Raw genomic sequence first — 115343 nt, forward strand, 5'->3', positions numbered from 1 at the left:
AATATACAAGGGGGCAAAATAAGAATAATAAGGGACACAACCGTGTCCCTTGTTGATTTACACTATTTGTGTTGGTTTTTGTCCGCTAACTCTTTTTCGAGTTTGGGTAACACTTCTTCACGATACCATTTCGGGTGGTGTTTTTTCGCCCAGCGTACCGTTACCCAACCCTCGACCATTCCTCGGATCGAGCCTTTTACCCAGAATGCCATATAGATATGCACCATAATGCCGGTAAAGAGTAAGAAAGCGGCGGTTGAGTGAAGTAGGATCGCAATCCGAATCACAGGGATTGGGAAATTGTGTGAGAAGTATTGTCGCCACATAATCACGCCCGTGATAATCAAGGTAAACATTGCGAGGATCAGCGTCCAGAACAACATTTTTTGACCAAGATTATATTTGCCGTTGTCGGCAACGGCGTGTTCGTTTCCTTTCAATACTTCCACGATCCCTTTCGCCCAGCGAATGTCGTTCTTTTCGGGAATGTTGTGTCGCCAGTAAATTAACGCAAGAATAATAAAGGCGATAAACATAATAATTCCCGTGAACGGATGCACCGCTCGGGCGATTTGCGGGGTGCCGAGAATTTCGGTCAGCCACGCGAAATCAGGGAAGAAAAATGCAATCCCAGTAAACGCCGTTAAGAAGAATGAAATCACCAAAAACCAGTGGCTAAGGCGAGCTGGCGTTTTGTGTCGCACAATTTTGTGATCATTGCTGATCTTCATATTAGCCATTGTTGCCTCCTGTTGGGGTTTCCTCTTCTTCGTGTTCGTCCAGTTCTTCGGTGTTCGGCCCGATTGCCACATAGTGAGCAATTTCCGCAAGGGCTAAACCGCCCATTGCCACCGCAGCCACTGGTTTTAACACATCTTTCCAGAGTTTGACCGTTGGGTCGATTTGCGGATTTTTCGGCAAGCCTGAGTAAAGTTCTGGCTTGTCAGCGTGGTGTAACACATACATCACGTGCGTGCCGCCTACGCCCTCTGGGTTATACACGCCAGCGTTTTCGTAGCCACGGGTTTTGAGTTCCGCCACACGCTGTTCGCCGTAGTGCAACATATCTTCTTTGCTACCAAAGCGGATCGCCCCAGTCGGGCAGGTTTTCACGCAGGCAGGCTCTTGCCCCACATTGACACGATCAACGCAAAGGGTGCATTTGTAAACGCGGTTATCTTCTGGATTCATTCGTGGAATGTTGAACGGACAACCAGCGATACAGTAACCGCAGCCGATACATTTATCCGATTGGAAATCGACAATCCCGTTGGCGTATTGAATAATCGCCCCTGGTGATGGACAAGATTTCAAACAACCTGGTTCAGCACAATGCATACAGCCATCTTTGCGGATCAACCATTCCAAGCGGTCGTTTTCTTCCACTTCGTTGAAACGCATTACCGTCCATGCTTTGGCGTTGAGATCCGTTGGGTTATCGTACACGCCGACACATTTTTCAGGCTCGGCACGAATATCATTCCATTCGGAACAGCCCACCTGACAAGCCTTACAGCCGATACAGGTGGTAACATCAATCAACTTCGCCACTTCGATTTTGTGATCTCTGGCGTGTGGCGGTGGGGTTAGCCCTGAGGTTGCAGAGGCTTTGATAATATCTTGGGTATTTACACTCATCTTATGCCTCCACTTTTTCAACATTCACGAGGAATGATTTAAATTCAGGGGTTTGCGAGTTGGCATCGCCCACGAATGGGGTAAGGGTGTTGGCAATAAAGCCTTTTTTACCTACGCCCTCGTAGCCCCAGTGAATCGGGATACCAATGTGGTGAATATCTTTGCCGTTCGCTTTTAACGCTTTTAAGCGTTTGGTAACAACCGCCACGGCTTTGATGTAACCGCGATTTGAACTCACTTTGACGAGATCGCCGTGTTTAATCCCTTTTTCGTTAGCAAGGGTTTCGCCGATTTCCACAAATTGTTCTGGTTGAGCAATTACGTTGAGTAGTGAATGTTTCGTCCAGTAGTGGAAATGCTCGGTCAAGCGGTAGGTTGTGCCGACATAAGGGAACTGTTCCGCTTTACCCATTTGCTCTAAATCGGATTTGAACACCCGTGCCGCTGGGTTTGAAACTACATTCGGGTGAAGTGGGTTCGTGCCGAGTGGCGTTTCAAAGGGTTCATAATGCTCTGGGAATGGGCCTTCCGCCATTTTATCTAATGCAAACAAGCGACCAACACCCTCGGCTTGCATAATAAATGGCATTGTGTTTGCCCCTGGTGGTGCCATGCCGAAGTCGGCAACGTCCACATAGTTCCAGTTTTTACCGTTCCATTTGACGAGCTGGCGTTTTTTATCCCACGGATTGCCGTTAATGTCCGCCGAGGCACGGTTGTAAATAATACGGCGGTTCATCGGCCACGCAAACGCCCAACCGAGGGTATTCCCTAAACCAGACGGATCGGCATTATCACGGTTCGCCATTTGGTTGCCTTTTGGTGTCCATTGACCCGTGTAGATCCAACAACCTGCCGAGGTTGTGCCGTCATCACGCAGTTGAGCGAAGCTGGATAACAACTCGCCTTTTTTCACGATAATCTGACCGCTTGCATCGGTTAAATCTTCCAACGCATAGCCGTTGCTCTCTTTGGCGAGTTCATCTGGCATTGGGCTGTGTGGAATTTGATAATGCCATTGCATTGCCTCAAAGGATTCGCGTCCTTTACCGCCTTCTTCCTCGTAAAGTTCGAGTAAGGCTTCACGGATTCCTGCGAGAATTTCCACGTCTGGCAAGGCTTCGGCAGGGGCTTCTGACCCTTTCCAGTGCCATTGTAACCAGCGACCAGAGTTGGCGATTGAGCCATCTTCTTCCGCAAAACAGGTAGTCGGCAAGCGGAATACTTCCGTTTGAATGGATGCGGTGTCCACATCGTTCATCTCACCGTGATTTTGCCAGAACGAAGCGGTTTCCGTTGAAAGCGGATCCATTGTGATTAAGAATTTCAACTTGCTTAATGAACGCACCACTTTGTTTTTATTCGGGAACGAAGCCACAGGGTTAAAGCCTTGGCAGATATAGCCGTTTACTTTGCCCTCGTCCATCATTGAGAAGAATTTTAGTACATCGTAAGTGCCGTCCCATTTCGGCAAGTAATCAAAGCCCCAGTTGTTCTCTTTGGTGGCTTTGTCGCCGTAGAAGGTTTTCATCAAGCTGACGAAGAACTTCGGCGTATTTTGCCAGTAGTTTACTTGGTCAGGTTGGGTGGCTTTTGGCGTAACCGCTTGGATATATTGCTCATAAGTTGCCTCTTTTTCAGACGGCAAACGCAAATACCCTGGTAGGCTAGTAGAAAGCAAGCCTAAATCGGTTAAACCTTGAATGTTTGAGTGTCCACGCAACGCATTCACGCCACCGCCAGCCATACCCATATTACCGAGCAATAGCTGAATCATTGCCATTGTGCGAATGTTTTGTGCGCCGACCGAGTGTTGTGTCCAGCCTAACGCATAGAGAATGGTCATCGTTTTATCTGGCACGGCTGTTTTCGCCACTTCTTCGCAGAAGTAGAGGAAATCTTGCTGTTTCGTGCCACAAATTTGTTCAACCACTTCTGGCGTGTAGCGAGAAACGTGTTCTTTCAACAAGTTAATTACGCAACGAGGGTGTTGCAATGTCATATCACGTTTGGCGTAGCCGTTTTCATCGAATTGGTAGTTCCAAGTCGATTTATCATAACGGCGATTTTCCGCATCGTAGCCCGTGAATAACCCATCATTAAACCCAAAGCCCTCATCGACTAAGAAAGAAGCGTTGGTGTAGTTTTTCACATATTCGTGTTGGATTTTATCGTTTTCAAGCAAGTAACGGATCACCCCAGAAAGGAACGTAATATCCGTGCCTGAACGAATTGGCGAATACCAGTCCGCCACCGAAGCAGTACGGTGGAAACGTGGATCAACCACTAATAATTTCGCATTATTGCGTGTTTTGGCTTCAATCGCCCAACGGAAACCAACAGGGTGAGCTTCCGCCGCATTACCGCCCATTACCACCACAAGGTTCGCATTTTTAATATCGACCCAGTGATTTGTCATCGCACCGCGACCAAATGTTGGGGCAAGACTTGCCACCGTTGGTCCGTGTCAAACACGAGCTTGGTTATCGACCGCTAGCATTCCCAAGGATCTCGCCCATTTCTGCGTGAGTAATCCTGTTTCATTGCTAGACGCCGAAGCACAGAGCATTCCCGTTGTGAGCCAGCGATTGACCGTGACCCCTGCCTCATTTTTTTCGACAAAGTTTGCGTCACGGTCGGCTTTGAGATGTTTTGCAATCCGTTTAAAGGTTTCTTCCCAAGTTAAACGCACCCATTTATCCGAACCTGCGGCACGAAATTCTGGGTATTGCAAACGATTTGGACTATTAACGTAGTCTAACGCACCAGCCCCTTTCGGACATAATGCACCACGATTGACAGGGTGATCAGGGTCGCCCTCGATATGGAATAGTTTACTTTTCACATTGCGTGCGGTGTCGCCCATACTATACAGCAACATACCACAACCAACGGAACAATATGTACAGGTGTTGCGAGTCTCTTTGGCTTGCAACAATTTGTATGAACGAGGTGCTGCCAACGCCGTTGCTGGGGCAAAGCCCAACATCGCTGCGGACGTGCCCGCCATACCACCTGCACAGATTTTAAAGAACTTACGTCTTGAAATCTGCATAATCACTCCTAAACCGCCGAAGCGGTTACCACAAAAAACAAAAATTTAAGGCGAACCTCAAATAGATCCGTTATTATTCACGCCTTATCGCAAAAATCCATACAATCTTTGGGGTAAGGCTCGAAAAATTTCACGTTTATTTGATATAAGCCAAAAATTGAGCGTATTATACAAATTTTTAACAAAATAAACTACTTTTTAAAGAAAATGATGAACGCCACCACAACCACGCAAGCGGTACGATTACACCAAAATTTTACCGCTGAAATCGCAGAAGAAAGGTTAATTTGTGAAGTGCCAGTTGCCCTCGTTTACAACGGCATTTCCCATACCGTGATGATGTGTACCCCCACCGATCTCGCCGATTTCGCCCTTGGATTTTCCCTCGCCGAAGGCATTTTAGACAGCCCCTCGCAACTTTACGGCTTGGATATTGTGAAACAAGCGAACGGGATTGAAATTCAACTCGAAATCGCCAGCCGAGCCTTTGTCGCCCTCAAAGAAAAAAGACGCTCAATGGCAGGGCGGACGGGCTGCGGTATTTGTGGGGTCGAGCAGTTGGAACAGGTCAGCCAATGCAAAATTTTACCGAAATCCCACCGCTTGCAAGGGGTAGATCCTACCATTTTGGACGGCTGCCTCGCCCAATTAGAGCAAGCCCAACAGCTCGCCCACCAAACAGGGGCAAGCCACGCCGCCGCCTTTTTCAGCCCCGAGGGGAAATTATTGGCGATTCGGGAAGATGTAGGGCGGCACGTTGCCCTCGACAAACTACTCGGCTGGCACGCCAACGCAGGGCAACCCCTCGGCTTCGTGTTCGTTACCAGCCGAGCCAGCTTTGAAATGGTACAAAAATGCCTCGCCTGCGGCATTGAAATGCTTTGTGCTATTTCCGCCACCACCGAAATGGCGGTCAAACTCGCCCAACAGTTGGAATTTAGTTTACTGGCGTTTACAAGAAAAGGGCGGACTACGGTGTATAGTGGGGGGCATCGGGTAAATGGGGTTGCAAGCGGGTAGATTGTTGAAAATTTTAAAATCCTACTTCTTTGGATTGAGGGCAGATATAAAATCCGCCCCTACGAATGGTTATTTGCTCGGATAAATTCCCCCGTCATTTTGCGTTGAGCGGTTTCGTCAATTTCAAGGTCAATTTGTACTGTTTGAGCTTGCGAAGCAAGCGAGTTTACAAATTGACCGCCGAAATTAGAAACAAGCGAAACATCAGCAAAATGCTCGGGGTCGCCTTTCTTTGCCTACTTTCTTTGGCGAAGCAAAGAAAGTAGGAACTAACAAGGGGTAGGATTGTTGAAAAATTCACTTTGGATTATTATTCTACCAAACACGATATTTCCCAAAATCCCACCCCTTGCCAATAAAAAAACGGACACTTTGTGTCCGTTTTTTAGCTTAGAACAAAATTACAAATCGTCAATCACGACATAAATTTTGTTTACTGGGCCGTGTACGCCGACGACTTTGATTAGCTCAATGTCGGCGGTGGCACTTGGACCTGAGATGATGTTTACGCAAGAGGGCATTCTTTCGCCGTTTTGGGCTTTGTCGTGCAGGATTTTTGCCAGTTGTGCCACGCGTGGTAACACGGTGCTTTTGCGTAATACTACGATGGATTTTTCAGGTAGCAAGCTCACGGAACGACCAAATTCCTTGTCGGAAAATAGTACGATACCGCCCGATTCTGCTAAACCATATTCGCCGTAAACGATACCGATATTGGCGTTGGCGGCTTTGTTTAAGTTTTCTGCCGATTGGTTGAAATCCCACACATAGCTGTCGCTGTATTTGGCTTGCACCGCTTGGGTAATGCCGAGATCCGCGAGGCGTTGATCGTTGTTTAAGATTACGCTACCACCACCATATTTTTCGCATAATTCGAGGATTGTGGCGGTTAAATCGGCTTCTTTTACTTCGGCAACATCCACCAACATCACTTTGGCGAAGTCGATAAACTCTTGGCAGAGTTGGGCTTGGCTACGATCCGTCAAGCGGGTGGTTGGGTGATTATTTACCAAGGTTGGCATCGGCTCTGGCACGAGTTGGCGAGGTCTGCCCATTCTTTCGGCTAACTTGTTTAAAAAGTTTTCACGATTTTGTAAATCCAACATTAGTTTTTCCCTCTTTTTTCAAACCATTCACGGAAACTTTCGCCCTCTGGGGTTGGTAGATCGCGGGCTTTTGTCCATTCTGCTAATGCACCCACTTGAATTGGGGCTTTGCCATTTTTGATGAATTTCGCCGCCACTTTCGCCCCGACTTTCATTCCCACTTTCCATAAAGTTGGGTGTGAGTTGGCGAAGTTGAAACCGAAGATCGATAAACGTTCTGCGGCTGGGGTCATTCCGCTTTGGGCGATATGCTCACGGTGTTTGAGGATCAACTGGGCGAGTGGAATTTTCACTGGGCAAACCGAGTTACACGCGGTACAAAGCGAGCAAGCGTATGGCAACTCTTTAAACTCTTCGTAGCCACCGAGTAACGGCGAAATCACCGAGCCGATTGGGCCTGGATAGATTGAGCCGTAGCCGTGTCCGCCGATTTGACGGTAAGCAGGGCAGGTGTTCAAGCACGCACCGCAACGGATACAACGTAAAACTTCTTTAAATTCGCTCTCTAAAATTTTTGAGCGACCGTTATCCACGATCACAAGGTGGAATTCTTCTGGACCGTCTGTTTCACCGTCAAGACGAGGGCCGGTCAGCCAAGTGTTGTAAGCGGTCAGTTTTGCCCCCACCGCACTACGGGCAAGCATTGTGATAAGCACATCAACTTCTTGGAAAGTTGGGGCTAAACGTTCCATACCCATTACGGCGATGTGCGTTTTTGGCACGGTGGTGGCTAAACGTAAGTTCCCTTCGTTGGTAACGAGACAGACTGAACCCGTTTCTGCCACGGCAAAGTTACAGCCACTGATCCCAATATCGGCTTCCAAGAAATCTTTGCGGATCACTTGGCGAATGAAAGCGGTCATTTCCTCCGGGGTTTCTGAACCGTTGTAGCCGAGCTGTTCGTGCAATTCTTGGCGGATTTTGTAGCGGTCTTTGTGGATCGCTGGCACAACGATGTGAGAAGGTTTGTCGCCTACGATTTGTAGCAAATATTCGCCCAAATCGGTTTCAACCACTTTCATTCCCTCTTTTTCTAGCACTTCGTTCAAGCCGATTTCTTCGGTTACCATTGATTTGGATTTTACGATTTTTTTCGCTTGTTTTTCGAGTGCCACTTTGCGGATATAAGCGGTCGCTTCTTCGGCGGTTTCTGCAAAATAGACGTGTCCGCCGTTTTGGTGGACTTTTTCGCTTAATTGATAGAGGTAGGCATCAAGGTTGGCGAGAACGTGGTTACGGATCTGCTTGGCAAGATCACGCCACTCTTCCCAGTTGCCTAATTCATTGACCATTTTCAAGCGGTTTGCCCCGATAGTTTCTTGGGCTTTTACCACCGCTTTACGCATCATTTCGTTTTGGATTTGGTTATCCACACGAACTTTGAACGCAAGATTACTGGTTTTTAAAGACATTTTAGTTACCCTCCTGCATTAACACTTCGGCGATGTGCATTACTTTCACTGGATTGCCTTCACGGCTTAAACGTCCGCCGATGTTCATTAAACAGCTTACGTCTGCTCCGATCAGGTAGTCAGGGGTAACTTCGGTTAAGTGTTCCACTTTTTCGGTTACCATTTCGCCTGAGATTTCTGCCATTTTGACCGAGAATGTACCACCAAATCCGCAACAGGTTTCTTGGTTGTGGATTGGCAATAATTCTAAGCCTTGCACGTTTTGAAGTAGGGTAATCGGCTCGTCTTTAATGCCTAATTTGCGGAAAAGACTGCAAGAAGGGTGGTAAACCGCTTTGCCGGTTAATTTCGCCCCAACGTTGGTAACTTTGAGGGTATTAACGATAAAATCGGTTAAATCTTTGAAACGATCCGCCACTTTTTGTGAGCGTTTTGCCCATTCGGTTTCGCCGAAACGTTCAAACAGTTCTGGGTAGTTTTTGATCGCATACACACAAGAGCCTGCTGGGGCAACGATAGGATAATCATTGACTTCAAAGGTTGCCACGAGGTTTTTCATTCCCTCTAAGGCTTGTTTGGTGTAGCCACTGTTGATCGCAGGTTGTCCACAACAACCTTGCTTTTCAAGGAAGATCACGTTACAGCCTAATTTTTCAAGCAAGAGAACGGTGTTTTTTGCCACCCCTGCTTTCATTACGTCTGCGATGCAGGTAACGTAAAAATTGACGTTCATAGGAAACTCCAACAAATAAAAGAATAAAGAAAGATCGGAAAACGCCCAACGTGAAGCTGGGCGTAAAAATTTCATTTAATCATACCGCTTACAGGGTATAGAAAATTGGCACGATAAAGAGTGCTGCCACGGCGGTAATGATACCATAGACCACCATTGGTACGACAGTTTTCTTGATGATTGTACCCTCTGCGTTCACGATACCTAATACAGAACATACCGCTACGATGTTGTTGATACACACCATATTACCCATTGCACCACCCACAGATTGAGTTGCGAGGATTAAGGTGCTTGAAATGCCGGTCGCTTGGGCGGTGGCTAACTGTACGCTACCGAAGGTTAAGTTCGATACGGTGTTAGAACCCGAGAAGAACGCACCCACTGCACCGAGGAATGATGAGAAGACTGTCCAGTATTCGCCAGTCGCTTGGGCGAAGCTCGTACCGATGATTTTCACCATTGAGTTATCGCCGCCGATCTTCATCAAGCTCACCATAATTAACGCACCAACAAGGGCGATAAATGGTTTTTGCACTTGTTTGGCAGAGGTCGCAAAAATATCTTTCACTTTGCTACCTGATACGGCAAACACAGGGATTGAGATCAACACTGCTACTACGAATGGGATTAACGCAGGCACATAGAGTAATTTATAACTTGTGCCTACTGTCGTGCCGAAGATGTTTTTGAGGCTGAAAATCAAACCGTTACTGATCTCAAAGTTACCGAATGAACCGAGTGAGCTTGAAATCCAAGCGGTTGCATCGTTCAACATTGCTTTGAGTGGAAGCTGTTTGATACGGGTGATGATTAAGATACCTACTAATAATGCCGTTGGGAACAACGCTTTTGCCACTTGTGCGGTGGTTACGCTATCTTTACCTTCAAGGGTATTTTCCACTTTGGCAAGACCGATACCTTTGTTCGCCACGAATACAGAAATCAATAAGCCGATTGCACCCGCGACTAATGAAGGGAATTCATAGTTGAATTGTGCAATGATGAAGTAAGGCACAACGCAAGCGAAGATACTGATGAAGATAAACACGATGTTGTCGCGGATTTCTTTACCAGACACGATTAAGCGTAACGCCATTACAGGGATCACGATTGCCGCTAATGAGTGAATTAACGCGGTGATTTGCCCCACTTGAAGAATTTGATCATCGCTGATTAAGCCGTCTTTTAATAAGCCACCGAAACCGAACCACGTTGGCGTACCTACCGCACCAAATGAAACTGGCACAGAGTTCATTACCAACGCAAGCATTGCGACTTGTAATGGTTTAAAGCCTAAACCCACAAGGATAGGGGCGGCGATTGCCGCTGGCGTACCGAAACCACTCGCACCTTCAATCATAAAGGCGAATGCCCAACCGATAATCATTAACTGTGCGACTGGGTTCGGGTTGATGTTGCCCAACCATTTGCGTAATACATCGGTTGCACCTGAAACTTCTGAGAAGCGGTTAAATAAAATCGCCCCAAAGATAACGGTAATCGGCGTTAAAACATCACCAAGGCTTGAAACCACGTTCGCTGCCACAAGGGTGAAATCGCTACCGAAATAGAATAATTGGATCACTAACACTAACGCTGCAATGATTGGCAATGCAATGTAAGATGGAAGTGCGTTGCGTTTTACCATCAAATAGATCAGTAAAACGATCGGAAAGATACTAAGAAAAAGAGCCATAAGCTACTCCCTGATATTTGTAAATATAACGTTTTAAGTATGACGTGTTGTCACGGGGCGAATTATAGAGAGGAACTTTTTAAAAAAATAGAACGAATGTTTTAAATTATGAAGTAGATCACGCTTTTTCTTGCTTTTCGCTTAAAAAAACATCAACAATTTTAACAAATTTGTAACTTTGTTAGCATTTTGAGGTCAGAAGTGCCATTACAAGGGGGGGGATAACGCAAATTTTTGTAAAAATTTAACAACAAAAGTGCAGAAATTTTGAAGGATTTTTCAAAAATACGATCTACTTCAAATTTTCTTAAAGTTAGCTATGCTAAAATTCCCCTCGAAAATTGGAAAGCACATCATCAAGTCAATCAGCTGTAAGGAGGCAATGATGTATAAACATATCTTAGTAGCCGTAGATCTTTCCGAAGAAAGCCTCATTTTGTTACGCAAAGGGGCGAAATTGGCAGAGCAGTGTGGGGCGAAGTTATCGTTGATCCACGTGGATGTAAACTTCTCGGATCTCTACACGGGGTTAATTGATATCAATATGTCTTCTGTGCAAGATAGTGTTGGTGAAGAAAACGCCAAAGCCTTAGAAAATTTAGCAAGCAAAGTGGATTACCCCGTTTCCGAACGCTTAAATGGGGCAGGGGATTTCAGCCAAGTGCTTGAAGATGCGTTGCAAAAATATGATGTGGATCTCTTAATTACAGGGCATCATCAAGATTTTTGGAGCAAGTTTATGTCTTCGACTCGCCAACTAATGAATTCCGTTTCAGTGGATATGTTAGTTGTGCCGTTAGAAAACAGCTAATTTTGTCATTGAACTGACTGCATTAGGATTTTGCCAACCGCTTCAAGGACGAATAGACTTGCAAGCGGTTGTATTTTATAAAATTTTTGTAAAAAATGTGATTTTTGCTAAAAATAAGTGGTCGGGATTAACATTTCAAGGCAAATTATGTGTAGAATAGCAAGGTTATGTATGGTTAGAGGGATTTTAACCGTATTGTTTCAAAATCTTACCTATTGAATGAGAATGTTTAATGAAAACGACTTCACAAATTAGACAATCCTTTTTGGAATTTTTCCAAAGCAAAGGGCATACAATAGTACCAAGCAGCTCGCTAGTACCAGAGAATGACCCAACATTGCTATTCACTAATGCAGGAATGAATCAGTTCAAAGATCTGTTTTTGGGATTAGAGAAACGCAATTACACACGAGCAACGAGTTCTCAACGTTGTGTGCGTGCAGGCGGTAAGCATAATGACCTTGAAAATGTGGGTTATACCGCTCGCCACCATACTTTCTTTGAAATGCTCGGTAATTTCAGCTTTGGCGATTATTTCAAACAAGATGCAATTAAATTTGGTTGGGAATATCTGACCTCACCTGAATGGCTCGGTTTACCAAAAGAAAAATTATGGGTAACCGTGTATGAAACCGATGATGAAGCCTACGATATTTGGCATAAAGAAGTCGGGATTCCAGCGGAACGCATTATCCGCATTGGCGATAACAAAGGTGTGCCTTATGCCTCAGATAACTTCTGGCAAATGGGCGACACGGGACCTTGCGGGCCTTGTACCGAAATTTTCTATGATCACGGCGATCATATTTGGGGTGGACCACCGGGGTCGCCAGAAGAAGACGGCGACCGTTATATCGAAATTTGGAATATCGTCTTTATGCAATTTAACCGTCAAGCGGACGGTTCTATGGAAAAATTGCCGAAGCCGTCCGTGGATACGGGAATGGGCTTAGAGCGTATCAGTGCCGTGTTGCAACACGTTAATTCCAACTACGAAATTGATATTTTCCAAACCCTCATTAAAGAAATTGCGAAATTATTAAACGTAACGGATTTAGATAATAAATCGTTGCGTGTAATTGCTGACCACATCCGTTCTTGCTCTTACTTAATTGCAGACGGTGTTGTGCCATCTAACGAAGGACGTGGTTATGTACTTCGCCGAATCATTCGCCGTGCGGTTCGCCACGGTAACTTGCTCGGGGCGAAATCAGCGTTTTTCTACCAATTAGTGCCAACCCTTGCCAAAGCAATGGGGCAAGCTGGCGAGGTTTTAACGCAAAAACAAGCTCACATTGAGAAAACCCTCAAAGCGGAAGAAGAGCAGTTTGCTCGCACCCTTGATCGTGGTTTGGTGTTGCTTGATGAAGCCTTAGCCAAAGTTGAAAATAATCAGCTTTCTGGCGAAGTGGCGTTTAAATTATATGATACCTACGGTTTCCCGCTCGATTTAACCGCTGATGTGTGCCGTGAGCGTAATATTTTGATTGATGAAGAGGGCTTTAACCGTGAAATGACCGCTCAACGTGAGCGAGCCAAAGCAAGTAGCAACTTTGGTGTTGATTACAATAATGTGATTAAAGTTGAAGGCTCAACGGAATTTAAAGGGTATGAAACGACCCAAGCTGAAGCCACGGTGGTCGGATTATTTAGTAATGGCAAAGCGGTGGAACGTATCCACTCTGGCGAAAGTGCTGTTGTGATTCTTGATTGCACGCCATTCTACGGCGAATCAGGCGGTCAAGTGGGCGATAGCGGTTACATTTCCGCAGAATTAGCGAAATTCCGCACGAACGATACGCAAAAATATGGTCAAGTCTTTGGGCATATTGGTGTGTTAGAGTCAGGCGAGCTAAACGTTGGCGACAAAGTTTTTGCCGAAGTGGATGCACAACGCCGTCAAACCATTACGCAAAATCATAGTGCAACGCACTTGTTACATTCTGCTCTTCGTCAAGTGCTTGGCGATCACGTTGCTCAAAAAGGATCGTTGGTCTCTGAACAGAGTTTACGTTTCGACTTCTCTCAACCAGAGGCGATTAGCAAAGCTCAGTTGGAAGAAATCGAGCGAATCATTAACCGTAAAATCCGTGAAAATATCGTGGTTACCACCGAAGTAATGGATTTAGAAACGGCAAAACAAAAAGGTGCAATGGCACTGTTTGGCGAGAAGTATGGCGATAAGGTTCGTGTGGTGGAAATGACAGAATTTTCCATTGAACTTTGTGGCGGTACGCACGTTAAACAAACGGGGGAAATTGGCTTATTTAAGTTTATTTCCGAAGGTGCTGTCGCTGCGGGGGTTCGTCGTGTGGAAGCCGTAACAGGCGAAAATGCGATTAACTGGTTACATCAACAACAGCAAGTTGTACAACAAAGTGCCGAGTTATTGAAAGCAGATAGCGGTAGTTTAGTTGAAAAAATTACCCAACTGCAAGATAAGACCAAACGCATTGAAAAAGAGTTACAACAGCTAAAAGACAAATTGGCAAGCCAAGCAGGCTCTGAACTGGCGAAACAAGCAACCCAAATTAACGGGGTAAGTGTGGTGGTTCAGAAGTTAGAGGGCGTTGAGCCAAAAGCCTTACGCACAATGGTTGATGATCTCAAAAATCAACTTGGCGAGGCGGTGATTGTCTTTGGGGCAACGGCGGAAGATAAAGTGAATCTGATCGTTGGTGTTACCCAAACGCTTACAACGAAAATCAATGCGGGTGAACTCGTAGGTGCTATGGCACAAAAAGTAGGTGGAAAAGGTGGCGGTCGTGCCGATATGGCAATGGCTGGTGGTTCAGAGCCTCAAAACCTTGAAACCGCATTACAATTTGCACAAGAATGGATTCAAGCAAAACTCTAATAATAACAAGCAGTAAGGCAAAATGATTTTGCCTTACTTATTAGGATTTATGAATCCTAATAATTGCTTTTTAAAGGAGGCTAAATGCTTATTCTAACAAGAAAAATTGGGGAGAGCTTGCTGGTCGGTGATGATGTGGAAATCACTGTCCTCAACATTCGAGGTGGTCAGGTCAAATTAGGTGTTAAAGCACCGAAGGACGTTTCGGTGCATCGAGAAGAGATTTATCAGCGTATCAAAGCGTTAGGTGAACAGCATCAGCAAATTGAGCAATAAGTCATAAAAGGAAATATTATGAGTACATTAACCTGCTTTAAGGCCTATGACATTCGTGGACAATTAGGCACAGAACTCAATGTCGATATTGCATACCGAATTGGACGTGCATTTGGGCAATTTTTACAGCCTAAAAGCATTGTGGTCGGTGGCGATGTGCGTTTAACCAGTAATGAATTGAAAAGTGCGGTAACAAACGGGCTTCTCGATTCAGGCGTGGACGTGATCGATCTCGGTCTAACAGGAACGGAAGAAGTTTATTTTGCGACTTCTTTCCTTAAAACAGACGGTGGTATTCAAGTTACCGCAAGCCACAACCCAATGGATTACAATGGTATGAAATTGGTGCGTGAAGGTTCTCGTCCAATTAGTGCAGATACTGGTCTTGCTGACATCCAACGTTTAGCCGAGGAAAACAATTTCCCTGCGGTAACTAAACGTGGTACTTATACGCAAAAAAGCGTGCAAGGCGATTATGTTGAGCATTTGTTGTCTTACATTGATTTATCAAAATTGACCCCGAAAAAATTGGTCATTAACTCAGGTAATGGTACGGCTGGGCATATTATTGATGCGATTGAAGCACAATTTAAAGCACGTCAAGTGCCGGTCGAGTTTATCAAAGTGCATAATAACCCAGATGGTAATTTCCCGAATGGTATCCCTAACCCAATTCTGCACGAAAACCGCCAAGACTCAATTGATGCAGTGTTGGCAAATAAAGCAGATATGGGCGTAGCCTTTGATGGCGACTTCGACCGCTGTTTCCTCTTTGATGAAAAAGCGGGCTTTATCGAAGGTTACTATGTAGTTGGCTTGCTTTCACAAGCTTTCTTACAGAAAAACAAAGGGGCGAAAGTGATCTACGATCCTCGCCTCGTATGGAACACCCAAGAATTAGTTGCAGAAGCAGGTGGTGAAGCGATTGTGTCAAAATCAGGGCATTCTTTCATTAAAGAAAAAATGCGTGCGGTTGATGCAATCTATGGTGGCGAAATGTCAGCTCACCACTACTTCCGTGATTTCTTCTATTGTGATAGCGGTATGATCCCGTGGTTGCTTACCCTTGAATTGTTATGCACCACAGGTAAAACATTAAGCGAATTAGTGGGCGAACGCCTTGAAAAATTCCCGTCCCCAGGTGAAATCAACAGCAAATTAAGCGATGCGAAAGCAGCGATTGAGCGTGTGAAAGAAGCCTATAAAGACGGTAAGGTGGATACCCTAGACGGCATTAGCGTAGAGTATGAAAACTGGCGTTTCAATTTACGCAGTTCCAATACCGAGCCAGTGGTTCGTTTAAACCTCGAAACCCGTGGCGATAAAGTGTTAATGCAACAAAAAACCGATGAAATTTTGGCGTTATTGCGTCAGTAATGGTAAAAATTTCATTAAAACTAACCGCTTGCAAAGGCAGGCGGTTTTATTCTATTTATCAATAAGGATTTTCTAATGAAAGTGATTATTCCTGTGGCAGGGCTTGGTACGCGTATGTTGCCTGCAACCAAAGCCATTCCAAAAGAGATGCTGACCATTGCAGATAAACCCCTCATTCAATATATCGTGAATGAATGTGTGGCAGCTGGTGTGAAAGAAATTGTACTGGTTACCCACTCTTCCAAAAATGCCATTGAAAACCACTTCGATACCTCTTTTGAATTGGAAACAATGCTCGAAAAACGGGTAAAACGTCAATTACTGGAAGAAGTGCGTTCTATCGTGCCGAAAGATGTAACCCTAATGCACGTTCGTCAAGGGCAAGCAAAAGGTTTGGGACACGCGGTATTATGTGGTCGTGCCGTGGTAGGCAATGAGCCTTTTGCGGTGGTGTTGCCTGACGTGCTTTTGGCTCACTTTACCGCCGATCAAAGTAAAGAAAACTTAGCGGCGATGATCAAACGCTTTAAAGAAACGGGTAACAGCCAAATTATGGTTGCCCCAGTGCCGAAAGAGGATGTGAGTAGCTACGGTGTTGCCGACTGTGCAGGGGCGGAAATCCCAGCGGGTCAAACGGCGAAAATCGTGAAAATGGTGGAAAAACCAAGCGTAGAAGAAGCCCCGTCAAACCTTGCGGTGGTTGGGCGTTATGTGTTCTCGGCAGCAATTTGGGATTTATTAGAAAAGACCCCAATCGGCGTGGGCGATGAAATCCAATTAACCGATGCGATTGATATGCTGATCGCCCAAGAAACGGTGGAAGCCTTTAATATGACGGGCGAAACCTTCGACTGCGGCGACAAACTTGGCTATATGGAAGCCTTTGTGGAATATAGCTTGAACCACGAAAAATTTGGCGAACAGTTCAAATCTTACCTCAAAAAACTCGCTAAAACCCTCTAATATTCAGAAAGACGCAATTTTTTGCGTCTTTTTTATCTTTTCGGATCTTCCAATTCATCAATTGCCACCAAACAACGTTGTTTGCGAAATTCCGTTTCCGCTAACTGGGCTTGCAATAACGCCCGTTGTTCTTCCTGTTGTTCCCCATAAATTGCCTCACTCAGCCAGCCAAGTTTTTCATTTAAGGCTCGCAGGGCTTTTCGATATTCCACCAAGCGTTTTTCTTTGGGTAGCGAATGGACATTGCGAGGAAAGCGGTAAGATGAATGAAAATTTGGACGTTCGGTGTGCTTTTTTTCTAAACGGCTTATCGCTTTTTTTAATGCGTCAAACTGTTTTAATAACCGATCAGCATAAAATTGGGCGTAATCCACGTTTTGCTGTTGGCGTAATTGTTGAGCTGTTTGACGAATTTCTTCCACAAAAAAGCTCACTTTGTTTTCTTCTTGACTAAAAATTTTGCCGAAAACCACCGCTTGTTGGGTTAAAAAAGGGGAAAATTGAGCGAGTTGTTGTTCAATTTGTTGTAAAAATGGTTCCATTTGGGCTGTAAAAATTGGCGTAAAGGCGACCGCAATTATAGAAAATTTGCCCGAAAAAACCAAACAAAGCCTAAAAAATAGACATTGATTTAATTTATTTGTAAAAATGTGAGCAAGATCACAAAAATTTTGAACTTTTTTGCATTTTTAGTTTACATCAATAACTAATGGTAAAATCGTTAAAAATCAATAGGTTGCAAAAGTTTAATTTGGCGTAAAAAAATCAAAAAAGAAATGAAAACGAAGTGGCATTAAAACGGGATTTGTTTAACTTGTTGTTTTTAAAGGGAAAATTTTGATTGTTGCAATGCTTATGTAAACTCTTGACACAAAATAACGAAGTTGGCATTATGCCACCCGCAATCAGATGACACCTCGCGTGTTCTTGATCGGGAATTACTCTTACACCTTAACGAGGGTAATTTTTAACTAAACTAAAATTAAACTAAGGTGAACATTATGAAAAAAACTCTTGTTGCATTAGCAGTAACCGCATTCGCAGCGTCAGCATCAGCTTTAACTGTGTATGAAAAAGATGGCACAAACGTTCAATTTGACGGTTCTTTACGTTTGTTATTAGACAACTCTAAACCAGAGGGTCAGCGTGCTCACTCAAATTTAAAAAATGACGGTTCACGTTTTGGCGTGCGTGTGAAACACGATATCGCGGAAGATTTCTTTGCACTTGGTCGTTTAGAACTTCGTTTCAATGGTGCTTCTGATAAAAAAGGAAGCGATGAATTTGGAAGCCTCTACGCTCACCGTGCTTATGTAGGTTTAGGTAGCAAACAATACGGCGAAGTAACTTTCGGTCGTCAAGTAACTATCGGCGATGACATCGCACGTGCAGGTTTCGATAATACCTACTGTGTAACTAAAACCCCATTAACAACCGATGGCAAATCAGTAATCCGCTATGACTACAAAGGTGTTGAAGGTTTACAAGTGGGTGTAGATTACCGTTTTGCAGAAGATCGTAAAGACGGTGAAGTTGTAGATGGTAAGTTAAAAGCAGGTTACGGTGCTGGTGCAATCTATGAGTTTGGTGTTGGCGAAGGTCAATCAGCAAGCGTTGCAGCGGGTTATACTCGTGATAGTTTCGCAACTGGCACTAACAAAAAACACTACCGTGATGCAGCAATGGCTGGTGCAAGCTACACTATCAATGATTTAACCTTAGCCGCTGACTATGGCTACGAATCAACCAAAAACGGTGATGCAAAACGTGGTCGTGAACACGGTTTCCAAGTGGGTGCGAAATATAAAGTAACCCCACAAGCAGCGGTATATGGTAACTACTTGTTCTTAGTAGGCAAAAATAACGCTGGTGATAAGAAAGATGCAGCTGGTAATGCTATCACATCAAAAGAGAACCGTGCTAACAAATTTATGTTAGGTGCAGAATATCAATTCCACAAACAAGTTAAAGCGTTCGTGGAAGGTAAAGTGGAAAAAATCAAATACACTTATAACGACAACAGCACATCTCGTGCAACAGATCGTAGCGTAGGTGTAGGTTTACGCGTATTCTGGTAATCAACCCTAACGAATTAAGTTAAAATTCGTATCAAGAAACCAACAACTTCGGTTGTTGGTTTTTTTATTGTCTTGCAAGCGGTGGGATAGGGTGAAATTTTTCAATATCGCACCGCTTGCTGAGATGAAAATTTTTCTAAAATAATTGAAAACTTTTCACTTTACAGCCTAAAAATTTTGTGGGAAATTTCATTATCATTTTTTTAACAAAAGGAAAGTAAAATGGAAAATCTCTTTACCGCAAACAGCATCATTGCTGAATATTTTTATCTCGGATTGGCTCTTCTCGTGATCGCCTCTTTCGTGGCGGGTTACATTGATTCTATCGCAGGTGGGGCAGGGCTGATTTTGATCCCTTCTTTTTTAGCAGTCGGTTTACCGCCACAACTTGCCTTGGGGCAGGAAAAATTGGTGAGTACGATTGGCACTATTGCGGCGATCAAAAACTTTATGAAAAGTAGCTCGATTATTTGGGCGATTGTGCCAGTGGGGATTGCGTCCGCTCTGCTCGGGGCTTACATTGGGGCGGAAGTGATTTTGATGTTGCCAACCCACGTGATCAATTATGTGATTTTCGCTTTCCTACCGCTTGGTTTGTCGGCAACCTTATTCAAAGGCAAATTGATGAAACAGCAAGATGAAGCGGTTGAAATCAAAAAATCCGCAGTGGCAGTCTTTTTCACTTGCTTGATTGTCGGCTTTTACGATGGCTTTTTCGGACCAGGGACAGGCAGTATTTTCATCATCGCCCTGTTTTTAATCAATAAATTAAGCCTACTGCAAGCCTCTGCCACCTCAAAAATCTTCAATTTTGCCTCAAATATCGGTGCGTTCGTTTCCTTTATGCTCGCAGGGCAAATGGCGTTTGTAATTGGGATTCCAATGATTATCGCCAGCTTGCTCGGCAACCACATCGGCAGCCAACACGCCATTAACAGCAACGGCGAAGTGATTAAAAAAGTGTTAGTGATTACGGTGGTGTTGTTAATGCTTACCGTGGGCTACAAAGCGATTTTCGCTTAATCAACATAAGGGCAAAAAAGCCCTTATTTTTTACTTGCATATCAGTGAATTTTGTACTACTTTAATAGTACATTTTTAGAGAGGAACAGCACAATGAAAACCGCATTAGTAACAGGGGCAACCGCAGGATTTGGGTTAGCCATTTGCAAATTATTGATTAAATCAGGTTACAAAGTGATCGGCACGGGCAGACGAGCCGAGCGTTTAGCGGCGTTAAAAACTGAACTCGGCGACAATTTCCTACCGCTTGTTTTTGATGTGAGCGATGAAAAAGCCACCGAAACCGCCCTCAACAACCGCCCAGCAGGTTGGCAAGCGGTCGATTTGTTGGTAAATAATGCAGGGCTTGCCTTGGGCTTAGAGCCAGCCCACCAAGCCAATTTGCAGGATTGGTATCAGATGATCGACACCAACATCAAAGGCTTAGTAACCGTTACTCGTTTGATTTTGCCTGAAATGGTGGCTCGCAACGAGGGGCATATCATCAACCTAGGTTCAATCGCAGGCAACTATCCCTACCCTGGTGGCAACGTTTACGGCGGCACCAAGGCTTTCGTGAAACAATTCAGCCTTAACCTGCGTGCCGATTTAGCAGGCACGGCGGTGCGAGTGAGCAACGTTGAACCAGGTTTATGTGGTGGCACGGAATTTTCTAACGTCCGCTTCAAAGGCGATGACGCCAAAGCCGCCAAAGTTTACGAAAACGTGCAATATGTTACCCCAGAAGACATCGCCAACATCGTGCTATGGCTCAACCAACAGCCACCGCACGTAAATATCAACCGTATTGAAGTAATGCCAACCGCTCAGAGTTTTTCACCGTTGGCGGTAAATCGGGGATAACAAACAAAAAGGACGCCAGCGTGGCGTCCCTACGTAGGGACACGATGCTCGTGTCCCTCAAACAAGCGGTAAGATTTACCCAAATTCATATCATAAGAAAAATTTAAATAAAGGAAATTCAATTATGTCAGCCACACTTCTTAACCCTTACTTCGGGGAATTTGGGGGTATGTATGTTCCCGAAATTCTCGTGCCTGTTTTGAAAGAGCTGGAACAGGCGTTTGTGGGCGCTCGTCAAGATCCGCAATTCCAAGCGGAATTTGCCGATTTGCTGAAAAATTACGCAGGTCGCCCAACGGCTTTGACCCTCTGCCAAAATCTGACCAAAGGGACGAAAACCAAGCTCTACCTCAAACGTGAAGATCTGTTGCACGGTGGGGCGCATAAAACCAACCAAGTGCTAGGGCAGGTGTTGCTCGCCAAGCGAATGGGCAAAACTCGCATTATTGCCGAAACAGGGGCTGGGCAGCACGGTGTAGCAACGGCGTTAGCCTGTGCGATGTTGGGGATTCCGTGCCGCATTTATATGGGAGCGAAAGATGTGGAACGCCAGTCGCCGAATGTGTTCCGAATGAAGCTAATGGGGGCGGAAGTTGTGCCAGTTGAGAAAGGTTCTTGCTCACTGAAAGATGCCTGTTGCGAGGCGATGCGTGATTGGGCGGCGAATTACGAAACCACCCACTATCTGATCGGCACGGCGGCAGGGCCGCACCCTGTGCCGACCATTGTGCGAGAATTCCAAAAAATGATCGGCGAGGAAACCAAACGCCAAGTGCAAGAGCGTGAGGGGCGTTTGCCCGATGCGGTGATCGCCTGCGTAGGCGGTGGCTCGAATGCGATTGGAATGTTTGCCGATTTTATTGAGGAAAAATCTGTCCGCTTGATCGGGGTTGAGCCAGCAGGCAAGGGGATTGAAACGGGCGAACACGGTGCGCCACTCAAACACGGCACAACGGGGATCTACTTCGGAATGAAATCGCCGATTATGCAAACCGCAGACGGTCAAATTGAGGAATCCTACTCAATTTCCGCAGGGTTGGATTTCCCGTCAGTCGGGCCGCAACACGCTCATCTCAATGCGATTGGTCGGGCGGAATATGTCTCGATTACCGACCAAGAGGCGTTGGACGCTTTCCAAGCCCTCGCACGCAATGAGGGGATCATTCCTGCGTTAGAATCTTCGCACGCCCTTGCCTATGCGTTGAAATTGATCGCCCAAAATCCAGACAAAGAGCAGTTGCTGGTGGTAAACCTCTCGGGGCGTGGCGATAAAGATATTTTTACTGTCGATAAAATTTTAAATGGGGGTGCATAATGAGCCGTTTTGACCGTCTTTTCCAACAATTAAAAGCCCAAAATCAAGGGGCGTTCGTGCCGTTTGTAACCCTGTGCGATCCCGATTTTGATCGTTCCTTTGAAATCATCGAAACCTTGATCGCCAACGGGGCGGACGCTTTGGAACTCGGCTTTCCGTTTTCCGATCCTTTGTTAGACGGCGAAGTGATCCAAGCCGCTAACAAACGTGCGTTAGACGCAGGTTACAGCACTGCCGCCTGTTTTGAGCTAATCGCCAAAGTGCGAGCCAAATATCCAGAAATCCCAATCGGCTTGTTGCTCTGTGCCAACCTCGTATTTGTGCCGAGCCAAACTCAATTTTTCGAGCGTTGTAAGCAGGTTGGTGTGGACGCAGTATTGATTGCCGATTTGCCAGTGTTGGCGGCGGAAGAATTTATCCACGATGCTAAACAGCAGGGCATTCAGCCTGTGTTTATTTGTCCGCCGAATGCGGATCAAGCCACCATTGAGCGGATCGCCGAATTGACCGAGGGCTACACTTACCTCGTTTCTCGTTCGGGGGTAACTAGTGCCGAAAATCAGCAAAATGCGAAAAACCTTGATAATTTGGTGGAACGCCTGAAACAAGCCAATGCCGCCCCAATTTTGCAAGGGTTCGGCATCGCCCAACCGCAACAAGTGAAAGATGCTCTCAAACTCGGGGCGGACGGGGCGATTTCAGGCTCGGCAATCGTCAAAATCATCGAACGCAATTTGGACAACCAAGCCAAATTGGTGCAAGATCTGGGCGATTTTGTGCGAGCGATGAAAAATGCCACCGTGTTATAATTCCTCTCGTCAAAATAAATTGAGTTAGGAACTATTATGCCATTGTTAGATATTCGCCATTTAAGCATTGAAATTGATTCGCCCGAGGGGCGGATCAAAATGGTGGACAATATCAATTTAACCCTTGATGAGGGGGAAATTTGTGGGCTAGTGGGCGAGTCGGGGTCGGGCAAGAGCTTGATCGCCAAAGTGATTTGCGGGGTGCTGAAAGACGAATGGATCGTTACCGCCGACCGCTTTCGCTTTAACGATGTGGAACTGCTGAAACTTTCCCCCTATCAACGGCGAAAAGTAGTGGGGGATCAGATCGCAATGATCTTCCAAGAAGCCTTGGCGAGCCTAAACCCAAGCCAAACCATCGGCAAACAGCTCACGCAAGCGATCCGTTTTAAGGGAAAATGGTGGCAATGGTTCGGCTGGAAGAAAAAACGGGCGATTGAGCTGCTGCACCGCGTGGGGATTCGCGACCACCAAGACATTATGCAAAGCTACCCGAGCGATATTACCGAGGGCGAAGCCCAAAAAGTGATGATCGCAATGGCGGTGGCGAATCAGCCTCGCTTGCTGGTGGCGGACGAGCCGACCAACACAATGGAAGCCACCACCCAACTGCAAATTTACCGTTTGCTATCCAGTATGAATAAAAACCTCGGCACGTCCATTTTGCTGGTCAGCAACGATATGCGAAGTATTGAGGCGTGGGTGGATTCCTACAACGTGCTTTATTGCGGTCAAACGGTGGAAATCGCCGATAAATCGACCATTCTTGAAAAACCGTTCCACCCTTACACTTCGGTGCTATTGCATAGCGTGCCAGATTTCTCGCAGCCGATTGCGTTCAAAAGCCCGCTCAACACCTTAAAAGGCACTGTGCCGATGTTGAAAGATATGCCCATCGGCTGTCGGCTAGGTCCACGTTGCCCTTTCGCTCAAAAAAAATGCGTGCAAAAACCCCCGTTACGCAAATTCAAACAGCGAGAATTTGCTTGCCATTTTCCGATCAATTTTCGCGAGCAAAATTTCCTCAAAAAGAATGAATTTGAACCTGTGGTGGTAGGCGAAAGCCACGAATAAATAAGCGGTCAGATCCTGAAAAATTTCACGATCTGACCGCTTGTCTTAGTGAGGGAATTATTTCACCCACTGCACGATTTCGTCCATCGCTTTACGGCTTTTTCGCTTAATCTCTTTGGCTCGGTAGCCGAATGTAACCATACAAGACACACCGTAATCGTTCGGATCGACCAAGCCTTCTTCAACTAAAATCTGATTTACCGCATCGTAGCTAAAACCCTCAATCTGGCAAGAATCGATCCCAATCAACGCCGCCCCGCTCATCATATTGCCGAGGGCGATGTAAGTTTGCTTGCACGCCCAATCGAAAAGGGTGCGTTCATTGTCGGCGATGTGAGCATCTTCCGTTTGGAACGATTTATATTTCGCCATTCCCTGAGCGATCTGTTCCTCACTCAACCCACGGCGTTCCAATACCTTGCGGAAATAATCGGAATCGTAGCGAGCGTTTTTCTTCGCTAAAATCACCACCAAATGACTGCAATCGTCCACCTGTGTCGCCATTCCCCAACTCACGGGCTTTAATTTTTGGCGAAGTTCAGGATTTTGCACAATCAAGAATTTCCACGGTTCAGACCCCACCGAACTCGGCGACAACCGTGCCAATTCCAAAATATAAGCAAAATCTTCCTCGCTAATTTTCTTGGCAGGATCATAAGCTCGACAAGCCGAACGAAACTGAAACGCATCAAGCACCTGTTGTTTTTGAATGTTAAACATCGTCTTTCCTCAAAGGTTAAAAAATTGGGGGAATTATACGAAATCTTTGGGGATTTTGCTCGCTTATATTAAGAGCAAAAACTTTAAAATTTCGTGAAATCCCACCGCTTGCCAGCTTTATTTAGCGAAACAAAAGAAAAGTAACACACGATCCTGTATAATCCCCCCACTTCTGACTAGCAAATAAGAGAATTAAAATGGCAACCATTGCGAAAAATCCCCTTGTGTTGGTGGACGGGTCGTCCTACCTTTACCGTGCGTTTCACGCCTTTCCGCCACTGACGAACTCGCAGGGCAAGCCGACAGGGGCAATGTATGGGGTGTTGAATATGCTGAAAAGTCTGATCGCACAAGTTGAGCCGAGCCATATTGCTGTGGTGTTTGATGCGAAAGGCAAGACTTTTCGTGATAAACTTTATGAACAGTATAAATCCCACCGTCCGCCGATGCCCGATGAGTTGCGTTCGCAAATTCAGCCGTTGCATACCATTATCCGCGCCTTGGGGATTCCGCTGTTGTCCGTTGAGGGTGTTGAGGCGGACGATGTGATCGGCACGCTGGCGGTGCAGGCGGCGAACGCCGGCAAAGATGTGCTGATCAGCACGGGCGATAAGGATATGGCACAATTAGTGAACGATCATATTATGTTGATCAACACGATGAATAATACGCTACTCGACCGTGAGGGTGTAATTGAGAAATATGGGATTCCGCCCGAATTTATCATTGATTACCTCGCCTTGCAGGGCGACAGTTCCGATAATATCCCTGGGGTGAAAGGGGTGGGTGAGAAAACGGCGTTGGCGTTGTTGCAGGGCATCGGCGGATTGCAGGCGATTTTCGCTAACCTCGACAAAGTGGCGGAACTCGGTTTCCGTGGGGCAAAAACTTTCGCCCCGAAATTAGAGGCGGGCAGAGCCGATGCGGAACTTTCCTATACCCTCGCCACCATTAAAACGGACGTTGCCCTTGATGTTCGCCACGATCAACTTTTAACCGAACCGCAACAACGTGAGCAGTTGATTGAGCTGTTTGAGCGTTATGAATTCAAGCGTTGGCTGAACGAGGTGCGAGACAACGCTAACCCTGTTACTCAAACCGCTGCCGAAAAAGTGCCGAATAATTATCAAGCCACGCAAGCGGTCGGATCTTCGCCAATTTCTGCAAAAATTCAGATTGATCGCACCGCTTACCAAACCGTCGATAGCCCGAAATTATTGGGCGAATGGTTGGAAAAATTGCAACAGGCGAAGCAAGTGGCGATGGATACGGAAACCGACAGCCTCGATCCGATGTTGGCGAATCTTGTTGGCATTTCTTTCGCCCTTGAAAATGGCGAGGCGTGCTACATTCCGTTGGGGCATACTCAACGCAAAGATGAACCGATGCAGTTTGATTTGTTGGCGGACGATCAAGAGGCGACCGTGAGCAAGGAACTTGTGCCAAACCAGCTTGATTTAGCTGACACCCTCGCCAAATTGAAGCCGATTTTAACTAATCCGCAGATCGCCAAAATTGGGCAGAATCTCAAATATGATCTGACGATTTTTGCCAACCACGGCATTGAGGTGCAAGGGGTGGCGTTTGATACGATGTTGCAATCTTACGTCCTCGACAGCACGGGACGGCACAATATGGACGCCCTCGCCGAACGTTATTTAGGACATCAAACCATTGCGTTTGAAGATTTGGCAGGCAAGGGTAAAAATCAGCTCACCTTCGATCAAATTGCGATCCCGCAAGCGACCGAATACGCCGCCGAAGATGCCGACATCACAATGAAATTGCACCAAACTTTGTGGGCGAATTTGCAAGCCGAGCCGAGCCTCGTCAAATTATTCAACGAAATTGAAATGCCGTTGGTGGGCGTGCTTTCTCGGATTGAACGCAACGGGGTGCGGATTGACGCAAAAAAATTGGCGGAACAATCCGCTGAAATTGCCACACGTTTGATTGAGCTGGAACAGCAAGTACATCAAGCGGCGGGCGAAGTGTTTAACCTCGCTTCCACCAAACAACTGCAAGAGATTTTATTCCAAAAATTGGGCTTGCCTGTGTTGAAGAAAACCCCGAAAGGGGCGGCTTCCACCAACGAGGAAGTGTTGGAAGAGCTGGCTCAAATGGGGCATCTCGTGCCGAAATTGCTGATCGAACATCGTGGATTGAGCAAACTCAAATCGACCTACACCGACAAACTACCACAGATGATTAACCCAAAAACAGGGCGGGTGCATACCTCTTATCATCAAGCGGTAACGGCAACGGGGCGGCTTTCTTCAAGCGATCCGAACCTGCAAAATATTCCGATCCGCAACGAAGAGGGCAGACGGATTCGCCAAGCCTTTATTCCGCGAGATGGCTACAAAATTGTGGCGGCGGACTATTCGCAAATCGAGCTTCGCATAATGGCACATCTCGCCAACGATGAGGGAATGATCAAGGCATTCGCCGAGGGGAAGGATATTCACCGTTCCACCGCGGCGGAAATTTTTGGCGTGCCGTTGGCGGATGTAACCAGCGAACAACGCCGTAGTGCCAAAGCGATCAACTTCGGGCTGATTTACGGAATGTCGGCGTTTGGCTTGGCAAATCAACTCGGGATTAGCCGCAGCGAAGCCCAAACCTATATGGATCGCTACTTCCAACGCTACCCGAACGTGCAGCAATTTATGTTGGACATTCGCGAAAAAGCGGCGGAATTGGGCTATGTAGAAACCCTGTTCGGTCGCCGTTTGTATCTGCCCGATATTCGTTCCAGTAACCAAATGCGGAAAAAAGCTGCCGAACGTGTAGCGATCAACGCCCCAATGCAAGGCACGGCTGCCGATATTATCAAGGTGGCAATGATCGGGATTGACCAACAGATCGCTGATCAAACGGATATTCAAATGATTATGCAGGTACACGATGAATTGGTGTTTGAAGTGAAAGCGGACAAAATCGACCATTATTCTGCCCTGATTAAAGCCGAAATGGAAAAAGCCATTGCCCTCAAAGTGCCACTGATCGCCGAAGTGGGCGTGGGTGAGAATTGGGATGAGGCACACTAATCCCAAAGGGGGAACAATGTCTGATCTTATTATTTACAACACCGAAGACGGCAAAAGTAAAGTCTCACTTTTTGTGCAAGAAAACGAAGTGTGGCTAAGCCAAAATCAACTGGCTGAACTTTTTGATACCTCTGTACGAAATGTATCCGAACATATCAAAAATATCTTGCAAGACAATGAGTTAGATGAAAATTCAGTTATGAAAGATTTTTTCATAACTGCCTCTGACGGAAAAAATTATCGTGTCAAACACTATGCGTTGGCGATGATTTTAGCCGTGGGATTTCGTGTCCGTAGCCCTCGTGGTGTGCAGTTTCGGCGGTGGGCGAATACCAGCTTACGCACCTATTTGGAAAAAGGCTTTTTAATGGACGATGAACGGCTGAAAAATCCAAATGGGCGAGTCGATCATTTTGATGAATTACTAGAACGCATTCGAGATATTCGAGCCAGCGAAATGCGGTTTTATCAGAAAGTGCGTGAGTTGTTTAAGTTGTCAAGCGATTACGATAAGACCGACAAAGCCACCGAAATGTTTTTCGCCGAGGCTCAAAATAAGCTGATTTATGCGGTTACGCAGCAGACTGCCGCTGAGTTAATTTGCAGTCGAGCAAATGCCGATTTGCCGAATATGGGCTTGACCAGTTGGCAGGGCGAACGTGTGTTGAAAGCGGACATTATTGTTTCAAAAAATTATCTGAATGAAGATGAAATTGACACCCTCAACCGTCTCACGGTGATCTTTTTGGAAAGTGCCGAGTTAAGGGCGAAAAATCGTCAAGATTTGACGTTACGTTTTTGGCAACACCGCATTGATAGTATTATTGAAGACAATGGCTTTAAAGTGTTGTCAGACAAAGGTTCAACCAGTCGTAAACAGATGGAAATCTTTGTTGATCAGCAATATGCGATCTTCAAACAAAAAAGACGAGAAAAACTTGCCTTACAAGCCGAACAGGACGATCTTGATACCCTTGAAAACTTGGGTAAAAAAGTGAAATCAGCACGCTAAATATGCTATGCAAGCGGGTAGATGATTGAAAATTTTCAGCAATCTACCCGCTTGTTTTTTAAGTGAAGTGGGATTATTTGGTCGGGGCGGTAAGAAGTTTGCCTTTGCCGAACGGTGGAGTAATCGCCCAGAGGAATGGCAGTTCTAAAACTTGCCCTTTTAGCGATTTTCCGCAGGGTTCGGTGCTGTAAGTGCGGTAATTACGGCTTACCACACATTCGCCTTGCAGATTTTTCATTGCCACCGCACCGCTTTCGGTGGGAATTAGCACGAAAATGCTGTTTTTGGAATCTTGGCAGATTGTTGTGCCTCTGGGGTTGAAGCACAAATTCGGCTTTTCCACCACCCGAAACTGTACAAAAATGCCGTTATCTCGTACATCTGCAAAAGATTGTTGCACATCGGGATTCAGCATTTCCCAGTTGATATTACGGGGATCGCTAATGCTATATTCATTATTTCGCACAGGTTCGCCCGTCTGCATACTGCGTAAGCTGACTATCGCAGGGGGAATCGAAACCACATCGGGGTAAGACGTTGGTGGTTCTGACGAAAGGGTGGACGATAGGGGGGCGATAATTAAGCTCAAAAATAATGCGATTTTCTTCATTGTTTATCCTCTACTATTCACGATTTGACACAAAACTCACGGGGTAGTGATCGGAAGCGATTTGTGAACGAAATCGGTTAAACATAATGCTTGCTGAAAGCCCCACTTGTTGTGGTTGCCCCATTGGAATGGTGGCATTATGGGCGATAGCGTAGTCCAAAATGTTGCCCGAGCGATGGGTAGGCTCGGTCGGGGCGATAATGATCGTGTTGTTATCGACACTCGGTTCGCCTCGTAGAGCGGCTTGCAAGTTGGTTGGCGAGCGGTTGAAATCACCTACGAGCATCCAACTGATATGGCGGCGTTCTTCCACCGCAAAAAAGTTATTCACATTTTGCACCAGACGAACCGCGTCCGCCCCGCCTGATGAAAGAGCGTGAGCCGAGAAAAAGGCATCGTTGCCGATTTGAATCCCAATCGCAGGGCGAGCTTGCAACACGGGAACGCCCGAAGTGATCACGTGCACATCGGTGGCACGTTGGCGAGAGACAATCGCTAAATTCACCCGATTCGCCCCCACATCAATCCGTGAATAGTAGATAAAAAACAGATTCGGGCGAGATGCCGTGCCAATGTTCCAAGTATATTCCTCAATCGGGATCCCCACCTGTTCGGGTTGCACCACCCGCCCCGTTCGTACGGCGGTCGAGGGCAATGTGCCAGCCTCTTGCACCATTAAAATATCCGCCGCATCACTGCCTGTGAGCAGTTGGCGGACATTGATATTCCATTTACTTTCGTTGGTTGCCGAAGAGCCTTGCAAATTCCAAGTGGCGATGTTGTATTGTTCTAAATTGGCATAGGCAAAGCTATTCAATAAACAAAGGAATAGGATGATGATTTTTTTCATTTTCTTTCCTCGCTAGTTTAGGGTTTCTGCACGCAGTAACGGCGGGGCGAGATACCAGTTCTGATCTTGATTTCCGCCTAATTGATCGTTGCATTGTTGCAGGGTAAGGGAAAAATAGCCCGTGGTGCTAACCACATCGGTGGTTAAGCAACGGTTTTGAGCCACACTTTTCACGAACACTGACCCCGTATCCGTTGGCAAAATCTCAAACTGCTGGGCGAGGTTATTTCGGTCGCAAGCATTGTGAATAATGCCGTTGCCGTAAGCCTCGATGCACGAGTTAAGTTGTTGATTTACAAAGCGGAAAAACGACTGCCCAATTCGTTCCATTCGCCAGTTACGAATTGCCCCGAAAGAGTGAGATTCAAAAATCGGATAGCCCCACAGCCAGTTGCGTTGAGCTAACGCCCAAACGGTAACCACTGATCCGTTTTGAGCCATTAAGGTCATAAAATTTGCCACATCATCAGCAGGTGTGGGTAAATTTTTCGGCAAAACGGAAAGCCCTAACAGCGGCGGGCGAGTGGCGATAGCCAGTTTCAAATCCGCAGGTTCGCCTTGTGGGGCGGTAGGATTTTGCGTTCTTGGAAATTGTTCAAGCCCAATAATTGGGGTAGGAAGCCCGTCATCGGGTGGATTCCATTCAAGGCTTTCTGAATCATTTTCTTGTTCGCATAAACATTCTTTTAAAGGCGAACAAGCGACCAAACTTAGGGCAAGCAAGGCGGATAGCCATAATTTTAAGTTCATTTATTGTCCTTTAAAGTGTAAAAGAAAAAATTATAACCACATAAAACCACAATGGAAAAGTGGGTATCGCAAAGGTAAGACCATTTATAAAAAATGGAAATCTAACCCCTTGCAAGGGGGACGATTTTTAAAAATTTTATTGTTCATTTGTGATAAGGGCGGATATAAAATCCGCCCCTACGAACGATGATTTTTCTTGAACACATTCCCCCGTCATTTTGCGTTGAGCGGTTTCGTTAATTTCAAGCGAAAGGACGCCAGTGTGGCGTCCCTACGGTAGGGACGCGAGGCTCGCGTCCCAAAACAAGCGGTAGGATTTATGAAAATTTCTATCTTTCCATTAGACCAACCCCTTGAAAATCGTTAGAATACCGCCCCAGCATAAACCACTAAAAAGGCATAAAAATGGAAAATAAAAAACTACCCAAAGCCCTTGATGCGATTGACTTAAAAATTCTCAACGAATTACAGCGTAACGGAAAAATTTCCAATATTGAGCTTTCTAAGAGAGTGGGGCTGTCGCCAACCCCTTGTTTAGAGCGGGTGAAACGGCTGGAAAAGCAAAACGTGATTATGGGCTATCGGGCGTTGCTCAACCCAGAATTGTTAGAATCGCCGTTGTTGGTGATTGTGGAAATTACCCTCGTGCGGGGCAGACCCGATGTGTTTGAGGAATTTAACCGAGCGGTTCAGCAACTTGATGAAATTCAAGAGTGCCATTTGGTGTCGGGGGATTTTGACTATCTGCTCAAAACCCGTGTGGCGGATATGGCGGCTTACCGTAAACTGCTCGGCACAACCTTGTTGCGGTTACCTGGGGTGAACGACACCCGCACCTATGTGGTAATGGAAGAAGTGAAACAAACCAACTATTTATTGTTGAAATAAGGAAAGCGTGTGAAATTTTTGAAAGGGCGTAGCAAAGTTTTGAGCCTGTTTTTGTTCCTCATCAGCCTAATGGGGGGCTATTTGATCATTGCGTGGGCGAGTTATAGCGAGTTGGATAATGCGTGGTCGGTGGCAAGTAATGTAAGCCAAACGGTGTTTAACCGCACGGGATCGCTCGGGGCGTGGTGGATCGATCTTTTCTACGCCTTATTCGGGCGAGTGGCGTTTTTGCTACCCTTGCTGATCTGCTTTGTGCCGCTCTATTTTTTGATTTTTAACCCACCGTTTGCATTGAGTTGGCGAAATCTGGCGACCCGCTTGGCAAGCCTTTCAATGTTGGTGGTTGGGCTGGCGGGGATTGCCGATGCCCTGTTCCCGAATACGGCAATCTACCGAGCAGGCGGGGCGATTGGTGGAATGTTGCTCAATGGCTTTTCTTTTTTAGGAACGATTGGCGGATTGCTGATCGCCCTTTTGCTGGCGGTGGCAGGGTTCTATTTTAGTTCGGGTCAGACCCTAATTAAATTAGCAAGCCAATTTATGCGTTGGCTGACTGATCCAAGGGAAGATCTTGCCCCAAAATCCGCTGAAAATCCGCAAAATGAAAGGGAACAAGCGGTCAGTTCTACGCAAATTTCTTCGCCAATTTTAGCTGAGAACCCACCCCTTGCGAATGAGGGGAAATTTCAAGCCCCACCTTTGGATCAAGCGATGACGGATACGAGCATTTTCCCTCGTCCACGCATCAGCGGATTGCGTCCTTCGCCTACGCCAGAAACCACAGCGGAAACGGTCGAGCCGACCGAACCCGTTCCGCCAGCGGTGCAGAATAAAACCAATCCGCCGACTTTTAACGTGCCAACCTTTCAGCCTGAACATTTAACCAATGTGTCGCAATTTCGTGTGGAAAACCCAACGCCATTGCCGACTGTCAATGTTCCGCCTATCGAACCCCTTGCAGTGGCAACACCGATCGAACCAGAAGCGGAAAAACCTTTTGTTAGCACGGCACAACCAGAGCCGACCTTGCCAACCATTCGCCTCAAACCTCGTGGGGACGATCCGTTAGCGAGTGAATTGGGGATTGAACCTCGTTCTTCTGTGGCAATGGCAACGGAAACAGTGGCGGAACAGCCGTTCCAAATCAATCTACCTGCGGAAGAACCGAGAACATCTAGCCCGATTGTCGAAACGCCAGCCCCAACGGTTGCCGTTCCCCCATTAAAGGTGGAATTACCGACCATTCAGCCCGTAGCGGAAGTTGCGACAGCGGTGGAAACGACAAAAGTAGCAGAAACTGCAACTGCCCCAAGGGTTCAACCAGAAGTCGCCCCAAAAGTGAATTTAACCGCAAGTCAGCCTACTGAACCCGTGCAAAAACCTGCACCGCACTATCCGAACGGTGGCTATGGCGACAGTTTTATCCACCCACTATTACAGGGAAAAACGACGGTGGAAAAACCAACCACCCCATTGCCAACCCTTGATTTGTTGGATAGCGTTCCGCCGCAAACCCAGCAGGTTACGGAAGCAGAAATTTTGGAAACGTCCAGACGAATTGAAGACGCCTTGTCGAATTTCGGGATCAAAGCCACGGTGGAAGACGTGTTGATCGGGCCTGTGGTTACCCGTTATGAAATCAAGCCTGCCGCTGGGGTCAAAGCCTCAAAAATTATGGGCTTGGCGGGGGATCTTGCCCGTGAATTGGTATTCAAGGCGATCCGCATTACCGAAGTCGTACCAGGTAAGCCGTTTATGGGGATTGAAACCCCGAATAAACAGCGTGAAACCGTGTGGCTGCGTGATGTGATCGACAGCGATGCGTTCCGCAACAGCAAAGCGATTTTGCCAATGGCGTTAGGCAAGGATATTAGTGGCGAGCCGATTGTGGTGGATATGGCGAAAATGCCTCACTTGCTGGTGGCAGGGCAGACGGGGGGAGGTAAATCCGTTGGGGTCAATACAATGATTTTGAGCCTACTATTTAAACTTTCGCCAGAACAAGTTCGCTTTATTATGATCGACCCGAAAGTGGTGGAACTCTCGATTTATAATGATATTCCGCACCTTTTGACCCCAGTGGTAACCGATATGAAAAAAGCGGAAAACGCCCTGCGTTGGGCGGTGGACGAAATGGAACGCCGTTATCAACTGGTAAGCCATTTGAAAGTCCGCAACATTGAGGGCTATAACGAAAAAATCGACCAAGCAGCGGAAATGAATTTGCCGATCCCTGATCCAACGTGGCGACCAGGGGATTCAATGGACAAAATGCCACCGCCGCTAGAAAAATTGAGCTACATTGTACTGATTGTCGATGAATTTGCCGATTTGATGATGTCGGCGGGCAAACAGGTGGAAGCCCATATTATGCGAATCGCCCAAAAAGCCCGAGCGGTGGGGATTCACCTAATCCTCGCCACCCAACGCCCTTCTACGGACGTGATCACAGGCGTAATCAAAGCGAACATTCCAAGCCGTATTGCGTTCACGGTGGCGAGCCAAATTGACTCTCGCACCATTTTGGATTCAGGCGGTGCGGAAGCCCTACTCGGACGCGGCGATATGCTCTATTCCGAATCGGGCAGCCCTGACATTATCCGCGTTCACGGTGCGTTTATGAAAGATGATGAAGTGCAACGAATCGCCGACAACTGGCGAGCAAGGGGCAAACCAAACTACCTTGACGGCATTTTAGACTCGCCAGATGATGAAATGGACGATGATGCTCGCCCAAATGTCGGTGGCGACCTCGATCCGCTGTTTGATGAAATCACCGCTTTCGTGGTGGAATCAAACGTAACCTCAATCAGCGGTATTCAACGCCGATTCCAACTTGGCTTCAACCGAGCCGCCCGAATCATCGACCAGCTCGAAGCCCAAGGCATCATATCCCCGCCCGACAGCCGTAATAAACGGGAAGTGTTAGCGAGATAATCCCATAAAAAATAGGACGCATAAAGCGTCCTATTTTCTTTACAAGCGGTTAGATTTTCAAAATTTTTGGGGATCTTACCGCTTGTTCAAAATCATAAACCGACACCGATAAGGATTTTGTTCATCAATTTCCGACCATTGCTCGCTTTCAATTCGCCACGCGGATTCGTCAAATTCAAAAAAAGTGTCGCCGTTCAGTTCTGCTTGGATTTCGGTGAGGTAGAGTTTATCCGCAATGGGCAGGGCTTGTTTGAACAACTCGCCGCCGCCGATAATCATTATTTCGGGGCTATCGGTTAAATTTTTGGCTAATCCCACCGCTTGTTCAAGGCTTTGGGCGGCGTAAGCCCCCTCAATCTGAAAATCGTTACGAGAGAGAATAATATTCGGGCGTTTTGGCAGTAGGCGACCAATGGATTCATAGGTTTTCCGCCCCATAATCACGGGTTTGCCGAGGGTATTTTGGCGAAACCACGCGAGATCCACGGGCAAATGCCACGGCATTTGGTTTTTGTGTCCGATCACGTGATTGAGAGTGCGGGCGACAATTAAACTAAGTTGCATAATTTGGATATTTAGTGAAATTTGGGCGTGATTTTAACAGATAAAAATGCTAATTTTGGCGAAATTTTTGTGAAAGGAAAAAATGATGTCAAAGACCATTGTGATTAAATTCGGCACAAGTACGCTGACGCAAGGCACAAAAAGCCTTAGTCGCCCTGCGATGTTGGAACTTGTTAAACAAATCGCCCAACTTCATCAACAGCAATACCGTGTGATTGTGGTAACCTCGGGGGCGGTTGCTGCGGGGCGTGATTATTTGGGGCATCGGGAATTGCCGCCGACCATTGCCTCGAAACAGCTTTTAGCCGCGGTGGGGCAGAGCCAGTTGATTCAGGTGTGGGAAAGTCTGTTCGGCATTTATGGGATTCATATCGGGCAGATGTTGCTGACCCGTGCGGATCTGGAAGATCGTGAGCGTTTTTTGAATGCGAGGGATACCCTCAACGCCTTGCTGGATCAGCATATTATCCCCGTGATCAACGAAAATGATGCGGTGGCAACCGCTGAAATCAAGGTGGGCGATAACGATAATTTATCGGCGTTGGTCGCCATTCTCGCCCAAGCGGAACAGCTCTATTTATTGACCGATCAAGAGGGTTTGTTTGATAGCGATCCGAGATCGAACCCGAATGCAAAACGGTTAGCTGTGGTGGAAAAAATCACCCCAGAAATCCGCCAAATTGCAGGTGGGGCTGTGTCGGGCTTAGGTACGGGCGGAATGTTTACCAAAATTACCGCCGCCGAAATCGCCACCCGCTCGGGGGTGGAAACCTTGATTGCCGCGGGATCTCGCTCGAATGTGTTGTTGGAACTCGCCGCAGGGCAGGAAATTGGCACTCGCTTCCTCGTACAAGCGGATAGATTAGAGGGCAGAAAACAGTGGCTTTTCGCCGCCCCACAAGCGGGGTCGGTGGTGGTCGATCAAGGGGCAGAGCAGGCATTATTACAACACAAATCGCTGCTACCCGTTGGGGTACAAAATGTCGAGGGGGAATTTACCCGCGGCGAAGTGATCAAAATTTTCAACCAAAACGGCAAAGCGATTGCGTTAGGAATCGCCCGTTACAGCAGCGAAGCGTTACGCAAAATCAAAGGCAAAAAATCCCAAGAAATCGAAACCTTGCTCGGCTATGAATTTGGATCGGTTGCGGTGCATAGTGATGAAATGGTGGTTTATTGATAGCAAAGTAAGTTTTGATTTTAAACAATTTCGCAGAAACCGACCGCTTGCCAGTTGGTCTGCGTTGTTATCCAACGGATAATCTGCTACCCTTACACGATTTTTTTCACTATTCAAACGAGCATAAAATGACTGAACAAACCTTTATTTTAGGGAAAGATGCAGCCCTTGAAGATAGCATTGCCTCTTTCCAGCAAAAACTGAAAAATCTCGGCTTTAACATTGAAGAAGCCTCGTGGCTCAACCCTGTGCCGAATGTGTGGTCGGTGCATATTCGTGATGCGGATTGTCCGCAATGTTTCTCAAACGGCAAAGGGGCGAGCAAAAAAGCGGCGTTGGCATCGGCGTTGGGCGAGTATTTTGAGCGTCTTTCCACCAACTATTTCTGGGCGGATTTCTACCTCGGCAAAGAGATTGCTGAGGGCGAGTTCGTTCACTATCCAACCGAAAAATGGTTTGCGATTGAAGATGAGGAAACCTTGCCTGAGGGGATTTTAGATCCGTTTTTGCGTAGCTATTTCGATCCAAACGGCGAGCTAACCCCAGATTTATTGATCGATCTGCAATCGGGTAACCCTGAGCGTGGCATTGTGGCGTTGCCATATATCCGCCAGCACGATCAGCAAACGGTTTACATTCCGCAAAGCATTGTGGCGAACTTGTTTGTGTCGAACGGAATGTCGGCGGGAAACACCAAAAATGAGGCTCGCGTACAAGGTTTATCGGAAGTGTTTGAGCGTTTTGTGAAAAATCGGATTATCACGGAAGCGATTAGCCTGCCAGAAATTCCGCAAAGCGTGATTGACGGCTACCCAACCATCAAAGCCTCAATCGAAAAATTAGAGCAAGAGGGCTTCCCGATCCTCTGTTACGATGCCTCACTCGGTGGCGAATTTCCTGTGATTTGCGTGATTTTGCTCAACCCAAGCAACGGCACTTGTTTCGCCTCATTCGGCGCTCACCCGAATTTCCAAGTGGCGTTTGAGCGTACCGTAACCGAATTGTTGCAAGGGCGTAGCCTTAAAGATTTAGACGTGTTCGCCCCACCGTCTTTCAACAATGATGATGTGGCGGAAGATGCGAATATGGAAACCCATTTCATTGATTCAAGCGGTCTGATTTCGTGGGATCTTTTCAAGCGTGATGCCGATTATCCATTCGTGCATTGGGATTTTTCTGGCACGACCGAGCAAGAATTTACTAACCTAATGGCGATTTTCAACAAGCACGAACAGCCTGTTTACATTATGGATTACGAGCATTTGGGCGTGTATGCCTGCCGAATCCTCGCCCCGAGTATGTCGAACATCTATCCGTCCGATGATCTGATTTACGCCAACAACAATATGGGAATGGATTGGCGTGAGATTTTGCTCGACCTACCGCATTTCCACCACGATCAAGAAACTTATCAAGAATTGCTTGATGAGTTGGACGAGCAGGGCATTGACGACTTAACCCGTGTGCGTGAATTTATCGGCGTGGTGGCGGAAAAAGGCTCGGCATTGCAAACCTTGCGGATCGGCGAACTCAAATCAATGTTGCACCTTGCCCTCGGCAATTTGGAAGAAGCGTTAGATTGGGCAAACTGGACAGCAAATATGAACGCCAGCGTGTTCACCCCAGAACGCAACAACTACTACCGTTGCTTAATCCAAACCATTGAATTGTTCCTCGATGAAAATCGCGAACCAGCACAATATCGAATGGTGTTCGACAAAATGTACGGCTCACAAGCGGTCGATTTCGCGTGGAAAGCCGTGCAGGGCGGCAACCCGTTCCACGGCTTAACCGCCTCGGACGAAACCCTCGAAAATATGCAGGCTCACCAAAAACTGCTCAACGCCTACCGCAAATTACAAAAAGCGAAAAAAGCGTTTTACTAAAAATCCGCCCCTCAAAAAGAGGGGCGTTTTTTACAAGGGGTTAGATTTTGAAAAATTTGGCAAAACCCCACCGCTTGTATAAAATAGCCACCTTATTTTTTACGACAAAATCCTATGAAAAAACTGACAAAATTTCTCTCTCTTTCGGCGGTGTTGGTGCTGACGGCGTGTAATTCCGTGTTAGATGCCCCGACCGAAGTGCAAAAGCCGACGGTGCAAATTTCGAAAAACGATCCGCAATGGCAGCAACATCTTGCTCAACTCGCTCAAATCAAGGGCTATCAAGCCAAAGGGCAGTTTGGTTATATTTCGCCCGATGAGCGTTTTTCTTCCCACTTCGTTTGGCAATACAAAACGCCAACTCAGTTCGGGTTAGAGCTTTCTTCCAACCTTTCGAGCAAATCCCTCAAATTGCAACGCAATAGCCGTGGTTTGACCATTTCCGATAGCGAGGGCAATTCTCGTTCTGATGCGGATGTCGATGCGTTGATGAAAGAGATTATCGGGGTGTCGTTTCCGATTGATCAGTTTGCCTATTGGGTGAAGGGGCAGCCCGAGCAAAATGGCGATTATGTGGTGAACGAAAAACGCCAACTTTCCCAATTTGACTACACGATCAACGGGCAACGCTGGAAGGCGAGCTATGTGGAATATCACGAAAATCGCACGCCGAATTTGCCGAAGCTCATCGTGCTAGAAAGTGGCGAGCAGACCTTGAAAATCCGTATCGATCAATGGACCTATTGATGAAAACCCTATTACCCAGCCCTGCCAAGCTCAATTTATTCTTATATATCAACGGCAAGCGGTCAGATGGCTACCACGAATTGCAAACCCTGTTTCAATTTTTGGATTATGGCGATGAATTGAGTTTTGAAATCAGCGACAGCCCTGAAATCGTGCTACTGAACGAAATTGAGGGCGTGCCGACCGAGCAAAACTTAATCTACCGAGCCGCAAAAATTTTGCAGGATCGCACCGCTTGCCAGCGTGGTGCCAAGATCGGCATTACCAAACGCCTGCCAATGGGCGGTGGCGTGGGCGGTGGATCGTCTAATGCGGCGACCGTTTTAGTTGGGCTAAATCATTTATGGCAAACGGGGCTAAGCCTTGAACAGCTTGCCGAATTGGGCTTGCAGTTGGGGGCGGATGTGCCGATTTTCGTGCGAGGGCAAGCCGCCTTTGCCGAGGGGGTGGGCGAAAAATTAACCCCTTGTGAGCCGATTGAGAAGTGGTATTTGGTGCTTAAACCCGAAGTGTCCATTTCTACGGCGGTGGTGTTTGGCGATCCCGAACTGCCGAGAAATACCCCAAAACGACCGCTTGCGGAACTTTTGAACAGCCAATGGGAAAACGATTGCGAAAAAATTGTGCGAGATCATTATTCCGAGGTTGAAGATCTTGTCGCTTGGTTGATACAATACGCCCCGACTCGGCTCACTGGCACGGGGGCTTGTGTGTTTGCCGAATTTGAATCGAAAGCCGAGGCGGAACGCGTCTTGGCAATCAAGCCCGACAACGTGCAGGGCTTTGTGGCAAAAGGGCAGAATCGCTCGCCGCTACATCAACAACTTCTTTTACTTTCCTAAACCTGAGGTCAATTCCAATGCCTGATATTAAACTCTTTGCGGGAAACGCAACGCCAGAACTGGCTAAACGTATTGCAGAACGTCTTTACATCTCTTTGGGGGACGCAACTGTTGGGCGTTTTAGCGATGGCGAAATTCAAGTGCAAATCAATGAAAACGTGCGTGGTGGCGACATTTTCATTGTGCAATCAACCTGTGCACCAACGAATGATAATCTTATGGAATTGATTGTAATGGTGGACGCTTTACGCCGTGCTTCCGCAGGGCGTATTACGGCGGTAATCCCTTATTTCGGCTATGCTCGCCAAGATCGCCGTGTGCGTTCGGCGCGTGTGCCAATCACTGCCAAAGTGGTGGCGGATTTCCTTTCTAGCGTGGGGGTGGATCGCGTTTTAACCTGCGATCTACACGCCGAGCAAATTCAAGGTTTCTTTGATGTGCCAGTGGATAACGTGTTCGGCTCGCCAGTCTTAATTGACGACATTTTAAGAAAAATCGACCTCGTGAACCCGATTGTAGTGTCGCCAGACATCGGTGGTGTGGTGCGTGCCAGAGCCATTGCCAAATTGCTCAACGACAGCGATATGGCGATCATCGACAAACGCCGTCCGAAAGCGAACGTGGCACAAGTAATGCACATCATCGGCGACGTGGCGGACAGAGATTGTATCCTCGTTGATGATATGATCGACACGGGCGGCACGCTGGTGAAAGCGGCGGAAGCCTTGAAAGAACGTGGGGCAAGACGCGTGTTCGCCTACGCCACCCACGCCGTATTCTCTGGCACGGCAGCCAAAAACCTCGCCAACGAAGCCTTAGACGAAGTAGTGGTAACCGACACCATTCCGCTCACCGATGAAATCAAAGCCCTCAATAAAGTACGAGTGCTAACCTTATCGGGAATGTTATCCGAAGCGATCCGCCGTATCAGCAACGAAGAATCGATCTCGGCGATGTTTAACGCCTAAATTTTCAAATAACAGACCGCTTGTTTCGCAAGCGGTTTTTTATCATTGAGGATAAAATGAATAGCAAACCGACTCTTGAAACGATCCTATCTCACCGTTCCATTCGGAAATTTACCAACCAGCCCATCGCACCTGAACTGTTTGACACCTTGATTGATGCAGGGCGACAAGCCTCAACCTCAAATCATCTGCAATGTGTGAGCATTATTCGGATCACCGATCCGCAACTGCGAGAAGCCCTCGCCACCGCATCGGGAATGGTGTATGTGAAAGAGTGTGCCGAATTTTTGGTGTTCTGCATTGATTTTCACAAACACAAACAGCTCAACCCCGAAGCCTAACTCGATTGGGCGGAAGTGAGTTTAATCGGGGCGGTCGATACCGGCATTATGGCTCAAAATGTGCTGTTAGCCGCCGAATCCCTAGGGCTAGGGGGCGTTTACATCGGGGCGTTACGCAACCAAATTGAACAGGTGGCGGAATTGCTCGGCTTGCCGGATTACTGCGTGCCGTTGGTTGGCTTATGTTTGGGCTATCCCGATCAAGATCCGATGCTCAAACTTCGCTTCCCGCAAGCCTTAGTTTGCCACGAAAACCGCTATCAACCCCTCGAACAAACGGTGTTTGAGCAATACGATGCGGAACTCACGGATTACTATCAAGCTCGCTCAGGCAAAGCCCTCTCGTGGCTAGACGGCGTTCGCAAAACCCTAAACCAACCCGTCCGCCCGCATATTTTGCCATTCTTGCAAAAGAAAGGGTTGCTGAAAAAATAACGAAACAAGGGGTAGGATTTTACGAAAAATTTCGCAGAATCCTACCCTTTGCAATAGCTTACTCTTGTGCCAACGCCGTGATTGGGTTGAGATGTGAAGCGTTGCGGGCGGGGATATAGCCGAACAGCACGCCGATTAGGGTTGAGCAGAGGACGGCGACAATCACGGATTCGGGCGATAGCATCATTTTGAAATCTGAACCGAGGGTGTTGAAGCTGAGGATAATCGCCACCGCCAGCAAAATGCCGATTACGCCACCGAGCAGGCAAATTAGGATTGCTTCAATTAAAAATTGTTGCAAGATGTTACCTTGTTTTGCCCCGATTGCCATTCGCACGCCGATTTCTTTGGTGCGTTCTGTTACCGAAACCAACATTATGTTCATCACGCCAATCCCGCCCACAATTAGGGAAATCAAGGCAATCGAGGAAATTAGCAGGGTCATTGTGTTGGTGGTGCTGGTAATGGTTTGTTTGATCGTGTCGCTGTTCATAATGAAGAAATCTTTTTTGCCGTGCTTTGCCGTGAGTAGTTCGGTGATGCTTTTTTCGGCGGTTTGGCTTTCCACATCGTCTTTGATTTTTACGGTCAAGGCATCAATTTTTTTCTCGCCCGAAATCCGTTGCATTAGGGTGGTGTAAGGCGTCCAAAGCACGAGGCTACTTTGGTTCATTGTGTTTGATTGTTCCGCCACGCCGATGATTTTGACGGGCTTTTTATCGATCAAAATAATCTGATCAAGGGGTTGGTTTAGATTGAGGGATTTTTGCGTATTCGGGTCGATCACAATCACTTGGGCGGCATTCGCCACTTCCTCTTGGCTGAAAAAACGCCCCGCCACCAATTTCAAGCCTTTCACATCCATAAATTGCTCGCCCACGCCACGCACGGAAGCGGAAACCGCCTTGTTGCCGTGAATAATGGTGGTACTGAGGGAACTGCTCGGCGTGGTGCTTGCCACGAAATTTTGTTTGGCAAGCATTTCCGCATCGCTGATCGAGAGATTTTTGGTGAGATTGGCTCGGCGGTCGCCAAAGCCCGTGCCGTTCATAATGTCCATTGTGTTCGTGCCGAGATTGTTAATGCTTGACAAAATTTGCTGTTGCGAGCCTTTCCCCAACGCCACTACCGAGATCACCGAAGCGATCCCGATAATAATGCCGAGCATTGTCAGCATTGCCCGTAGCTTGTGAGCCATAATCGCACTGGTCGCCATTTTGAACGATTCGTAAAGTTGATCGAGAAAACGGGGTTTTGAGGCGGTTTGAGTCAGATTTTTCGGCTGTTCCACCAGTGGTTGTTGGCGTTCATCACGGATAATCTCGCCGTCTTTGATCTCGATGATCCGTTTGGCGTGGGCGGCGATTTTCGGATCGTGGGTTACCATAATCAGAGTATGCCCCTCTTGATGCAGTTCTTGCAGAATTTCTAATACCGTTTCGCCGCTGTGGGAATCCAACGCCCCCGTGGGTTCGTCCGCTAAAATGATTTCGCCCCCGTTCATCAAGGCACGGGCGATACTCACTCGCTGTTGTTGTCCCCCTGAAAGTTGGTTGGGCTTGTGCTGAATTTTATCCGCAAGCCCCAATTTGCCGAGCAGTTGCTTGGCACGAGCGAGGCGAGTTTGGCTTTCAATCCCCGCATAAATCGCTGGCAACGCTACATTTTCGGTGGCATTGAGGGCGGAAAGCAGGTTATAGCGTTGGAAAATAAAGCCAAATTTGCGTTGGCGAAGATCGGAAAGTTGATCCGCATTGAGGGATTGGGTTTCCACCCCGTCAATTTTATACGAGCCGCTACTTGCAGTATCAAGGCAGCCTAAAATGTTCATCAAAGTCGATTTCCCCGACCCCGAAGCCCCGATAATCGCCACAAAATCCCCTTGCTGAATGGTGAGATTGATATTTTTCAGAATATGAGCAGGGTTTTCGGCATTGCCCACATATTTATTTAAATTTGAAATTTCAATAAGTTGCATTTTGTTCCTTGTTGTTTTTTGTGTGTTTTGTGGAAATTTTTGGAAATCCTACCGCTTGTTTGGGTTCTGTTACTTTTTCTTTGCTTCGCCAAAGAAAAAGTAACCAAAAAGAAATGCGACCCCGAGCATTTTGCTGATGTTTCGCTTGTTTCTAATTTCTGCGGTCAATTTGTAAACTCGCTTGCTTCGCAAGCTCAAACAGTACAAATTGCCCTTGAAATTGACGAAACCGCTCAACGCAAAATGACGGGGGATTTTTGTTCGAGCAAATAATCGTTCGTAGGGGCGGATTTTATATCCGCCCTAACAATCCCAGACAAGGAGTAAGATTTTTGGAAATTTACTATTTCATTCCAATCAAGACACCCCAATTCAAATTCCGTTCTTATTTTAGCAGAGATAATCCCCACAAATGGGGGTGGATTTTTTTCATTCCTTCAAAATAATGCTTGATCTCGTGAAATTTTGCGTTAAATTGTAGCCTTTCTTTTATTTTTATAATTTTGAGGTCAAACACAATGTTATCTAATGAAGTTGTTATCTCAATTATCGTGCTGTTGGGGCTGAGTTTGCTCAGAATCAACGTGGTAATTGCGTTAATTATTGCTGCTCTCACTTGTGGGCTTATTGGTAATTATGGGGTGGACGGTGCAGGGCTTTTTGATGCACTCACTAAAACGATTAAAAGTTTCACGGGCGGTTTAGGCGGTGGGGCGGAAACGGCGATGAATTATGCCGTGTTAGGGGCGTTTGCGATTGCCCTTTCTCGCTCTGGTGTAACGGATTTGCTCGCTTATAAAGTGATTAAATCGTTCGGTCAGCGTCCGTCTGGTCGTTCCGTGATGTGGTTCAAATATGCGGTATTATTTGTGTTGGTAGCGTTCTCAATGTCCTCACAAAACTTGATTCCAATTCACATCGCTTTCATTCCTATCCTTGTTCCACCTTTGTTGAGCGTAATGAATCAGCTCAAAATCGACCGCCGTGCGGTGGCGTGTGCCTTGACTTTTGGTTTAACGGCGACTTATATGTTGATTCCAGCGGGCTTCGGGTTGATCTTTATTGAAAGCATTTTGGTGAAGAATATCAACCAAGCAGGGCAGAGCTTTAATTTAGTCGCTTCCACGGCGGAAATGACCAAAGCAATGGCAATTCCTGTGGCGGGAATGATTGTGGGTTTGCTGTTTGCGTTTTTTGTCTCTTACCGCAAACCGCGTTCTTATGTGGAAGATCGCCAAGAACCAACCGCGGACGATATTGCCGAACGTGTGGCAAAGGTTAAATCATTCCACATCGGCATTAGCATTTTTGCGATTATTGCGACTTGTGGCGTGCAGTTAGCGACAGGCTCAACCATTATTGGTGGTTTGGTTGGCTTGATCATCTTCGCCCTCGGTGGCGTGTTCAAACTCAAACAGAGTAACGATATTTTCCAAGAGGGCCTACGCTTAATGGCGATGATCGGCTTTGTGATGATTGCCGCTTCGGGCTATGCCAGCGTAGTAAACTCAACGGGCGGCGTGGCAGCCTTAGTGGAAGGCTTGAAAGGGGCAATCGCCAGCAAAGAAATGGCAGCCTTGTTAATGTTGGTGGTGGGCTTGTTGATTACAATGGGAATCGGTTCATCATTCTCAACCGTGCCGATTATCGCCTCCATTTATGTGCCATTGTGTGTTTCTTTCGGTTTCTCACCGCTTGCCACAATGTCAATTATCGGCGTAGCCGCCGCATTGGGCGATGCAGGATCGCCAGCCTCGGATTCGACCTTAGGCCCAACATCAGGCTTGAACGCAGACGGCAAACACGACCACATTTGGGATTCTGTTGTGCCAACCTTTATCCACTTCAACATTCCATTGTTAGTGTTTGGGTGGATTGCGGCGATGGTGTTGTAAATAGGCTGTTGCAATAGATAAGGGGATATTTTCAGAAATCGTACCCCTTGTTTGAAATTGTTACTTTCTTTGCTTGTGCAAAGAAAGTAACCAAAGAAACACGCCCCCGAGCATTTTGCTGATGTTTCGCTTGTTTCTAATTTCTGCGGTCAATTTGTAAACTCGCCAGCAAGCTGGCTCAAACAGTACAAATTGACCTTGAAATTGACGAAACCGCTCAACGCAAAATGACGGGGGATCAAACAGGGACAACGTCCCTGAATAATTGATAACCTAGTACGGCTTGCCGTGCTAGGCAATAAGCGGTAGGATCTCTTAAAATTTTCGTTAATCTCACCGCTTGCAGGGACGCTGAATAGTGTCCCTGTTATTTTATTAAGGAAGAAAATGAAATTTATCTCTTTTAATATCAATGGCTTGCGGGCAAGACCGCACCAGTTAGAGGCGTTAATCGCTAAACATCAGCCCGATGTGATCGGTTTGCAGGAAATCAAAGTGGCGGACGAGGATTTTCCTTATGATCTCGTTAATCATCTCGGCTACCACGTTTTTCATCACGGGCAGAAAGGGCATTATGGGGTGGCGTTGCTGACGAAGCAAAAACCGTTGGCGGTGCGAAAAGGTTTCCCAACGGACGAGGCGGACGCTCAAAAACGAATGATTATGGCGGATTTAGAAACCCCGTTCGGCGTGCTGACCGTGCTAAACGGCTACTTTCCGCAGGGGGAAAATCGTAGCCACGAAACCAAATTCCCTGCCAAACAAAAATTCTACGCCGATTTGCAACGCTATTTGGAAAGCGAACTCAATCCGCAAAATCCGATTGTGATTATGGGCGATATGAACATCAGCCCGACCGATCTCGACATCGGCATCGGCGAGCCAAACCGCAAACGCTGGTTGCGAGACGGCAAATGTTCGTTCTTACCCGAAGAACGGGAATGGTTGGAGCGTTTGCACGGCTATGGTTTAGTCGATACATTCCGCCAAGCGAATCCGACCGCTTGCGACCAATTTTCGTGGTTTGATTACCGCTCAAAAGGCTTTGACGACAACCGCGGGCTACGGATTGACTTGATTCTTGCCAGCCAAATGTTGGCAGAAAAGTGCGTAGAAGTGGGGATCGATCACGAAATTCGTGCAATGGAAAAGCCGTCTGACCACTGTCCTGTTTGGGCGGTTTTCAAATAAAAAAAGTTAGGGTTGCGGAAACAACCCTAATTTTTTTTATAAAAATGATTAAAATAACTTTTCAATCGTTAAAAAATCATTACAATGCGGAAATTATTTTTTCAACTTAACCTTAGAGGATCTTACAATGGATAGCATTATTGCTGGTTTTGAGGGCGTGCTGACGTGGATCGTTGAGACTTTTGACGGGCCACTTTGGGACGTAACGGTGATTACGCTTTTGGGCGTGGGGTTATTTTTTACCATTACCACGGGCTTAGTCCAACTGCGTTTATTACCGCAAAGTTTGCGTGAAATGTGGGGCGGTCGCACCGCAGAGGGCGACTCTTTAACCCCGTTCCAAGCCTTTACCACAGGCTTGGCGAGCCGTGTCGGTGTGGGTAACATCGGTGGCGTAGCAACGGCGATTGCGTTAGGCGGGCCAGGGGCGGTGTTCTGGATGTGGATCACGGCATTGATCGGAATGAGCAGTGCCTTTGCCGAATCTTCCCTCGCTCAACTTTACAAAGTGCGTGATCCAAACGGAATGTTCCGTGGCGGCCCTGCGTACTATATCACCGCAGGCTTGAAATCTCGTTGGTTAGCGATTGCCTTTGCGATCACCTTGATTTTCACTTTCGGTTTTGCGTTCAATGCGGTGCAAGCCAACTCGATTGTTGAGGCAAGCCGTAACGCGTGGGGCTGGGACGCCAATCTAGTCGGGATTGCCCTTGTCGTTTTAACAGGCTTAATCATCTTCGGTGGGGTAAAACGTATCGGGCAAGTGTCGGCGAAAGTCGTACCAACAATGGCGTTGTTCTACCTAATTATGGCGGTAATCATTTTAGGAATGAACATCGAAAAAGTGCCAGAAGTGTTGAGCGACATCGTCAGCAAAGCCTTTGACTTCTCGGCAATGGCAGGCGGTATGTTCGGGGCGTTATTCTCAAAAGCAATGCTAATGGGGATCAAACGTGGCTTGTTCTCAAACGAAGCAGGTATGGGTTCAGCCCCAAACTCAGCGGCAACTTCTGACGCGAAGCACCCAGCCAGCCAAGGTTTAATCCAAATGCTCGGCGTGTTTGTCGATACCATTGTGGTCTGTACCTGTACCGCAATCATCATCTTGATGTCCGACAACTACGGCAGCGAAAGCCTGCGTGGTATCTCACTCACCCAAACCGCCCTCTCATTCCACCTAGGCGAGTTCGGTTTACACTTCCTTGCGTTCATCTTGTTGCTATTCTGCTTTACCTCAATCATCGGTAACTACGCTTACGCCGAAAGCAACATTCGCTACATTCGCAACCGTGCAGGTTTCGTATTAGGCTTCCGCCTTGTGGTGTTGTTCTTCGTCTATTTCGGTGCAGTGCGAGACGGCGGTATCGTATGGGCGTTCGCCGATACAGTAATGGCGTCAATGGCGATGATCAACTTAGTCTCGATTGTGATTTTAGCCCCAATCGTCTGGTTATTGCTCAAAGACTACCAACGCCAAATCCGTGCAGGGCAAGAGCCAGTATTTAAAATTGACGATCACCCAGAGTTAATCAAACGTGGTGTTGATCCAGAAATTTGGAAATAATTACTCAATAATGAAACAAGCGGTAAGATTTCACAAAATCTTACCGCTTGTTGTTTTTAACTATTTAGTGTTTCTTTTCGTGCTGTTTCGCTGTGGTAACACTTTCCGTTTGTAAGGCTCGGTGATACGCTTTTTTGGCATCTTGAATAATTTTATAATTTAATTCTTTGCTGCTTAATTTTTTAGTTGGTTGCATTATCGTTTTCCTTCTGTAAAAAGAGTGGCGTTTTTACAATGAAAGTATCTTGGTTTTTTCCTAAGCGACTTTCAACGTTAAAGTCTAGCAAAAATGGATCAAGATTTAAACAGATTTTATGATACCACTTAGTGTGGGCAGGGCTATTACCTGCAAATACATAGCAATCTGGTTGATATGTTTGATAATGTTGAAATATCACTTGTTTTAATTTTTCTTGTAATATGGAAAGGTTAATGTATTTTCGTTGATTTTCGCATTTTTAGGTGGGGCATATAAATCGCCTTGATAGTTGAAATCTTCAATATATTCGGAAACAGCAAATACAATGCTATAAATTGTTTGGTAATTTATAAGCATTTTTTCTATATCATCTTCAAAAAATTCAGCGGATTGGCGATGAAATACCACCGTATAATCAACATCAGACACCTGAATTTTGATACATTGCCCTTCGTCAATAGCGTAAAAGTTTTCTGATTTGTCGTTCATTTTTCTCTTTGTCTAAGATGGACATTATCGAATTTAGTACGAAAAATCATCTATCAAAACTTTCCCAAATGCAAAGCCTCAGTTTCAATTTGTCGATCCCGATCACAAAAATAAATACAAGCGGTAAGATTTGAAGAAATCTTACCGCTTGTTGTTTATGCTCGCCCTAAAAATCCAACTGGTTTGGGTGGATACCTAACGCATTGGCGATTTTAATCCGTGTATTTTTGCGTAAGGTTTGGGAATTTTCGTGTTGGGAATAGGCAGATTGCGAAATGCCTAAACGGTTTGCCACTTCCGTTTGGGTTAAGCCCAAATGCTCTCGCCACGCTCTGAGGGCGGAATAATCGTTCAGCAACGCCAATTTTGCCACCGCTTCGGGAACGCCCGTTTCGAGCGGGTCAGCAAGGTTGGCTTTTTGTTTGAGCCAATTTAAGGTGGATAATGGCATTACGGCAAAGGCAGGTTCGCCTTTTGCATCGTTGATATATTGAATGTCAGTAAGTGCGTTCATCTCGTTTTTTTACCTCTTCAATTGAGACAATATTCATTGTATTTCCCACGATATTAAAGAAAACTCGGTAATCGCCCACACGGTAACGATATTGGTAAGGGTGATTGATGAGAGCCTTGATATTTGTGCAATAAGGAAAATGTTTAAGCGCCTCGCATTTCTCAATAATGTGGGCTTTGGTCGGGATTTTCCTTAACTGTTTCAATGCCTTTGGCTGATAGATAATTTCTTTCATCATCGGGCTGTATAAGTGATATTATCGGTTTTATAAGTTTTTGCAAGGGGTATTTTTAAATCATTCCTCAATTCCTACCAAATCACAAATAGGGATATTCAATTTGTCGATCCCGATCACAAAAATAAGTGCAAGCGGTCAGATTTTTAAAAGTTTAACCAAATTTTTATCATAAAAAAATCTAATCCGAATAATGAAATAATATCCTATTCAAATCCTGAAAAAATGCGATCTAGATCGCATTTTTTTATGCGTTTTTACTCTATGATCTCGCCCGAAATTTACCAGCTATTTTTAAGAGGAAAATCAAATGAGCGTACGCGTTGAACACGATTTATTAGGCGAGCGTGAAGTGCCGAGCCACGTTTATTGGGGGATTCACACCCTGCGTGCCGTGGAAAATTTTAACATTTCCAAAACCACCATTTCCGATGTGCCAGAGTTTGTGCGAGGAATGGTAATGGTCAAAAAAGCGACCGCCCTTGCCAATGGTGAGTTGGGGGCGATTCCGAAAAAAATCGCCAAAGCGATTGTGGCGGCGTGCGATGAGATCCTTGAAAAAGGGCGTTGTATGGATCAGTTCCCGTCCGATGTTTATCAAGGCGGGGCAGGCACGTCCGTCAATATGAACACCAACGAAGTGGTGGCAAATTTGGCGTTAGAAATTTTGGGCTATCAAAAGGGCGAATATCAACATTTAGATCCGATGGATCACGTCAATGCCAGCCAATCGACCAACGACGCCTATCCAACGGGTTTCCGCTTGGCGGTTTACAACAGCATTAGTCAGCTGATTGAAAAAATTAGCTATTTACAGACCGCTTTCGATAACAAAGCAAATGAATTTGCCGATGTGCTAAAAATGGGGCGTACCCAGTTACAAGATGCAGTGCCGATGACCGTGGGGCAAGAGTTTAAGGCGTTTTCTGTGTTGTTAGAGGAAGAAGTTCGCAACCTCAAACGCACGGCGGAGTTGTTGTTAGAAGTGAACTTAGGGGCAACGGCAATCGGCACGGGCTTGAACACCCCAGAGGGTTACGCACCGCTGGCGGTTAAATATCTGTCAGAGGTGTCGGGCTTGCCGTGTGTGTTGTCAGAAAACTTGATTGAGGCAACGTCCGACTGCGGTGCTTATGTAATGGTGCACGGTGCATTAAAACGGGCGGCGGTCAAACTCTCAAAAGTGTGTAACGACCTGCGTTTGCTTTCATCAGGGCCGCGTGCAGGCTTGAATGAAATCAACTTGCCAGAGTTGCAAGCAGGTTCTTCGATTATGCCAGCCAAAGTGAACCCCGTTGTGCCAGAAGTGGTGAACCAAGTTTGCTTTAAAGTGATCGGCAACGACACCGCCATTACCTTCGCCGCCGAAGCAGGGCAGTTACAGCTCAACGTAATGGAACCTGTGATCGGGCAAGCGATGTTTGAATCAATCAGCCTACTCGCCAACGCCTGCGTGAACTTGCGTGATAAATGTATTGACGGTATCACGGTCAATCGTGAAATCTGCGAAAGCTATGTGTTTAACTCAATCGGCATCGTTACCTATCTCAATCCGTTTATCGGGCATCACAACGGCGATATTGTCGGCAAAATTTGTGCCAAAACAGGGCGTAGCGTGCGTGAAGTGGTGCTAGAACGTGGCTTACTCACGGAAGAACAGCTCGATGATATTCTTTCCCTCGACAACCTAATGAGCCCGAAATATAAGGCGAAACGGTTTAGCGAAGAAGAATAATCGACTACAATAAAGGGCGTGATTGACGCCCTTTTATTTTTATGCAGAAATTGATTATCGTGCGAGGTCATTCGGGATCGGGCAAATCGACTTTCGCCCACACCCAAATTGCCACCTTTCAACAACAGCAGCCGCAAGGGGTCTGTTTTCATATTGAAAACGACCATTTTATCAGCGAAAACGGACATTATCATTGGACGAAAGATCGCTTTAAACAAGCAAAACAGCAAGGGGAACAGGCGGTGCAAGATGCTTTGAACTATGCCAAACAGCACGCCAATCAAGCGGTGCTGATCGTGTTGAGCAATGTGGGCGTGAATGTGGCGTATATTCGAGCGTTGTGTGAACAAGCCGAACGGCAGGGAATGGCGTGCGAGATCTACCGAATGGAAAATTTCTTTCAAAATCAACATAATGTCGGCAAATATCGGGTTTATCAAATGTACCTTGCCATTCAACAAAATCCGATTGAGGGGGAAATTTTTGTGCAGCCGATCCAGCCGATCACGCCAAAGATCCAGCGAGAAATCGAAAAAATGCGATTTCGCCGTGAGCAAAAACGCAAACAAGCGGTCTAATCCCGCAAAATTTTTATCAACAGAGGAAAAACGATGAAAAAATTGATGTTATGTGCCATTCCCCTCGTGTTGGCGGGTTGTGCCACGCCTGATCAGCAAAGTTCCGTGCCAATGGATATGAAAGCCGTGCAGGAATATCAGCAACGGGTGGCTTCGGGCAAAACGATTACCGCCGAAAATCCTGCGGTGCAAGAGGTGTTAAACCAAAGCGATAATCGCTCCAAAGTGCAAGTGATTAAACGAGCCTACCCAGCGGTTTACCCCACCTTTGGGGTCGGCTACGGTTGGGGGCGGGGTCGCTATCATTCGGGGATCGGCTTAGGCTATCCATACTATTAACATTCAAGGTCGCCACGGCGACCTTTCTTTTATCTTAAAAATTTTCAAAAATTCGACTGCTTGTTTGCTACAATAGCCCCGTTTTTTGATTGAAAAGGAAAATTGCAATGCGTTTAGAAAACGAAAGAGAAAGCCGAAATGTGGAAGATCGCCGTGGTCAGTCGGGCTTTGGCGGTGGTCGCCGAATGTCGATGGGGCGTGGCAAAGGGGGCGTGCTAGGGCTGATTATTCTGCTGGTCGGGGCGTATTATGGGGTCGATTTGAGCGGTTTGATGGGGTATAGCGACAGCGGTTACAGCCAGCAACAAAGCTCGCAGCCTCGCCAAGTTTCCGCCGAAGAAGCTGCACTAGATAGTCTTTCTCGTAAAGTGCTTACCACTACCGAACGCATTTGGGGCAACTATTTCCAACAAAATGGACAACGTTACCGCGAGCCGACTTTGGTGCTTTATCGTGGGGCAACTCAAACCGCTTGTGGTACGGGGCAGTCAGTGATGGGACCTTTCTATTGCCCTGCGGATCAGAAGATCTATTTAGATCTCTCGTTTTACGATGATATGAAACGCCAAATGAAAGCCTCGGGGGATTTCGCCTTTGCCTATGTGATCGCCCACGAAGTGGGACATCACGTTCAAAATCTGCTCGGTATTTCAGAGCAAACCCAACGAATGCAGCGTCAGGCTCGCAATCAAGCGGCGGCGAATAAAATTTCCGTGAATGTGGAACTACAAGCGGACTGTTTCGCTGGCGTTTGGGGTTCGCAAATTCAGCGTGAGGGCAAATTAGAGAACGGTGATGTGGAAGAAGCGTTCCGTGCCGCCCAAGCGGTGGGGGATGATCGCTTGCAGCAGCAAAGTCAAGGGCGAGTTGTGCCAGACAGCTTCACCCACGGATCTTCCGCCGAGCGTTTGGCGTGGTTTAGAAAAGGCTTGCAGACGGGCAACCCAAGCGTTTGTAACACTTTTTCCGCCCGTTAAGTAAAAAATTGGCTTGTACTAGTAAAATAGTACAGAAATCATTTGACATTATGCGGTGATTACTCTACTTTACACCGCATTATTTTTTGCAACACAATAATAAGAGAGTGATTTATGTCTTACAAAAACGATGATTTACGCATTCAAAAAATCGAAGAATTACTACCGCCAGTGGCGTTGTTAGAGCGTTTCCCTGCGACTGATGTGGCGGCGGAAACGGTGGAAAAAGCTCGTAAAGCGGTGCATAACATTATCCACGGTGCAGACGACCGTTTGTTAGTGGTAATCGGACCTTGCTCGATCCACGATCCAAAAGCGGCGTTGGAATATGCACAAAAAATCAAAGCAATGCGTGCCAATCCGAAAATCAACCAAAATTTGGAAGTGGTAATGCGTGTTTACTTTGAAAAACCACGCACCACTGTGGGCTGGAAAGGCTTAATCAACGACCCTTATTTGAACGAAACTTACGCTTTGAATGACGGCTTACGCATTGGGCGTGAGGTGTTGCTCGACATCAACGATCTCACCGTGCCAACCGCGGGCGAGTTCCTCGATATGATCACGCCACAATATATGGCGGACTTTATGAGCTGGGGGGCGATTGGGGCGAGAACCACCGAATCGCAAGTTCACCGTGAATTAGCCTCGGGCTTATCTTGTGCGGTCGGTTTCAAAAACGGCACAAACGGCGGCGTGAAAATTGCCCTTGATGCGATTGGCTCGGCGGAATCGCCGCACCATTTCTTATCCGTAACCAAATTCGGACATTCAGCGATCGTCTCAACCGCAGGTAACGCCGACTGCCACATCATCTTGCGTGGGGGCGACAACGGCACGAACTATGATGCGGAATCGGTCGCCAAAGTGTGTGCTGACATTGAGAAATCAGGTCGCCGTCCGCACGTGATGGTCGATTTCAGCCACGCCAACAGTCAGAAACAGTTCAAACGTCAGCTTGATGTGTGTAACGATGTGGTGGCTCAAATCGCAGGCGGATCAATGTTGATCTCGGGCGTGATGATCGAAAGCCATTTGGTCGAAGGTCGCCAAGATTTGGTGGAAGGCAAAGAACTTGTTTACGGACAAAGCATCACAGACGCTTGTATCGGCTGGGAAGATAGCGAAAAAGTGTTATTCCAACTTGCCGAAGCGGTGGAAAAACGCCGTGCGTTGCGTGGTGAATAATAAATCCACTTCAAGAATTTAACGACTATTCAACAAAACCCTCTCCCGTTTACGGGAGAGGGACAGATTTTTCTTCGTTCAGAAGAAAAATCAGGGAGAGGGTGAAAATTATCGAGATTCTCACCGCTTGTTGCCCTCTCTCTGCTTGAAATACTGAACGTATTTCAAGCGGTCTCTCTCCCATAAATGGGAGAGAGTGTCTCAATAACAGATTAAAAAATATGAACAATCAAACCATTCTTGCCCTTGATACCGCCACCGAGGCTTGTTCGGTGGCTCTTTATCATCAGGGGCAAACGACTTTTTTAGATGAACTTAGCCCTCGTAGCCACACCCAGCGGATTTTGCCAATGGTGGACAAACTGCTACAACAAGCGGGTATTTCCCTCAAAAATGTGGACGCGCTCGCTTTCGGGCGTGGGCCGGGCAGTTTCACGGGCGTGCGAGTGGGGGTAGGCGTGGCACAAGGCTTGGCGTTAGGGGCGGAACTGCCCGTTGTGCCAGTTTCCAACTTGCTCACAATGGCGGAACAAGCCTACCAAACCCTCGGGGCGAAAAGTGTGATCGCCTTGATTGATGCTCGAATGAACGAAGTCTATTTCGCTCAGTTTGAGCGAGTGAGCGAGGTGTGGCTGGAAGTGATGGCGGAACAAGTCTGCCCCCCAGAAAAAGCGATCGCCCAATTCCAACCGCAGGCGGATACGGTGGTGGTCGGCACAGGCTGGGCGGCGTATCCGCAATTTAACGAAGCGAAGTTACCGCTTGTAGTGAGCGAAATTACGTTGCCGTCAGCAAAATATATGCTGCCGTTGGCAATGCAAAACGTGATACAGGGTAACGTAAAATCAGCCGTTGAAATCGAACCCGTCTATTTACGCAATGAAGTAACCTGGCAAAAATTACCACACAAACAGTAAAATGAAATACGATTTACATTCACATAGCACCGCCTCTGACGGCATTTTAACCCCCACCGAACTGGTGCAGCGAGCCATTGAGCAAGGGGTGGAAATGCTCGCTTTGACTGACCACGACACCATTGCGGGCATTGCGGAAGCGAAAAAAGCGGCACAAAATCAGCCGATCCGCTTTATCGCAGGGGTGGAAATTTCGATCCTGTGGGAAAGCAAAAGTATTCATCTGGCGGCGTTAAATGTCGATGAAACCAATGCTGAACTGGTGGCGTTGCTCGATCAGCAAGGGATCTTACGGGAACAGCGAGCCGTTGAAATCGGCGAAAAACTCGCCAAAGCAGGGATTCCAAACGCTTACGAGGGGGCGAAAGCCCTCGCTCCGGGGGAAGTTACCCGAGCCCATTACGGGCGTTTTTTGCTGGAACAGGGCTATGTGCGAGATGTAGAACAGGCTTTTAAACGCTATCTCGGCATTGGCAAATCCGCTTACGTTAAGCCGAAATGGTGCTCAATGGCAGAAGCGATTGAGGTTACTCATCAAGCGGGTGGTTTGATTTGCGTGGCTCATCCGTTACGTTACAAAATGACAGGGCGTTGGGTGCGAAAATTGATCGCCGAATTTAAACAAGCTGGGGGCGATGGGCTAGAAGTGGCAGGGGCTGCTCAAACGCCTGATCAACGCCAATTACTTGCTCGCTGGGCGACCGAATTTGAGTTGTTAGCTTCGGGCGGTTCGGATTTTCACTATCCAACCCCGTGGATCGAACTCGGCAAGGGGTTAGATTTACCCCAACAATGCCAACCTATTTGGCAACACTTTTAGAACTTTTGGCAAAATGGTTGTCAAAAAGGCACATTTTCTTGATTAAGGAACAACAATGAAAACTTTATTTAAAAAATCATTACTCGGTTTAGCGTTATTATCGGTGGCTGGGGCGAGTTTAGCGGACGAACAATCGGTAGCAGAATTACAAAGCCGTTTGGAAAAGGCAAGCCAATACAGTGCAGATTTCGACCAAACCGTGCGTTCAAGCAAAGGCAAACAAATTCAGAGTGGCAAGGGCAAATTTCAAGTGAAACGCCCGAATTTGTTTAGAATGGACACCAAAAGCCCGCAGGAAAATTTGATTGTGTCAGACGGCGAAACCCTTTGGTTTTACGATCCTTTTGTGTCGCAAGTTACCGCTAACTGGGTGCGTGATGCGGTGAATAATACCCCGTTCGTGTTATTGACGAGCAACGACAAAAGCCATTGGGATAAATACGATGTTCAGCAAAATGCCGACACTTTCGTGTTAAAACCAAAATCGAAAAAGGGCAATTTGAAACAGTTTGATGTGCGAATTGATGCGAATGGCTTGTTAAAAGGGTTCAGTACCATTGAGCGAGACGGACAGAGCAACCTTTATGTGTTACGAAACATCACCACGGGCGGCGTGGCGAGCGATCTGTTTAAATTTAGCGTGCCAAAAGGCGTACAGTTAGACGACCAACGCAACAAGAAAAAGAAATAACCCTTGCAAGCGGTGAGATTTGGCGAAATTTCCAAAAATCTGACCGCTTGTTTTCTGAGGTGCTTATGAAAACCGTTTACAATCAACGAGATCCGCAGGAATGGCTTGATTTTGTTGCCTTACTCAAACAAGCGGTGGCGGAAGATAAACTCGACCAATTTTTTTCTCTCTTTCTTACCGCCGATGAGCGAGGCTCGCTCGGCTTGCGGGTGCAGATTATTCAATCCCTGCTGAAAGGCGAACATTCCCAACGGGAAATTCAGCAAGCCTTGAACACCAGTGCCGCTACAATTACACGCGGTTCAAATATGTTGAAACAGTTTGACCCCGATTTTATTGCGTGGGTAAATGGAAAGTTGAATGGCAAAGCGTAGCAAAAAATCGAGCTTAACCCACCGCTTGTGTCAGGCGGTTTTTCGCTTTTTTGTGCCGCGTAAAGTGCGGTCGCTGGCGGGGGGAATCTGGTTTGGGCTAAGTCGCCTCGGGGCGATTTTCGGCACGTTTTTTGTGCTTTCTACTTTCCTTTTTGCTGTGCTACCCGTGCCGTTTTCCGCCTATATGGTGCAGAAAAAAGTTGAAAATTGGGTACAGGGCAACGATTATTCCGTGAATTATCAATGGGTTAGCCTTGATCGCATTGCGTGGCAAATGCAAATGGCGGTGATTGCGGGGGAAGATCAGAAATTTGAAAGCCATTTTGGGATCGACCTGAAATCGATTGAAATTGCAATACAACGTAACGCAAAATCAAATAAAGTGCGGGGGGCTTCCACCATTTCACAGCAAACCGTGAAAAATCTCTATTTGTGGCAAGGCACTAGTTGGGTGCGGAAAGGCATTGAACTGCCTTTAACTTTTTTGATTGAAAATGTGTGGGATAAACAGCGAATTTTAGAGGTTTATCTCAATATTGCCGAATTTGGCAACGGCATTTTTGGGGTGGAAGCGGCGGCTCGCCATTTCTTCAATAAAAGTGCCAAAGATTTGAATTTGCAAGAGTCGGCGTTGTTAGCGGCAGCTTTGCCGAACCCGATTGCGTTCCCCGTGAATCGTCCTGGCCCGACAATGCGAAAACGCCAAGGGTGGATTATGAACCAAGTGCAAGCCCTCGGCGGAAAAAGTTATTTGGATAAATTGTAATGCGATTTTTAATGTTATGCCGTGAGCTTCGTTTATACAGTTGCCAGCGTTTGAAACAGGCTTGCGAGCAACGTGGCATTGAGCTTGATATTCTCGATCCCAGCCGTTTTTTGCTCAACATCGGTGGGAACGAGGGCAGGGCGGAATGTTATTATCAGCACAATGCTCTGTTTGAGCCTGCGGATCTTCGCCCTTTGCCAAATTATGACGGCATTTTGCCCCGTTTCGGCACGACCAGCACCGAAATGGGTTGCCGTGTTCTGCATTTTTTTGAGGCGAACGGCGTGCCAGTTTTGAATAATGCCAACGCTTTTCGGCTCGCACGGGATAAATGGCAGAGTTTGCAAGCCCTAGCCGCTCAGCAAATCCCCGTGCCAAATTCCTCGTTTTCGGGCGAGTTGGTTTCTGTTTCAGCGGTTATCGAAAAGCAATCTTTCCCAACAGTGTTGAAAACCTTATCGGGATCGCAAGGGATCGGCGTGATGTTGGCGGAAAATTCAGCCAATGCCAAAGCGATTTTGGAAACCTTAAAACAAGCGAATGTGGCAACTTTGACGCAACAATTTATGGCGGAAGCCAAAGGGCAGGATATTCGAGCCTTTGTGATTGGCGATCAAGTGGTGGCAACAATGGCTCGGCAGGGTGCAAGGGGTGAGTTCCGAGCGAATATCCACCGCGGCGGTCAAGGGCAAAAAATTACCCTCAATCAAGCAGAGCAACAACTGGCGGTGCGAGCTTCGCAGGCGATTGGGCTTGATGTGGCAGGGGTGGATTTGATCCGCACCGAATTGGGCTTAATGGTATTGGAAGTGAATGCGAGTGCAGGGCTGGAAATGATCGAAAAAGTGAGCGGGGAAGATTTAGCAGGGCAGATGATTGATTTTCTGCTCGCCAAAATAAAAGGCTGACGGTGTCAGCCTTTTTTGTTTCGATGAAATTAAAGCACTTTCACAATCGCTTCGCAAAGGGCTTCAATGTTGTCGTTGGTAATGCCCGCCACATTGATACGACCTGAACGCACCGCATAAATCGCAAATTCATCACGCAAACGATCCACCTGTTCTGGGGTTAAACCACTGAATGAGAACATTCCATTTTGAGCGATAATAAAATCGAAATTCTGGGTTGCCCCTTTCGCTTTTAAGGTTTCAACAAATTTAGCACGCATCTCTTTGATACGGTTTCGCATTTCCGCTAATTCAGCAATCCAAGCGGTTTTGAGTTGCGGATCGCCCAACACCGTTGCCACTGCACTTGCCCCGTGCGAAGCAGGGTTAGAGTAAAGCACACGAATAATTGACTTAATTTGGCTGAACGCTTTTTCCGCCACTTCGGCATTTTCCGCCACAAGGGTAAATGCCCCAACACGTTCGTTATACAAACCGAAGTTTTTAGAATAAGAACTCGCCACCAATAACTCTTTGTGATGTTTCACAAAAGCACGCAAGCCGTAAGCATCTTCCTCTAAGCCATTGCCAAAGCCTTGATAGGCAAAATCAAACAACGGTAACCAGCCTTTTTCTAGGGACATGTTCGCCAAAGTTTCCCATTGTTCTGGGGTTGGGTCAATTCCCGTTGGGTTGTGGCAGCAACCGTGCAATAGCACCACATCGCCTTGCTCTGCTTGGCTTAAATCCGCAATCAAATTATCCCAATCAAGAGCTTTGGTCTCTTTATTATAGTAACGATATTCTTTGATATTGATCCCAACTGCATTAAAAATCGCATTGTGATTCGGCCACGTTGGGGCGGAAATCCAGACATTTTTTGCGGATGTATGGCGTTTTACAAATTCCGCCGCAATCCGCAACGCCCCTGTTCCGCCTAAACTTTGAGCAGTTTTCGCACGACCAGAAGTGATTACATCGGCATTTTCGCCAAATAAAAGTGCTTGGGTAAAGCGATTAAAGGCTTGCACGCCGTCAATCGTCAGATAATTTTTGTGGGTTTCCGTGTTGAGCAAGCGAGTTTCCGCCTCTTTCACCGCTTTCACAATCGGCGTTTCGCCGTAGGCATCTTTATACACGCCGATGCCTAAATTGATTTTTCCTGCACGTTGTTCCGCTTTAAACGCCTCGCCTAAACCTAAAATCGGATCAGCAGGGGCTGCTTGGATATGGTTAAACATTGCCATAAAATTTCCTCGATGATGTTGGTTACAAAATGTGTGAGTTATACGATTAAATCCACCATTTAGCAAGACACAAGCGGTTGGATTTTCAGGAATTTTTTGAAAATGCGATCTGGCTCAAAAAATTTTTGCGAATTTTACACTTTTTGCCGAACTTTTTGGGGCAAGCCAAGTCTTACCAATCGCTAACTGATTTTATTCAACAGCAAGTTTTTTTCATTTCCTTAGGTAAGACCTCACCCACTACCGATTGTTGGTAGTGGGTTTTTTTATGTTTTTCTGAGGGAAGGCAATAGCTTGTAAGTAATAAAGATTAATGGCGGAAATGTCTCATTCCCGTTAGCACCATTGCCATATTGTGTTCATCGGCGACATCAATCACTTCTTGATCACGCATTGAGCCACCAGGGTGGATCACGCAGGTAATGCCGACTTTGGCGGCGGCATCAATGCCGTCTCGGAATGGGAAGAACGCATCGGAAGCCATTACGCAGCCAGCCACTTGTAAGCCCTCATCTTCCGCTTTGATTCCTGCGATTTTCGCGGAATAAACACGGCTCATTTGTCCTGCCCCAATGCCGATAGTTTGTCCGTTTTTGGCATAGACAATTGCATTCGATTTCACATATTTCGCCACTTTCCAGCAGAACAATAGATCTTGCAGTTCTTCGGCGGTCGGTTGGCGTTTAGAGACGATTTGCAAATCCGCCAAATCCACTTTGCCTTGGTCGCAATCTTGCACCAATAATCCGCCGTTTACCCGTTTGAAATCTAAACGTGGTTGAGCGATTGAAAATTCGCCACATTCCAACACACGCACATTTTTCTTCGCAGAAAGCACGCTGCGAGCCTCGGCGGAAATGGTTGGGGCGATGATCACTTCGACAAATTGGCGTTCCGCAATGGTTTGGGCGGTTGTGCCGTCTAGCTCACGGTTGAACGCAATAATGCCACCGAAAGCCGAGGTTGGGTCGGTTTGATAGGCTCGGTTGTAGGCTTCCAAAATATCTTTGCCGAGTGCCACCCCACAAGGGTTGGCGTGTTTCACAATCACGCAAGCGGGTTGATCGAACTCTTTCACACATTCAAGGGCAGCGTCTGTGTCGGCGATATTGTTGTAAGAGAGGGCTTTGCCTTGTAATTGGATAGCGGTGGCAACGCTTGCCTCGTTGAGCTGATTTTCCACATAAAACGCCGCATTTTGGTGGGCATTTTCGCCGTAACGCATTGTCTGTTTACGGGTAAAATTGAGGTTGAGAGTGCGAGGGAATTGACCACACAGCTGGCTTACATCTTCTTCGGCAGCCCCTTGATAAGGTGGCACTTTCTGCCCGAAGTAGTTGGCGATCATCGAATCGTATTGAGCGGTATGTTCAAAGGCTTTGATCGCAAGGTTGAAACGGGTGTCCAACGTGAGGCTGTTTTGGTTGCGATCCATTTCCGCAATAATCGACTCGAAATCGTGATTATTAACCACAATCGCTACATCTTTATGATTTTTCGCTGCCGAACGCACCATTGTTGGGCCGCCAATGTCGATATTTTCCACCGCATCCGCTAAGGTGCAATCAGGCTTCGCCACAGTTTGTGCGAAAGGGTAGAGGTTTACCACCACCATATCAATCGGCTCAATCTGATGTTGTTGCATCACGGCATCATCCACCCCACGGCGAGCCAAAATCCCCCCGTGAATTTTCGGGTGCAAGGTTTTCACTCGACCGTCCATCATTTCAGGGAAGCCCGTGTAATCAGACACTTCGGTAACAGGCAAGCCAGCCTCTAACAGCAATTTCGCCGTGCCACCCGTAGAAAGCAATTTCACCCCACGTTGAGCAAGGGCTTGGGCAAATTCGACAATGCCTGTTTTATCAGACACACTCAGCAGGGCTTGTTGGATAGGACGTGCAGTCATCAATCATTCCTTATAGTAAAACAAAAAAACGGGGCGAATTATAACGCAAACGTTTGCGTTTGGCATTAACCAATTTTGCGAAAAAAAGCCTCATTTTGTGCTTGATTGACTATTGTTTTTTTTTTGTACAATTTCGGGCGATTTTTTACGAAGAGAGGAACTCAAATGCACATTAGCCAAATTTTCATTACCGATCATCATTACGAAGAACTGCCCGCTTACTTAAAAATGGCGACCCATTCCGTCAAGAGCCAAATGCCCCACGATCATTATCATTGTTACAGTAAAGAGGAATTGCGAACGTGGATTTTGCAAGAGTACGGCAATTCAATGCTCAAAGCTTTTGATAAATTGATTCCCTATGCCTATAAGGCAGATTTGGCTCGTTATTTGCTACTCTATCGGCTTGGTGGGTGGTATTTTGATATTACGGTTCGAGTGTTAAATGGCGTTGGCGTTGATGACGAGGTAGATTTTATTACTTTTGTCGATTTACCGCAGTATTCACAGGTTTCTTTTGCTTGCAATAATGCGATTATTTATTCCAAAGCCAATAGCCCGATTTTGGAAAGTACAATTTACGAGGTGTATCACAACATCAAAAACGAAAAATATGGAAAAAATTGCCTCGCCCCAACAGGACCTCTATGTTTAGGTAAAAATATCGCAAAGCATTTTGAGCAGTTGAGCGTAGTTACAGGTTCATTTGTTGCCCTTACCCCAGAATTTAATAACAAAAATCGAGGATTTGTGCTGAATGACGGCTCAATTCTTGCCTTGCACAAGAAAGGCAATCAAGGTGGTGATCTAACCAAATTAGGGATAGAGGGAACGAATAATTATGGTGAGCTTTATAACCAAAGGAAAATTTACGATCCTGAGATTATTTTAGATTAACTTTTAAAAGAGGCAAGCGGAGGGATTGTTAAAATTTCGCAAAATCCCACCCTTTGTTTACCCTTAAAAATCAATGATCTAGCCCCGAAATTCTTGCTTTTTCGATTTACTTTTTAGGTTTGGCGTATTATCATTCACGGCATTTTTTATCACTATTTTTAGAGGATAGGTATGCAGAACCTAGAAAGCAATTTAGACAACATCGTGCAACAGGCGGTGGCGGCGGTTTCGGCGGCGAGCGATACGGCTGCCCTTGAAGCCTTGAAAGTAGAGTATTTCGGCAAAAAAGGGCATTTTACCCTGTTAATGCAAGGCTTGCGTGATGTGCCGGCGGACGAGCGTCCTGCGGTGGGGCAGAAAATCAATGATGCGAAGCTAATCGCTCAAAATGCGTTGAACGAGAAAAAAGAGGCGTTGGAAGCGGCGGAATTGAACGCCAAATTAGCCAGCGAGAGTATTGATGTGAGCTTGCCAGGGCGTGGCGCGGATTTGGGTGGTTTGCACCCTGTTTCGATCACGATTGAGCGTGTAACCAAATTCTTTTCAGAACTCGGTTTTTCAGTGGAAAACGGCCCCGAAGTGGAAACCGATTACTACAACTTTGATGCCCTCAACATTCCTGCTCATCACCCAGCCCGTGCCGATCACGATACTTTCTGGTTTGATGCGACCCGTCTGTTAAGAACCCAAACCTCTGGCGTGCAAATCCGTACAATGGAAAAAATGCAGCCACCTATCCGTATTATGGCACCTGGGCGTGTTTATCGTAACGACTACGACCAAACCCACACCCCGATGTTCCACCAAATCGAACTGCTTTATGTAGACAAAAAAGCCAACTTCACCGAGCTGAAAGGCTTGTTGCACGACTTCTTGCGTGCCTTCTTTGAGGAAGATTTGCAAGTGCGTTTTCGTCCATCTTATTTCCCATTCACCGAGCCGTCAGCAGAAGTGGACGTAATGGGCAAAAATGGCAAATGGTTGGAAGTGTTGGGCTGCGGAATGGTTCACCCGAATGTGTTGCGTCAAGTGGGGATCGACCCAGAAGAGTATTCAGGCTTTGCGGTGGGAATGGGCGTTGAGCGTTTGACAATGCTTCGCTATAACGTAACCGACTTGCGTGCGTTCTTTGAAAATGATCTGCGTTTCTTAAAACAGTTTAAGTAACAAGCGGTCGGATTTTGCCAAATTTTACAAATTAGAGGATAGACAATGAAATTTAGTGAATCTTGGTTGCGTGAGTGGGTAAACCCTGCAATCAGCACCGAGCAATTATGTGATCAAATTACAATGCTAGGCTTGGAAGTGGACGCCGTTGATCCAGTGGCGGGCGACTTTTCAGGCGTGGTGGTCGGCGAAGTGGTGGAATGCGAACAGCACCCCGATGCGGACAAATTGCGTGTAACCAAAGTGAATGTGGGCGGCGAGCGTTTATTAGATATCGTGTGCGGTGCGCCAAACTGCCGTCAAGGTTTGAAAGTCGCCTGTGCGGTGGACGGAGCGATCCTACCAGGGGATTTCAAAATCAAGAAAACCAAACTGCGTGGACAGCCGTCTGAGGGAATGCTTTGCTCATTCTCAGAATTAGGCATTAAAGAAGATCATAGTGGCATTATCGAATTGCCAGCGGACGCCCCAATCGGCAAGGATTTCCGTGAGTATCTCGGCTTAAATGATAAAGCGATTGAAATCAGCCTCACGCCAAACCGTGCTGACTGTTTAAGCATTGCAGGGATTGCCCGTGAAGTGGGCGTGATTAACCGTTTGGCGGTGAATGCACCCCAAATTCAAGCTGTGCCAGCGACCATTGCCGACAAAGTGGCAGTAACCATTTCCGCCCCAGAGGCTTGCCCTCGCTATTTGGCTCGCGTAGTGAAAAATGTGAACGTGAAAGCTCAATCGCCATTATGGTTGCAGGAAAAACTTCGCCGTTGTGGGATTCGTTCGATTGACCCGATTGTGGATATTACCAATTACAGCTTGCTCGAATTAGGGCAACCAATGCACGCCTTTGACCTCGCTAAAATCAGCGGTGGCATTGAGGTGCGTATGGCGAAAGAGGGCGAAGATTTGGTGCTATTAGACGGCTCAACCGCCAAATTACAAAGCAACACCCTTGTGATTGCCGACCAAAAAGGGGCGTTGGCAATGGCAGGGATCTTCGGCGGCGAAACGAGTGGCGTGAATGCGGAAACCAAAGATGTGGTGCTAGAATCCGCTTTCTTCGCACCCCTTGCGATTGCAGGTAAAGCTCGTCAATACGGCTTGCACACGGACGCTTCCCACCGCTTTGAGCGTGGGGTTGATCCTGAATTGGCTCGCAACGCAATGGAACGTGCCACCGCTTTATTATTAGAAATTTGTGGCGGCGAGGCTGGCGAAATCGTGGAAGCGGTTAATCGTGAATTTTTACCAAAATCCCACCGCTTGCAACTTCGCCGTAGCAAACTAGATAGCTTGCTCGGACACCATATCGAAACGGAAACCGTTACCGATATTCTCACCCGTTTAGGCTTAGAAACCAGCTACGCCGATGATGTTTGGACGGTGCAATCGCCGAGTTGGCGTTTTGATATGGAAATCGAAGAAGATTTAATCGAAGAAGTGGCTCGCATTTACGGCTACAACAGCATTCCAAATAACGCACCGCTTGCTCATCTCACAATGCGTCAGCACCGTGAGGCGGATTTGGATTTAATCCGTGTTAAAACGGCGTTGGTGGATAGCGAATATCAAGAGGCGATCACTTACAGCTTCGTTGATCCGAAAATCCAAACCTTGCTACACCCAGAACAAACGGCGTTAGTGTTGCCAAATCCGATTTCGAGCGAAATGTCGGCAATGCGTGTGTCGCTCTTAACGGGCTTGCTCGGGGCGGTGGCGTATAACCAAAATCGTCAGCAAAACCGTGTTCGCTTGTTTGAAACGGGCTTGCGTTTTATCCCTGATGAAACAGCGGAAAGTGGCGTGCGTCAAGAGTTGGTGCTTGGGGCGGTGATCGCAGGGGCGAAACGTGGCGAACATTGGACGGGCAAAGCGGAAAACGTGGATTTCTTCGATCTTAAAGGCGATTTAGAACGTGTTCTGGCTTTAACCAATACGGGCAACCGCTTACGCTTTGTGGCACAAGCTCACTCGGCGTTGCACCCAGGGCAATCGGCGGCGATTATGTTAGACGACAAACAGATCGGCTTTATCGGCACGGTACATCCGAAAATCGCTCAAAAATTAGATCTCGCAGGTAAGCCAGTGGTGTTTGAGATTTTGTGGTCTGCGATCAATGAACGCAATGTAACGACCGCCAAAGAGATCTCAAAATTCCCTGCGAATAAGCGTGATTTGGCACTCGTGGTTTCAGCGGATACCCCTGCGAGCGAAGTGTTAGCCGTTTGCCGTGAAGTGGCAGGCGAGAAATTGGTTAATGTGAATTTATTTGACGTTTACCAAGGGGCAAATATCGGCGAAGGCAACAAGAGCTTGGCGATCAGCTTGACCATTCAAGACACCGAAAAAACCCTCGAAGAGGACGAAATCAACGCTGTGATTCAAAACGTGGTCAATGCGTTGGCTCAACGTTTCAACGCCTCTCTGCGTGATTAACCTGTTGTAAGGAAACAAATATGGCACTCACGAAAATCGAAATGGCAGAGAATTTGGTGGAAAAATGCGGATTTGATCGCCGAATTGCGAAACTTTTTGTGGAACAATTCTTTGAAGAAATTCGTGCCACCCTTGAAAATGGCGAAGAAGTCAAACTCTCGGGCTTTGGCAATTTTTCCGTTCGAGAGAAAAACGCACGCCCAGGGCGTAACCCCAAAACGGGGGAAAGCGTTGCCGTTTCTGCAAGGAAAGTGGTCGTATTTAAAGCAGGGCAAAAATTAAAAAGCCGTGTGGAATCTGTCAAAATGGCAGATTAGTCGTAACATTCATAGGTTCATTTGAGCCTATGAATTTTTTTAGGAATTAACAATGAAATTAACCAAAAAGTGTGCAACCTTGCTCTCAATTGCGATTTTTTCAACGGTTCTGACCGCTTGTAGCTCTGGCACGAGCGTAAAAGCCAAATCGTCAAAAACCGTTAAAGCGAGCGTTTATCAACCGAGCGAGGAAAGCGAAGTTAGCGACAAAGGCAAATCAAGCGGTGTAGTGCGTCAATTAGAGGCAATCCAACGCGAATGGAAAAACACCCCTTACCGCTTAGGTGGCACAACGAAAAAAGGCATTGACTGCTCGGCATTTACCCAAATGGTTTACCGTCGTGTTTATGGCGTTGAATTGCCTCGAATGACGGTGGATCAAGCCAAACAGGGCAGACAAGTGCGAAAAAGCGATTTAAAAGCAGGGGATTTGGTCGCCTTTAAAACAGGACGCGGACCAAACGGCAGACATATCGGCGTTTATGTTAAAAACGGCGAATTTATGCACGCCTCAACCCGTGGCGGCGTGATTTTCTCTCGCCTAGATAACGTTTACTGGTCAAAAGCCTACTGGCAAGCCCGCCGTTTATAAGCCAAAAATGTGATCGGGTTCACAAATTTGAACATTGGTAGCGAAAATCTTGAAGTTTTCTTTGCAAAACTGAAAAAATTGACGTAATCTACACCCACTAAAAACAAGTGTTGTGTTGAAACAACCGATTTCATAAATTTGCTTTCCGAGTAGCCCCTGTTGAAGGGGCTTTTTTCTTTCCCTAAATTACGACAGTAAGGGTAGGATTTGCGGAAATTTCCAAGAATCTTACCGCTTGTTTTTTCTTTCTCTAATCCCCCAATACTTCCACCAAAAAATCCGCCACTTCTCGTACGCTTTTGGATTGGCGGACATCTTGGTGCATTAGCAAATAGAGGGGCAGGGCGAACGGGGGCATTTGAAGAGCTGGCTCAAATTCGGGCAGGCGGTAGAGTTCGGGCAGAAAGCCGATGCCGAGTTGCTGGCGGATCGCCGATTGCATTAGCAAAAAATCGTTGCAGGCGAAGCGAATGGTTTTGCCTTCCAACTGCTGTTGCACCCATTTCACTTGCTGATTGTTGATGTTCAAATCTAAAAATTGCCAATCGCTTTCGGCGGTGTGGGCGAGATAATCTCGGTGGGCATACCAATAATAATCGATGTTGCAGAGGCGGCGAGCGACCAGTTCATTTTGCGACGGCACGCTCAGTCGTATCGCAATATCCGCTTGGCGTTGATATAAATTGCTCAACGCCACATCACTCACCAGCACCAAACGAATATGCGGAAATCGGCGATAAAATTCGCCCAAATGAGGGCTAAGCACGCTATTGGCGATGAAAGGTGGCACGGAAATTCGCACTTCGCTCAACGTTTGAATCCCTTCTTGTGCCAGTTGGGTAAATTGGCGAACGTTGAATTGCAATTTTTTCGCCTCTTGATACAACCGATCGCCGTCCGCTGTCAGCAAGTAGCGTTTGTTGATTCTATCAAACAGATGCAAACCAAGCTGCTTTTCTAACCGCTCAATCCGCCGAGCTACGGTGCTATGTTCCACATCAAGGGCAGCAGCGGTTGCCGTTAGGGTCTGATTTTCCACCAGTTGCAAAAAATAGTGAATGTCGTTCCAGTCTAAATTCATCGTTCTGCATTGTGCATAAATAAACAATGTTGTGCATTTTACCTCTATTATTAAACAATCTCAAAGGCTAAACTACGCCCACTTTTTACATTTCATTTAACTTTTAAGAGGAAAACATTATGCCTGTATTTCACGCACACGTTCCAGCTGGAAAATTTTCAAGTGAACAAAAAGCAGCACTCGCCGATGCCTTTGTTTTGGCGTTGCACGAGTCGCTCAACACCCCGATGGACGACCGTTTTGTGGTGATTAGCGAACATAAAGAAGATGAGCTGTTCATTCACCCAACCTTCCCGAATATGAACCGCACCGATAAACGAATGGTGGTAACAGTGGACGTTAGCACCTCTCGCACGGTGGACGAAAAACGCAAATTGGTGGAACTCGTTACCAAATATGCGGTAGAAAAAGTGGGGATCGGGCAAGATGATATTGCGTTGCTGATCTATTCGCTACCGTTGGAAAATATGAGTTTCGGCGGTGGTAAAATTATGGTAGATGATGCCGAAGCAATGGCGAAAAGAACCCTGTAAGCGGTAGGATTAGGATGAAAAAAACGATATTAACCTCTTTGGTAGCGGCAGCTTTGGGATTGGTGACCTTGCCTGCGGTGGCACAGCCAGCCTTTACCCCAGCTAAAAATGCCGTGCCACAGTTGAAAACCCAAGTACCAGGTTATTTCCGCACGATGGTGGGCGATTTTGAAGTTACGGCGTTGTATGACGGCTCGGGCAATCTCGATACCTCACTTTTCACCCGTTTCACCCAACTCAGCCAAGCGGATTTGGAAAAAATGCTCGATGACGCATTCAGCCCTCGCACCTACACGGGGGCGGCAGAGGGGGCGATTATCGCATTCCTGATCAACACCGGCGATAATTTAATTTTGGTCGATTCGGGCAAGGGCGAAGTTGAGGCGGAAATGTTCCTTGACAAAAAAGGGCGTTTGCTCGACAGCCTCAACGCCGCAGGCTACAAACCTGAGCAAATCGACATTATTTTGCCAACCCATTTACACGCTGACCACATCAATGGTGTGGTGGCGAACGGCAAAATGGCGTTCCCAAATGCAACAATTTACCTGCCAAATCAAGAAAAAGCGTTCTGGTTGGATAGCCCGATTTCGCAATTACCTGCCGAAATCCAACCGCTTGTCCAGCTTGCTCGCTCTGCGGTTGAGCCTTATCTGAAAGCGGATCGGGTTAAATTTTACAACGCAGGCGAGGAAGTGTTCCCGAACGTGAAATCTATTCCGTTGTTTGGTCATACCCCAGGGCATAACGGCTTTGAGTTTAGCTCAAAAGGCGAAACCCTGTTGGTGTGGGGCGATTTAATGCACAATCAAGTGATCCAAATGGCTCACCCAGAAGTGGCGATTGAGTTTGATGCCAACGCCGAAGCCGCTCGCCAAACCCGTTTGGCGATGTTACCGAAAATCGCCGAACGCAAATTACTGGTGGCAGCGGCACACCTGCCATTCCCCGGCTTAGGGCATATCCGCCAAGAAAAAGAGGGCTATCGCTGGATGCCGATTGAGTATCGTTTGATCCGTTAGCCACACTAAAATTCGCCCTCGTCAAGCAATCTCAACGAGGGCGAATTTTATTTTTTCAGCGATCTAGACAAAGGTTCGCGAGGGCGTTATATTTCACACCGTCTTTACATTTCTCTCACACTTCTTTTTAAGGAATTTCAATGAAAAAATCGTTTTTAGCCCTTGCGGTGCTTGCCGTTTCTTACGTTGCCGTTGCAAATCAACCTGCTCACCCAACCGCTAACAAGGTTGCTCAATCACAAGCCGAAAAAAATGCGTTAGTGATTCAAACGGATTTTAGCCTTAAAGACGGGGCGGTTGCGGCGATGAAAGGGGTGGCGTTTGGCGTTGATCGCAGCTTGCCGATGTTTGATTTAACCCACGAAATTCCGCCTTATAACATTTGGGAAGCGGCTTACCGTCTCTATCAAACCGCCACTTACTGGCCGCAAGGCACGGTGTTTGTGAGCGTGGTTGATCCTGGGGTGGGTACGGATCGTAAATCGGTCGTGCTAAAAACCAAAACGGGGCATTATTTTGTCTCGCCAGATAACGGCACATTGGGGCTAGTCGCCGAAAATCTTGGGATTGAAGCGGTGCGTGAAATTGATGAAAATACTAACCGCTTGTCAGGCTCAGAAAAATCTTACACCTTCCACGGTCGTGATGTTTACGCTTACACAGGGGCGAGATTGGCTTCGGGCAACATCAGCTTTGAACAAGTAGGTAAGGAATTAGATCCAAAAGTGGTGGAAATCGCCTACCAAAAACCTGAACTGCAAGACGGCACGCTTAAAGGCAACATTCCCGTGTTAGATATTCAATACGGCAATATCTGGACGAACATCAGCGACAGCTTGCTTGACCAAGCAGGCATCAAAAAAGATAGCGAAGTGTGTGTCGAAATCAGCGAAAAAACCGCCGACAACACCAAAGTTTTCTATTCGGGCAGAATGCCATATAAGAGCAGTTTCGGCGATGTGGAAGAGGGCAAACCGTTGATGTACCTCAACAGCCTACTCAACGTGAGCTTTGCGTTAAATATGGAAAATTTCGCCGAGAAATACAAAATCAAATCAGGGGCAGAGTGGTCTGCCACCGTTAAATCCTGCGAGAAAAAAGCCGCAGAATAATCCACAAATAAGGGGCGAAAGCCCCTTAATTTTTAAGTAAAATACCCGCTTGTATTACCAAAATATCCGAGTAAACTGCAACCATCCAAATTTCACTAAAATTACAATGTCCGATAACATTTTTACCGTAACCCAACTTAACTACACCGCTCGCCATTTGTTGGAATCTGGCTTGGGGCAGATTTGGCTAATGGGGGAAATTTCAAACTTTACCCAGCCCGTGTCGGGGCATTGGTATCTCACCCTCAAAGATGAAAATGCACAGGTGAAATGTGCAATGTTCAAAATGAAAAATCAGCGGGTTAATTTTCGCCCTCAAAATGGAATGCAAATTTTGGTGAGGGCGAGTGTCAGCCTTTACGAACCGAGGGGTGATTACCAACTGATTTTGGAAAGTATGCAGCCTGCGGGGGACGGCTTGTTGCAGCAGCAATTCGAGCAGCTCAAACAAAAATTGGCTGCCGAGGGGCTATTTGCCACCGAACATAAAAAAGCCATTCCCACGTCGCCGAAACGGGTGGGGGTGATTACTTCGGCAAGCGGTGCGGCGTTGCAAGATATTTTGCACATTCTCAAACGGCGAGATCCCAACCTCGAAATCGTGATCTACCCTACCCTTGTGCAAGGCAAAGAGGCGGTGCAGGATATTGTCGCCACCCTTGATTTAGCGAACCAGCGGAATGAATGTGATCTGTTGATTTTAGGGCGTGGCGGCGGATCGTTGGAAGATCTTTGGTGCTTTAATGAAGAAAGTGTCGCCCGTGCGATTTTCCGCTCGCAACTGCCGATCATCAGTGCAGTTGGGCACGAAATTGATTTTACCATTGCGGATTTTGTCGCGGATCTGCGAGCAGCAACCCCTTCGGCGGCGGCGGAATTGGTCAGCCGAGATCAGCAAGAACGCAAACAGCAATTAAACGCCCTTTATCAACGTTCGCAGCTCGCTTTTGATCGCCTTTGGACGGATAAAATCGCTCAATTTGAACAGCTAAAATGGCGACTGAATGTTCAGCACCCTGCTCGCCAGTTGCAACAACAATCCCAACAACTGACGGCAATAAAACAGCGTATTACAAGGGCGGTGCAACAGCAGCTTGAACGCAAATCGCAAAACCTCAATCAGCTGGCGATTCGAGCTAAAAATCAACATCCACAACGCCAATTAGATCGCCAAAAAGCTCAATTAAATCAATGGCAAACTCGCTTAAATCAGCAATTTGAATGGCTCTTGCAGCGGAAAAAACAGCAGTGGCAAAATGTGCAACAACGTTTGGCTCGTAATCCGCTACCGCATCAACTTGCCACTTACCGCCAACAATATGAACAAGCAAACCAACGGCTAAATTATGCGATAGAAAAAAAATTTCTGACCGATCAGCAAAAATTCCGCCAATTATGTGCCAAAATAGAGGGGCTAAGTCCGTTGAAAATTTTGGCACGGGGTTACTCGGTAACTAGCCTTAACGGGCAAATTATTCAGAACGCTAAACAAGTGGCGGTGGGCGACCAAATCCGCACCCAATTATCAAAGGGCGAAATTATCAGCCAAGTGCTAGAAATTAAAAAATAAGAATGAATAAATTAACTGAACGCTTTTGGGAACAAAAAAGCCTACTGGAAATGAACGAAGCCGAATGGGAAGCCCTTTGCGACGGCTGCGGAAAATGCTGTTATCGCAAATATATTGAGGGGCGAGGCAAACGGGAACGGCTTTATTACACTTCGGTGGCGTGCAATTTACTGGATTTGAACACAGGCAAATGCAGTAATTATTCAAATCGCTTTAAATTTGAACAAGATTGCACCAAATTAACCAAAAAGAATTTGCCCGATTTCGGTTGGTTGCCTAAAACTTGTGCTTACCGCTTGCTTTACGAGGGCAAACCGCTGTTTGACTGGCATCCGTTAATTTCAAATGATCCTAACTCTGTTCAAAAAGCAAAGATTCAAATTCCAAACGGCATTCACGAAAAAGATGTGATCGACTGGTTTGAGTTTGTGATTGATGAAACCTAATTTTAATCGTTAAAAGGGGAAAATATGTACCAAGCTATTGCACATTTTCGTTATACAGAAATTCGCCACGATACCTTTCCGTTAGTGAGCCACGTTGTGGAACAGTGGCGGGATAATGGGCAGATTATCGGACGGGAATTTGGGATTACACGTTCGCCGCAGATGATTTCTGTGCGTGTCGCGATTCCAGAGCAGGATAGTTTAATGCCTGAATGGAATAGCGAGGGCGTGAATGAGGCTCAAAAGATGGCCCAACAAGCGGGCATTTTGTTCGATTCTTTTGAGATTGTTGGCTTAGATTATCAAGCCGACACCACGAGTAAAGACGATAAACCGAGTTTTTATATTCTTTACACCACCCATTTGGACAGTTGCTCGCCGCTTTATAATGGCGATGATTTCTGTCCTGTGCCACTTTACCGAGTGTTGCAAAATGCCCCAGAGCTTGCCAATCGTGTGATCAAATGGCAGGAGAACTGGCAGGCGTGCGATCAGTTGCAAATGAACGGCGATGCCTTAGAGCAAGAGGCATTAGCCCAAATTTCCGATTATGACAGCACGTTAAGCCAGCAGGGGATTGCATTATGCCGTGAAATTGAGGCATTGACGGGGATTCCAACTTACTACTATCTCTACCGCTTAGGCACGGACGAACAAACCGAGCGTGAGCGGAAATGCCCAGCCACAGGCAAAGATTGGTTGTTGGCAGAGCCGCTTCATCATATTTTCCATTTCAAATGCGATGAGTCTCGTTTGTTATCAAACCTCAGTTGGGAAATCGCGTGAATTTGATTAAGAAGATCAGCAACAAACTTTGCAGAATTTGGATTAACCAACGCCTTCGCAAGCGGTTAGATCAGCACCATTTTTCGGTGGTGTCGAGTAATTGTGTCGGGGCGTTGATGTTGCACGATTTAGGCGAGCAGTTTCGCTCGCCCTTCGTCAATCTTTATCTTACGCCAAAGGATTTTATCCGCTATCTGCAAAACATTGAGCATTATCAGCAGGTGGAATTGGTTTTTCCACCGCAGGAAAAGGCTTATCCAGTGGGGCAGTTGGGGGATTTAACGGTGCATTTTATGCATTATCATTCGGCACAAGAGGCAAAAGAGAAGTGGCAGGCTCGTGCCAAACGGCTGAATTTGGGTCAGCTTTTTATCATTATGACCGACCGAGACGGTTGCACCTTGGACGATTTAAAAGCCTTTGATGCTTTGCCGTTCAAAAATAAGGTGGTTTTTACCCATAAAGCCTACCCTGAAATTCGTTCGGCATTTTGGATTAAAGGCTTTGAGCATCAGCATCAAGTTGGGGATCTGTTTGAATTTTCGGGTTGGTTCGGCAAAAAATATTACGACCAATTCGACTATGTGAAATGGTTCAATCAAGCCTAAAACAAGCGGGTAGATCCTGAAATTTTTTAGGATCTACCCGTTTGCCACATAGAAAAAGCCAACCGCTTGGGTTGGCTTTTGGTGCTTATAGTGCTTAGTGAGCTTCTTGTTTTTCTTTCAACTTAATCAATTGCGACTCTAATTTTTTCTCGACCAAATTGATCGCATTGTAAAGATCTTCGTGATCCGCTTTTGCGAATAAATCGCCTTTTGGCGTGCCGATGCTGGCTTCGACTTCGTAGCTATTCGGCTGTTTATGAATCATAAAATGAGGGTTAATCAGTTGGGTATGTAGCTTATTGAGTTTCGCCAAACGTTCTTCAATGTGAGAGCGGATAGCAGGGGTAATTTCCATTTGTTTGCTAGAAATATTTAAAGACATAAGCAATTCCTTCTGGTTGGGTTGAATGAATACGCCCTAAAAATAGAGCGTTGAGGGGAAAATATCAAGTGCCGATCCGCAATAAAAATGCAAAAATTTGATCTACTTAACACTTTTCCCGTTTTTTTGACTATAATCTCGCCCATTCGTTTTGAAGTTGATGAAAAATGACAGAAAAAAATAAATTTCCCCCATTTCAAACCGCTTTCCTGCACCCTCGCTTCTGGGCATTGTGGCTGGGATTAGGGGTGTTCAAACTGATTTTATGCCTGCCTTATCCGATTCTCGTTAAAATTGGCAAAGCCCTCGGCAAACTGTTCGCCAGCCTTAAATTTGGCAAACGGCGGATTGCGATTGCTCGCCGTAATTTGCAACTTTGCTTCCCTGAATATCGCGAAAACCAAATCGAACAGATTTTGCGTGAGAATGTGGAATCGGTCGGAATGGCGATTATCGAAACGGGAATGGCGTGGTTTTGGTCGGACGCTCGCATTTTGAAGTGGTCGAAAGTCGAGGGGCTGGAACACCTCAAAAATCCACCGCAAGGCACAGGGATTATTTTCGTTGGTGTGCATTTCTTAACCCTTGAACTGGGGGCGAGGATTGTCGGCATTCATCATCAAGGGATCGGCGTGTATCGCCCGAATGATAATCCGTTGCTGGATTGGATTCAATTTCGTGGGCGAGTGAGATCGAATAAGGCGATGTTGGATCGCCGAGATCTACGAGGAATGATTAAGGCGTTGAAAGCAGGCGAAACCATTTGGTACGCCCCTGATCACGATTACGGCAGAAAAAATAGCGTTTTCGTGCCGTTTTTTGCGGTCGAGCAGGCTTGTACCACCGCAGGCTCGCGAATGTTGCTACGTTCCGCCCCGAATAGCATTGTGGTGCCGTTTAGCCCAATTCGTAATGCCGACTATTCGGGTTACACCGTTAAAATCAGTCCGCAGGTTGATTTTTCCCAATGTGAAAACGACCTCGACACCGCCACCCTAATGAATAAAGTGGTAGAGGGCGAAATTTTGCAGGCGACCAGCCAATATATGTGGCTGCACCGCCGTTTCAAAACTCGCCCGAATGAACAAGATTGCAGTTTATATGAGGATTTAAAATGAAAGTCGTACTCGCAACAGGCAACCAAGGCAAAGTGAAAGAAATGGCAGATGTGCTTGCCGAATTTGGATTTGAAGTGGTGGCTCAAAGTGAATTTGGGATCGAAAGCCCCGAAGAAACGGGCTTGACCTTTGTTGAAAATGCGTTAATCAAAGCACGCTACGCCGCCCAAATGACAGGATTGCCAGCTATCGCTGATGATTCAGGCTTGGCAGTGGACGCTCTTGGCGGCGAACCAGGGTTATATTCCGCTCGCTACGCAGGTGAAAATGCCGATGACGCACAAAATCGCCAAAAATTGCTGGCGGAAATGGCGAATGTGGTGGACGAAAACCGTACCGCAAAATTTATCTCTTGCATCGTCTTGCTTCGCCACCCAACCGATCCAACCCCAATCATCGCCCTCGGCGAACATCACGGCACGATTTTGCGTGAAGAACGAGGGGAAAACGGCTTTGGCTACGACAGTTTATTCTTCTCGCCCCAAGTGAATTGCAGTTTTGCCGAGCTTGTAAGCGGTCAGAAAAAGCAAATTTCTCACCGTGCCATTGCGTTGGCGAGCTTGAAAGCCCAGTTGGCAAAATAGGGTAGAGCAGAGCATAAAAAAACGGGATCATCAGATCCCGTTTTTTGTTACCGTCAGCGTGGATTATTTGAAGATAATCTCATCTTTCGGGTCAAATTTTGACGCGTCGATCACTTTATTTTCTTCAAAGAATTTTTTCAGCATTTCCGCATCAATGAAGTTGGTGTTGATGTAGGTTGGGTGTTTTTTCAACACTGGGTAACCATCGCCACCTGAGGCACAGTAATCTGGCACGGAAATTTTGTAGGTTTTGTTCATATCGAACGGTTTACCGCCGATTTTCACATCAGAAATTTTCTTCGCCGCACGATCAACGGTCATTGAAATGCCGGCAAATTGTGGATAAGCCCCTGTATTTGGCTCTTTGATCGCCACTTCCGTGAGGTAATCCAACAACTCTTGACCTTTCATTTCCACGGTGCTGATCATATTACCGAACGGTTGCACCGCAATGATGTTTTTATAAGTAACCGCACCTTCTTCAATCGAAGTACGGATACCGCCCGAATTCATAATCCCGATGTCCGCCCCCACACGTTGCATTTGTGATTGAGCGATTAAGCGACCAAGGTTGGTTTGGTGGAAACGCACGATATCACGGTTGCCTTCCAATTTGCCGCCTTTCACTTCACCCACCACTTGACCGAGCAATTTATCGCCCTCGTCTTGGTATTTTTGTAATTCTGCTTGAAGGGCTGGGTCAGCTTTGATTTCCTCTTTGTAGAGGCGATATTCGCTCGTGCCGTCTTCTTTCTTGATTTTTTCTTTCAAGTTGATCGGAATTAACTCATATTTCACGAGCTTAGTTTCGCCGTTTTTGAATTCGAAATCCGCACGACCGAGGAATTTACCCCATTCGCCCGCTTGCAAAATGTGCGTGCCGTTTTGATAGTCTGGGCGGCACTCTTCACCTGGTTTATATTTGGTTTTTAACGCCCCTTTGTCGTCTAAACAGAGGGTTTCGTGGGTGTGTCCGCCTACGATAATATCGAACGCCCCTTTATCGAGGGTGCGAGCCATCGTTACATCACCTGGTGCATTTGAGCCGTGTTTGCCATCATTGTAGTAGCCCATATGGGTAACGGCGATACGCACATCTGGTTTTTCCGTTTCGTTAATTTTCGCAAGGGTTTCTTTGGCGGTTTGGATTGGATTTTTGAACTCTAATCCGCCCGTATATTCAGGGTTGCCGAGCTTCGCCGTATCTTCGGTGGTTAAACCTACCACCGCCACTTTTAAGCCACTCTTATCAAACATCGCATAAGGGGTAACAAGCGGTTTGTTGGTCGCTTTATTGATCACGTTTGCCGAAAGTAGTGGGAATTTCGCCCATTTTTCTTGCATTTCAAGCTGTTGCAACGGGTTGTCAAATTCGTGGTTGCCGAGAGCCATTGCGTCATAGCCAATCGCATTCATACCTTCGATATCAGGTCTCGCACTTTGGGTGTCAGACTCTGGCACGCCCGTGTTCAAGTCGCCACCGTTTAACAAAATCACGGAACTGCCTTTTGCTTCGACCTCTTTGCGAATGTTATCCACCACCGCTTTTTGCGCTGCATAGCCATATTCGCCTTTTTCATTCGGCCAGAAATGCCCGTGCATATCGTTGGTGTGTAACACCGTGAATTGATAGGTTTTATCTGCCTCGTAAGCCATTGCAGAGGTTGCACCAAGCAACGCCACAGAGAGTAAAGTTTTTTTAAGTTTCATCGGAAGTTCCTCTTTGATTAAGAAAAGGTAATACAAGCGGTTAGATTTCGCCAAATTTTTGCGATCTAACCGAATAAAATAAAGATCCAAGTGATGCCAAACAGCACCATCGCCATAAACACCGCCGCCGAGCCAATATCTTTCGCCCGCCCTGAAAGCTCGTGGTATTCCTCGCCAACGCGATCCACCACCGCTTCCACCGCACTGTTCAATAATTCCGCAATCAGCACGATCAACACCGAGCCAACCAGCAAAATTTTCTCAATCGCCCCCTCGCCCAAAGCCAAGCCGAGCGGAATTAAAATAAAAGAAAGCCACACTTCTTGACGAAATGCGGCTTCATAAACATAGGCACTTTTCAGCCCTTTCATTGAGTACCCAGCGGCACGAATAATCCGCTGAAAATCAGCTTTATTTTCTGGTTTCATTCTAATGATTAACGTAAAGAAAAAGTGGCGATATTCTACCCGAAAGAAATCGTTTGCGGAATAGCCCAGCCCACAAGGAAACGGCTAAATGCGTAAAAAATCGCAAAGAAAAGACCGCTTGGGGGAAATCTTTGGGAAAAAACATTACGCCTTTTTAACTTTCTCACCTTGATTTTTTACACAAAAGACTTATAAATAATTAAAATGTGAGGAGGTAACTTATGCTTATTCTAATGATGCCAGTTTTCGCTTTATTTTACTGGATGTTCTATTCTGATACTCTGGTAAGAAGAATTATAGGCATATTGTTTTATGCTGATCTTTTCTTCATTGCTTATTCCATCATAGAATATGATGGTGAACGATTACTAAGATCCTTTTTATATGCCATTCCTATTACGGTTGTTGTTTATTATGGCATTATTAAATTTTTAGATCTCGGCATTAAATTCTGTGATTACATTTTAAAAAAGACTTCCTGATGTGTTTTGATAAATACAAGCGGTGGAATAACGAAAATTTTTGAAAATCCGACCGCTTGCTATAAAAAAAACCTAGCAAATCTGCTAGGTTTTTTGTTGGTTAGGGTTTATTCAAATAGCCCTTGATGTAATGATCGAACGATGTCGTCAGCATCCGAGCTTTTGACGAGGGTGCAGACGTTGTTGGTGCTGGCACCGTAGCTGATGAGGCGGATGTTGTAAGGTTCAAGCTGTTGGAACAGTTGTTTGGCAACGCCTGATTGGGTGTGTAAGTTGTTACCAATGATTGCCACGAGGGCGAGGTCGTGTTCCACTTGAACGTGGCAGTATTCGTTTAATTCATCGAGTAACGCTTGCGAGAGCATATCCGCACCCGATGAAGCCGAGCCTGTTTTATCTAAGGTTAGGGCGATGCTCACTTCGGATGTGGTAATCACATCAACCGAAATTTTGTGTTTTGCCAAAATCGCAAACACATTCGCCAAAAAGCCTTGTGCGTGTAGCATACTCAGGCTTGAAAGGGTGAGTAAAATTTGGTTGCGGCGTAACGCAATCGCACGGAAAGTTGGGCGTGGTTGTGGATCACGAGTTACCCAAGTGCCACCTTGCTCTGGGGCTTTGCTTGATCCCACATAAACAGGAATGTTACTTCTCACCGCTGGCAGTAAGGTGGCTGGGTGTAATACTTTCGCCCCGAAGGTTGCCATTTCCGCGGCTTCGTTAAAGCTCATTGTGTCAATGCGTTTCGCATTTGGGGCAACGCGAGGGTCGGTGGTGTAAATGCCTGGTACGTCCGTCCAAATCAGCACATCATTGGCATTTAACACTTCCGCAAGTAAAGCGGCAGAGTAGTCGCTACCGCCACGCCCTAGGGTGGTGGTTTTCCCCTCATCATCACGCCCGATAAAACCTTGGGTGATCGCAATTTTGCCCTCGGCAATTAGCGGTTTTAAAATTGCGTCAGCTTGTTGTTGGGTTTTTTCATCGTTCGGGGCAGCTTTACCGTAGTGGTTATCGGTGGCGACAATTTCTCGCACGTCTAACCAAACCGCAGGGTAGCCACGTTCGTTTAAGAGTTGGGTGAAGATTTTGGTGGACATCATTTCGCCGTGGGAAATCAATTCGTCCGAAAGTGCCGCAGAAGTCGCAAGGCTTGCCGATTCCGCTAAGGCTTCGATATGTTGCAACAAGCGGTCGATTTCCGCTGAAACTTCGTCTTGTTGCTGTAATTTTTCGATGATGTTGTATTGAATGGTGCGTACCGCAGCGAGGATTTCATCTCTGCGTTCTTTTTCACAACCGTTTGCCAATTCCACGAGGAAATTCGTTACCCCAGCCGATGCCGACAATACCACCACACGGGTATTTGGATCTGCCATAACAATGTTTGCACAGGCTGTCATTGCATCAAAATTTGCAACGCTTGTCCCACCGAATTTTGCCACAGAAAGATGTGCCATAAGTTTGTTCCTTGAAAGATAGATAGTTGTAGTCAGAGTGGACATTCGTGAAAGGAAATTGATAGATTATCGGTTGAGAAAAGATAATCATTTCAGAGCACTCCATTTGAATTTGGCGGTTGCCGTCATTCAAATGACAGCTGATAGGATTCAACCTGATTCAGCCGATGTTCATTCCAGTCTAGTGAATTCACACCTCGGCAAGCACTCCCATCACTTATCATCAATAGCCCTAGTTGCCTCCGATAAGTTGCCTGAGTGTTGCACCTCTCCCGCAATGGCGATGCCATTACTTTCTTTCAAAACCTGAAAGACGAGGGGGAAAATATGATTTTCTCGGCAGGGTGTCAAATGTTATTTTACACACCCGAGCAGATTGGCGAGAGATTGAGCGGTTTTGATTATTTCTACTTTTCTTTGCTTCGCCAAAGAAAAGTAGCAAAAGAAAGGCGACCCCGAACATTTTGCTTTTGTCTCGCTTGTTTCTAATTTCTGCGAACGATTTGTAAACTCGCTTGCTTCGCAAGCTCAGACAGTACAAATCGTTCTTGAAATTGACGAAACTGCTCAACGCAAAATGACGGGGAATTTTATTCGAGCAAGAATGGAAATTCTCTAAAAAATTACCGCTTGTAGCCCCCTTCCCATGCAGCGAGGGAAGATCATTTGGCAAGCGGTAGGATTTCCCGAAATTTTAATCCCACCGCTTGCATTCCTCATTATTCATTCGCCCTCAAAATCAACGGAGTTAAGTAATCGATCAGCACCTTGACTTTGGGAGAAAGATAGCGGCGGTTGGGGTAGAGTAGGCTGATGTCGAACGGTTGTTGAGCGTGGTCGGGTAGGATTTGCACCAACTCGCCAGTGGCTAACGCAGGGGCGATGAGGAACAGCGGCAGGTTGGCGATGCCGAGTCCGTTTTTGGTCATTTGCACGAGGCTGGTGCCGTTGTTGCTTTGAATGTTGGCGGTTGGTTTGTATTTGAGGGTTTGCCCCTGATGTTGAAACTGCCATTGGCTATGCCGTTCATACACGATAAAACGATGATTTTCCAACTCGGCGAGGCTGGTCGGCGTGCCGAATTGAGCGAGGTAAGCAGGGGAAGCTACTAGCAAATGGTGCGATTGTGCCACCCGTTTGGCGATGATTGAGCTATCTTCCAACTGCCCGATGCGTAACACCAAATCAAAACCGTCCGCCACCATATCCACCCGTCTGTCGCTAAAATCCAAATCGAGTTGCAAATTTGGGTAGGTGGCGAAAAATTGATCCAAATATGGCACGATAAAACGAATCCCAAAATCAATCGGCAACGAAATTTTGAGCTTGCCGTGCAGGGTGGAAGTGATGTTGCTTACGCAAGATTCCGCCTCTTGCAGTTCATTTAAAATCGGCAAACAGCGTTCATAATAGAGCATTCCTGCTTCGGTGGGCGAGATTTTACGGGTGGTGCGGTTTAGTAGCCGCACATTTAACGATTCTTCAAGCTGGGCGATCAATTTGGTCGCCATTGCGTTGGAAATTTGTTCAAGTTCCGCCGCTTGTTTGAAACTTTGGGTTTCAATTATCCGACAAAATAAACTGATTGCGTTGAGTTTGTTCATTTTCTTTCTTCTTTATATTGTATTTTTTGTTGGCTCTTGTTATCGTAAAAATAACATCGTGTAAAATCAACCAAAATGAAATAATCTGCCGATTATTTCATCTATTATTCAAAATTAGGGAATACTAATGGGTAAATCGTTAGTGATTGTGGAATCGCCAGCCAAAGCGAAAACCATTAACAAATATCTCGGCTCGGATTTCGTGGTGAAGTCGAGCGTGGGGCATATTCGTGATCTGCCAACCAGCGGTGGCGAGAGCGAAAAAACCGAAAAAGCCAAACCGATTTCAACCAAAGGAATGTCCGCCGAGCAGAAAGCCAAAATCAAAGCGGAAAAAGAGCGGACGGCGTTAGTCAAACGTATGGGGATCGACCCGTTCCACGACTGGCAAGCGAATTATCAAATTTTGCCAGGTAAGGAAAAGGTGGTTTCCGAGCTGAAAAGCCTTGCCAAGAAAGCAGATCACATCTACCTCGCCACCGATTTGGATAGAGAGGGAGAAGCGATTGCGTGGCATTTGCGTGAGGTGATCGGCGGCGAGGATGCACGTTTTAGCCGTGTGGTGTTCAACGAAATCACCAAAAATGCGATCAAACAGGCGTTTGAAAAGCCAGAACAGCTTAATTTAGACCGTGTGAACGCCCAGCAAACTCGCCGATTCTTAGATCGTGTGGTGGGCTTTATGGTGTCGCCGTTACTTTGGAAAAAAGTGGCGAGAGGCTTGTCCGCAGGGCGTGTGCAGTCCGTTGCTGTAAAATTGTTGGTGGAACGTGAGCGAGAAATCAAGGCGTTCCAACCCGAAGAATTTTGGGAAATCCTTGCCAACACGGTGGCGAAAAAGGGAAAACTTCCGCTGGAACTGACCGCTTGCAAGGGCAAAAAATTCACGGCGAAGAACCAAAAACAAGCCGATGAAGCCGTTAAAGCGTTGCAAGCCAGCGAGTTTGTCGTTACCGAAATCGACAAAAAACCGACTTCGTCCAAAGCGAAAGCCCCATTCATTACCTCAACCTTACAACAAACCGCCAGCACCCGTTTGGGCTTTGGCGTGAAGAAAACGATGATGTTGGCTCAACGTTTGTACGAAGCGGGCTACATTACCTATATGCGTACCGACTCGACCAACCTCAGCCAAGATGCGTTATCAATGGCGAGATCCTACATTGAGAAACAATTCGGGGCGGATTATTTGCCAGCCAAGCCGAATTTCTACGCGAGCAAAGAGAAAGCCCAAGAAGCGCACGAGGCGATTCGTCCCTCTGATGTGAACGTGAAAATGGGCGATCTGAAAGGAATGGAAAAGGACGCGGAACGCCTCTACGATTTGATTTGGCGACAATTCCTCGCCTGCCAAATGACCCCAGCCCAATACGATTCCACCAGCTTGACCGTAACCGCTGGCGATTATGAACTTAAAGCCAAAGGGCGGGTGTTACGCTTTGACGGCTGGACGAGAGCCTTGCCAATTCAAGGCAAAACCGCCGAAGATCAAGAGTTGCCAGAAGTGAGCCAAAACGAAGTGCTAAAACTGGTGGACGTTGTGCCAAGCCAACATTTCACTAAGCCACCTGCTCGTTTTAGCGAGGCGGCTCTCGTGAAAGAGCTTGAAAAACGGGGGATTGGGCGACCGTCCACCTATGCGGCGATCATCTCGACCATTCAAGAGCGTGGCTATGTGAAAGTGGAAAATCGCCGTTTCTATGCGGAAAAAATGGGCGAGATCGTAACCGACCGCTTGAATGAATCCTTTGGCGATTTAATGAACTACGATTTCACCGCCAATATGGAAGACACCCTTGACCAAATCGCCTCGGGCAACAGCAACTGGAAAGAGGAATTAAACCGCTTCTTCGCCGATTTTTCCGAGCAATTAACCAAAGCAGAATTGGACGAGTTAGTGGGCGGAATGAAGCCAAATCATCTGGTGGAAACGGACATCAACTGCCCGACTTGTGCCAGAAAAATGGCGATTCGCACCGCTTCCACGGGCGTATTCTTAGGCTGTTCGGGTTACGCATTACCGCCGAAAGAGCGTTGCAAAACGACGCTTAACCTGATTCCAGAGGCGGAATTACTCAACGTGTTGGACGAAGATTCCGAAACCAACGCCCTAATGCAACGCAAACGCTGCCCGAAATGCGACACAGCAATGGATAGCTATGTGATCGACCCTGCTCGCAAATTGCACATCTGCGGTAACAACCCAAATTGTGAGGGGTATCTGATCGAGCAAGGTTCGTTCAAAATCAAAGGCTATGACGGCCCAATTGTGGAATGCGACAAATGCGGGGCGGATATGCACCTCAAACTGGGGCGATTCGGCAAATATATGGGCTGTACGGCGTGCGATAATACGCGAAAAATCCTCAAAAACGGTGAAGTGGCACCGCCTCGCGAAGAGCCGATTGCCTTCCCAGAATTAAAATGCGAAAAAGCCGATGCGTATTTCGTGTTGCGAGACGGGGCAAGCGGTGTGTTTATGTCGGCACACAACTTCCCGAAAGTGCGAGAAAGCAGAGCGCCGAAAGTGGCGGAACTGGCTCAATATCGTGAACGTCTGCCAGAGAAATTACAATATCTCGCCGACGCCCCAACCCACGATCCAGAGGGCAACGAAGCGATTATCCGTTTCAGCCGCAAGGAAAAACGCCAATACGTTACCTCTGAGAAAAACGGCAAAGCGACCAAATGGATTGTTGATTACCTTGACGGACGTTGGGTTGAACGCAAGAAATAAATTTCAAAAAATCCTACCCCTTGCAAGGGGTAGGATTTTTACAAATTTTCACTATCCAATCATCCAGCCAATCTAAACCAAATGAAACAAAGCAAACCTTTTATTCTACATAGCCCATTCAAGCCCTCTGGCGATCAGCCTTCGGCGATTGCGAAATTAACCGAGGGATTGAATGACGGCTTGGCACATCAAACCCTGTTGGGGGTAACGGGATCGGGCAAGACCTTTACCATTGCGAACGTGATCGCCACCCTCAACCGCCCTGCGATGTTGCTCGCCCCGAACAAAACGCTGGCGGCACAACTTTACGCCGAGATGAAAGCCTTTTTCCCCGAAAATGCGGTGGAATACTTTGTTTCCTACTACGATTATTATCAGCCCGAAGCCTATGTGCCGAGTAGCGACACCTTTATCGAAAAGGACGCCTCGATCAACGAGCAGATCGAGCAAATGCGACTGTCGGCGACCAAATCGTTCCTCGAACGGCGAGATACGATTGTGGTGGCTTCGGTGTCGGCGATTTACGGATTGGGGGACGTTGATGCCTATATGCAGATGATGTTGCATCTGCAAGTGGGGGCGATTATCGACCAACGCACTATTCTTTCTCGCCTTGCCGAGTTGCAATACACCCGCAACGATCAGGCGTTCCAGCGTTCCACTTTCCGTGTGCGGGGCGAAGTGATTGATATTTACCCTGCGGAAAGCGATGAAGTGGCGTTGCGAGTGGAACTCTTTGATGATGAAATCGAAAATTTATCCCTGTTCGATCCGCTTACGGGGCATAGTTTAGGCAAAGTGCCTCGCTACACCATTTACCCTAAAACCCACTACGTTACCCCCCGTGAGTGGATTTTGGCGGCGATAGAGCAGATAAAAACGGAACTTGCTGACCGCCGCACTTATTTCATTCAAGAAAATAAATTGTTGGAAGAGCAACGCCTGACCCAACGCACCCAATTTGACATCGAAATGATGAACGAGCTGGGCTACTGTTCGGGGATCGAAAACTACTCACGCTACCTTTCGGGGCGGAAAGAGGGCGAGCCACCGCCGACTTTGTTCGATTATATGCCGTCAGACGGTTTGCTGATTATTGACGAAAGCCACGTTACCGTGCCGCAAATCGGTGGAATGTATCGTGGCGACCGAGCGAGAAAGGAAACGCTGGTGCAATATGGCTTCCGCCTGCCGTCTGCGTTGGATAACCGACCGCTTCGCTTTGAGGAATTTGAGCGATTAGCCCCACAAACGATTTACGTTTCCGCCACCCCAGGTAATTACGAGTTGGAAAAATCGAACGGCGATGTGGTGGATCAAGTGGTGCGACCAACGGGATTATTAGACCCGATCATCGAAGTTCGCCCCGTGGCTACGCAGGTGGACGATCTGCTTTCGGAAATTCACAAACGGGTAGCGGTGGACGAGCGAGTGCTGGTTACTACGCTTACCAAAAAAATGGCGGAAGATTTAACCGACTATCTGGACGAACACGGCGTGCGGGTGCGTTATCTGCATAGCGACATCGACACCGTTGAGCGGGTGGAAATTATCCACGATTTGCGAATGGGAATGTTTGACGTGCTGGTTGGGATCAACCTGTTGCGAGAGGGGCTGGATATGCCCGAAGTCTCGCTAGTGGCGATTTTAGATGCAGACAAAGAGGGCTTTTTGCGGTCGGAACGCTCGCTGATCCAAACCATTGGGCGAGCGGCTCGCAACCTCAACGGCAAAGCGATTCTCTACGGCGACCGCATTACCAACTCAATGCAAAAAGCGATCACCGAAACGGAACGCCGCCGCGAGAAACAGCAAAAATACAACGAAGAACACGGCATTGTGCCACAAGCCTTGAACAAAAAAGTGGGCGAATTACTCGACCTCGGTCAAACGGACAAACCACGCAAAGGCAAGGTGGCAAAAGTTGCCGAAGATCACACCGCTTACAAACCAAAATCTCGTAAGGAATTGGAAAAAGAACTCAAATCCCTCGAACAACAAATGCGAGATCTCGCCAAAGATCTCGAATTTGAAAAAGCGGCGGCGGTGAGGGATAAAATCAATAATTTAAAAAATTTTTTACTTGAATTCTAAAAGTAGTTGAAAAAATTTATCCTTATTCTAAAATTCGGACTACTTTTTACTTAAATGGAGAATTTTTATGGCTTTAATCAATTGTCCTGAGTGTAACCATCAAGTTAGTGATCAAGCTCTGAAATGCACTTCTTGTGGAAAACAGTTGAAGAAACCTAAAAGAAGTTTTTTAGGTAAGATAATTAAATGGATTTTCATCTTATTTAATCTATTGATGATCTTTTGGGTAGTTGGTGGTTCAATGTCTGCTGGCGATACAATTAACTCTGCTACAAGTGAAGCTGCAAAAGCTGGAGCGACAATTGGTGCAGGACTTGGGCTTTCAATGGTATTGGGGTTATGGGTAATTGGGGATATTATTATTGGTATTCTCGTATTTTTAACTAGACCAAAATCGTAATTAGGTATCAGTTTTCAAAGCCCATTGATTTGGGCTTATTTTTTATCAGGAGATTATAAATGCAAACATTCAACATTGCAGTTTTAGCAGGGGACGGTATCGGTCCTGAAATTATGGCTCAGGCGATTAAGGTGCTTGATGTCGCTCAACAAAAATATGGTTTTAAACTCAATTATGCTCACCACGATATTGGTGGGATTGCGATTGACAATCACGGCAAGGCGTTGCCTGACAGCACGTTGAAAGGCTGTGAGGAAGCCGATGCGATTTTATTCGGTTCGGTGGGCGGCCCAAAATGGGAACATTTGCCAGCCAACGAACAGCCAGAGCGTGGGGCGTTGTTGCCGTTGCGTAAACATTTTGCGTTGTTCTGCAATTTGCGTCCTGCCACCCTTTACAAAGGCTTGGAACAGTTCTGCCCATTGCGTGCGGACATTGCGGCGAAAGGCTTTGATATGGTTACGGTGCGTGAATTGACGGGGGGGATCTATTTTGGTCAGCCGAAAGGGCGTGAGGGCGAAGGGGCGAACGAAAAGGCGTTCGACACCGAAGTTTATCATCGTTACGAAATCGAACGAATCGCCAAAGTTGCCTTTGAAACCGCAATGAAACGCCGTAAATTGGTAACTTCGGTGGATAAAGCCAACGTGTTGATGAGCTCAATTTTATGGCGTGAAACCGTGAACGAAATCGCCAAACAATATCCCGAAGTGAAGTTAGAGCATATCTACATCGACAACGCCACAATGCAGCTCATCAAACAGCCAGAGCATTTTGACGTGTTGCTTTGCTCAAACATTTTCGGCGATATTATTTCAGACGAATGTGCGATGATTACGGGTTCAATGGGAATGTTGCCGTCGGCAAGCCTCAATGAAAAAGGCTTCGGCTTATACGAGCCAGCAGGCGGTTCTGCTCCTGATATTGCAGGTAAAAATATTGCTAACCCGATTGCTCAAATTCTTTCAGCGGCAATGATGTTGCGTTATAGCTTTGGCTTGGAAGAGGCAGCAAAAGGGATTGAAAACGCGGTGCAAAAAGCCCTTGCAGACGGCTACCGTACGGCGGATCTCGCCGATAAATCCGCCCCAATTTCCACCAGCGAAATGGGCGATATTATCGCGAAAAATTTACAAGGTTAATCATTACAAGCGGTTAGATAAGCGGAAATTTCACGCAATCTGACCGCTTGTTTTCACAAGAGAGAGATAAAAATGACATTAAAAATCGGAATTGTTGGTGCGGGCGGCAGAATGGGTCGCCAGTTGATTTTAGCGGTGCAAAATCAAGCGGGCGTGCAGCTCGGGGCGGCGTTTGAGCGTAAGGGTTCTTCCCTCGTTGGGGCGGATGCAGGCGAATTGGCAGGGATTGGTTCGATTGGGGTAGTAGTGTCGGACGATTTGGAAAGCCAAAAAGCCAATTTTGACCTGTTGATCGATTTCACTCGCCCAGAGGGAACGTTGGAACATTTGGCGTTTTGTGTGGCAAATCACAAACCAATGGTGATCGGCACAACGGGCTTTGATGATGCAGGTAAGCAAGCGATCAAAGCGGCTTCGGAAAAAATCGGAATTGTGTTCGCCTCAAATTACAGCGTTGGCGTGAATTTGGTGTTCAAATTGTTGGAAAAAGCGGCGAAAGTGATGGGCGATTATTGCGATATTGAAGTGATTGAAGCCCATCATCGCCATAAAGTTGATGCCCCGTCTGGCACGGCGTTATCAATGGGTGAGCATATCGCCAAAGCCCTTGGGCGTGATTTGAAAACCCACGGCGTATTTGCCCGTGAGGGGATTACCGGCGAACGCAAGCGTGATGAAATCGGCTTTGCCACCATTCGTGCTGGCGATGTGGTGGGCGAGCATAGTGTTTGGTTTGCGGACGAGGGCGAGCGAGTGGAAATCGCCCACAAAGCGTCCAGCAGAATGACGTTTGCTAACGGTGCGGTGCGTGCGGCAAAATGGCTCAATCAAAAGCAAAATGGGCTGTTTGATATGACGGACGTACTTGGTTTGGATCAACTATAAGGAAGCGAAAATGGCAAAATTTAACCATATTGAAACGACCTTAGTTCAGTTAGGCAACCGCACCGACCCTCGCACTGGGGCGGTGGAAACGCCGATTTACCTTTCCACCGCTTACGGGCATAGTGGGGTGGGCGAATCGACAGGCTTTGACTACACTCGCACCAAAAACCCCACTCGCAGCGTATTAGAGCAGGGGATCGCCGGATTAGAGGGCGGCGATGCAGGTTTTGCTTTGGCTTCGGGAATGGCGGCAATTCAGTTAATTATGTCGCTGTTTAACGCCCCTGATGAATGGATTATTTCCAGCGATGTTTACGGCGGAACTTACCGCTTGTTGGACTTCTGCCACAAAAATAACAACACGGTGAAGCCCGTTTATGTAAACACGGCGGATTTGGCAGCGATTGAACAGGCGATCACCCCAAACACCAAAGCGATTTTTGTCGAAACTCCCTCTAATCCATTAATGGAAGAGTGTGATGTGGCGGCAATTTCCAAAATCGCCAAAAAGCATAATTTGCTGTTGATTGTCGATAATACTTTCTTAACCCCGATTTTGTTCCGCCCGATTGAACACGGGGCGGATATTGTGGTGCATAGTGCCACCAAATACCTTTCGGGGCATAACGATGTGCTGGCTGGCTTGATTGTGGCGAAAGGGCAGAGCCTTTGCGAACGCTTGTTCTATATCCAAAATGGGGCAGGGGCGGTGCTTTCGCCGTTTGATTCTTACTTAGCGGTGCGAGGTTTGAAAACCCTTGCGTTGCGAGTGGAACGCCACCAAGCGAACGCCACTGAATTAGCAAAATTCCTCGGCGAACAACCGCAAGTGGACAGCGTGCTTTACTCGGGCAAAGGCGGAATGTTGTCGTTCCGTTTGAAAGACGAAGCGTGGGTGAATCCATTCCTCAAAGCGATCAAGCTAATTACTTTTGCGGAAAGTCTAGGCGGCACGGAAAGTTTCATCACTTACCCCGCCACCCAAACCCATATGGACATTCCAGAACAAGAACGCATCGCCCGTGGCATTACTAACAACCTACTGCGTTTTTCGGTGGGTATCGAACACATTGAGGATTTGAAAGCGGACTTGTTGCAAGCTTTTGCTCAGTTGAAATAGAGCGACAAGCGGTTCGATTTCATCAAATTTTTACTAAAAGGGAACAAAAGTTCCCTTTTTGTTTTTCAATTTACAAAAAATCTCAGCAAAACCACCGCTTGGCTATTCCCTTTCGTGGTTTTTTCGGCTAATCTTTCGGCTCTTTTAGGTGGATAGACGGCTGGCTGTCTATCTTTTTGTCTTACAGAAAGTGAAAAAATTATGAGCAATTCATTATCTTCAAAAATTCTCGGCGGCAACTTGGTGTTGCGTATCGCCATTGGTATGGGGCTGGGGATTCTTCTCGCCCTTGTTAGCCCAAGTTGGGCGGAAAGCGTTGGCGTTTTAGGTCAATTCTTTGTGAAATCGTTGCGTGCGATTGCCCCTGTGTTGGTGTTCTTCCTTGTAATGGCATCGATTGCGAACAAGGAATTTGGTAGCGACAGCAAATTAAAACCGATTTTGGTGTTATATCTACTCGGCACTTTCGTAGCGGCTTTAACCGCCGTGGCGTTAAGTATGATGTTCCCAACCACCCTGCAATTAGTGGATAGCCCAGACGGTTTAGCACCGCCAGAGGGTGTGGCACAAGTGTTGAAAACCTTGATTTTCAATTTGGTAGATAACCCTCTCAATGCGTTGAGTAATGCGAACTTTATCGGCATTTTGGCGTGGTCAATCGGTTTAGGGATTGCGTTACGCCACGCTGCACCTAGCACCAAAACTTTGCTTAACGACTTCTCAAATGCAGTCTCTTTCGTAGTGAAAGTGGTGATCGCATTCGCCCCAATCGGCGTATTCGGCTTAGTGGCGGAAACGGTAGCAACTAACGGTATCGGTGCATTCGTGGGCTACGGTCGCTTGTTGGCGGTGTTGCTTGGTGCAATGGCGTTAGTGGCGTTCGTGTTGAACCCGTTATTAGTATTTTGGAAAATCCGCCGCAATCCGTACCCACTCGTGTGGACCTGTTTGCGTGAAAGTGGTGTAACTGCATTCTTCACCCGTAGCTCGGCGGCGAACATTCCTGTGAATATGGGCTTGTCTAAACGCTTAGGCTTGAAAGAAGAAATCTACTCGGTGTCAATTCCACTAGGTGCGAACATCAATATGGCAGGGGCGGCGATTACGATTACCGTTCTAACCCTTGCAGCAGCTTATACGCAAGGTATTCAGCCTGATTTTGGCACTGCATTATTGTTGAGCTTTGTGGCGGCAATTTGTGCCTGTGGTGCGTCAGGCGTGGCGGGTGGTTCATTATTGTTGATCCCACTGGCGTGTAGCTTGTTCAATATCCCGAACGATATTGCGGCACAAGTGATCGGGGTTGGTTTCGTGATCGGCGTGATCCAAGACTCTGCGGAAACCGCTCTCAACTCATCAACGGACGTATTATTTACCGCTGCGGTGAGTATGGCGGAAGATAATAAATAATCTTTCAGCCCTAACAAGCGGGTGGATTTGGCGAAATTTCGCAAATCCGCCCGTTTTGTTTTTGAGCCTTAGAAATTTTCAAAAATCCTACCGCTTGTTCGGGCAGAAATGCCACGAATAGTCGAAAAATGCAAAAAATATCCGCCTTTCCCCTTGTAATTTTGGCGGTTTTTGTCTAAATTCCCAAAGTTATTTTTCTTTTATCAGATAGGTCAAACAATGAACCAACTTGATTTAATCAAATCTTCCATTAAATCTATTCCAGACTACCCAAAAGCGGGCATTATTTTCCGTGATATTACCTCTCTATTAGAAGTGCCAACCGCATTCCAAGCCTCGATTGATGCGATTGTTGCCGAATTTAAAGATAAAGGCATTACCAAAATTGTTGGCACGGAATCCCGTGGCTTTATTTTTGGGGCACCCGTTGCGTTGGCGTTAGGCGTGCCATTTGTTTTGGTGCGTAAGCCGAAAAAATTACCGCGTGCGGTGATTTCCCAATCTTACACCCTTGAATATGGCGAAGACACCTTAGAAATCCACACGGATTCCGTCAAAGAGGGCGACAATGTGTTAATCATTGACGATTTGCTCGCCACGGGTGGCACGGTTGAGGCAACGGTAAAATTGATCCGCCGTTTAGGTGGCACGGTGGAAAATGCCGCTTTTGTAATTTGGTTGCCTGATCTCGGTGGTAAAGAACGCCTCGAAAAAGAGGGGGTAAATTCCTTTACCTTAGTGAGTTTTGAAGGACATTGATTGAGCAAGAACATTGGGCAAACGGCTCAATGTTCCTTTTATTTGTAGCTTATGAGTTATCAAGTCTTAGCCCGTAAATGGCGACCACAACGTTTTAGCGAAGTGGTGGGGCAGCAGCACGTTTTATCCGCCTTAGAGAATGGTCTGCGAGAGAACAGACTACATCACGCCTACCTTTTTTCTGGTACGAGGGGCGTGGGAAAAACCTCTATCGCTCGTTTATTCGCCAAAGGGCTGAACTGTGAAACGGGCGTTACGCCCAATCCGTGTGGCGAATGTGCGAATTGTAAAGCGATTGAAGAGGGGCGTTTTATCGATCTGATTGAGATTGACGCCGCTTCTCGCACCAAGGTGGAAGACACCCGCGAGCTACTTGATAACGTTCAATACAAACCCACGGTGGGGCGTTTTAAAGTTTATCTGATCGATGAAGTGCATATGCTTTCTCGCCACAGTTTTAACGCCTTGCTGAAAACCCTCGAAGAACCGCCTGAATACGTTAAATTCCTGCTGGCGACCACCGATCCGCAAAAACTGCCGATCACGATTTTATCTCGCTGTATGCAGTTCCATTTGCGCGCGTTGGAACAGTCGCAGATCAAGCAACATCTTGAATTTATCCTTAATCAAGAGCAGATCGCCTTTGAAGCCCCTGCGTTGGAAAAATTAGCCAAAGCGGCACAAGGCAGTATCCGCGATTCATTGAGTTTGACCGATCAAGCGATTGCAGTCAGCAATGGCAATTTAACCCTTGCTGCCGTCAGCCAAATGTTAGGGCTGATTGACGATCATCAACCCTTAGAACTCGTGCAAGCCCTCGCCCAAGCGGACGGTGAAAAAGCGATGGCTGTGATTCAAACCGTTGCCGAAAAAGGCGTAGATTGGGGGCAGCTGCTGAATGATGTGGCGGAAACCTTGCACCAAATTGCAATGTTGCAACTGCTTTCCCATTCCCACCAAGATGAAACCCAACTGCATTTTTTGGCGAAACAAATTCCGCCCGAAGATGTGCAGTTTTTCTACCAGCTAATGCTCACGGGCAAAAAAGAGTTGCCATACGCACCCGATCAACGTTCGGGGGTAGAAATGACGATCCTGCGAGCCTTAGCATTCCACCCAAAGCGGATTGAGCAGTTTGCCGTAATTCCCACAAGCCAACCTCAAACAGCTGCGGTTGAAACAAGAAAGGCAGAGCCTCAACGAACTCAACAAAATATTGCTCAACTTCGCCAACAATTAGGGCAAGATCAAGGCTCGCAAGCGGTCGGATCTTCGCCAATTTCGCCGAATAATCATTCCGCGGTGGCAAATAATTCGCCAAATCCACCCGCTTACAATCCGCAAAATGGTTCGCCCGCGTTAATGGCGATGCAGGCTCGCCAACGTTTGCAACAGGCTCAAACCGCCGTGCAACAGCAGGAAAAACAGCAGCAAGAAAAAAAAAAGTCTGAGCTAATTCCTCAAACCTTTTCTCAAACGGGGCAGGCGAATCAACATCAATCAAGCGATTTACAGCAACGCTTGATGAGTTTAGCCACCCCCGAGCAAACGGCAAAACCGAAAGCCGTTGAAAAAGCCGAAACCAGCAGCGATGAAGAATATCGTTGGACGTGGCTCAATCCCGAATTAGAAAACCAAGCAGAAAGTACCAAACCGTCCGACATCAAACAGGCGATTTTGCAAGAACGCACCCCCGAATTGGTGCAAAAAACCATTGCGATTTCCTGCGAGCAAGATGAATGGTGCAAAATCGTGAGCGAACTCAAATTAGGCGGGCTTTCTCGCCAAATTGCCCTCAACAGCTATTTAGCCGCCAAAGAGGGAAATCGGTTACAGCTCGTCCTCAAACCGTCAATGGCTCACTTAAACAGCCCCGAATCTCGCCAAAGCCTGCAAACCGCTTTGCAAGAACTCGGCTTTGATTATCAACTCGACATCGGCGAAAGCAACGATTTCCAAACACCCCTTGAATTTCGCCGCAAAATTTTTGAAAACCTCACCTTAGAGGCAAAAAAAGCGTTATTTGATGATCAGCCACTGAAATTACTACGAGAAGCCTTTGAGGCGGAAATTGATGAATCGACTATAAGGGCAGTTTAATGCACGCACTCGAAATCCAAAATCTAATCAAAACCTATCCAACGGGCGTTCAAGCGGTTAAGGGGATCAATTTAACCGTTGAGCAGGGCGATTTTTATGCGTTGTTAGGGCATAACGGGGCGGGGAAATCGACCACGATTGGGATTATCAGTAGCCTTGTCAATAAAACCAGTGGCACGGTCAAGGTGTTTGGCTATGATTTGGATCGCCAAAAAAGCCAGCTCAAACATCAGATCGGCGTTGTGCCACAAGAGTTTAATTTCAATCAATTTGAGAAAGTGATTGACGTGCTAACCCAGCAGGCGGGCTATTACGGCATTCCTTACAAACAAGCGGTGATTCAAGCGGAAAAATGGTTGAAAAAGTTGGATTTGTGGGAAAAACGGGATCACCTCACCCGCGAGTTGTCGGGCGGTATGAAACGGCGAGTGATGATCGCCCGAGCCTTGATGCACAACCCAAAACTGCTGATTTTAGACGAACCCACCGCAGGGGTAGATATTGAACTTCGCCGTAGCCTCTGGGATTTCTTGCGAGAGCTGAATCAGCAAGGCACGACCATTATTTTAACCACCCACTATTTGGAAGAGGCGGAAACCCTCTGTCGTCATATCGGCATTATTCAACACGGGCAGTTGGTGGAAAACACCTCGATGAAAGCCTTGCTTGCCAAGCTAGAAACGGAAACTTTTGTGCTAGATTTAGCCGAAAACCGACCGCTTGTGATCGAAAATTACCCCCACCAATGGCTAGATGAAACCACCCTTGAAGTGGAAGTGAAACGCCAACAGGGGCTAACCAATTTATTTCAGCAATTAAGCGAACAGCAGGCGGAAGTGTTGAGTTTACGCAACAAATCGAACCGCTTGGAAGAGCTGTTCCTCAAAATGGCAAATTAGGATCGGAAATGCAAAATTTTGTTGGTTTTTACACCTTAGCCGCCAAAGAATCCAAACGGGTGATCCGCATTTGGCGACAAACCCTTGTGCCACCGATGATTACCACCACCCTCTATTTTCTGATTTTTGGCAAATTGATCGGCGGACGGATTGGCGAGATGAACGGGGTCAGCTATATGCAATTTATCGCCCCTGGCTTAATGATGATGTCGGCGATTAACGCCGCCTATGTGAATACGGCATCTTCGTTCTTTTTGAGCAAATTTGTGCGAAACATCGAAGAACTGCTGGTTTCGCCCCTTTCCACCCATACGATCATTTGGGGTTACGTTCTCGGCAGTATCGTGCGAGGCGGTTTGGTTGGCTTGTTAGTAATGGCGGTAACCCTGTTTTTCGTGAGTTTTGAAATTCACTCGTGGTTGATGATTATCAGCACAATGTTGCTTACTATTATCAGCTTTGCCTTGGGCGGTTTGATTAACGCCGTGTATGCCAAATCTTTCGATGATGTCGGGATCGTGCCGACTTTCGTTTTAACCCCCTTAACCTATCTCGGTGGCGTGTTTTATTCGGTGTCGCTACTGCCCGAATTTTGGCAGGCGGTTTCGCAATTCAACCCGATTGTATATATGATCAACGGCTTCCGTTTCGGCTTTTTGGGGATCAGCGATGTGCCAGTGGCGTACACCTTTATCGTGCTAATCAGCTTTTCAGTGGGGCTATATTGGGTCGCCTATTGCTTGATCGAAAAAGGCGTAGGCTTGCGTACTTAGCGAGGAAAAAATGAAAAAATTTGCCTTAGCCTTATTCGCCAGCTTACTCACGGCAACCGCCACCAGCGAGCAGATTAACGTTTTTGCTGCTTCCTCAATGACTAACGTGTTGCAACAACTCGGCGAAAAATATCAGCAACAATATCCCGAAGATCAAGTGCAATTTTCGTTTGCTTCGTCTTCGGTGCTTGCCAAACAAATTGAGCAAGATGCCCCTGCGGATCTGTTTATTTCCGCCGATCAAAAATGGGCGGATTATGTGGCGGAAAAGCAACCGCAAAAAATTCAGCAAATCCGACCGCTTGTCAAGAACGATTTGGTGCTAATCGCCCCGAACGATAGCGATCTTCGCCCACAACCGATCGAGCAAATTGATTTCAAGCAGATTTTGCAGAACGATTATTTGTCGGTGGGTGACCCCGATCACGTTCCCGTTGGGATTTATGCGAAAAAAGCCTTGACCTCTTTCAATCGTTGGGAACAAATTGAGCCTCGTTTGGCGAGTGCGAAAAATGTGCGTGATGCCCTCTCTTTTGTGGAACGAGGCGAGTCGCCGTTAGGCATTGTGTATAGCACCGATGCCAACATCAGCACCAAAGTCAAAATTATCGCCACCTTTCCCCAAGTCAGCTACGGCGAAGTGGTTTATCCGCTGGTGCAATTAAGCGACAAAGCGGCGGCGAAACGCTTTGCCGATTATCTCGTTAGCGAGCAAGCCAAACCGATTTTTGAACAAGCAGGATTTCGTTTTTAGTCAATGTTTGAATTTAGCCCCCAAGAATTGAATGCGATTTGGTTGAGCCTCAAAGTGGCGTCCCTCGCCGTTTTGTTGGCGTTGCCGTGGGCGATTGGGGTGGCGTGGCTGTTGGCTCGCAAGCAGTTTTGGGGAAAATCCTTGCTCAACGGTTTGGTGCATTTGCCGTTGGTGTTGCCGCCCGTGGTGATCGGCTATTTATTGTTGATCCTAATGGCAAAACGAGGGTTGATCGGTCAGTATTTGTGGCAATGGTTCGGCTTTACGTTCAGCTTTTCGTGGAAAGGGGCGGTGCTGGCTTCGGTAATTATGGCGTTTCCGCTAATGGTGCGGTCGATCCGCTTGGCGTTTGAGAGTGTCGATCCCAAATTAGAGCAAGCCGCTCGCACACTGGGGGCAGGCCCGCTCAAATGCTTTTTTACGCTAAACCTACCCCTTGCATTGTCGGGGATTATCGCCGGCACAGTGTTGGGCTTTGCCCGTTCCCTCGGCGAATTTGGGGCGACCATTACCTTTGTGTCCAATATTCCCAACCAATCGAAAACCATTCCTGCCGCCCTGTTTACTTTTATTGAAACCCCGAACGGCGAACTTGCTGCCGCCCGTTTGTGTGCGGTGGCGATTGGCATTTCGCTAGTGGCGTTATTTTGTTCCGAATGGTTAGCCCAAAGGCAGAAAAAATATGCTCAACATTAACCTTGCACACCGTTTAGGCGAGCTGGATTTTCAGCTTGATCTCACCATTCCGACCCAAGGCGTTACCGCCATTTTCGGGCGGTCGGGGGCGGGCAAATCGAGCCTGATCAACTTTGTGGCAGGGCTACTTTCGCCCACTTCGGGCAAAATTTCCCTCAATCAGCGAGTGCTTTTTGATCGTGAACAGAAGATCAACCTGCCCCCCGAACAACGCCATATCGGCTATGTGTTTCAAGAGCCTCGCCTGTTTCCCCATTATAGGGTCGAAAAAAATCTCAAATACGGGATCAAGCGGTACGATCCCGACCATTTTTCGCAAATTACCCAATTATTAGGGATTAACCATCTGCTCGATCGCTTCCCCGAAAGTTTGTCGGGGGGCGAAAAACAGCGGGTGGCAATCGGGCGAACCTTACTGACCAAACCCGATATTCTGCTAATGGACGAACCCCTTTCCGCCCTTGATCTGCCTCGCAAAAAAGAGTTGTTGGATTATTTAAGCGAACTCGCCAAGCAGATCCAAATCCCGATTTTGTATGTGAGTCATAGCCTTGATGAAGTGGTGCGGTTGGCGGATCGTATTTTGCTAATCGAACAGGGCAAAGTGGCTGCCTTTGAGCAAACGAGCAAAGTGTGGCAAAGCCCTGCGTTTTCGGCGTGGTTGCCCCATTCGCAAAAAATTAGCCTGCTGGAATTGCCGATTTGTGAAGTGAATGAGACTTATCAAATGCTAGGTTTGCAATTAGGCGAGCAGAAATTATGGGTTTCGCCATTTCCTCGCTATCAACTCGGCGAAAAAATGCGGATTACCATTGCCAGCCGAGAGGTTTCTCTGGCTTTAACGCCCCCAAACCAAACCTCTATCCGTAATGTGTTGCAAGGCAAAGTGGTTGAAATTGAGCCGTTAGCGGATAAAGTGGATCTGGCGATGCAAATTGCCGAACATCGGATTTGGGCGACTATTAGCCGCTGGGCGTTTGATGAATTAGCGATTCAACAGGGGCAACAAATTTATTTGCAAATTAAAACGGTTTCCCTCTAAAAAGGCGAAAAAAATAAGAAATCCGACCGCTTGTGATTGATTTCATTCCTATTTTTGTCAGATTACTGTACAATATGGCACTATTTTTTAGCTAGAAAATAAATCAAGCCTTAAATATGCAGAACGAATCGGCACTGACTATTCCTGAACTGATTGACTGGACGCAAAAGCGAGAATTTTCCCTCTCGCTTTCGACGGATCGCCTTGCTTTCTTGCTGGCGGTCTCGATTTTCAATAACGAACAAGCCGAAGGCGAATTACTGGAAAGTGATTTGGTCGATCTGTTCCGCCACGTTTCTAATGCGTTTGAGCAATCGGAAGCGACCCTCGCTCAACGTGCCAACAACGCCATCAACGATCTCGTCAAACAGCGACTTCTCAACCGTTTCAGCAGTGAATTTACCGAAGGGTTAGCGATTTATCGCCTCACGCCATTAGGGGTGGGGATTGCCGATTATTATGTGCGTCAGCGTGAATTTTCGACCCTACGCCTTTCGATTCAGCTTTCGATTGTTGCCGATGAAATTCAACGTGCGTCAAGTGCGGCGGAAGAGGGGGGCGATGAATACTTCTGGCGAAATCAGGTGTTTGCCCCGTTGAAATACTCGGTGGCAGAGATTTTTGACAGCATCGATCTTTCGCAGCGAATGATGGACGAAAATCAGCAACATATTCGTGAACGAATTGCCGAATTATTAAGCAAAAACTGGCACGAAGCGATTGCCAGTTGTGAACAATTATTAGACGAAACCTCAGGCAACTTGCGAGAATTGCAAGACACCCTCAACGCTGCGGGCGACAAATTGCAAGCTCAATTATTGCGAATCCAATCCTGCCTAATTGGGCGTAATGATTTGGATTTTATCGACCAGCTCGTGATCAATTTACAAAACAAACTCGACCGCATTATTAGCTGGGGACAGCAGGCGATCGACCTCTGGATCGGCTATGACCGCCACGTGCATAAATTTATCCGTACCGCGATTGATATGGATAAAAACCGCGTATTCGGGCAGCGTTTGCGTCAATCGATTCAAGGCTATTTTGATGATCCGTGGCTACTTTATATTGCCAAAGCTGACAGCTTGCTTGATTTGAGAGATGATGAAACCCAGCTCAACGAAGCCGAAGCGGTAGGCGAGCTACCAACCGAATTAGAATATGAATCCCTTTCCGAAGTGCAAGAACAGATTGTCGCCCTAATGCAATCCCACCTCGCCCCTTATCGTGAACAGGGTAAACCGATTGATCTTGGTGCGATCTTACGCGAACAGCTTGCGATCTATCCGCTTTCACGTCATTTTGACGTGGCTCGCATTATCGTGGATCAAGCGGTTAAACTCGGAATGGCAAGCCTCGACAGCCAAGCCGTTTACCCACAATGGCAACCAATCAACCAAAACGGTGCCGAAGTGCAGGCGAATGTGATCGATCAATATAATAAATAAGGGTGCAAGCGGTCAGTTTGTACCAAATTTTGCAGAATAAAACCGACAGAGAATTTGAAATGACAGAAACCCAAGACCTTATCCCACAGAAATTAGCGGTGGCGATTGCAAATCCGATTTTTCCGCAACTGGATAGCCAACTGCGTGCAGGGAGACATATTAGCCTTGAATCCCTTGATGAACACGCGTTCTTGATGGATTTTCAAGCCGAGTTAGAACAGTTTTACCGCCGTTATCACGTTGAGTTAATTCGTGCCCCTGAGGGCTTTTTCTATTTGCGTCCGAAAGCGACCACCTTGATCGCTCGTTCGGCGATGTCGGAAATGGAAATGCTGGTGGGTAAGGTGCTTTGCTATCTTTATCTCAGCCCTGAACGCCTTGCTCAGCAAGGGATTTTCAGCCACGATGAGGTTTATGAGGAATTGTTAAACCTTGCCGATGAAACCAAATTGCTGAAAGCGGTTAATCCACGTTCGACAGGCTCAGATTTGGATAAAGCCAAACTCGCCGAAAAAGTGGGTGGGGCGTTACGTCGTCTCGCTCGAATTGGAATTATTACCCGTATCGGCGAGCAAAATAGCAAAAAATTTGTGATTTCAGAATCGGTGTTCCGCTTTGGGGCGGACGTGCGGACGGGCGATGATCCGCGTGAGGCACAATTACGCTTAATCCGAGACGGCGAGGCGACCACGCCAGCTGTATTGAATGAACAAGCGGTCGGTTCTTCGGTAGAAAATGCAAACGAACCAAGTGATGACGAAAGCAACGAGAATGATGAGGAAATCTAATGCAAGAGTTTGAATTACAATCTGATTTAGCGAAAAATTCAGAAATCGCACCGCTTGTTGTTCGTCCCGAGGGCGTTGCACGGGGCAAATTCCGTTCGCTGACCTTAATTAACTGGAACGGTTTTTTTGCCCGCACTTTTGATTTAGACGATTTGGTAACGACCTTGTCGGGCGGTAACGGGGCAGGGAAATCGACCACAATGGCAGGTTTTGTAACGGCGTTGATTCCTGATTTGACCTTGTTACATTTCCGTAACACCACCGAGGCGGGATCGACCACAGGCTCTCGTGATAAAGGCTTATACGGTAAGCTCAAAGCAGGCGTTTGTTATGCGGTGTTAGAGAGCGAAAATTCTCGCAAACAGCGTGTGATCACGGGCGTGCGGTTGCAACAGGTGGCTGGGCGTGATAAAAAAGTCGATATTCGCTCGTTCTCGTTGCAAAATGTGCCTGCGGATCAATCGATCATTTCGATCCTCACCGAACAAGTGGGCGACAAATCCGCCCGTGTGCTGGCGTTAAACGATCTCAAAGAGAAATTTGATGACAGCGAAGTGCAATTCAAACAGTACCATTCGATCACCGATTACCACAGTTTCCTGTTCGATCTCGGCATTATTCCAAAACGGCTACGTTCGCCGTCTGACCGTGGCAAATTCTACAAATTGATCGAAGCGTCCCTCTACGGCGGTATTTCGAGCGTGATTACTCGCTCGTTGCGTGATTATCTCTTGCCAGAAAATACGGGTGTTCGCCAAGCGTTCCAAGATATGGAATCGGCGTTGCGTGAAAACCGTATGACCTTAGAGGCGATTAAGGTTACCCAATCCGACCGTGATATGTTCAAAAAGTTGATCACCGAATCAACCAACTACGTTTCAGCGGATTATATGCGAAATGCCAATGAACGCCGTGGCAACGTGCAACAGGCGTTGGAACAGCGTCAGGCGTGGTATCAAGCCAAATCCAAATTAGAAATGGAACAGCACCGTTTTGTCGAATTTAGCCGTGAAGTGAGCGAAATTGGCGAAACGGAAAGCGGTTTAGAGGCGGAATATAATAGTGCGTCCGATCATCTTAATTTGGTGCAAAATGCGTTACGCCACCAAGAGAAAATCGGCAACTACCAAGATCAAGTTGATGAACTCAACGAAAAAATTGAAGAACAGCAAATCGCCCTTGAAGAAGTACAAGAGCAGTTAGAACAGGCTCAAATACGTGCGGACGATGCGGACGATCAAGTGGAAGATCTTCGTACCCAGTTGGCGGATTATCAGCAAGCCCTTGACGCTCAACAAACCCGAGCGTTGCAATATCAACAGGCGATCAACGCCCTCGAAAAAGCCAAACAGCTTTGCGGCTTGCCGAATTTAGATCTACACAATGTGGAAGATTATCACGCCGAATTTGCCGCCCAAGCGGACGAAACGGATGAACGCGTGTTTGAATTGGAACAGCGTTTGTCGGTGTCGGATATGGCGAAAAGCCAGTTTGACAAAGCCTATGATCTCGTTTGCAAAATTTCGGGGGAAACCGACCGCTTGCAAGCGTGGGCTGAGGCGAAATCGTTGCTTGCCAACTACGCCAGCCAAAAAGCAACCGCCCAACAAGCGGTGGCTTTACGCCAAAAATTAAACGAGCTTGAACACCGCTTGCAACAACAACAAAATGCGGAACGTTTGCTTGCCGAGTTCAATCAAAAAGCTCAAACCGAACTGGAAACAGCGGACGATCTTGATGCTTACTACGAAGAACAGCAGGCTCGCCTTGAAGATATTGAGGGCGAACTTGCCGAGTTGGTGGAAGCACGTTCTAGCCAACGCCAACAGCGTGAGCAATTAAATCAACAATATCAACAACTTGCACAAACCGCCCCTGCGTGGCACACCGCTCAATCGGCGTTAGTTCGTTTGCAAGAGCAATGTGGCGAAACCTTTGAGGCGAGCCAAGCGGTGATGCAGTTTATGCAAAACACCCTCAAACGTGAGCGTCAAGCGACCCTCGAACGTGATGAATTGGCTCGCAAAGAACAGGCGTTAGAGGCTCAAATTTCTCGCCTTAGCCAGCCAGACGGGGCGGAAGATTTCCGTTTAAATCAGCTTGCCGAGCGTTTTGGTGGCGTGTTGTTGTCGGAACTTTATGATGATGTCTCAATTGACGATGCCCCTTACTTCTCAGCCCTTTACGGCGAAGCTCGCCACGCGATTGTGGTGCGTGATTTAGAGGCGGTTAAAGCCCAGTTGGAAAAATTAGACGACTGCCCTGACGATCTCTATTTGATCGAGGGCGATCCGTCCGCCTTTGACGATGCGGTATTCAGTGCCGAAGAGTTAGGCGAAGGCGTGGTGGTGAAAGTATCCGATCGTCAGTGGCGTTATTCCAAATTCCCAGAAATTCCGCTATTCGGGCGTGCCGCACGGGAAAAACATCTCGAAACCTTAAAAATCGAGCGTGATGAAACCGCTGAACAGCACGCAGACCGAGCGTTTGAAGTGCAAAAATGCCAGCGTTTGCAAGAGCATTTGGGGCAGTTTGTCGGCACGCATTTGGCGTTGGCATTCCAGCCAAATCCAGAGCAGACAATGCAAGCGATCGCCAGCCAACGTGCAGAAATTGAGCGTGAACTCAATCAAGCAAGCGGTCAAGAGCAGCAGTTGCGTTCGCAATTAGAGCATTGCAAAACCCTGTTGCAAATGCTGAATAAAGTGTTACCGCAACTCAATCTGCTTGCCGATGAAACCTTAATTGAGCGAGCGGAAGAGTGCCGTGAGCAATTGATTGAAGCCGAGCAGGACGAACAATATATCCGTCAATTCGGCAACTATCTCGCCCAATTAGAGCCGATTGCGGTGGCGTTGCAGAGCGATCCTACCCAATTCGAGCAGTTAGAAGCGGATTACAAGCGGTCGGTTGAGCAACAAAAATTACTCAAACAGAAAGTATTTAGCTTGGCAGATGTGATCCAACGCCGTGTCCATTTCAGCTATCAAGAAACCGTTGGCACAGAGGGTTCAAGCCTGACCGAACAACTTCGCCAACGCCTAGAAACGGCACAGCGTGAACGTGAACAGGCACGAGAGCAATATCGCCAAGCCCAAGGCAAATTTACCGAATATAACCAAACTCTCACTAGCTTACGCAGTGCCTTTGACGCGAAAAATCAGATGCTCAACGAGCTAATTCAAGAGATTGACGATCTCGGCGTGCGTGGCGACAGCGGTGCCGAAGAGCGAGCGAGAGCGAAGCGTGATGAGCTTTATCAACGCCTCAACCAGCAACGCACCCGCAAAAATTACCTCGACAAACAGCTTGCGTTAATTGAAGCGGAAATGGATAACCTCAACCGTACCCTACGCAAAGCGGAACGGGATTACAAAGCTCAACGAGAGTTAGTGGTGGCAGCGAAAGTGAGTTGGTGTTTGGTGATGCGTCTTTCTCGCAACAGCGATGTGGAAAAACGCCTCAACCGCCGTGAGCTTGCCTATCAATCCGCCGAAGAGTTGCGTTCGATTTCCGATAAAGCCCTCGGGGCGTTACGCACGGCGGTGGCGGATAATGAATATCTGCGTGATAGCCTGCGTGCTTCGGAAGATAGCCGCAAGCCAGAAAACAAAGTGGCGTTCTTTATTGCGGTTTATCAACATTTGCGTGAGCGTATCCGCCAAGACATCATCAAAACGGACGACCCGATTGATGCGATTGAGCAGATGGAAATCGAGCTTTCACGCCTCACCAACGAATTGACCAACCGTGAGAAAAAATTGGCGATCAGTTCTGAAAGCGTGGCGAATATCCTGCGTAAAACGATCCAACGTGAGCAAAACCGTATTTTGCAACTCAACCAAGGCTTGCAAAATATCGCTTTCGGACAAGTGAAAGGGGTGCGTTTGGTAGTGAGCATTCGTGATACCCACGCCATTTTACTCAATGCGTTATCGAGCGAACGGGAACAGCATAGCGATCTATTTGAGAACCAAAAATTGAGCTTCTCAGAGGCGTTGGCGATGCTTTATAAGCGTGTGAACCCACATATCGACCTTGGACAACGCACCGCCCAAACCATCGGCGAAGAGTTGCTAGATTACCGCAACTACCTTGATTTGGAAGTGGAAACTTTCCGTGGGGCAGACGGCTGGATGCGTGCCGAAAGTAGCTCACTCTCAACGGGGGAAGCGATTGGTACAGGTATGTCGATCCTACTAATGGTGGTGCAAAGCTGGGAAGAAGAATCCCGCCGTATGCGTGCCAAAGATATTCTACCGTGCCGCTTGCTGTTCCTCGATGAAGCCGCCCGACTTGACGCACAATCGATCCTCACCTTGTTTGAATTGTGTGAACGGTTAGATATGCAGTTGCTCATCGCCGCCCCAGAAAACATCAGCCCAGAACGCGGCACAACCTACAAACTCGTGCGTAAAATCGCCAACAACCAAGAGTATGTACACGTTGTCGGCTTGAAAGGGTTTGGGCAACATTAACAAATAAAGGGACACGAGAGTGTCCTTTTTTTCTAGGATTTGACAGAAAAATCCCGCAAATCACTAGCAATCCCCCCCATTCTTGACTATTATTGAGCGAAATTACAAACGAGGTCTTTTATGCAATATATCAACATCGCAAACGAGGGAGTGAAGTCCCTTTCCCCTTATCAAGCTGGCAAACCGATCGAGGAATTAGAGCGTGAGCTAGGCATTTCCAACATCATCAAGCTCGCTTCCAATGAAAATCCGTTTGGCTTGCCAGAGAGTGCCAAACAGGCGATTTCCCAACAACTGAACGATTTAACTCGTTACCCCGATGCCAACGGTTTTGAGCTGAAAGCGGCGATTTCTCGCAAGTTTGGCGTGAATCCGAATCAAATCACGCTTGGCAATGGCTCGAACGATTTATTAGAGTTAATCGCTCACACTTTCGCCAACGAGACGGACGAAATTATCTACTCGCAATATGCGTTCATCGTTTATCCGCTCGTTACCAAAGCGATCAATGCGGTCGCTCGTGAAATTCCTGCAAAAAATTGGGGACACGATTTAGACGGCTTCCTCAATGCAATCAACGACAAAACTAAACTGATCTACATCGCCAACCCGAATAACCCAACGGGCAATTTCCTCGGCGAAGCGGAAATTGACGCTTTCCTCGCCAAAGTGCCAGAAAGCGTGATCGTGGTGCTAGACGAAGCCTACACCGAATTTACCGCCGAAAGCGAGCGGGTAGATTCCTTCAAACTTTTGCAAAAATATTCAAATTTAGTGATTTGTCGCACCCTATCGAAAGCCTACGGTTTGGCAGGGCTACGCATTGGCTATGCGGTGTCCAACCCTGAAATCGCCGATTTATTCAACCGCGTCCGCCAACCGTTCAACTGCAACAGCCTTGCGTTAGCGGCGGCGGTGGCGGTAATGCAAGATGACGATTTTGTTGCAAAAGTTGCCGAAAATAACCGCTTGGAAATGGCTCGCTACGAGCAATTTTGCCAACAACAGGGGCTAGAATTTATCCCATCCAAAGGCAACTTCATCACCATCGACTTCAAACGCCCTGCCGCCCCGATTTACGAAGCGTTATTGCGTGAAGGCGTAATCGTCCGCCCAATCGCAGGCTACGGAATGCCAAACCACCTACGCATCAGCATCGGCTTACCAAGCGAAAACGACCGCTTGTTTGGGGCGTTGTTGAAAGTTTTGGGCTAACAAGCGGTTAAATTTTTAAAAATTTCACTCTTTTCGGAATAAAAAATGGAAAAACTCACTTTAAACCCAATTTCCCGTGTGGAAGGGGAAATCAATTTACCTGGCTCGAAAAGCCTGTCAAATCGGGCGTTGTTGTTGGCGGCGTTGGCTGATGGCACGACAACCGTAACCAATTTATTGGACAGCGATGATATTCGCCATATGCTCAATGCGTTGAAAGCGTTAGGCGTGCAGTATCAGCTCTCGGCAGATAAAACCGAATGTACGGTGCAGGGCGTGGGCGGTGCGTTTGATTGGCAAAATGGCTTGTCGTTGTTTTTGGGCAATGCTGGCACGGCAATGCGTCCGTTGGCGGCGGCGTTATGTTTGAAAGGGCAGCGCGAGGCGGAAGTGATTTTGACCGGCGAGCCGCGTATGAAAGAGCGTCCGATCAAGCATTTGGTCGATGCGTTACGCCAAGTTGGGGCGGATATTCGCTATTTGGAAAACGAGGGCTATCCGCCGATTGTTATTCGCAATAAAGGTTTGACGGGCGGAAAGGTGCAGATTGATGGCTCGATTTCCAGCCAATTTTTGACGGCGTTGTTGATGTCTGCACCGCTGGCGAACGGCGATATGGAAATTGAAATCATCGGCGAGTTGGTTTCCAAGCCTTACATTGATATTACGTTGGCGATGATGAAAGATTTTGGCGTTACCGTGTCGCACCAAAATTATCAAACTTTCTCAGTGAAAGGTAATCAGCGTTATGTTTCGCCACAAAAATATCTGGTTGAGGGCGATGCTTCATCTGCCTCTTATTTCCTTGCAGCAGGGGCGATTAAAGGCAACGTGAAAGTTACGGGGATTGGTAAAAATTCGATTCAAGGCGACCGCTTGTTTGCCGATGTGTTGGAAAAAATGGGGGCGAAAATCACTTGGGGCGAGGATTTTATCCAAGCCGAGCAGGGCGATTTGCACGGGGTGGATATGGATATGAACCACATTCCCGACGCAGCGATGACGATTGCCACCACCGCCTTATTTGCCAAGGGTGAAACCGTGATTCGCAATATCTACAACTGGCGTGTAAAAGAGACCGACCGCCTTACCGCAATGGCGACCGAATTGCGTAAAATCGGGGCAGAAGTGGAAGAGGGCGAAGATTTTATCCGAATCCAACCCCTTGCATTGGAGCAATTCCAGCACGCCGAAATCGCCACCTACAACGATCACCGAATGGCGATGTGCTTCTCGCTGATTGCGTTATCCAATACGCCCGTAACCATTCTTGATCCAAAATGTACCGCCAAAACGTTCCCGACTTATTTTGAGGAATTTGCGAAATTAGTGGTAAATAGCTAGAAATGTAAGCAGTTAGATTTATCAAAATTTCACAAAATCAAACCGCTTGCTTGAAAATAAAATCCCCTTGAAGCAGAAACTTTAAGGGGATTTTTACGATTTGAAATTAGAGATAATTGTGGCTGATGTAGTTGAGTTTATCGTCTAATTTTAACACTAACGGCTGACCTGTTGGGATTTCAAAATCCATAATGTCTGCGTCTGAAATGCCGATGATGTGTTTCGCTAACGCACGCAATGAGTTACCGTGAGCGGTGACAAGAACGCGTTTGCCAGAGAGTAGGGCAGGGGCGATTTGGTCTTCCCAGAATGGTAAAACACGCTCTAAGGTAATTTTGAGGTTTTCTGCGTTCGGGATGACGTCCGCTGGTAAGTGAGCGTAACGGCGGTCGTTGTGGGCAGAGTTTGGATCTGCTGGATCTAAATCTGGTGGCGAAATATCGTAAGAACGACGCCAGATGTGAACTTGCTCATCGCCGTATTGTTCAGCGGTCGCTTTTTTGTCTAAACCTTGTAATGCACCGTAATGACGCTCGTTTAAACGCCAGTTTTTCACTTGTGGAATCCATAATTGGTTAGATTCTTCTAACACGATGTTACAGGTTTTGATCGCACGGGTTAAGACAGAAGTGAACGCGATATCAAACTCGTAGCCAGCCGCTTTTAATTTTTGACCCGCTGCTTTGGCTTCTTCAACCCCACGCTCGGTGAGATTAACATCACGCCAGCCTGTAAATAAGTTTTTCGCATTCCATTCACTGAAACCGTGACGGATAAAGACTAATTCCATAATGACTCCTATGGTTGATATGATTAAAAAGAAAACGTTATTCAATTTAACATAATCTACATTATGCGAAATTGAGTGAGATCTGAAATTGACCCATTCTAACATAAGTTACACATAAAGCGAATGGTCTATCATAAACGCACTAATACAAGTTTTTATATGATTTCGCAACATGCAGATAGAAAATGGACAACTTTTGTTGTCCATTTTTGCTTTTCATTGCTTAGAAATTCGCATTTCTCGGTGCGCGTGGGAATGGGATCACTTCACGGATATTTTGTAAGCCCGTAACGTAAACGATCAAACGCTCGAAGCCCAAGCCGAAGCCTGAGTGTGGCACAGTGCCGTATTTACGCAGATCACGATACCACCAGTAATCTTCTGGGTTTAAGCCCATTTCGACCATACGTTTATCTAACACATCCAAACGCTCTTCACGTTGTGAACCGCCGATAATTTCGCCGATGCCTGGGGCGAGGACGTCCATTGCCGCCACGGTTTTGCCGTCATCGTTAAGACGCATATAGAACGCTTTGATGTCTTTCGGGTAGTTTTTTACCACCACTGGCGATTTAAAATGCTCTTCCGCTAAATAGCGTTCGTGTTCAGACGAGAGGTCAATCCCCCACTCGACAGGGAACTCGAAGTTTTTGCCTGATTTGAGCAACACCTCAATCGCATCGGTGTAGTCAATTTGAGCGAATGGCGAGTTGATAAAGTTTTCAAGGCGTGTAATCACGTTGCTATCAACGTGTTTGGCGAAGAATTGCATATCGTCTTTGCGTTCTTCCAACACGGCACGGAACACATATTTCAACATATCTTCGGCAAGTTTGGCGTTGTCGGCAAGGGTGGCGAACGCAATTTCTGGCTCAACCATCCAGAATTCGGCTAAGTGGCGAGTGGTGTTGGAATTTTCAGCACGGAATGTTGGACCGAACGTATAAATTTTGCTCAATGCACAAGCGTAGGTTTCGCCATTCAACTGACCCGATACGGTCAAAAACGCCTCTTTGCCGAAGAAATCTTGACTGAAATCCACTTTGCCGTTTTCGCCACGTGGTAAGTTTTCTAGATCAAGGGTCGAAACACGGAACATCTCGCCCGCCCCTTCGGTGTCTGACGCAGTGATTAACGGCGTTGCCACCCAGTAAAAACCTTGCTCGTGGAAGAAACGGTGAATCGCTTGGGCTAAACAGTGGCGAACGCGTGCCACCGCCCCGATGAGGTTGGTGCGAGGGCGAAGGTGTGCCACCTCACGCAAGTATTCAATCGAGTGGCGTTTGGCTGCCATTGGGTAAGTGTCGGGATCTTCCACCCAGCCAACCACTTCTACATTTTTGGCTTGTAATTCAACCGCTTGCCCTTCGGCTGGCGATTCCACGATTGTTCCCGTTACGATCACTGAACAGCCTGCGGTTAAACGCAAGACTTCATCTTGATAATTGGCTAAATCGTTATTCACAATCGCTTGAATCGGATCAAAACAAGAGCCGTCATACACACTTAAAAAAGAAAGACCAGCCTTAGAATCACGGCGGGTACGCACCCAGCCTCGCACAGACACTTCTTCGCCTACGGCAACTTTGCCCGATAGGATCTCAGAAACGGAAGGAAATTTTGACATTTGCACCTCAAAAATAGGGAATTTCACATAAAAAATTGTCCCGTATTCTACAAGAAAATCACGAGAAAGATAAGGATATTATTCGCTCTTTACAAAAAAGAGGCGTAAAAACGCCCCTTAACTTACCGCTTGTGATTAGCGACACTGTGCCTTATGGCGTAATAGGTGATCGAGTAACACAATCGCCATCATTGCTTCGGCGATTGGCACGGCTCGGATGCCGACACAAGGGTCGTGGCGGCCTTTGGTGATCACTTCGACTGGCTCGTTGTTGAGATTGACGCTTTTGCCTGGCACGGTAATGCTTGACGTTGGTTTGAGGGCGATGTGGGCGATAATCGGTTGCCCTGAACTGATACCGCCTAAAATGCCGCCTGCGTGGTTGGAACAAAAGCCCTCTGGGGTCATTTCGTCGCGGTGTTGGCTGCCTTTTTGCTCGACCACCGCAAAGCCGTCGCCGATTTCCACCCCTTTGACGGCGTTAATCGACATCAAAGCGTGGGCGAGGTCAGCGTCAAGGCGGTCAAACACAGGTTCGCCTAAGCCGACTGGCACATTTTCAGCGATTACGGTTAATCTTGCCCCGATCGAATCCCCCTCTTTTTTCAGCTCACGGATCAGCTCATCAAATTGTTCCACCGCGACAGGATCTGGGCAGAAAAATGGATTGCTGTTTACCTGTTGCCAGTCAATTTTCTCAATGTTTTCAACGGTTTGCGGATTGATTTTGACCTCACCAATTTGAGATAAATAGCCCCGCACTTCCACCCCAAATTGTTCACGCAGATATTTCTTGGCAATCGCCCCAGCCGCCACTCGCATTGCGGTTTCGCGTGCCGAAGAGCGTCCGCCACCACGATAATCACGAATGCCATATTTTTGTTGATAGGTGTAGTCGGCGTGACCTGGGCGGAATTTATCCATAATCTCGCCGTAATCTTTTGAGCGTTGGTCGCCGTTTTTGATGATTAAACCAATGCTCGTTCCCGTGGTTTTGCCCTCGAATACGCCCGACAAAATTTGCACTTCGTCATCTTCACGGCGAGGGGTGGTGTAGCGTGAAGTGCCGGGTTTACGGCGATCTAAATCGGGCTGAATATCCGCCTCGCTCAATGCCATATTGGGCGGAACGCCGTCCACAATACAACCCAAGGCGATGCCGTGCGATTCGCCAAAGGTGGTTACTTTAAATAATTGTCCAATGCTGTTGCCTGCCATTGTGATTCCTTTTTGATCAGCAAGCGGTAGGATCATCAGAAATTTTTCAAAATCCTACCGCTTGCAAATGAGATTATTGATGTTGTTGTGCGAATTTTTGCATAAAGTCGATGAGGGCTTGCACCCCCTCAATCGGCATTGCGTTGTAGATTGAGGCACGCATTCCGCCCAGAACTTTATGCCCTTTCAAAGCGTGCAAACCGCAAGCGGTGGCTTCCGCCACAAATTTTGCGTTGAGTTCATCATCGCCTGTGGTAAAGGTTACGTTCATCAATGAGCGGTTTGCTTTCGCCACTTCGTTGCGGTAGAAGGTGCTGTTATCCAGATATTGATAAAGCAATTCCGCCTTGGCTTGATTGCGTTTTTCGACCGCTGTCAAACCGCCGTTCGCCAATAGATGTTTGAACACGAGGGAACAGAGATACCACGCAAAAGTTGGGGGGGTGTTGATCATTGAATCGGCATCACGCTGGGTCGCATAATTCCAAATGGACGGCGTGGCTTGGCGAGCCTTGCCGATCAGATCATCTCGGATAATCACAATCGTAATCCCTGCTGGACCGAGATTTTTTTGCGCCCCTGCGTAAATCACGCCGAATTTGCTGATGTCGATTTGACGGGAAAGAATGTTGGACGACATATCCGCCACCAACACTGCATTGCCGACCTTTGGAACCTCAAAAATTTCCACGCCGCTAATCGTTTCGTTCGGGCAGTAATGGACATAATCGTAATTGTCGGCGATCTCACTAAAATCAAGGCGATCCACACGCAATTCGCCCTCGGCAAGAATGTTGATTTCATCAATTTCGGCAAAATTGCGCGCCTCTTTCGCCGCCGTTGCCGACCAATGTCCGCTGGTTAAATACAACGCCTTGCCTTTCTCGCCAATCAAATTCATCGGCAACGCTGCAAACTGCCCTCTCGCACCGCCCTGCAAAAACAGGATTTGATAATTGTCTGGCACATTGTACAAGGCACGCAAATCCGCCACCGATTGCGTAGCAAGTTCCATAAACAACTTACCGCGGTGGCTCACTTCCATCACCGAAGTGTGCTGATCCTGCCAATTCAACAGCTCACGTTGAGCCTGCTCTAACACGGCAGTCGGCATCATCGCCGGCCCTGCACTAAAATTATAGACTTGTGTCATTGTGTTTGCCTCTTTATAAAGTGAATTTAAAATGGATTTATTCTAACTAAAAGCCTTGAATTTGTGGGAAATTTTTTGCATTAAATCTCGTTTTTCCCTGCCATTATCCCCTCAATATCCGCAATCTCTTTCGGGCAGCCGCAGGTGAGGTTCTTATTGCCGTATTCGGTAATCAAAAGGTTGTCCTCAATCCGAATACCGATCCCCTTGTATTTTTCTGGCACATTCGCACCGCTTGCAATGTAAAGCCCTGGTTCGACCGTCAGCACCATTCCGACTTCAAGGGGGCGATCTCGCTCTTTGCCGATTTCGCCCACGTCGTGCACGTCCAGCCCCAACATATGCCCCAAGCCGTGCATATAGAATTGGCGGTAGGCTTTGTCGGCAATTAACTGCTCAACTTCGCCCTGTAAAATGCCTAATCGCACCAGCCCTTCGGTCATAATACGGAGCGCTTTGTCGTTCGCTACCTTGATTGAGCTTTGTGGCACAAGCAGTTTTGTCGCCTCTTTCAAGGCTTCTAGCACGATTTCATACAATTCCCGTTGGGCTTCGGAAAATTTGCCGCTAATCGGAATGGTGCGGGTAATATCGCCCGCATAATGTGCAAATTCCGCCCCCGAATCGATCAGCAATAAATCCCCCGCTTTCAGCACCTGATCGTTCTCGTTATAGTGCAAAATGCAAGCATTTTCGCCGCTCGCCACGATATGATTGTAGGCAGGGAAACGTGCCCCAAAGCGGGAAAACTCGTGCTGAATTTCGCCCTCAATTTCAAATTCATAGCGGTTTGGGCGAGTTTGTTTCATCGCTCGAAGATGGGCTAACGCTGAAATATGGCAAGCCTGCTGAATCAGAGCGATTTCGGCGGTGGATTTAATCAACCGCATTTCCGACAGCATCGGCTGCCAATCGATCGGTTCGGCAAAATGCTTCGCCACTAGCGCATCGCCCCACGTTTGCACGCCTTTGGCGTAGTAACAAGCGGTCAGATTTTGCGTTTTTTCCGCAAAAATTGCCTCGATGTTTTCAATATCAAACGCATGATCGACATTCAACGCCTGCGGTGCATTTTCCACGCCTAAACGGCGACCGTTCCACGTTTCCATCAGCGGATCTTTGTTGCGAACGAAAATCACGCTTTCCGCCCTACCCTGCCGTTTAATTAGCAACAACGCCGATTTTGGCTCGCCAAAACCCGTTAAATACCAAAAATAACTGTCGGCACGGAACAGATAATCGCAATCCGCATTACGGCGTTTTTCGGTTTCGGTAAAAATGATGAACGCCGAATTGTCTTGCATTTGCTCAAACACACGGCGGCGGCGGTCGATAAATTCTTGTGGGGGAAGTTGGGCGAGATAAGCGAGATCCATAAATGTTCCTTTTGAAAATAATTGAAATTTTCGCATAGCCAGCGATGATTTGGGGTAAAATACCGCATTTTTGAGCGAAGTTAAATAGCAAGATGAAAGATACTCTATTTTCCGCCCCGATTGAGAAGCTGGGCGATTTTACCTTTGATGAAAGCGTGGCGGAAGTGTTTCCCGATATGATCCAGCGTTCCGTACCTGGTTATTCCAACATTATTACCGCAATTGGAATGCTTGCCGAACGTTTCGTTACCGATAATTCCAATGTTTACGATCTGGGCTGCTCGCGTGGGGCAGGGATTTTGTCGATCCGCCGCAACGTAAAAAAAGCGAATGTGCAGATTATTGGGGTGGATAATTCGTTGCCAATGGTGGAACGTTGCCGCACCCATTTGAACGCTTAC

101 protein-coding genes, 1 pseudogene and 1 riboswitch (1 of these 103 running past the window's edge) are annotated in these 115343 nt (G+C 47.0%); of the genes and pseudogenes, 71 read left to right on the plus strand and 31 right to left on the minus strand.

The genetic code is table 11. The features are described from left to right. Positions 1–62 precede the first annotated feature (62 nt). From B0187_RS05035 to fdnG, 3 genes are read right to left on the minus strand one after another with little or no spacing between them, the layout of a single operon-like run. Entirely contained in the window at positions 63–740 is a 678-nt protein-coding gene (locus B0187_RS05035; RefSeq protein ID WP_078236775.1) for a formate dehydrogenase subunit gamma, read from the minus strand. Further along, complete coding sequence (gene fdxH / locus B0187_RS05040) at positions 733–1638, minus strand: formate dehydrogenase subunit beta (RefSeq protein ID WP_078236776.1); 906 nt, start codon at positions 1636–1638, stop codon at positions 733–735. Before fdxH ends, B0187_RS05035 begins: the two co-directional genes overlap by 8 nt. 1 nt (position 1639) lies before the next feature. Further along, positions 1640–4693, minus strand: a complete 3054-nt coding sequence (gene fdnG / locus B0187_RS05045) for a formate dehydrogenase-N subunit alpha (RefSeq protein ID WP_143413762.1) — start codon at positions 4691–4693, stop codon at positions 1640–1642. 210 nt (positions 4694–4903) lie between these two features. Between fdnG and fdhD the strand changes: the two genes are divergently transcribed. Further along, complete coding sequence (gene fdhD, locus B0187_RS05055; protein ID WP_078236779.1) at positions 4904–5713, plus strand: formate dehydrogenase accessory sulfurtransferase FdhD; 810 nt, start codon at positions 4904–4906, stop codon at positions 5711–5713. A 401-nt stretch (positions 5714–6114) separates the two neighbouring features. Here the strand turns inward: fdhD and B0187_RS05060 are convergent, their stop codons facing one another. The 4 genes from B0187_RS05060 to B0187_RS05075 form a co-directional block, all read right to left on the minus strand. After that, positions 6115–6816, minus strand: coding sequence for a LutC/YkgG family protein (locus B0187_RS05060; RefSeq protein WP_078236996.1), 702 nt, complete (start codon positions 6814–6816; stop codon positions 6115–6117). A 2-nt stretch (positions 6817–6818) separates the two neighbouring features. Further along, complete coding sequence (locus tag B0187_RS05065) at positions 6819–8231, minus strand: LutB/LldF family L-lactate oxidation iron-sulfur protein (protein ID WP_078236780.1); 1413 nt, start codon at positions 8229–8231, stop codon at positions 6819–6821. Between the two features lies 1 nt (position 8232). After that, positions 8233–8964, minus strand: a complete 732-nt coding sequence (locus B0187_RS05070) for a (Fe-S)-binding protein (protein WP_078236997.1) — start codon at positions 8962–8964, stop codon at positions 8233–8235. A gap of 88 nt (positions 8965–9052) precedes the next feature. Then, positions 9053–10663, minus strand: coding sequence for an L-lactate permease (locus tag B0187_RS05075; RefSeq protein WP_078236781.1), 1611 nt, complete (start codon positions 10661–10663; stop codon positions 9053–9055). Positions 10664–11048: 385 nt separating this feature from the next. On the opposite strand from B0187_RS05075, the gene B0187_RS05080 reads away from it, so the two are divergent. The 5 genes from B0187_RS05080 (at position 11049) to galU (ending at position 16947) form a co-directional block, all read left to right on the plus strand. Further along, complete coding sequence (locus B0187_RS05080) at positions 11049–11474, plus strand: universal stress protein (protein WP_078236782.1); 426 nt, start codon at positions 11049–11051, stop codon at positions 11472–11474. 232 nt (positions 11475–11706) lie between these two features. Next, positions 11707–14331: an alanine--tRNA ligase gene (gene alaS, locus B0187_RS05085; RefSeq protein ID WP_078236783.1), complete on the plus strand. Its 2625-nt coding sequence runs from the start codon at positions 11707–11709 to the stop codon at positions 14329–14331. Between the two features lie 84 nt (positions 14332–14415). Next, the gene (csrA, locus tag B0187_RS05090; RefSeq protein WP_078236784.1) at positions 14416–14607 is read left to right on the plus strand and encodes a carbon storage regulator CsrA; all 192 of its coding nucleotides are present in this window, start codon (positions 14416–14418) and stop codon (positions 14605–14607) included. A gap of 18 nt (positions 14608–14625) precedes the next feature. Further along, a complete protein-coding gene (locus B0187_RS05095; protein WP_078236785.1) occupies positions 14626–15984 on the plus strand; it encodes a phosphohexomutase domain-containing protein in 1359 nt (452 codons plus the stop codon). A gap of 75 nt (positions 15985–16059) precedes the next feature. Then, a complete protein-coding gene (gene galU / locus B0187_RS05100) occupies positions 16060–16947 on the plus strand; it encodes a UTP--glucose-1-phosphate uridylyltransferase GalU (protein WP_078236786.1) in 888 nt (295 codons plus the stop codon). Between the two features lie 32 nt (positions 16948–16979). Here the strand turns inward: galU and priC are convergent, their stop codons facing one another. Further along, a complete protein-coding gene (gene priC, locus B0187_RS05105; protein ID WP_078236998.1) occupies positions 16980–17489 on the minus strand; it encodes a primosomal replication protein PriC in 510 nt (169 codons plus the stop codon). Positions 17490–17948: 459 nt separating this feature from the next. Between priC and B0187_RS05110 the strand changes: the two genes are divergently transcribed. The 6 genes from B0187_RS05110 to B0187_RS05135 all read left to right on the plus strand — a co-directional run bounded on the left by B0187_RS05110 (position 17949) and on the right by B0187_RS05135 (position 24089). Next, a complete protein-coding gene (locus B0187_RS05110) occupies positions 17949–19025 on the plus strand; it encodes a porin (RefSeq protein WP_078236787.1) in 1077 nt (358 codons plus the stop codon). Between the two features lie 222 nt (positions 19026–19247). After that, positions 19248–20048 carry a sulfite exporter TauE/SafE family protein gene (locus B0187_RS05115; protein ID WP_078236788.1) on the plus strand — a complete coding sequence of 267 codons (801 nt, stop codon included), beginning with the start codon at positions 19248–19250 and terminating at the stop codon, positions 20046–20048. 93 nt (positions 20049–20141) lie between these two features. After that, entirely contained in the window at positions 20142–20891 is a 750-nt protein-coding gene (locus B0187_RS05120) for an SDR family oxidoreductase (RefSeq protein ID WP_078236789.1), read from the plus strand. Between the two features lie 124 nt (positions 20892–21015). Beyond that, a complete protein-coding gene (gene trpB / locus B0187_RS05125; protein WP_078236790.1) occupies positions 21016–22206 on the plus strand; it encodes a tryptophan synthase subunit beta in 1191 nt (396 codons plus the stop codon). Beyond that, the gene (trpA, locus tag B0187_RS05130) at positions 22206–23015 is read left to right on the plus strand and encodes a tryptophan synthase subunit alpha (protein WP_078236791.1); all 810 of its coding nucleotides are present in this window, start codon (positions 22206–22208) and stop codon (positions 23013–23015) included. The genes trpB and trpA overlap by 1 nt, the downstream gene beginning before the upstream one ends. Before the next feature lie 36 nt (positions 23016–23051). Next, positions 23052–24089, plus strand: a complete 1038-nt coding sequence (locus tag B0187_RS05135) for a peptide ABC transporter ATP-binding protein (protein ID WP_078236792.1) — start codon at positions 23052–23054, stop codon at positions 24087–24089. A gap of 57 nt (positions 24090–24146) precedes the next feature. Here the strand turns inward: B0187_RS05135 and B0187_RS05140 are convergent, their stop codons facing one another. After that, positions 24147–24809: an NAD(P)H-dependent oxidoreductase gene (locus B0187_RS05140; protein ID WP_078236793.1), complete on the minus strand. Its 663-nt coding sequence runs from the start codon at positions 24807–24809 to the stop codon at positions 24147–24149. A gap of 197 nt (positions 24810–25006) precedes the next feature. Here B0187_RS05140 and polA point away from each other — a divergent pair, with 197 nt between their 5' ends. Both polA and B0187_RS05150 read left to right on the plus strand, forming a co-directional pair. After that, the gene (gene polA, locus B0187_RS05145; RefSeq protein WP_078236794.1) at positions 25007–27859 is read left to right on the plus strand and encodes a DNA polymerase I; all 2853 of its coding nucleotides are present in this window, start codon (positions 25007–25009) and stop codon (positions 27857–27859) included. 16 nt (positions 27860–27875) lie between these two features. Continuing rightward, a complete protein-coding gene (locus tag B0187_RS05150) occupies positions 27876–28871 on the plus strand; it encodes a virulence RhuM family protein (RefSeq protein WP_078236795.1) in 996 nt (331 codons plus the stop codon). Positions 28872–28944: 73 nt separating this feature from the next. On the opposite strand, the gene B0187_RS05155 is transcribed toward B0187_RS05150, so the two are convergent. The 3 genes from B0187_RS05155 to B0187_RS05165 are packed head-to-tail and all read right to left on the minus strand — an operon-like array spanning position 28945 to position 31081. Next, the gene (locus tag B0187_RS05155) at positions 28945–29481 is read right to left on the minus strand and encodes an RICIN domain-containing protein (RefSeq protein ID WP_078236796.1); all 537 of its coding nucleotides are present in this window, start codon (positions 29479–29481) and stop codon (positions 28945–28947) included. A 13-nt stretch (positions 29482–29494) separates the two neighbouring features. Next, a complete protein-coding gene (locus tag B0187_RS05160; protein WP_078236797.1) occupies positions 29495–30331 on the minus strand; it encodes a cytolethal distending toxin subunit B family protein in 837 nt (278 codons plus the stop codon). Positions 30332–30343: 12 nt separating this feature from the next. Next, positions 30344–31081 carry an RICIN domain-containing protein gene (locus B0187_RS05165; protein WP_245797008.1) on the minus strand — a complete coding sequence of 246 codons (738 nt, stop codon included), beginning with the start codon at positions 31079–31081 and terminating at the stop codon, positions 30344–30346. 405 nt (positions 31082–31486) lie between these two features. Between B0187_RS05165 and lrp the strand changes: the two genes are divergently transcribed. Further along, on the plus strand, positions 31487–31969 hold the full coding sequence (gene lrp, locus B0187_RS05170; protein WP_078236798.1) for a leucine-responsive transcriptional regulator Lrp: 483 nt from the start codon (positions 31487–31489) through the stop codon (positions 31967–31969). A 9-nt stretch (positions 31970–31978) separates the two neighbouring features. Then, complete coding sequence (locus tag B0187_RS05175; RefSeq protein ID WP_078236799.1) at positions 31979–34906, plus strand: DNA translocase FtsK; 2928 nt, start codon at positions 31979–31981, stop codon at positions 34904–34906. A 75-nt stretch (positions 34907–34981) separates the two neighbouring features. Here the strand turns inward: B0187_RS05175 and B0187_RS05180 are convergent, their stop codons facing one another. Continuing rightward, positions 34982–35470 carry a dihydrofolate reductase gene (locus B0187_RS05180; protein ID WP_078236800.1) on the minus strand — a complete coding sequence of 163 codons (489 nt, stop codon included), beginning with the start codon at positions 35468–35470 and terminating at the stop codon, positions 34982–34984. Positions 35471–35555: 85 nt separating this feature from the next. Between B0187_RS05180 and proB the strand changes: the two genes are divergently transcribed. The 6 genes and pseudogenes from proB to nfsA all read left to right on the plus strand — a co-directional run bounded on the left by proB (position 35556) and on the right by nfsA (position 41869). Then, a complete protein-coding gene (gene proB, locus B0187_RS05185) occupies positions 35556–36650 on the plus strand; it encodes a glutamate 5-kinase (RefSeq protein WP_078236801.1) in 1095 nt (364 codons plus the stop codon). 128 nt (positions 36651–36778) lie between these two features. Next, the gene (gene ycaO / locus B0187_RS05190) at positions 36779–38536 is read left to right on the plus strand and encodes a 30S ribosomal protein S12 methylthiotransferase accessory factor YcaO (protein WP_078236999.1); all 1758 of its coding nucleotides are present in this window, start codon (positions 36779–36781) and stop codon (positions 38534–38536) included. Positions 38537–38650: 114 nt separating this feature from the next. Then, complete coding sequence (gene lolB, locus B0187_RS05195; protein WP_078236802.1) at positions 38651–39283, plus strand: lipoprotein insertase outer membrane protein LolB; 633 nt, start codon at positions 38651–38653, stop codon at positions 39281–39283. Further along, positions 39283–40125, plus strand: a complete 843-nt coding sequence (gene ispE, locus B0187_RS05200; protein ID WP_078236803.1) for a 4-(cytidine 5'-diphospho)-2-C-methyl-D-erythritol kinase — start codon at positions 39283–39285, stop codon at positions 40123–40125. Before lolB ends, ispE begins: the two co-directional genes overlap by 1 nt. A gap of 17 nt (positions 40126–40142) precedes the next feature. Next, positions 40143–41093, plus strand: coding sequence for a ribose-phosphate pyrophosphokinase (locus B0187_RS05205; protein ID WP_078236804.1), 951 nt, complete (start codon positions 40143–40145; stop codon positions 41091–41093). A 56-nt stretch (positions 41094–41149) separates the two neighbouring features. Continuing rightward, a pseudogene (gene nfsA, locus B0187_RS05210) lies at positions 41150–41869 on the plus strand (oxygen-insensitive NADPH nitroreductase). Between the two features lie 58 nt (positions 41870–41927). Here nfsA and B0187_RS05215 read toward each other — a convergent pair. Next, on the minus strand, positions 41928–43847 hold the full coding sequence (locus B0187_RS05215) for a MacB family efflux pump subunit (protein ID WP_078236805.1): 1920 nt from the start codon (positions 43845–43847) through the stop codon (positions 41928–41930). Positions 43848–43874: 27 nt separating this feature from the next. Between B0187_RS05215 and B0187_RS05220 the strand changes: the two genes are divergently transcribed. The 4 genes from B0187_RS05220 to B0187_RS05235 all read left to right on the plus strand — a co-directional run bounded on the left by B0187_RS05220 (position 43875) and on the right by B0187_RS05235 (position 48497). Further along, positions 43875–44120 carry a hypothetical protein gene (locus B0187_RS05220; protein WP_158078224.1) on the plus strand — a complete coding sequence of 82 codons (246 nt, stop codon included), beginning with the start codon at positions 43875–43877 and terminating at the stop codon, positions 44118–44120. A gap of 245 nt (positions 44121–44365) precedes the next feature. Next, positions 44366–45742: a Na+/H+ antiporter family protein gene (locus B0187_RS05225; protein ID WP_078236807.1), complete on the plus strand. Its 1377-nt coding sequence runs from the start codon at positions 44366–44368 to the stop codon at positions 45740–45742. Between the two features lie 387 nt (positions 45743–46129). Then, positions 46130–46933, plus strand: coding sequence for an exodeoxyribonuclease III (xthA, locus tag B0187_RS05230; RefSeq protein WP_078236808.1), 804 nt, complete (start codon positions 46130–46132; stop codon positions 46931–46933). Between the two features lie 127 nt (positions 46934–47060). Continuing rightward, the gene (locus B0187_RS05235) at positions 47061–48497 is read left to right on the plus strand and encodes an alanine/glycine:cation symporter family protein (RefSeq protein WP_078236809.1); all 1437 of its coding nucleotides are present in this window, start codon (positions 47061–47063) and stop codon (positions 48495–48497) included. A 64-nt stretch (positions 48498–48561) separates the two neighbouring features. On the opposite strand, the gene B0187_RS10430 is transcribed toward B0187_RS05235, so the two are convergent. The 4 genes from B0187_RS10430 to B0187_RS05250 all read right to left on the minus strand — a co-directional run bounded on the left by B0187_RS10430 (position 48562) and on the right by B0187_RS05250 (position 49934). After that, positions 48562–48693, minus strand: a complete 132-nt coding sequence (locus B0187_RS10430; protein WP_281247598.1) for a hypothetical protein — start codon at positions 48691–48693, stop codon at positions 48562–48564. Between the two features lie 207 nt (positions 48694–48900). After that, positions 48901–49185 (minus strand): hypothetical protein, encoded by a 285-nt coding sequence (locus B0187_RS05240; RefSeq protein ID WP_078236810.1) that lies wholly within the window; start codon positions 49183–49185, stop codon positions 48901–48903. A 166-nt stretch (positions 49186–49351) separates the two neighbouring features. Further along, positions 49352–49699, minus strand: a complete 348-nt coding sequence (relB, locus tag B0187_RS05245) for a type II toxin-antitoxin system RelB family anti-toxin (protein ID WP_078236811.1) — start codon at positions 49697–49699, stop codon at positions 49352–49354. Further along, positions 49683–49934, minus strand: a complete 252-nt coding sequence (locus B0187_RS05250) for a type II toxin-antitoxin system RelE family toxin (RefSeq protein WP_078237000.1) — start codon at positions 49932–49934, stop codon at positions 49683–49685. Before B0187_RS05250 ends, relB begins: the two co-directional genes overlap by 17 nt. Positions 49935–50244: 310 nt before the next feature. On the opposite strand from B0187_RS05250, the gene aspA reads away from it, so the two are divergent. From aspA to B0187_RS05305, 11 genes are all read left to right on the plus strand, one after another. Continuing rightward, positions 50245–51669, plus strand: a complete 1425-nt coding sequence (aspA, locus tag B0187_RS05255) for an aspartate ammonia-lyase (RefSeq protein WP_078236812.1) — start codon at positions 50245–50247, stop codon at positions 51667–51669. Positions 51670–51710: 41 nt separating this feature from the next. Next, on the plus strand, positions 51711–52247 hold the full coding sequence (locus B0187_RS05260; RefSeq protein ID WP_078236813.1) for an AAA family ATPase: 537 nt from the start codon (positions 51711–51713) through the stop codon (positions 52245–52247). A 33-nt stretch (positions 52248–52280) separates the two neighbouring features. Continuing rightward, positions 52281–52586: a hypothetical protein gene (locus B0187_RS05265; protein WP_078236814.1), complete on the plus strand. Its 306-nt coding sequence runs from the start codon at positions 52281–52283 to the stop codon at positions 52584–52586. 107 nt (positions 52587–52693) lie between these two features. Next, positions 52694–53563: a KPN_02809 family neutral zinc metallopeptidase gene (gene ypfJ, locus B0187_RS05270; protein WP_078236815.1), complete on the plus strand. Its 870-nt coding sequence runs from the start codon at positions 52694–52696 to the stop codon at positions 53561–53563. A 114-nt stretch (positions 53564–53677) separates the two neighbouring features. Next, on the plus strand, positions 53678–54751 hold the full coding sequence (aroG, locus tag B0187_RS05275; RefSeq protein ID WP_078236816.1) for a 3-deoxy-7-phosphoheptulonate synthase AroG: 1074 nt from the start codon (positions 53678–53680) through the stop codon (positions 54749–54751). Positions 54752–54972: 221 nt separating this feature from the next. Further along, positions 54973–55668, plus strand: a complete 696-nt coding sequence (tsaB, locus tag B0187_RS05280) for a tRNA (adenosine(37)-N6)-threonylcarbamoyltransferase complex dimerization subunit type 1 TsaB (RefSeq protein ID WP_078236817.1) — start codon at positions 54973–54975, stop codon at positions 55666–55668. Position 55669: 1 nt separating this feature from the next. After that, positions 55670–56488 carry a PHP domain-containing protein gene (locus B0187_RS05285; RefSeq protein WP_078236818.1) on the plus strand — a complete coding sequence of 273 codons (819 nt, stop codon included), beginning with the start codon at positions 55670–55672 and terminating at the stop codon, positions 56486–56488. A gap of 55 nt (positions 56489–56543) precedes the next feature. Continuing rightward, positions 56544–57179, plus strand: a complete 636-nt coding sequence (gene lolA, locus B0187_RS05290; RefSeq protein WP_078236819.1) for an outer membrane lipoprotein periplasmic chaperone LolA — start codon at positions 56544–56546, stop codon at positions 57177–57179. A gap of 65 nt (positions 57180–57244) precedes the next feature. Then, on the plus strand, positions 57245–57553 hold the full coding sequence (trpR, locus tag B0187_RS05295; protein ID WP_078236820.1) for a trp operon repressor: 309 nt from the start codon (positions 57245–57247) through the stop codon (positions 57551–57553). Beyond that, positions 57540–58319, plus strand: coding sequence for a monofunctional biosynthetic peptidoglycan transglycosylase (gene mtgA / locus B0187_RS05300; protein ID WP_078236821.1), 780 nt, complete (start codon positions 57540–57542; stop codon positions 58317–58319). Before trpR ends, mtgA begins: the two co-directional genes overlap by 14 nt. Further along, positions 58319–59227 (plus strand): ATP-grasp domain-containing protein, encoded by a 909-nt coding sequence (locus B0187_RS05305; RefSeq protein ID WP_078236822.1) that lies wholly within the window; start codon positions 58319–58321, stop codon positions 59225–59227. The genes mtgA and B0187_RS05305 overlap by 1 nt, the downstream gene beginning before the upstream one ends. 29 nt (positions 59228–59256) lie before the next feature. Here B0187_RS05305 and B0187_RS05310 read toward each other — a convergent pair whose 3' ends face one another. Continuing rightward, a complete protein-coding gene (locus B0187_RS05310; protein WP_078236823.1) occupies positions 59257–60453 on the minus strand; it encodes an amino acid aminotransferase in 1197 nt (398 codons plus the stop codon). Positions 60454–60763: 310 nt separating this feature from the next. After that, a complete protein-coding gene (gene purH, locus B0187_RS05320) occupies positions 60764–62362 on the minus strand; it encodes a bifunctional phosphoribosylaminoimidazolecarboxamide formyltransferase/IMP cyclohydrolase (RefSeq protein WP_078236825.1) in 1599 nt (532 codons plus the stop codon). 165 nt (positions 62363–62527) lie between these two features. On the opposite strand from purH, the gene B0187_RS05325 reads away from it, so the two are divergent. The 5 genes from B0187_RS05325 (at position 62528) to B0187_RS05345 (ending at position 67768) form a co-directional block, all read left to right on the plus strand. Further along, a complete protein-coding gene (locus tag B0187_RS05325; protein ID WP_078236826.1) occupies positions 62528–63259 on the plus strand; it encodes a glycosyltransferase in 732 nt (243 codons plus the stop codon). A 171-nt stretch (positions 63260–63430) separates the two neighbouring features. Continuing rightward, positions 63431–64426, plus strand: a complete 996-nt coding sequence (gene pheS / locus B0187_RS05330) for a phenylalanine--tRNA ligase subunit alpha (protein WP_078236827.1) — start codon at positions 63431–63433, stop codon at positions 64424–64426. Positions 64427–64471: 45 nt separating this feature from the next. Then, on the plus strand, positions 64472–66859 hold the full coding sequence (gene pheT / locus B0187_RS05335; RefSeq protein WP_078236828.1) for a phenylalanine--tRNA ligase subunit beta: 2388 nt from the start codon (positions 64472–64474) through the stop codon (positions 66857–66859). Positions 66860–66879: 20 nt separating this feature from the next. Next, positions 66880–67176 (plus strand): integration host factor subunit alpha, encoded by a 297-nt coding sequence (locus tag B0187_RS05340; RefSeq protein ID WP_078236829.1) that lies wholly within the window; start codon positions 66880–66882, stop codon positions 67174–67176. A gap of 52 nt (positions 67177–67228) precedes the next feature. Continuing rightward, positions 67229–67768, plus strand: a complete 540-nt coding sequence (locus tag B0187_RS05345; protein WP_078236830.1) for an NlpC/P60 family protein — start codon at positions 67229–67231, stop codon at positions 67766–67768. A gap of 250 nt (positions 67769–68018) precedes the next feature. On the opposite strand, the gene B0187_RS05350 is transcribed toward B0187_RS05345, so the two are convergent. Continuing rightward, positions 68019–68849, minus strand: coding sequence for a LysR family transcriptional regulator (locus B0187_RS05350; RefSeq protein WP_078236831.1), 831 nt, complete (start codon positions 68847–68849; stop codon positions 68019–68021). Between the two features lie 119 nt (positions 68850–68968). Between B0187_RS05350 and B0187_RS05355 the strand changes: the two genes are divergently transcribed. From B0187_RS05355 to B0187_RS05385, 7 genes are all read left to right on the plus strand, one after another. Beyond that, positions 68969–69382 carry a tautomerase family protein gene (locus B0187_RS05355; RefSeq protein ID WP_078236832.1) on the plus strand — a complete coding sequence of 138 codons (414 nt, stop codon included), beginning with the start codon at positions 68969–68971 and terminating at the stop codon, positions 69380–69382. Between the two features lie 14 nt (positions 69383–69396). Next, on the plus strand, positions 69397–70404 hold the full coding sequence (locus tag B0187_RS05360; protein ID WP_078236833.1) for an MBL fold metallo-hydrolase: 1008 nt from the start codon (positions 69397–69399) through the stop codon (positions 70402–70404). A 140-nt stretch (positions 70405–70544) separates the two neighbouring features. Continuing rightward, positions 70545–71516: an SAM hydrolase/SAM-dependent halogenase family protein gene (locus B0187_RS05365; protein WP_078236834.1), complete on the plus strand. Its 972-nt coding sequence runs from the start codon at positions 70545–70547 to the stop codon at positions 71514–71516. A 106-nt stretch (positions 71517–71622) separates the two neighbouring features. Further along, positions 71623–73086, plus strand: a complete 1464-nt coding sequence (gene xseA / locus B0187_RS05370; protein ID WP_078236835.1) for an exodeoxyribonuclease VII large subunit — start codon at positions 71623–71625, stop codon at positions 73084–73086. A 2-nt stretch (positions 73087–73088) separates the two neighbouring features. Next, positions 73089–73532, plus strand: a complete 444-nt coding sequence (locus tag B0187_RS05375; protein WP_078236836.1) for a YcgN family cysteine cluster protein — start codon at positions 73089–73091, stop codon at positions 73530–73532. Positions 73533–73556: 24 nt separating this feature from the next. Further along, positions 73557–74318 carry a Zn-ribbon-containing protein gene (locus B0187_RS05380; RefSeq protein WP_078236837.1) on the plus strand — a complete coding sequence of 254 codons (762 nt, stop codon included), beginning with the start codon at positions 73557–73559 and terminating at the stop codon, positions 74316–74318. After that, positions 74315–74926 carry a DUF1919 domain-containing protein gene (locus B0187_RS05385; protein WP_078236838.1) on the plus strand — a complete coding sequence of 204 codons (612 nt, stop codon included), beginning with the start codon at positions 74315–74317 and terminating at the stop codon, positions 74924–74926. Before B0187_RS05380 ends, B0187_RS05385 begins: the two co-directional genes overlap by 4 nt. A 94-nt stretch (positions 74927–75020) precedes the next feature. Here the strand turns inward: B0187_RS05385 and hpf are convergent, their stop codons facing one another. Beyond that, positions 75021–75308: a ribosome hibernation-promoting factor, HPF/YfiA family gene (gene hpf, locus B0187_RS05390; RefSeq protein ID WP_078236839.1), complete on the minus strand. Its 288-nt coding sequence runs from the start codon at positions 75306–75308 to the stop codon at positions 75021–75023. Between the two features lie 167 nt (positions 75309–75475). Here hpf and B0187_RS05395 point away from each other — a divergent pair, with 167 nt between their 5' ends. Both B0187_RS05395 and rdgB read left to right on the plus strand, forming a co-directional pair. Further along, positions 75476–76426 (plus strand): Kdo(2)-lipid IV(A) acyltransferase, encoded by a 951-nt coding sequence (locus B0187_RS05395; protein WP_078236840.1) that lies wholly within the window; start codon positions 75476–75478, stop codon positions 76424–76426. After that, entirely contained in the window at positions 76423–77010 is a 588-nt protein-coding gene (gene rdgB / locus B0187_RS05400) for an RdgB/HAM1 family non-canonical purine NTP pyrophosphatase (RefSeq protein WP_078236841.1), read from the plus strand. The genes B0187_RS05395 and rdgB overlap by 4 nt, the downstream gene beginning before the upstream one ends. A gap of 63 nt (positions 77011–77073) precedes the next feature. On the opposite strand, the gene ushA is transcribed toward rdgB, so the two are convergent. The 4 genes from ushA to B0187_RS05425 form a co-directional block, all read right to left on the minus strand. Then, positions 77074–78720, minus strand: a complete 1647-nt coding sequence (gene ushA, locus B0187_RS05405) for a bifunctional UDP-sugar hydrolase/5'-nucleotidase UshA (RefSeq protein WP_078236842.1) — start codon at positions 78718–78720, stop codon at positions 77074–77076. A gap of 65 nt (positions 78721–78785) precedes the next feature. Then, the gene (locus B0187_RS05410) at positions 78786–79148 is read right to left on the minus strand and encodes a diacylglycerol kinase (RefSeq protein ID WP_078236843.1); all 363 of its coding nucleotides are present in this window, start codon (positions 79146–79148) and stop codon (positions 78786–78788) included. A gap of 589 nt (positions 79149–79737) precedes the next feature. Continuing rightward, entirely contained in the window at positions 79738–81090 is a 1353-nt protein-coding gene (lysC, locus tag B0187_RS05420) for a lysine-sensitive aspartokinase 3 (protein ID WP_078236845.1), read from the minus strand. 87 nt (positions 81091–81177) lie between these two features. After that, positions 81178–81370: riboswitch (Lysine riboswitch) on the minus strand. Between the two features lie 439 nt (positions 81371–81809). Then, positions 81810–82694 (minus strand): LysR family transcriptional regulator, encoded by an 885-nt coding sequence (locus B0187_RS05425; protein WP_078236846.1) that lies wholly within the window; start codon positions 82692–82694, stop codon positions 81810–81812. Positions 82695–82821: 127 nt separating this feature from the next. On the opposite strand from B0187_RS05425, the gene topA reads away from it, so the two are divergent. From topA to aroA, 19 genes are all read left to right on the plus strand, one after another. Continuing rightward, positions 82822–85431 carry a type I DNA topoisomerase gene (topA, locus tag B0187_RS05430; RefSeq protein WP_078236847.1) on the plus strand — a complete coding sequence of 870 codons (2610 nt, stop codon included), beginning with the start codon at positions 82822–82824 and terminating at the stop codon, positions 85429–85431. Positions 85432–85512: 81 nt separating this feature from the next. Next, positions 85513–87525, plus strand: coding sequence for an excinuclease ABC subunit UvrB (gene uvrB / locus B0187_RS05435; protein ID WP_078236848.1), 2013 nt, complete (start codon positions 85513–85515; stop codon positions 87523–87525). 67 nt (positions 87526–87592) lie between these two features. Then, entirely contained in the window at positions 87593–87925 is a 333-nt protein-coding gene (locus tag B0187_RS05440; protein ID WP_078236849.1) for a zinc ribbon domain-containing protein, read from the plus strand. A 59-nt stretch (positions 87926–87984) separates the two neighbouring features. Beyond that, positions 87985–89067 carry a 3-isopropylmalate dehydrogenase gene (gene leuB, locus B0187_RS05445; RefSeq protein WP_078236850.1) on the plus strand — a complete coding sequence of 361 codons (1083 nt, stop codon included), beginning with the start codon at positions 87985–87987 and terminating at the stop codon, positions 89065–89067. Positions 89068–89139: 72 nt separating this feature from the next. Next, entirely contained in the window at positions 89140–89952 is an 813-nt protein-coding gene (gene dapB, locus B0187_RS05450) for a 4-hydroxy-tetrahydrodipicolinate reductase (protein WP_078236851.1), read from the plus strand. 10 nt (positions 89953–89962) lie between these two features. Next, positions 89963–91072: a methionine biosynthesis PLP-dependent protein gene (locus B0187_RS05455; RefSeq protein ID WP_078236852.1), complete on the plus strand. Its 1110-nt coding sequence runs from the start codon at positions 89963–89965 to the stop codon at positions 91070–91072. A 201-nt stretch (positions 91073–91273) separates the two neighbouring features. Beyond that, on the plus strand, positions 91274–92482 hold the full coding sequence (sstT, locus tag B0187_RS05460) for a serine/threonine transporter SstT (RefSeq protein ID WP_078236853.1): 1209 nt from the start codon (positions 91274–91276) through the stop codon (positions 92480–92482). A 219-nt stretch (positions 92483–92701) separates the two neighbouring features. Further along, a complete protein-coding gene (gene apt, locus B0187_RS05465; RefSeq protein WP_078236854.1) occupies positions 92702–93241 on the plus strand; it encodes an adenine phosphoribosyltransferase in 540 nt (179 codons plus the stop codon). Positions 93242–93292: 51 nt separating this feature from the next. Next, positions 93293–95341, plus strand: coding sequence for a DNA polymerase III subunit gamma/tau (gene dnaX, locus B0187_RS05470; RefSeq protein ID WP_078236855.1), 2049 nt, complete (start codon positions 93293–93295; stop codon positions 95339–95341). After that, complete coding sequence (locus B0187_RS05475; protein WP_078236856.1) at positions 95341–96240, plus strand: ABC transporter ATP-binding protein; 900 nt, start codon at positions 95341–95343, stop codon at positions 96238–96240. Before dnaX ends, B0187_RS05475 begins: the two co-directional genes overlap by 1 nt. A gap of 8 nt (positions 96241–96248) precedes the next feature. Continuing rightward, entirely contained in the window at positions 96249–97013 is a 765-nt protein-coding gene (locus tag B0187_RS05480) for an ABC transporter permease (RefSeq protein WP_078236857.1), read from the plus strand. 10 nt (positions 97014–97023) lie between these two features. Beyond that, positions 97024–97767, plus strand: a complete 744-nt coding sequence (gene modA / locus B0187_RS05485; protein ID WP_078236858.1) for a molybdate ABC transporter substrate-binding protein — start codon at positions 97024–97026, stop codon at positions 97765–97767. A 3-nt stretch (positions 97768–97770) separates the two neighbouring features. Continuing rightward, entirely contained in the window at positions 97771–98463 is a 693-nt protein-coding gene (modB, locus tag B0187_RS05490; RefSeq protein WP_078236859.1) for a molybdate ABC transporter permease subunit, read from the plus strand. Continuing rightward, on the plus strand, positions 98450–99505 hold the full coding sequence (modC, locus tag B0187_RS05495) for a molybdenum ABC transporter ATP-binding protein ModC (protein WP_078236860.1): 1056 nt from the start codon (positions 98450–98452) through the stop codon (positions 99503–99505). The genes modB and modC overlap by 14 nt, the downstream gene beginning before the upstream one ends. Before the next feature lie 116 nt (positions 99506–99621). Then, positions 99622–100953, plus strand: a complete 1332-nt coding sequence (gene mukF, locus B0187_RS05500) for a chromosome partition protein MukF (protein ID WP_078236861.1) — start codon at positions 99622–99624, stop codon at positions 100951–100953. 59 nt (positions 100954–101012) lie between these two features. Then, complete coding sequence (gene mukE, locus B0187_RS05505; protein ID WP_078237001.1) at positions 101013–101741, plus strand: chromosome partition protein MukE; 729 nt, start codon at positions 101013–101015, stop codon at positions 101739–101741. Next, entirely contained in the window at positions 101741–106219 is a 4479-nt protein-coding gene (gene mukB, locus B0187_RS05510) for a chromosome partition protein MukB (protein WP_078236862.1), read from the plus strand. Before mukE ends, mukB begins: the two co-directional genes overlap by 1 nt. Positions 106220–106339: 120 nt before the next feature. Continuing rightward, the gene (hisC, locus tag B0187_RS05515) at positions 106340–107434 is read left to right on the plus strand and encodes a histidinol-phosphate transaminase (RefSeq protein WP_078236863.1); all 1095 of its coding nucleotides are present in this window, start codon (positions 106340–106342) and stop codon (positions 107432–107434) included. A gap of 45 nt (positions 107435–107479) precedes the next feature. Next, on the plus strand, positions 107480–108778 hold the full coding sequence (gene aroA / locus B0187_RS05520; RefSeq protein WP_078236864.1) for a 3-phosphoshikimate 1-carboxyvinyltransferase: 1299 nt from the start codon (positions 107480–107482) through the stop codon (positions 108776–108778). A gap of 106 nt (positions 108779–108884) precedes the next feature. Here aroA and B0187_RS05525 read toward each other — a convergent pair whose 3' ends face one another. The 5 genes from B0187_RS05525 to pepP form a co-directional block, all read right to left on the minus strand. Continuing rightward, on the minus strand, positions 108885–109568 hold the full coding sequence (locus B0187_RS05525; RefSeq protein ID WP_078236865.1) for a 2,3-diphosphoglycerate-dependent phosphoglycerate mutase: 684 nt from the start codon (positions 109566–109568) through the stop codon (positions 108885–108887). A gap of 223 nt (positions 109569–109791) precedes the next feature. Continuing rightward, the gene (asnS, locus tag B0187_RS05530; RefSeq protein WP_078236866.1) at positions 109792–111195 is read right to left on the minus strand and encodes an asparagine--tRNA ligase; all 1404 of its coding nucleotides are present in this window, start codon (positions 111193–111195) and stop codon (positions 109792–109794) included. Positions 111196–111330: 135 nt separating this feature from the next. Continuing rightward, complete coding sequence (gene aroC / locus B0187_RS05535) at positions 111331–112413, minus strand: chorismate synthase (protein WP_078236867.1); 1083 nt, start codon at positions 112411–112413, stop codon at positions 111331–111333. Positions 112414–112486: 73 nt separating this feature from the next. Next, positions 112487–113566, minus strand: coding sequence for a 3-phosphoserine/phosphohydroxythreonine transaminase (serC, locus tag B0187_RS05540; RefSeq protein ID WP_078236868.1), 1080 nt, complete (start codon positions 113564–113566; stop codon positions 112487–112489). Positions 113567–113646: 80 nt separating this feature from the next. Beyond that, complete coding sequence (gene pepP / locus B0187_RS05545) at positions 113647–114942, minus strand: Xaa-Pro aminopeptidase (protein WP_078236869.1); 1296 nt, start codon at positions 114940–114942, stop codon at positions 113647–113649. A 92-nt stretch (positions 114943–115034) separates the two neighbouring features. Between pepP and cmoA the strand changes: the two genes are divergently transcribed. Further along, on the plus strand, positions 115035–115343 hold the start of the coding sequence (gene cmoA, locus B0187_RS05550; RefSeq protein WP_078236870.1) for a carboxy-S-adenosyl-L-methionine synthase CmoA. Its footprint extends 417 nt past the window's final position; 309 of the gene's 726 nt are visible here — the first part of the coding sequence; it begins with the start codon at positions 115035–115037; its stop codon lies beyond the right edge, outside the window.

Origin of the sequence: Haemophilus paracuniculus (assembly GCF_002015115.1) — a bacterium.
Classification (GTDB): domain Bacteria; phylum Pseudomonadota; class Gammaproteobacteria; order Enterobacterales; family Pasteurellaceae; genus Haemophilus_E; species Haemophilus_E paracuniculus.

Excerpts from the sequence above, each read along its gene's own strand:
- sstT (WP_078236853.1), top strand. The coding sequence starts at position 91,274 with ATGAGCAATTCATTATCTTCAAAAATTCTCGGCGGCAACTTGGTGTTG.
- B0187_RS05095 (WP_078236785.1), top strand. The coding sequence starts at position 14,626 with ATGAGTACATTAACCTGCTTTAAGGCCTATGACATTCGTGGACAATTA.
- hisC (WP_078236863.1), top strand. The coding sequence starts at position 106,340 with ATGCAATATATCAACATCGCAAACGAGGGAGTGAAGTCCCTTTCCCCT.
- mukF (WP_078236861.1), top strand. The coding sequence starts at position 99,622 with ATGCAGAACGAATCGGCACTGACTATTCCTGAACTGATTGACTGGACG.
- B0187_RS05285 (WP_078236818.1), top strand. The coding sequence starts at position 55,670 with ATGAAATACGATTTACATTCACATAGCACCGCCTCTGACGGCATTTTA.
- B0187_RS05480 (WP_078236857.1), top strand. The coding sequence starts at position 96,249 with ATGCAAAATTTTGTTGGTTTTTACACCTTAGCCGCCAAAGAATCCAAA.
- topA (WP_078236847.1), top strand. The coding sequence starts at position 82,822 with ATGGGTAAATCGTTAGTGATTGTGGAATCGCCAGCCAAAGCGAAAACC.
- rdgB (WP_078236841.1), top strand. The coding sequence starts at position 76,423 with ATGAAAGTCGTACTCGCAACAGGCAACCAAGGCAAAGTGAAAGAAATG.
- B0187_RS05265 (WP_078236814.1), top strand. The coding sequence starts at position 52,281 with ATGAAAAAATTGATGTTATGTGCCATTCCCCTCGTGTTGGCGGGTTGT.
- B0187_RS05225 (WP_078236807.1), top strand. The coding sequence starts at position 44,366 with ATGTTATCTAATGAAGTTGTTATCTCAATTATCGTGCTGTTGGGGCTG.
- B0187_RS05215 (WP_078236805.1), bottom strand. The coding sequence starts at position 43,847 with ATGCAACTTATTGAAATTTCAAATTTAAATAAATATGTGGGCAATGCC.
- B0187_RS05205 (WP_078236804.1), top strand. The coding sequence starts at position 40,143 with ATGCCTGATATTAAACTCTTTGCGGGAAACGCAACGCCAGAACTGGCT.
- lolA (WP_078236819.1), top strand. The coding sequence starts at position 56,544 with ATGAAAACTTTATTTAAAAAATCATTACTCGGTTTAGCGTTATTATCG.
- B0187_RS05375 (WP_078236836.1), top strand. The coding sequence starts at position 73,089 with ATGAATAAATTAACTGAACGCTTTTGGGAACAAAAAAGCCTACTGGAA.
- B0187_RS05135 (WP_078236792.1), top strand. The coding sequence starts at position 23,052 with ATGCCATTGTTAGATATTCGCCATTTAAGCATTGAAATTGATTCGCCC.
- relB (WP_078236811.1), bottom strand. The coding sequence starts at position 49,699 with ATGAACGCACTTACTGACATTCAATATATCAACGATGCAAAAGGCGAA.
- lolB (WP_078236802.1), top strand. The coding sequence starts at position 38,651 with ATGAAAAAACTGACAAAATTTCTCTCTCTTTCGGCGGTGTTGGTGCTG.
- B0187_RS05440 (WP_078236849.1), top strand. The coding sequence starts at position 87,593 with ATGGCTTTAATCAATTGTCCTGAGTGTAACCATCAAGTTAGTGATCAA.
- fdhD (WP_078236779.1), top strand. The coding sequence starts at position 4,904 with ATGAACGCCACCACAACCACGCAAGCGGTACGATTACACCAAAATTTT.
- modC (WP_078236860.1), top strand. The coding sequence starts at position 98,450 with ATGCTCAACATTAACCTTGCACACCGTTTAGGCGAGCTGGATTTTCAG.
- proB (WP_078236801.1), top strand. The coding sequence starts at position 35,556 with ATGTCAAAGACCATTGTGATTAAATTCGGCACAAGTACGCTGACGCAA.
- ispE (WP_078236803.1), top strand. The coding sequence starts at position 39,283 with ATGAAAACCCTATTACCCAGCCCTGCCAAGCTCAATTTATTCTTATAT.
- dnaX (WP_078236855.1), top strand. The coding sequence starts at position 93,293 with ATGAGTTATCAAGTCTTAGCCCGTAAATGGCGACCACAACGTTTTAGC.
- pheT (WP_078236828.1), top strand. The coding sequence starts at position 64,472 with ATGAAATTTAGTGAATCTTGGTTGCGTGAGTGGGTAAACCCTGCAATC.
- trpR (WP_078236820.1), top strand. The coding sequence starts at position 57,245 with ATGAAAACCGTTTACAATCAACGAGATCCGCAGGAATGGCTTGATTTT.
- pheS (WP_078236827.1), top strand. The coding sequence starts at position 63,431 with ATGCAGAACCTAGAAAGCAATTTAGACAACATCGTGCAACAGGCGGTG.
- B0187_RS05080 (WP_078236782.1), top strand. The coding sequence starts at position 11,049 with ATGTATAAACATATCTTAGTAGCCGTAGATCTTTCCGAAGAAAGCCTC.
- lrp (WP_078236798.1), top strand. The coding sequence starts at position 31,487 with ATGGAAAATAAAAAACTACCCAAAGCCCTTGATGCGATTGACTTAAAA.
- purH (WP_078236825.1), bottom strand. The coding sequence starts at position 62,362 with ATGACTGCACGTCCTATCCAACAAGCCCTGCTGAGTGTGTCTGATAAA.
- B0187_RS05425 (WP_078236846.1), bottom strand. The coding sequence starts at position 82,694 with ATGAACAAACTCAACGCAATCAGTTTATTTTGTCGGATAATTGAAACC.
- dapB (WP_078236851.1), top strand. The coding sequence starts at position 89,140 with ATGACATTAAAAATCGGAATTGTTGGTGCGGGCGGCAGAATGGGTCGC.
- B0187_RS05160 (WP_078236797.1), bottom strand. The coding sequence starts at position 30,331 with ATGAAAAAAATCATCATCCTATTCCTTTGTTTATTGAATAGCTTTGCC.
- modA (WP_078236858.1), top strand. The coding sequence starts at position 97,024 with ATGAAAAAATTTGCCTTAGCCTTATTCGCCAGCTTACTCACGGCAACC.
- serC (WP_078236868.1), bottom strand. The coding sequence starts at position 113,566 with ATGACACAAGTCTATAATTTTAGTGCAGGGCCGGCGATGATGCCGACT.
- B0187_RS05525 (WP_078236865.1), bottom strand. The coding sequence starts at position 109,568 with ATGGAATTAGTCTTTATCCGTCACGGTTTCAGTGAATGGAATGCGAAA.
- leuB (WP_078236850.1), top strand. The coding sequence starts at position 87,985 with ATGCAAACATTCAACATTGCAGTTTTAGCAGGGGACGGTATCGGTCCT.
- aroG (WP_078236816.1), top strand. The coding sequence starts at position 53,678 with ATGTCTTACAAAAACGATGATTTACGCATTCAAAAAATCGAAGAATTA.
- B0187_RS05260 (WP_078236813.1), top strand. The coding sequence starts at position 51,711 with ATGCAGAAATTGATTATCGTGCGAGGTCATTCGGGATCGGGCAAATCG.
- priC (WP_078236998.1), bottom strand. The coding sequence starts at position 17,489 with ATGGAACCATTTTTACAACAAATTGAACAACAACTCGCTCAATTTTCC.
- xthA (WP_078236808.1), top strand. The coding sequence starts at position 46,130 with ATGAAATTTATCTCTTTTAATATCAATGGCTTGCGGGCAAGACCGCAC.
- polA (WP_078236794.1), top strand. The coding sequence starts at position 25,007 with ATGGCAACCATTGCGAAAAATCCCCTTGTGTTGGTGGACGGGTCGTCC.
- trpA (WP_078236791.1), top strand. The coding sequence starts at position 22,206 with ATGAGCCGTTTTGACCGTCTTTTCCAACAATTAAAAGCCCAAAATCAA.
- ypfJ (WP_078236815.1), top strand. The coding sequence starts at position 52,694 with ATGCGTTTAGAAAACGAAAGAGAAAGCCGAAATGTGGAAGATCGCCGT.
- tsaB (WP_078236817.1), top strand. The coding sequence starts at position 54,973 with ATGAACAATCAAACCATTCTTGCCCTTGATACCGCCACCGAGGCTTGT.
- B0187_RS05115 (WP_078236788.1), top strand. The coding sequence starts at position 19,248 with ATGGAAAATCTCTTTACCGCAAACAGCATCATTGCTGAATATTTTTAT.
- B0187_RS05075 (WP_078236781.1), bottom strand. The coding sequence starts at position 10,663 with ATGGCTCTTTTTCTTAGTATCTTTCCGATCGTTTTACTGATCTATTTG.
- B0187_RS05150 (WP_078236795.1), top strand. The coding sequence starts at position 27,876 with ATGTCTGATCTTATTATTTACAACACCGAAGACGGCAAAAGTAAAGTC.
- B0187_RS05120 (WP_078236789.1), top strand. The coding sequence starts at position 20,142 with ATGAAAACCGCATTAGTAACAGGGGCAACCGCAGGATTTGGGTTAGCC.
- B0187_RS05455 (WP_078236852.1), top strand. The coding sequence starts at position 89,963 with ATGGCAAAATTTAACCATATTGAAACGACCTTAGTTCAGTTAGGCAAC.
- B0187_RS05235 (WP_078236809.1), top strand. The coding sequence starts at position 47,061 with ATGGATAGCATTATTGCTGGTTTTGAGGGCGTGCTGACGTGGATCGTT.
- lysC (WP_078236845.1), bottom strand. The coding sequence starts at position 81,090 with ATGGCACATCTTTCTGTGGCAAAATTCGGTGGGACAAGCGTTGCAAAT.
- B0187_RS05410 (WP_078236843.1), bottom strand. The coding sequence starts at position 79,148 with ATGAAACCAGAAAATAAAGCTGATTTTCAGCGGATTATTCGTGCCGCT.
- B0187_RS05240 (WP_078236810.1), bottom strand. The coding sequence starts at position 49,185 with ATGAACGACAAATCAGAAAACTTTTACGCTATTGACGAAGGGCAATGT.
- aspA (WP_078236812.1), top strand. The coding sequence starts at position 50,245 with ATGAGCGTACGCGTTGAACACGATTTATTAGGCGAGCGTGAAGTGCCG.
- B0187_RS05305 (WP_078236822.1), top strand. The coding sequence starts at position 58,319 with ATGCGATTTTTAATGTTATGCCGTGAGCTTCGTTTATACAGTTGCCAG.
- B0187_RS05355 (WP_078236832.1), top strand. The coding sequence starts at position 68,969 with ATGCCTGTATTTCACGCACACGTTCCAGCTGGAAAATTTTCAAGTGAA.
- B0187_RS05310 (WP_078236823.1), bottom strand. The coding sequence starts at position 60,453 with ATGGCAATGTTTAACCATATCCAAGCAGCCCCTGCTGATCCGATTTTA.
- B0187_RS05360 (WP_078236833.1), top strand. The coding sequence starts at position 69,397 with ATGAAAAAAACGATATTAACCTCTTTGGTAGCGGCAGCTTTGGGATTG.
- B0187_RS10430 (WP_281247598.1), bottom strand. The coding sequence starts at position 48,693 with ATGCAACCAACTAAAAAATTAAGCAGCAAAGAATTAAATTATAAAATT.
- mtgA (WP_078236821.1), top strand. The coding sequence starts at position 57,540 with ATGGCAAAGCGTAGCAAAAAATCGAGCTTAACCCACCGCTTGTGTCAG.
- B0187_RS05380 (WP_078236837.1), top strand. The coding sequence starts at position 73,557 with ATGTACCAAGCTATTGCACATTTTCGTTATACAGAAATTCGCCACGAT.
- B0187_RS05110 (WP_078236787.1), top strand. The coding sequence starts at position 17,949 with ATGAAAAAAACTCTTGTTGCATTAGCAGTAACCGCATTCGCAGCGTCA.
- csrA (WP_078236784.1), top strand. The coding sequence starts at position 14,416 with ATGCTTATTCTAACAAGAAAAATTGGGGAGAGCTTGCTGGTCGGTGAT.
- galU (WP_078236786.1), top strand. The coding sequence starts at position 16,060 with ATGAAAGTGATTATTCCTGTGGCAGGGCTTGGTACGCGTATGTTGCCT.
- modB (WP_078236859.1), top strand. The coding sequence starts at position 97,771 with ATGTTTGAATTTAGCCCCCAAGAATTGAATGCGATTTGGTTGAGCCTC.
- B0187_RS05475 (WP_078236856.1), top strand. The coding sequence starts at position 95,341 with ATGCACGCACTCGAAATCCAAAATCTAATCAAAACCTATCCAACGGGC.
- B0187_RS05140 (WP_078236793.1), bottom strand. The coding sequence starts at position 24,809 with ATGTTTAACATTCAAAAACAACAGGTGCTTGATGCGTTTCAGTTTCGT.
- B0187_RS05345 (WP_078236830.1), top strand. The coding sequence starts at position 67,229 with ATGAAATTAACCAAAAAGTGTGCAACCTTGCTCTCAATTGCGATTTTT.
- B0187_RS05350 (WP_078236831.1), bottom strand. The coding sequence starts at position 68,849 with ATGAATTTAGACTGGAACGACATTCACTATTTTTTGCAACTGGTGGAA.
- B0187_RS05395 (WP_078236840.1), top strand. The coding sequence starts at position 75,476 with ATGACAGAAAAAAATAAATTTCCCCCATTTCAAACCGCTTTCCTGCAC.
- trpB (WP_078236790.1), top strand. The coding sequence starts at position 21,016 with ATGTCAGCCACACTTCTTAACCCTTACTTCGGGGAATTTGGGGGTATG.
- mukB (WP_078236862.1), top strand. The coding sequence starts at position 101,741 with ATGCAAGAGTTTGAATTACAATCTGATTTAGCGAAAAATTCAGAAATC.
- xseA (WP_078236835.1), top strand. The coding sequence starts at position 71,623 with ATGTCCGATAACATTTTTACCGTAACCCAACTTAACTACACCGCTCGC.
- aroA (WP_078236864.1), top strand. The coding sequence starts at position 107,480 with ATGGAAAAACTCACTTTAAACCCAATTTCCCGTGTGGAAGGGGAAATC.
- B0187_RS05035 (WP_078236775.1), bottom strand. The coding sequence starts at position 740 with ATGGCTAATATGAAGATCAGCAATGATCACAAAATTGTGCGACACAAA.
- B0187_RS05165 (WP_245797008.1), bottom strand. The coding sequence starts at position 31,081 with ATGAACTTAAAATTATGGCTATCCGCCTTGCTTGCCCTAAGTTTGGTC.
- asnS (WP_078236866.1), bottom strand. The coding sequence starts at position 111,195 with ATGTCAAAATTTCCTTCCGTTTCTGAGATCCTATCGGGCAAAGTTGCC.
- B0187_RS05365 (WP_078236834.1), top strand. The coding sequence starts at position 70,545 with ATGAAAAAATCGTTTTTAGCCCTTGCGGTGCTTGCCGTTTCTTACGTT.
- fdxH (WP_078236776.1), bottom strand. The coding sequence starts at position 1,638 with ATGAGTGTAAATACCCAAGATATTATCAAAGCCTCTGCAACCTCAGGG.
- B0187_RS05155 (WP_078236796.1), bottom strand. The coding sequence starts at position 29,481 with ATGAAGAAAATCGCATTATTTTTGAGCTTAATTATCGCCCCCCTATCG.
- ycaO (WP_078236999.1), top strand. The coding sequence starts at position 36,779 with ATGACTGAACAAACCTTTATTTTAGGGAAAGATGCAGCCCTTGAAGAT.
- ushA (WP_078236842.1), bottom strand. The coding sequence starts at position 78,720 with ATGAAACTTAAAAAAACTTTACTCTCTGTGGCGTTGCTTGGTGCAACC.
- B0187_RS05250 (WP_078237000.1), bottom strand. The coding sequence starts at position 49,934 with ATGAAAGAAATTATCTATCAGCCAAAGGCATTGAAACAGTTAAGGAAA.
- aroC (WP_078236867.1), bottom strand. The coding sequence starts at position 112,413 with ATGGCAGGCAACAGCATTGGACAATTATTTAAAGTAACCACCTTTGGC.
- B0187_RS05065 (WP_078236780.1), bottom strand. The coding sequence starts at position 8,231 with ATGTCTTTAAAAACCAGTAATCTTGCGTTCAAAGTTCGTGTGGATAAC.
- hpf (WP_078236839.1), bottom strand. The coding sequence starts at position 75,308 with ATGTCTTTAAATATTTCTAGCAAACAAATGGAAATTACCCCTGCTATC.
- mukE (WP_078237001.1), top strand. The coding sequence starts at position 101,013 with ATGACAGAAACCCAAGACCTTATCCCACAGAAATTAGCGGTGGCGATT.
- B0187_RS05340 (WP_078236829.1), top strand. The coding sequence starts at position 66,880 with ATGGCACTCACGAAAATCGAAATGGCAGAGAATTTGGTGGAAAAATGC.
- uvrB (WP_078236848.1), top strand. The coding sequence starts at position 85,513 with ATGAAACAAAGCAAACCTTTTATTCTACATAGCCCATTCAAGCCCTCT.
- B0187_RS05325 (WP_078236826.1), top strand. The coding sequence starts at position 62,528 with ATGCACATTAGCCAAATTTTCATTACCGATCATCATTACGAAGAACTG.
- alaS (WP_078236783.1), top strand. The coding sequence starts at position 11,707 with ATGAAAACGACTTCACAAATTAGACAATCCTTTTTGGAATTTTTCCAA.
- B0187_RS05070 (WP_078236997.1), bottom strand. The coding sequence starts at position 8,964 with ATGAACGTCAATTTTTACGTTACCTGCATCGCAGACGTAATGAAAGCA.
- B0187_RS05180 (WP_078236800.1), bottom strand. The coding sequence starts at position 35,470 with ATGCAACTTAGTTTAATTGTCGCCCGCACTCTCAATCACGTGATCGGA.
- pepP (WP_078236869.1), bottom strand. The coding sequence starts at position 114,942 with ATGGATCTCGCTTATCTCGCCCAACTTCCCCCACAAGAATTTATCGAC.
- apt (WP_078236854.1), top strand. The coding sequence starts at position 92,702 with ATGAACCAACTTGATTTAATCAAATCTTCCATTAAATCTATTCCAGAC.